Annotated in this window: 86 protein-coding genes, 1 tRNA gene and 6 pseudogenes; 61 read left to right on the top strand and 32 right to left on the bottom strand. The window is 70.2% G+C overall.

Features of this window, described 5'->3' with window-relative positions; translation table 11 throughout:
- The 3 genes and pseudogenes from B277_RS09565 to B277_RS09555 form a co-directional block, all read left to right on the top strand.
- Positions 1 to 398 (top strand): annotated as a pseudogene (locus B277_RS09565) (IS6-like element IS6100 family transposase); the annotation flags it as partial.
- A 298-nt stretch (positions 399 to 696) separates the two neighbouring features.
- Positions 697 to 2,784 (top strand): excinuclease ABC subunit UvrB, encoded by a 2,088-nt coding sequence (gene uvrB, locus B277_RS09560; RefSeq protein ID WP_007927658.1) that lies wholly within the window; start codon positions 697 to 699, stop codon positions 2,782 to 2,784.
- A gap of 240 nt (positions 2,785 to 3,024) precedes the next feature.
- Complete coding sequence (locus B277_RS09555; protein ID WP_040881288.1) at positions 3,025 to 4,014, top strand: TerC family protein; 990 nt, start codon at positions 3,025 to 3,027, stop codon at positions 4,012 to 4,014.
- 72 nt (positions 4,015 to 4,086) lie between these two features.
- On the opposite strand, the gene B277_RS09550 is transcribed toward B277_RS09555, so the two are convergent.
- On the bottom strand, positions 4,087 to 4,971 hold the full coding sequence (locus tag B277_RS09550; protein ID WP_040881274.1) for an EamA family transporter: 885 nt from the start codon (positions 4,969 to 4,971) through the stop codon (positions 4,087 to 4,089).
- Between the two features lie 22 nt (positions 4,972 to 4,993).
- Here B277_RS09550 and B277_RS09545 point away from each other — a divergent pair, with 22 nt between their 5' ends.
- Positions 4,994 to 5,620, top strand: a complete 627-nt coding sequence (locus B277_RS09545; RefSeq protein WP_007927653.1) for a LysE family translocator — start codon at positions 4,994 to 4,996, stop codon at positions 5,618 to 5,620.
- A 115-nt stretch (positions 5,621 to 5,735) separates the two neighbouring features.
- On the opposite strand, the pseudogene B277_RS09540 reads toward B277_RS09545, so the two are convergent.
- A pseudogene (locus tag B277_RS09540) lies at positions 5,736 to 6,414 on the bottom strand (MBL fold metallo-hydrolase).
- Positions 6,411 to 8,222 (bottom strand): glycoside hydrolase family 15 protein, encoded by a 1,812-nt coding sequence (locus B277_RS09535; protein ID WP_007927651.1) that lies wholly within the window; start codon positions 8,220 to 8,222, stop codon positions 6,411 to 6,413. Before B277_RS09535 ends, B277_RS09540 begins: the two are co-directional and overlap by 4 nt.
- 107 nt (positions 8,223 to 8,329) lie before the next feature.
- Here B277_RS09535 and uvrA point away from each other — a divergent pair, with 107 nt between their 5' ends.
- Entirely contained in the window at positions 8,330 to 11,407 is a 3,078-nt protein-coding gene (uvrA, locus tag B277_RS09530; RefSeq protein WP_051987982.1) for an excinuclease ABC subunit UvrA, read from the top strand.
- 154 nt (positions 11,408 to 11,561) lie between these two features.
- Here the strand turns inward: uvrA and B277_RS09525 are convergent, their stop codons facing one another.
- The 5 genes from B277_RS09525 to B277_RS09505 all read right to left on the bottom strand — a co-directional run bounded on the left by B277_RS09525 (position 11,562) and on the right by B277_RS09505 (position 17,040).
- Positions 11,562 to 12,266 (bottom strand): ABC transporter ATP-binding protein, encoded by a 705-nt coding sequence (locus B277_RS09525; RefSeq protein ID WP_007927649.1) that lies wholly within the window; start codon positions 12,264 to 12,266, stop codon positions 11,562 to 11,564.
- A gap of 5 nt (positions 12,267 to 12,271) precedes the next feature.
- Positions 12,272 to 13,075: an ABC transporter ATP-binding protein gene (locus B277_RS09520; protein ID WP_007927648.1), complete on the bottom strand. Its 804-nt coding sequence runs from the start codon at positions 13,073 to 13,075 to the stop codon at positions 12,272 to 12,274.
- A 78-nt stretch (positions 13,076 to 13,153) separates the two neighbouring features.
- Positions 13,154 to 14,821 carry a branched-chain amino acid ABC transporter permease gene (locus B277_RS09515; RefSeq protein WP_007927647.1) on the bottom strand — a complete coding sequence of 556 codons (1,668 nt, stop codon included), beginning with the start codon at positions 14,819 to 14,821 and terminating at the stop codon, positions 13,154 to 13,156.
- Positions 14,818 to 15,777 (bottom strand): branched-chain amino acid ABC transporter permease, encoded by a 960-nt coding sequence (locus B277_RS09510; protein ID WP_007927646.1) that lies wholly within the window; start codon positions 15,775 to 15,777, stop codon positions 14,818 to 14,820. The genes B277_RS09515 and B277_RS09510 overlap by 4 nt, the downstream gene beginning before the upstream one ends.
- Positions 15,778 to 15,939: 162 nt before the next feature.
- A complete protein-coding gene (locus B277_RS09505) occupies positions 15,940 to 17,040 on the bottom strand; it encodes a branched-chain amino acid ABC transporter substrate-binding protein (RefSeq protein ID WP_238539392.1) in 1,101 nt (366 codons plus the stop codon).
- Between the two features lie 340 nt (positions 17,041 to 17,380).
- On the opposite strand from B277_RS09505, the gene B277_RS09500 reads away from it, so the two are divergent.
- The 10 genes from B277_RS09500 (at position 17,381) to B277_RS09455 (ending at position 26,533) form a co-directional block, all read left to right on the top strand.
- Positions 17,381 to 17,776 (top strand): Rieske (2Fe-2S) protein, encoded by a 396-nt coding sequence (locus tag B277_RS09500; protein WP_007927644.1) that lies wholly within the window; start codon positions 17,381 to 17,383, stop codon positions 17,774 to 17,776.
- A gap of 9 nt (positions 17,777 to 17,785) precedes the next feature.
- A complete protein-coding gene (uvrC, locus tag B277_RS09495; protein WP_007927642.1) occupies positions 17,786 to 19,729 on the top strand; it encodes an excinuclease ABC subunit UvrC in 1,944 nt (647 codons plus the stop codon).
- Entirely contained in the window at positions 19,730 to 20,641 is a 912-nt protein-coding gene (gene rapZ, locus B277_RS09490; RefSeq protein ID WP_007927640.1) for an RNase adapter RapZ, read from the top strand.
- 2 nt (positions 20,642 to 20,643) lie between these two features.
- The gene (locus B277_RS09485; protein WP_007927633.1) at positions 20,644 to 21,594 is read left to right on the top strand and encodes a gluconeogenesis factor YvcK family protein; all 951 of its coding nucleotides are present in this window, start codon (positions 20,644 to 20,646) and stop codon (positions 21,592 to 21,594) included.
- Positions 21,595 to 21,649: 55 nt separating this feature from the next.
- Positions 21,650 to 22,633 carry a DNA-binding protein WhiA gene (gene whiA, locus B277_RS09480; RefSeq protein WP_007927631.1) on the top strand — a complete coding sequence of 328 codons (984 nt, stop codon included), beginning with the start codon at positions 21,650 to 21,652 and terminating at the stop codon, positions 22,631 to 22,633.
- A gap of 114 nt (positions 22,634 to 22,747) precedes the next feature.
- Positions 22,748 to 23,755 (top strand): type I glyceraldehyde-3-phosphate dehydrogenase, encoded by a 1,008-nt coding sequence (gene gap, locus B277_RS09475; RefSeq protein WP_007927629.1) that lies wholly within the window; start codon positions 22,748 to 22,750, stop codon positions 23,753 to 23,755.
- Positions 23,756 to 23,788: 33 nt separating this feature from the next.
- A complete protein-coding gene (locus B277_RS09470) occupies positions 23,789 to 24,997 on the top strand; it encodes a phosphoglycerate kinase (RefSeq protein WP_007927628.1) in 1,209 nt (402 codons plus the stop codon).
- A gap of 1 nt (position 24,998) precedes the next feature.
- Positions 24,999 to 25,790, top strand: coding sequence for a triose-phosphate isomerase (gene tpiA, locus B277_RS09465; protein WP_007927626.1), 792 nt, complete (start codon positions 24,999 to 25,001; stop codon positions 25,788 to 25,790).
- A 112-nt stretch (positions 25,791 to 25,902) separates the two neighbouring features.
- A complete protein-coding gene (gene secG, locus B277_RS09460; protein WP_007927624.1) occupies positions 25,903 to 26,148 on the top strand; it encodes a preprotein translocase subunit SecG in 246 nt (81 codons plus the stop codon).
- A 34-nt stretch (positions 26,149 to 26,182) separates the two neighbouring features.
- On the top strand, positions 26,183 to 26,533 hold the full coding sequence (locus tag B277_RS09455; RefSeq protein WP_007927614.1) for an RNA polymerase-binding protein RbpA: 351 nt from the start codon (positions 26,183 to 26,185) through the stop codon (positions 26,531 to 26,533).
- A 9-nt stretch (positions 26,534 to 26,542) separates the two neighbouring features.
- Here B277_RS09455 and pgl read toward each other — a convergent pair whose 3' ends face one another.
- The 6 genes and pseudogenes from pgl to tkt all read right to left on the bottom strand — a co-directional run bounded on the left by pgl (position 26,543) and on the right by tkt (position 34,774).
- Entirely contained in the window at positions 26,543 to 27,274 is a 732-nt protein-coding gene (gene pgl, locus B277_RS09450) for a 6-phosphogluconolactonase (protein WP_007927604.1), read from the bottom strand.
- Positions 27,271 to 28,392, bottom strand: coding sequence for a glucose-6-phosphate dehydrogenase assembly protein OpcA (locus B277_RS09445; RefSeq protein ID WP_007927593.1), 1,122 nt, complete (start codon positions 28,390 to 28,392; stop codon positions 27,271 to 27,273). The genes pgl and B277_RS09445 overlap by 4 nt, the downstream gene beginning before the upstream one ends.
- Entirely contained in the window at positions 28,389 to 29,933 is a 1,545-nt protein-coding gene (gene zwf / locus B277_RS09440; protein ID WP_007927591.1) for a glucose-6-phosphate dehydrogenase, read from the bottom strand. The genes B277_RS09445 and zwf overlap by 4 nt, the downstream gene beginning before the upstream one ends.
- Positions 29,930 to 31,546: a glucose-6-phosphate isomerase gene (locus B277_RS09435; RefSeq protein ID WP_007927589.1), complete on the bottom strand. Its 1,617-nt coding sequence runs from the start codon at positions 31,544 to 31,546 to the stop codon at positions 29,930 to 29,932. Before B277_RS09435 ends, zwf begins: the two co-directional genes overlap by 4 nt.
- Complete coding sequence (gene tal, locus B277_RS09430; RefSeq protein WP_007927588.1) at positions 31,543 to 32,682, bottom strand: transaldolase; 1,140 nt, start codon at positions 32,680 to 32,682, stop codon at positions 31,543 to 31,545. The genes B277_RS09435 and tal overlap by 4 nt, the downstream gene beginning before the upstream one ends.
- Positions 32,679 to 34,774, bottom strand: a pseudogene (gene tkt, locus B277_RS09425) (transketolase). The gene tal and the pseudogene tkt overlap by 4 nt, the downstream one beginning before the upstream one ends.
- 315 nt (positions 34,775 to 35,089) lie before the next feature.
- Here tkt and B277_RS09420 point away from each other — a divergent pair.
- Complete coding sequence (locus B277_RS09420) at positions 35,090 to 36,043, top strand: heme o synthase (protein WP_007927587.1); 954 nt, start codon at positions 35,090 to 35,092, stop codon at positions 36,041 to 36,043.
- A 259-nt stretch (positions 36,044 to 36,302) separates the two neighbouring features.
- Here B277_RS09420 and B277_RS09415 read toward each other — a convergent pair whose 3' ends face one another.
- Genes B277_RS09415 through B277_RS09405 form a run of 3 tightly spaced genes read right to left on the bottom strand, consistent with a single transcriptional unit; the run spans position 36,303 to position 38,727 of the window.
- Entirely contained in the window at positions 36,303 to 37,214 is a 912-nt protein-coding gene (locus B277_RS09415) for a COX15/CtaA family protein (RefSeq protein ID WP_007927586.1), read from the bottom strand.
- Positions 37,215 to 37,268: 54 nt separating this feature from the next.
- On the bottom strand, positions 37,269 to 38,027 hold the full coding sequence (locus B277_RS09410) for an ABC transporter permease (protein WP_007927585.1): 759 nt from the start codon (positions 38,025 to 38,027) through the stop codon (positions 37,269 to 37,271).
- Positions 38,017 to 38,727, bottom strand: a complete 711-nt coding sequence (locus B277_RS09405) for an ABC transporter ATP-binding protein (RefSeq protein ID WP_007927584.1) — start codon at positions 38,725 to 38,727, stop codon at positions 38,017 to 38,019. The genes B277_RS09410 and B277_RS09405 overlap by 11 nt, the downstream gene beginning before the upstream one ends.
- Positions 38,728 to 38,814: 87 nt before the next feature.
- On the opposite strand from B277_RS09405, the gene B277_RS09400 reads away from it, so the two are divergent.
- The 10 genes and pseudogenes from B277_RS09400 to B277_RS19090 form a co-directional block, all read left to right on the top strand.
- Positions 38,815 to 39,555, top strand: a complete 741-nt coding sequence (locus tag B277_RS09400; protein WP_007927583.1) for a helix-turn-helix transcriptional regulator — start codon at positions 38,815 to 38,817, stop codon at positions 39,553 to 39,555.
- Positions 39,552 to 40,973 (top strand): Fe-S cluster assembly protein SufB, encoded by a 1,422-nt coding sequence (sufB, locus tag B277_RS09395; protein ID WP_007927581.1) that lies wholly within the window; start codon positions 39,552 to 39,554, stop codon positions 40,971 to 40,973. Before B277_RS09400 ends, sufB begins: the two co-directional genes overlap by 4 nt.
- Positions 40,973 to 42,142 (top strand): Fe-S cluster assembly protein SufD, encoded by a 1,170-nt coding sequence (sufD, locus tag B277_RS09390; RefSeq protein ID WP_007927579.1) that lies wholly within the window; start codon positions 40,973 to 40,975, stop codon positions 42,140 to 42,142. The genes sufB and sufD overlap by 1 nt, the downstream gene beginning before the upstream one ends.
- Positions 42,139 to 42,474, top strand: coding sequence for a non-heme iron oxygenase ferredoxin subunit (locus tag B277_RS09385; protein ID WP_007927575.1), 336 nt, complete (start codon positions 42,139 to 42,141; stop codon positions 42,472 to 42,474). Before sufD ends, B277_RS09385 begins: the two co-directional genes overlap by 4 nt.
- Positions 42,475 to 42,507: 33 nt before the next feature.
- Positions 42,508 to 43,287 (top strand): Fe-S cluster assembly ATPase SufC, encoded by a 780-nt coding sequence (sufC, locus tag B277_RS09380; protein WP_007927573.1) that lies wholly within the window; start codon positions 42,508 to 42,510, stop codon positions 43,285 to 43,287.
- A 2-nt stretch (positions 43,288 to 43,289) separates the two neighbouring features.
- Positions 43,290 to 44,570, top strand: a complete 1,281-nt coding sequence (locus tag B277_RS09375; RefSeq protein WP_007927571.1) for a SufS family cysteine desulfurase — start codon at positions 43,290 to 43,292, stop codon at positions 44,568 to 44,570.
- Positions 44,570 to 45,040 (top strand): Fe-S cluster assembly sulfur transfer protein SufU, encoded by a 471-nt coding sequence (gene sufU / locus B277_RS09370; RefSeq protein WP_007927569.1) that lies wholly within the window; start codon positions 44,570 to 44,572, stop codon positions 45,038 to 45,040. The genes B277_RS09375 and sufU overlap by 1 nt, the downstream gene beginning before the upstream one ends.
- Positions 45,037 to 45,366, top strand: a complete 330-nt coding sequence (locus tag B277_RS09365; RefSeq protein ID WP_007927567.1) for a metal-sulfur cluster assembly factor — start codon at positions 45,037 to 45,039, stop codon at positions 45,364 to 45,366. Before sufU ends, B277_RS09365 begins: the two co-directional genes overlap by 4 nt.
- A gap of 11 nt (positions 45,367 to 45,377) precedes the next feature.
- Positions 45,378 to 45,635: a hypothetical protein gene (locus tag B277_RS19095; protein ID WP_007927564.1), complete on the top strand. Its 258-nt coding sequence runs from the start codon at positions 45,378 to 45,380 to the stop codon at positions 45,633 to 45,635.
- A gap of 12 nt (positions 45,636 to 45,647) precedes the next feature.
- Positions 45,648 to 45,938 (top strand): annotated as a pseudogene (locus B277_RS19090) (Vms1/Ankzf1 family peptidyl-tRNA hydrolase); the annotation flags it as partial.
- An 8-nt stretch (positions 45,939 to 45,946) separates the two neighbouring features.
- Here B277_RS19090 and B277_RS09355 read toward each other — a convergent pair.
- Positions 45,947 to 46,666 (bottom strand): neutral zinc metallopeptidase, encoded by a 720-nt coding sequence (locus B277_RS09355; protein WP_007927562.1) that lies wholly within the window; start codon positions 46,664 to 46,666, stop codon positions 45,947 to 45,949.
- A 309-nt stretch (positions 46,667 to 46,975) separates the two neighbouring features.
- On the opposite strand from B277_RS09355, the gene B277_RS20500 reads away from it, so the two are divergent.
- The 6 genes from B277_RS20500 (at position 46,976) to B277_RS09330 (ending at position 53,744) form a co-directional block, all read left to right on the top strand.
- The gene (locus tag B277_RS20500) at positions 46,976 to 47,599 is read left to right on the top strand and encodes an ATP-binding cassette domain-containing protein (protein WP_007927558.1); all 624 of its coding nucleotides are present in this window, start codon (positions 46,976 to 46,978) and stop codon (positions 47,597 to 47,599) included.
- A gap of 92 nt (positions 47,600 to 47,691) precedes the next feature.
- On the top strand, positions 47,692 to 48,573 hold the full coding sequence (locus tag B277_RS20495; RefSeq protein WP_007927553.1) for an ABC-F family ATP-binding cassette domain-containing protein: 882 nt from the start codon (positions 47,692 to 47,694) through the stop codon (positions 48,571 to 48,573).
- A 134-nt stretch (positions 48,574 to 48,707) separates the two neighbouring features.
- A complete protein-coding gene (locus B277_RS09345) occupies positions 48,708 to 50,357 on the top strand; it encodes a nitrite/sulfite reductase (protein ID WP_007927552.1) in 1,650 nt (549 codons plus the stop codon).
- Positions 50,354 to 51,094 (top strand): phosphoadenylyl-sulfate reductase, encoded by a 741-nt coding sequence (locus tag B277_RS09340; RefSeq protein ID WP_007927551.1) that lies wholly within the window; start codon positions 50,354 to 50,356, stop codon positions 51,092 to 51,094. Before B277_RS09345 ends, B277_RS09340 begins: the two co-directional genes overlap by 4 nt.
- 25 nt (positions 51,095 to 51,119) lie before the next feature.
- Positions 51,120 to 51,767, top strand: coding sequence for a sirohydrochlorin chelatase (locus B277_RS15990; protein WP_007927550.1), 648 nt, complete (start codon positions 51,120 to 51,122; stop codon positions 51,765 to 51,767).
- An 87-nt stretch (positions 51,768 to 51,854) separates the two neighbouring features.
- Complete coding sequence (locus tag B277_RS09330; protein WP_007927549.1) at positions 51,855 to 53,744, top strand: ABC transporter ATP-binding protein; 1,890 nt, start codon at positions 51,855 to 51,857, stop codon at positions 53,742 to 53,744.
- Between the two features lie 4 nt (positions 53,745 to 53,748).
- On the opposite strand, the gene B277_RS09325 is transcribed toward B277_RS09330, so the two are convergent.
- Genes B277_RS09325 through B277_RS09315 form a run of 3 tightly spaced genes read right to left on the bottom strand, consistent with a single transcriptional unit; the run spans position 53,749 to position 55,015 of the window.
- A complete protein-coding gene (locus B277_RS09325; protein ID WP_007927548.1) occupies positions 53,749 to 54,525 on the bottom strand; it encodes an SURF1 family cytochrome oxidase biogenesis protein in 777 nt (258 codons plus the stop codon).
- Positions 54,525 to 54,740, bottom strand: coding sequence for a hypothetical protein (locus B277_RS09320; RefSeq protein ID WP_040881269.1), 216 nt, complete (start codon positions 54,738 to 54,740; stop codon positions 54,525 to 54,527). Before B277_RS09320 ends, B277_RS09325 begins: the two co-directional genes overlap by 1 nt.
- On the bottom strand, positions 54,740 to 55,015 hold the full coding sequence (locus tag B277_RS09315; RefSeq protein WP_040881283.1) for a DUF3099 domain-containing protein: 276 nt from the start codon (positions 55,013 to 55,015) through the stop codon (positions 54,740 to 54,742). The genes B277_RS09320 and B277_RS09315 overlap by 1 nt, the downstream gene beginning before the upstream one ends.
- 131 nt (positions 55,016 to 55,146) lie before the next feature.
- On the opposite strand from B277_RS09315, the gene fabG reads away from it, so the two are divergent.
- Complete coding sequence (fabG, locus tag B277_RS09310) at positions 55,147 to 55,857, top strand: 3-oxoacyl-ACP reductase FabG (RefSeq protein ID WP_007927545.1); 711 nt, start codon at positions 55,147 to 55,149, stop codon at positions 55,855 to 55,857.
- Positions 55,858 to 55,885: 28 nt separating this feature from the next.
- Entirely contained in the window at positions 55,886 to 56,641 is a 756-nt protein-coding gene (fabI, locus tag B277_RS09305; RefSeq protein ID WP_007927544.1) for an enoyl-ACP reductase FabI, read from the top strand.
- A 211-nt stretch (positions 56,642 to 56,852) separates the two neighbouring features.
- Here fabI and serB read toward each other — a convergent pair whose 3' ends face one another.
- Both serB and glgC read right to left on the bottom strand, forming a co-directional pair.
- Entirely contained in the window at positions 56,853 to 57,578 is a 726-nt protein-coding gene (gene serB, locus B277_RS09300; RefSeq protein WP_007927543.1) for a phosphoserine phosphatase SerB, read from the bottom strand.
- A gap of 10 nt (positions 57,579 to 57,588) precedes the next feature.
- Positions 57,589 to 58,836: a glucose-1-phosphate adenylyltransferase gene (gene glgC / locus B277_RS09295; RefSeq protein WP_007927542.1), complete on the bottom strand. Its 1,248-nt coding sequence runs from the start codon at positions 58,834 to 58,836 to the stop codon at positions 57,589 to 57,591.
- A 67-nt stretch (positions 58,837 to 58,903) separates the two neighbouring features.
- Here glgC and glgA point away from each other — a divergent pair, with 67 nt between their 5' ends.
- The gene (glgA, locus tag B277_RS09290) at positions 58,904 to 60,094 is read left to right on the top strand and encodes a glycogen synthase (RefSeq protein ID WP_040881282.1); all 1,191 of its coding nucleotides are present in this window, start codon (positions 58,904 to 58,906) and stop codon (positions 60,092 to 60,094) included.
- Here the strand turns inward: glgA and B277_RS09285 are convergent.
- Positions 60,067 to 60,609, bottom strand: a complete 543-nt coding sequence (locus B277_RS09285; RefSeq protein ID WP_040881281.1) for a GNAT family N-acetyltransferase — start codon at positions 60,607 to 60,609, stop codon at positions 60,067 to 60,069. The two genes, glgA and B277_RS09285, sit on opposite strands and share 28 nt — an antisense overlap.
- Entirely contained in the window at positions 60,609 to 61,364 is a 756-nt protein-coding gene (locus B277_RS09280) for a hypothetical protein (RefSeq protein ID WP_007927539.1), read from the bottom strand. Before B277_RS09280 ends, B277_RS09285 begins: the two co-directional genes overlap by 1 nt.
- A 37-nt stretch (positions 61,365 to 61,401) precedes the next feature.
- Between B277_RS09280 and B277_RS09275 the strand changes: the two genes are divergently transcribed.
- The 7 genes from B277_RS09275 to B277_RS17490 are packed head-to-tail and all read left to right on the top strand — an operon-like array spanning position 61,402 to position 66,363.
- Entirely contained in the window at positions 61,402 to 62,187 is a 786-nt protein-coding gene (locus tag B277_RS09275; protein WP_007927538.1) for an ABC transporter ATP-binding protein, read from the top strand.
- A gap of 31 nt (positions 62,188 to 62,218) precedes the next feature.
- The gene (locus B277_RS09270) at positions 62,219 to 62,668 is read left to right on the top strand and encodes an NfeD family protein (RefSeq protein ID WP_128277158.1); all 450 of its coding nucleotides are present in this window, start codon (positions 62,219 to 62,221) and stop codon (positions 62,666 to 62,668) included.
- Between the two features lie 27 nt (positions 62,669 to 62,695).
- On the top strand, positions 62,696 to 63,883 hold the full coding sequence (locus tag B277_RS09265) for an SPFH domain-containing protein (RefSeq protein ID WP_007927536.1): 1,188 nt from the start codon (positions 62,696 to 62,698) through the stop codon (positions 63,881 to 63,883).
- A 55-nt stretch (positions 63,884 to 63,938) separates the two neighbouring features.
- Entirely contained in the window at positions 63,939 to 64,712 is a 774-nt protein-coding gene (locus tag B277_RS09260) for a sulfite exporter TauE/SafE family protein (protein ID WP_040881279.1), read from the top strand.
- Positions 64,709 to 65,434: a sulfite exporter TauE/SafE family protein gene (locus tag B277_RS09255; protein ID WP_007927534.1), complete on the top strand. Its 726-nt coding sequence runs from the start codon at positions 64,709 to 64,711 to the stop codon at positions 65,432 to 65,434. The genes B277_RS09260 and B277_RS09255 overlap by 4 nt, the downstream gene beginning before the upstream one ends.
- 9 nt (positions 65,435 to 65,443) lie before the next feature.
- A complete protein-coding gene (locus tag B277_RS09250; protein WP_007927530.1) occupies positions 65,444 to 66,253 on the top strand; it encodes a TrmH family RNA methyltransferase in 810 nt (269 codons plus the stop codon).
- On the top strand, positions 66,250 to 66,363 hold the full coding sequence (locus tag B277_RS17490; RefSeq protein WP_128277069.1) for a DivIVA domain-containing protein: 114 nt from the start codon (positions 66,250 to 66,252) through the stop codon (positions 66,361 to 66,363). The genes B277_RS09250 and B277_RS17490 overlap by 4 nt, the downstream gene beginning before the upstream one ends.
- Positions 66,364 to 66,398: 35 nt before the next feature.
- Here B277_RS17490 and B277_RS09245 read toward each other — a convergent pair whose 3' ends face one another.
- Positions 66,399 to 66,878: a YbhB/YbcL family Raf kinase inhibitor-like protein gene (locus tag B277_RS09245; protein WP_040881268.1), complete on the bottom strand. Its 480-nt coding sequence runs from the start codon at positions 66,876 to 66,878 to the stop codon at positions 66,399 to 66,401.
- 122 nt (positions 66,879 to 67,000) lie between these two features.
- Between B277_RS09245 and B277_RS09240 the strand changes: the two genes are divergently transcribed.
- The gene (locus tag B277_RS09240) at positions 67,001 to 67,438 is read left to right on the top strand and encodes a VOC family protein (protein WP_007927526.1); all 438 of its coding nucleotides are present in this window, start codon (positions 67,001 to 67,003) and stop codon (positions 67,436 to 67,438) included.
- 115 nt (positions 67,439 to 67,553) lie between these two features.
- Positions 67,554 to 67,639: transfer RNA gene (locus B277_RS09235), tRNA-Leu, on the top strand.
- Between the two features lie 47 nt (positions 67,640 to 67,686).
- Here B277_RS09235 and B277_RS17485 read toward each other — a convergent pair.
- A complete protein-coding gene (locus B277_RS17485; RefSeq protein ID WP_007927524.1) occupies positions 67,687 to 68,286 on the bottom strand; it encodes a hypothetical protein in 600 nt (199 codons plus the stop codon).
- Positions 68,287 to 68,393: 107 nt separating this feature from the next.
- Between B277_RS17485 and B277_RS17480 the strand changes: the two genes are divergently transcribed.
- The 7 genes from B277_RS17480 to B277_RS09200 all read left to right on the top strand — a co-directional run bounded on the left by B277_RS17480 (position 68,394) and on the right by B277_RS09200 (position 72,289).
- Positions 68,394 to 68,882: a hypothetical protein gene (locus B277_RS17480; RefSeq protein WP_128277071.1), complete on the top strand. Its 489-nt coding sequence runs from the start codon at positions 68,394 to 68,396 to the stop codon at positions 68,880 to 68,882.
- Complete coding sequence (locus B277_RS09225) at positions 68,879 to 69,148, top strand: hypothetical protein (RefSeq protein WP_007927521.1); 270 nt, start codon at positions 68,879 to 68,881, stop codon at positions 69,146 to 69,148. The genes B277_RS17480 and B277_RS09225 overlap by 4 nt, the downstream gene beginning before the upstream one ends.
- A gap of 77 nt (positions 69,149 to 69,225) precedes the next feature.
- Positions 69,226 to 69,663 carry a hypothetical protein gene (locus B277_RS09220; protein WP_051987984.1) on the top strand — a complete coding sequence of 146 codons (438 nt, stop codon included), beginning with the start codon at positions 69,226 to 69,228 and terminating at the stop codon, positions 69,661 to 69,663.
- A gap of 239 nt (positions 69,664 to 69,902) precedes the next feature.
- Complete coding sequence (locus tag B277_RS17970) at positions 69,903 to 70,070, top strand: hypothetical protein (RefSeq protein ID WP_007927517.1); 168 nt, start codon at positions 69,903 to 69,905, stop codon at positions 70,068 to 70,070.
- Positions 70,071 to 70,463: 393 nt separating this feature from the next.
- Entirely contained in the window at positions 70,464 to 70,841 is a 378-nt protein-coding gene (locus B277_RS09210) for a TIR domain-containing protein (RefSeq protein ID WP_007927515.1), read from the top strand.
- Between the two features lie 465 nt (positions 70,842 to 71,306).
- Positions 71,307 to 71,822: a hypothetical protein gene (locus B277_RS19085; RefSeq protein ID WP_007927512.1), complete on the top strand. Its 516-nt coding sequence runs from the start codon at positions 71,307 to 71,309 to the stop codon at positions 71,820 to 71,822.
- Complete coding sequence (locus B277_RS09200) at positions 71,819 to 72,289, top strand: hypothetical protein (protein ID WP_007927510.1); 471 nt, start codon at positions 71,819 to 71,821, stop codon at positions 72,287 to 72,289. Before B277_RS19085 ends, B277_RS09200 begins: the two co-directional genes overlap by 4 nt.
- A gap of 14 nt (positions 72,290 to 72,303) precedes the next feature.
- On the opposite strand, the gene B277_RS09195 is transcribed toward B277_RS09200, so the two are convergent.
- Positions 72,304 to 72,495: a hypothetical protein gene (locus tag B277_RS09195; RefSeq protein ID WP_007927508.1), complete on the bottom strand. Its 192-nt coding sequence runs from the start codon at positions 72,493 to 72,495 to the stop codon at positions 72,304 to 72,306.
- Between the two features lie 433 nt (positions 72,496 to 72,928).
- On the opposite strand from B277_RS09195, the gene B277_RS09190 reads away from it, so the two are divergent.
- Entirely contained in the window at positions 72,929 to 73,234 is a 306-nt protein-coding gene (locus tag B277_RS09190) for a hypothetical protein (RefSeq protein WP_238539391.1), read from the top strand.
- 1,283 nt (positions 73,235 to 74,517) lie between these two features.
- On the opposite strand, the gene B277_RS09180 is transcribed toward B277_RS09190, so the two are convergent.
- The 3 genes from B277_RS09180 to B277_RS09170 form a co-directional block, all read right to left on the bottom strand.
- Positions 74,518 to 75,030, bottom strand: a complete 513-nt coding sequence (locus B277_RS09180) for a hypothetical protein (RefSeq protein WP_156811767.1) — start codon at positions 75,028 to 75,030, stop codon at positions 74,518 to 74,520.
- Between the two features lie 97 nt (positions 75,031 to 75,127).
- Positions 75,128 to 76,096, bottom strand: coding sequence for a hypothetical protein (locus tag B277_RS09175; protein ID WP_007927501.1), 969 nt, complete (start codon positions 76,094 to 76,096; stop codon positions 75,128 to 75,130).
- A 91-nt stretch (positions 76,097 to 76,187) separates the two neighbouring features.
- Complete coding sequence (locus B277_RS09170) at positions 76,188 to 77,294, bottom strand: sterol desaturase family protein (protein WP_040881266.1); 1,107 nt, start codon at positions 77,292 to 77,294, stop codon at positions 76,188 to 76,190.
- Between the two features lie 228 nt (positions 77,295 to 77,522).
- On the opposite strand from B277_RS09170, the gene thrS reads away from it, so the two are divergent.
- Together thrS and B277_RS09160 are read left to right on the top strand one after the other, a co-directional pair.
- Complete coding sequence (gene thrS / locus B277_RS09165) at positions 77,523 to 79,571, top strand: threonine--tRNA ligase (protein ID WP_007927499.1); 2,049 nt, start codon at positions 77,523 to 77,525, stop codon at positions 79,569 to 79,571.
- Positions 79,572 to 79,714: 143 nt separating this feature from the next.
- Positions 79,715 to 80,179: a GNAT family N-acetyltransferase gene (locus tag B277_RS09160; protein WP_007927497.1), complete on the top strand. Its 465-nt coding sequence runs from the start codon at positions 79,715 to 79,717 to the stop codon at positions 80,177 to 80,179.
- Between the two features lie 2 nt (positions 80,180 to 80,181).
- Here B277_RS09160 and B277_RS09155 read toward each other — a convergent pair whose 3' ends face one another.
- Entirely contained in the window at positions 80,182 to 80,886 is a 705-nt protein-coding gene (locus tag B277_RS09155) for a DUF6882 domain-containing protein (protein WP_040881276.1), read from the bottom strand.
- A gap of 78 nt (positions 80,887 to 80,964) precedes the next feature.
- On the opposite strand from B277_RS09155, the gene B277_RS09150 reads away from it, so the two are divergent.
- The 7 genes and pseudogenes from B277_RS09150 to B277_RS09125 form a co-directional block, all read left to right on the top strand.
- Positions 80,965 to 81,519, top strand: coding sequence for an HIT family protein (locus B277_RS09150; protein ID WP_007927493.1), 555 nt, complete (start codon positions 80,965 to 80,967; stop codon positions 81,517 to 81,519).
- 75 nt (positions 81,520 to 81,594) lie between these two features.
- A complete protein-coding gene (gene pgsA / locus B277_RS09145) occupies positions 81,595 to 82,233 on the top strand; it encodes a phosphatidylinositol phosphate synthase (protein WP_007927492.1) in 639 nt (212 codons plus the stop codon).
- A pseudogene (locus B277_RS19560) lies at positions 82,230 to 82,484 on the top strand (LpxL/LpxP family acyltransferase); the annotation flags it as partial. The gene pgsA and the pseudogene B277_RS19560, both read left to right, overlap by 4 nt.
- Before the next feature lie 58 nt (positions 82,485 to 82,542).
- Complete coding sequence (locus tag B277_RS09140; RefSeq protein ID WP_007927487.1) at positions 82,543 to 83,166, top strand: phosphatidylinositol mannoside acyltransferase; 624 nt, start codon at positions 82,543 to 82,545, stop codon at positions 83,164 to 83,166.
- The gene (locus B277_RS09135; RefSeq protein WP_007927484.1) at positions 83,163 to 84,350 is read left to right on the top strand and encodes a glycosyltransferase family 4 protein; all 1,188 of its coding nucleotides are present in this window, start codon (positions 83,163 to 83,165) and stop codon (positions 84,348 to 84,350) included. Before B277_RS09140 ends, B277_RS09135 begins: the two co-directional genes overlap by 4 nt.
- Entirely contained in the window at positions 84,347 to 84,919 is a 573-nt protein-coding gene (locus tag B277_RS09130; RefSeq protein ID WP_040881264.1) for a hypothetical protein, read from the top strand. Before B277_RS09135 ends, B277_RS09130 begins: the two co-directional genes overlap by 4 nt.
- Positions 84,920 to 84,956: 37 nt before the next feature.
- A pseudogene (locus B277_RS09125) lies at positions 84,957 to 85,352 on the top strand (hypothetical protein); the annotation flags it as partial.

Raw genomic sequence — 85,352 nt, 5'->3', positions numbered from 1 at the left:
GAGGCCTGAAGCACTGGGAAAAGCCTGCCACGCTCAATACCGACAAAGCGCCGAGCTATGGTGCAGCGATCACCGAATTGAAGCGCGAAGGAAAGCTGGACCGGGAGACGGCCCACCGGCAGGTGAAGTATCTCAATAACGTGATCGAGGCCGATCACGGAAAGCTCAAGATACTGATCAAGCCGGTGCGCGGTTTCAAATCGATCCCCACGGCCTATGCCACGATCAAGGGATTCGAAGTCATGCGAGCCCTGCGCAAAGGACAGGCTCGCCCCTGGTGCCTGCAGCCCGGCATCAGGGGCGAGGTGCGCCTTGTGGAGAGAGCTTTTGGCATTGGGCCCTCGGCGCTGACGGAGGCCATGGGCATGCTCAACCACCATTTCGCAGCAGCCGCCTGATCGGCGCAGAGCGACAGCCTACCTCTGACTGCCGCCAATCTTTGCAACAGAGCCCCGTCGACTTCTGACGGACAGACCACCCTTCGAGACGGCGTTGGCGCGCCTCCTCAGGACCACCCTTCGAGACGGCGCTGGCGCGCCTCCTCAGGGACCACCCTTCGAGACGGCGCTGGCGCGCCTCCTCAGGGACCACCCTTCGAGACGGCGCTGGCGCGCCTCCTCAGGGACCACCCTTCGAGACGGCGCTGGCGCGCCTCCTCAGGGACCACTGTCGGGGGCGTGGCTTACCGTTGACGTCATGCGCCCGGTGACCGATCTGCAACGCACGGTGGCTCCCTTCGAGGTCATCTCGGAGTACGAGCCGGCCGGTGACCAACCGACCGCCATCGCCGAGCTCGCTCGACGGGTGCGAGCCGATGAGCAGGACATCGTGCTGCTCGGTGCGACGGGTACCGGCAAGTCGGCGACGACCGCCTGGCTCATCGAAGAGGTCCAGCGCCCGACCCTCGTCATGGCGCCCAACAAGACGCTCGCGGCCCAGCTGGCCAACGAGTTCCGGGAGCTGCTGCCCAACAACGCCGTCGAGTACTTCGTCAGCTACTACGACTACTTCCAGCCCGAGGCCTACGTCCCGCAGACCGACACCTACATCGAGAAGGACAGCTCGATCAACGAAGAGGTCGAGCGTCTGCGGCACAGCGCGACCAACAGCCTGCTCACCCGTCGGGACGTCGTCGTCGTCGCGTCGGTCTCGTGCATCTACGGTCTCGGCACCCCTCAGGAGTACGTCGACCGCATGGTCACCCTCGAGGTCGGCGCCGAGATCGACCGTGACGACCTGCTCCGCCAGTTCGTCACCATGCAGTACACGCGCAACGATCTCGCCTTCACCCGCGGCACCTTCCGCGTCCGGGGCGACACCGTCGAGATCATCCCGGTCTACGAGGAGCTCGCGGTGCGGATTGAGTTCTTCGGCGACGAGATCGAGCGCATCCACACGCTGCACCCGCTCACCGGCGAGGTCGTCCGCGAGGAGCAGCAGATGCACATCTTCCCCGCGACCCACTACGTCGCGGGCCCCGAGCGCATGGAGCGGGCCATCGCCGGCATCGAGCACGAGCTCGAGGAGCAGCTCGCCGACCTCGAGCGCCAGGGCAAGATGCTCGAGGCGCAGCGGCTGCGCATGCGCACGACCTACGACATCGAGATGATGCGCCAGGTCGGCAGCTGCGCGGGGATCGAAAACTACTCGATGCACATCGACGGCCGCCTTCCCGGCAGCGCGCCCAACTGCCTCCTCGACTACTTCCCCGAGGACTTCCTGCTCGTCATCGACGAGTCGCACCAGACCGTGCCGCAGATCGGCGCGATGTACGAGGGCGACGCCTCCCGCAAACGCACGCTCGTCGACCACGGCTTCCGCCTGCCGAGCGCCATGGACAATCGCCCGCTCAAGTGGGAGGAGTTCCTCGAGCGCATCGGCCAGACCGTCTACCTCTCGGCGACCCCCGGCGACTACGAGCTGGCCAAGTCCGACGGCTACGTCGAGCAGGTCATCCGACCCACCGGGCTCGTCGACCCCGAGGTCGTGCTCAAGCCGACCAAGGGCCAGATCGACGACCTGCTCCACGAGATCCGCGAGCGCGCCGACCGCGACGAGCGGGTGCTCGTCACCACACTGACCAAGAAGATGGCCGAGGACCTCACCGACTACCTCCTCGACAAGGGGGTGCGGGTGCGCTACCTCCACTCCGACATCGACACCCTGCGTCGCGTCGAGCTGCTGCGCGAGCTGCGGCTGGGGGAGTTCGACGTCCTCGTCGGCATCAACCTGCTGCGTGAGGGGCTCGACCTGCCGGAGGTCTCGCTCGTCAGCATCCTCGACGCCGACAAGGAGGGCTTCCTGCGCAGCGCCCGCTCCCTCATCCAAACCATCGGGCGCGCCGCGCGCAATGTCTCGGGTCAGGTGCACATGTACGCCGACAAGGTGACCCCGTCGATGCAGGAGGCGCTCGACGAGACCCAGCGGCGGCGCGAGAAGCAGATCGCCTACAACCGCGAGCGGGGCATCGACCCGCAGCCGCTGCGCAAGAAGATCGCCGACATCACCGACATGCTCCAGCGGGAGGACGCCGACACCGACGAGCTCCTCGGCTCCGGGCGCGCCCAGTCGCGGGGCAAGGGGCGCGGGTCGAAGGCGGCGACCGAGACGAGTGAGCGTGGGCGCGACCTGCCCGCGAGCGACCTCGCCCGGCTCATCCAGGAGCTCACCGACCAGATGCACCAGGCCGCGACGGACCTGCACTTCGAGCTGGCGGCGCGCCTGCGCGACGAGATCGGCGACCTCAAGAAGGAACTGCGACAGATGACCGCTGCGACGCGGTGACGGGCGGGCGGCACCGGCCGGCCCCCTTCGGTCCACGCGCCGGCGCGCATGACGTGAGAGACTCGACGCAGCGGAGGGGAGTATCCCCGAGCGCTGTCTCGTCAACACGGTCGGCTCTGCCGGCCCGGGGCAGCGGCCATCGATAGGTGGGAGAGACCTCCGGACGCGTCAACCCTGTCCGGAAGGTAACTCTTGTCCACGATCTCCACCCTCCAACCCGCGATCATGAGCGGCGGCACGATGGACGTGCCCACCTGGGCATGGCTGCTCACGCTCGCGGTCGCCGCAGCGGTCCTGACCTTCGACGTCGTCATGGTGGCCCGGAGGCCGCACGTGCCGTCGACCAAGGAGGTCTCGGTCATCCTCGGCATCTACGTGACGGCCGCGGTCATCTTCGGCATCGTCCTGTGGTTCCTCGAAGGGGGTGACCGTGGCACCGAGTTCTTCGCCGGCTGGCTGACCGAGTACTCGCTCTCGATCGACAACCTCTTCATCTTCATCATCATCATGTCGAAGTTCGGCGTGCCCGGGCGCTTCCAGCAGACCGCACTGCTGTGGGGCATCATCATCGCCATCGTCCTGCGGACGATCTTCATCTTCGTCGGCGCGGCCGCGATCAACCAGTTCGCCTGGGTCTTCTACATCTTCGGTGCCTTCCTCATCTACACCGCGATCAACCTCGCGACCGAGAAGCACGACGAGGAAGAGGACTGGGAGCCCAATGCCATCATCAAGTGGTTCCAGCGCACCGTGCCGAGCACGGAGGAGTGGTCCTCGCGCCTCTTCACGAAGGAGAACGGCAAGCGCGTCGCCACGCCGATCTTCATCGTCGTCGTCGCCCTCGGCATGACGGACCTGCTCTTCGCGCTCGACTCCATCCCGGCGATCTACGGCCTGACCAAGGAGCCGTACATCGTCCTGACGGCCAACCTCTTCGCCCTCATGGGTCTGCGCCAGCTGTACTTCCTCATCGGTGGTCTGCTGAAGAAGCTCGTCTACATGAGCCTGGGTCTGTCGGTCCTCCTCGCCTTCATCGGCGTCAAGCTCATCCTCCACGCGCTCCACGAAAACACGCTGCCCTTCATCAACGGTGGCGAGCACGTGAGCGTCCCGGAGATCTCGACGCTGTTTTCCCTCGGTGCCATCGTCGTCATCCTCGGTGTCACGACCGTGGCCAGCCTGTGGAAGTCCAACAAGGACGCCAAGCAGGGCATCAGCTCGGACCACTGAGCCGCCCAGCCCACCTCGACAGGGGGGTGCCCACCGTGCGGTGGGCACCCCCTTCGTCGTGCTGGGTGGGGCTCAGGCTGGCAGATCGGGGCGGGGCCGGCGGGCGCCGACACCCAGGACGAGGACGCTGGCGAGCACCACGAGAGCCATCCCCAGCAGCTGGACGGGCTCGAGCCACTGGCCGAGGACGACGAGACCGGCGAGCGCGGCGACGGCCGGCTCGAGGCTGAGCATGATCCCGAAGACGGAGGGACTCATCCGCCGCAGGGCGAGGAGCTCGAGCGAGTAGGGCAGGACCGAGCTCATGACGGCGATGCCCAGTCCCTTGAGCAGGACCTCCCCGTCCCAGCCGGTGGTGCCGTGCCGCGCCACGTCGAGCAGGCCGAAGGGGAGGACGACGACGGTGGCGACGACCATGGCCAGGGCCAGGCCGTCGAGAGCAGGGAAGGCCGCACCGGTGCGACCGGAGAAGATGATGTAGGCGGCCCAGCAGGCGCCCGCCGCGAGGGCGAGCAGGATGCCGGTGCCCTGCAGCTCGTCGAGCGGGATGCTCAGCGCCCGGGAGATGAGGACCACCCCGACGGCGGCCGCACCGACGGCGGCGAGGTCGCGTGGTCGACGGGAGAGGACGGCGGCCAGGGTCAGCGGCCCGACGAACTCGATCGTGACGGCGACCCCGATGGGCAGGTGGCCGAGGGAGCCGTAGAAGGCGAAGTTCATCAGCCCCAGGGCGACGCCGAAGGCGCCGACGGTGAGCCAGTCCCGACGGCTGTGCCCGCGCCATCGTGGCCGGGCGATGGCCAGGAGGAGGACCGTGGCGATGCCCAGGCGCAGCACGACGGAGCCGGCGGCACCGATCTGGGGGACGAGGGTGGCGGCGAGCGCTCCGCCGAACTGGACCGAGACGACCCCGGCCAGCACGAGGACCGGCGCTGGGACGGCATCGACACGACTCACGGGGGCAATCTAGCCTTGCTCCGTGGCGACCTACCTCTCCTTCCTCGCGCTGGTCCTCGTGATCACCATCGCGCCCGGACCGGACTCCGCACTGACCCTGCGGGCGGCTCTCGTGCGCGGCCGTGGAGCCGGGCTCGTGACGATGGCCGGGGTGAGCGCCGCCGGGGCCGTGCAGGGCCTGCTCGCGGCCGGTGGCCTGGGCGCGATCATCGTCGCGAGCGAGCCACTCTTCCTCACGGTCAAGTGGGTGGGCGCCGCCTACCTGCTGTGGCTGGGGGCCCACGCGCTGTGGACCGCGTGGCGCGGCGACTTCGCGCCCGATGCCGACGAGTCCGTGCCGGTCGGGCGGCGCGATGGCCACGGCAAGGTCTTCGCGCAGGGGTTCCTGTGCAACATCACCAACCCCAAGGTGCTGGCCTTCAACCTTGCCGTGCTGCCCCAGTTCGTCGGTGACGGCGCCGGCGTCCCGGTGCTCGCGCTGTACGCCCTGAGCCTCGTTGCCCTCGGTGGCCTGTGGCTCACCGGCCTCGTGGTCCTTGCCGACCGCGCTCGGGCGGTGCTCTCCGCGCCGCGGGTCCGTCGCGGGATCGAAGGGGGCATGGGCGCGGCGATGATCGGCTTCAGCGCGAAGGTCGCGACCACCCACTGACCCGCGGGACCGTGCGCATTTCCCTAGGGAAATGCGCACCCCCTGGCGCATTTCCCTAGGGAAATGCGCACCCCCTGCCGTATTTGCCTAGGGAAATTCGGCAGGGGTCAGTGCGTCACCAGCCCCGCTCGCGCCACTCCGCGAGGTGGGGGGCGCTCGGCGCCGAGGGTGGTGTCGGACCCGTGCCCCGGGTAGACCCACGTGGCGTCGTCGTAGACGTCGAAGACGCGCTCGGTGACGTCCGCGTACAGCGACTCGAAGCTCTGCCCGGGGTTCTTGGTGTTGCCCACGCCCCCCGGGAAGAGGCTGTCGCCGGTGAAGAGGTGGACGTGACCCTCCGGGTCGTCGTAGGCCAGGGCCACCGAGCCCGGGGTGTGGCCCCGCAGGTGGATGACGTCGAGCGTGATCTCGCCGAAGGTCACGGTGTCGCCGTGCTGGAGCCGCACGTCGGGTGCCAGGGGCAACGCGTCGGCGTCGTCCTCGCCCGCCTGGGTCGTCGAGGAGAAGGCCGCGGCCGTCTCCTCGAGCGCCCGCACGTGGTCCCAGTGCTGGTGCGTGGTGACGATCTGGGCGAGCCCGGACCCGCCGGCGGCGACGAGGTCACGGATGCGGTCACCTTCGTCGGCGGCGTCGATGAGCAGCTGGGCGCCGCTGGCTCGAGACGTGAGCAGGTAGACGTTGTTGTGCATCTCCGACACCGCCATCTTGCGGATCGTCAGGTGCGTCAGCTCGCGGGTGGCCCACGGGCCGCCGGGGGCGACCTCGGGGTCGTAGGCGTCGGTCGGGGTGGTCATGCGGTCACTCCTCCAGTGGTGGTGGTCCGGGCTTCGGCGTCGCGCAGGGCGTAGGCGGCACCGATGAGCGCCAGGTGGCTGAAGGCCTGCGGGAAGTTGCCGGCCTGCCGGTCACCCTCGACGTCGTACTCCTCGGCGACGAGGCCGACGTCGTTGAGCAGACCGCACAGCCGCTGCATCAGCTCGTGGCCCTCGTCGAGCTGGCCGGTCAGGGCGTACGCGCTGACGAGCCACCACGAGCAGGCGAGGAAGGGGTGCTCGTCACCGGCGAGCCCGTCGACGCCCGACTCGGTGCGATAGCGCAGGAGGAAGCCGTCACGCATGAGGTCGCGCTCGACGGCGGCCACGGTGCCGTGCACCCGGGGGTCGTCCGGCGGCAGGAAGCCGACCATGGGGATGAGCAGCAGCGAGGCGTCGACCTCGTCGGTGTCGTAGTGCTGGGTGAAGGTCTGCTTCGCCTCGTTCCACCCGCGCTCGAGCACGTCGGCACGGACCCGCTCGCGCAGGTCACGCCACAGCTCGACCTCACCTTCGTAGCCGTGCACCTCGACGGCTCGGACGGCGCGGTCGAAGGCCGCCCACACCATGACGCGCGAGTGGGTGAAGTGCCGCAGCGGGCCGCGGATCTCCCACAGACCGTTGTCGGCCTGGTCCCAGTGCTCGGCGAGGTTGTTGACGAGCGCGCGCTGTACGGCCCACGACTGCGGCGACTCCCGCAGCCCCTGGGCGCGGGCGTCCTCGAGGGCGATCATCACCTCGCCGAGGACGTCGGTCTGCTTCTGGTCGACCGCTCCGTTGCCGATGCGGACGGGCCGGCTGTCGGCGTAGCCGGGCAGGTGGTCGAGCTCCCGCTCGGGCAGCTCCCGGCCGCCGTCGACGGCATACATGATCTGCATGTCCTCGGGGTCGCCGGCGACGGCCCGGACGAGCCAGTCGCGCCAGAGCTTCGTCGCGCCGACGTAGCCGGACTTGAGCAGGGACTCGAGGGTGAGCGAGGCATCACGCAGCCAGCAGTACCGGTAGTCCCAGTTGCGCACCCCGCCGAAGTCCTCGGGCAGGCTCGTCGTCGCGGCCGCGACGATGCCGCCGCGCCGCGTGTCGGTGAGCAGGCGGAGGGTGAGCAGCGAGCGCACGACCTCGGCGCGGTAGGGCCCCTCGTAGGTGCAGCGTGAGGCCCACTCGGACGAACGCTGGTAGGTCGCCTCGATGCGGGAGCTGATGTCGAGTGGCGGCGGGATGGGCTTGTACGAGGCGAACCAGGTCGTCGAGAAGTTGTAGTGCTCGCCGGCCCGGACGGTCCACCGGTCACGGTGGTGGTCGCCGTCGGACACGGGCAGGCGGGAGCCCCGCAGGACGAGCATGTCGTTGCCGGCGATGGCGGTGATGACCTCGTGGTCCTGCTCGTGGCCGGGGGAGTGGGCGACCCACGGGCGAATGCGGCCGTACCCGAAGCGGACGATCCACTCGTGCTGCATCTCCACCTCGCCCTCGATGCCCTCGACGACCCGCACGAGATCGGCGCGGCCGTCGCCGAGCGGCATGAGGTCGATGACCTTGACGGCGCCGGTGGCGGTGCGGTGGATCGTCTCGAGGACGAATGAGTCGCCGCGGTAGGCGCGGGTCGTCGTCGCCTCGCCAACGGGTCCGATGAGCCACCGACCGTGCTCGGGGGTGCCGAGCAGGGCGGTGAAGCACGACGACGAGTCGAAGCGGGGCAGGCACAGCCAGTCGACGGACCCGTCCCTGGACACCAGCGCGGCGGTCTCGGTGTCGCCGATGGCGGCGTAGTCGTCGATCGGGGTGCTCACCCCGACAGGTTAGGCCCTGGGGTCCTCCGCAGCAGGAAGGGGGAGGGTTGTCGGTGGCGCCGCCTAAGGTGGTGGGCGTGACTGTTGCCAAGGCTGCCGGCTCCCGCATGCACGACCGGATCGTCGTCCAGGGAGCCCGCGAGCACAACCTCAAGAACATCCATGTCGACATCCCCCGGGACTCGCTCGTGGTCTTCACCGGCCTCTCGGGATCGGGCAAGTCCTCGCTCGCCTTCGACACGATCTTCGCCGAGGGCCAGCGGCGCTACGTGGAGTCCTTGTCCGCCTACGCCCGGCAGTTCCTCGGTCAGATGGACAAGCCCGACGTCGACTTCATCGAGGGTCTGTCGCCGGCGGTCTCCATCGACCAGAAGTCGACGAACCGCAACCCGCGCTCGACGGTCGGCACGATCACCGAGGTCCACGACTACCTGCGCCTCCTCTACGCCCGGGTGGGGCGGCCGCACTGCCCCGTGTGCGGCGAGCCGATCACCCGGCAAAGTCCGCAGCAGATCGTCGACCGGCTCCTCGAGCTGCCCGACCGGACACGCTTCCAGGTCCTCGCGCCGGTGGTGCGGGCCCGTAAGGGCGAGTTCGTCGACCTCTTCGCCGAGCTGCGGGCGAAGGGGTACAGCCGCGCCATGGTCGACGGCGAGGTCGTCTCGCTCGCGCAGCCGCCGACTCTCGAAAAGCAGGTCAAGCACACGATCGACGTGGTCGTCGACCGCCTCGTGTCCAAGGGGCCGGAGGACCGCGCGGCGAAGCAGCGGGTCACCGACTCCGTCGAGACCGCCCTCGGGCTGGCCGGGGGCGTGCTCGTCGTCGACTTCGTCGACCTCGACGAGGACGACCCGCAGCGGCAGCGCCGGTACTCCGAGACGATGGCCTGCCCCAACGACCACCCGCTGGGCATCGACGAGATCGAGCCGCGTTCCTTTTCCTTCAACTCTCCCTTCGGCGCCTGCCCCACCTGCACTGGCCTGGGCACCGAGCTCGAGGTCGATGCCGAGCTCGTCGTGCCGGACGACGACCTGACCCTCGCGGAGGGGGCCATCGCCCCGTGGGCGCAGGGGACCCAGTCGGCCCAGTACTTCCAGCGGACGATGGCGGCGCTCGGCGACGACCTCGGCTTCGACATGGACACCCCGTGGCGGGCCCTGCCGAGCCGGGCCCGTGAGGCTCTGCTCGAGGGCCGCAACCACAAGGTGCACGTCAAGTACCGCAACCGCTTCGGGCGCGAGCGCTCCTACAGCACGGGCTTCGAAGGGGTCATCCCCTTCATCAAGCGGCGCCACGCGGAGACCGAGTCGGACTGGAGCCGGGAGAAGTACGAGGGCTACATGCGGGAGATCCCGTGTCCCGCGTGCTCCGGGACGCGGCTGAAGCCCGAGTCCCTCGCCGTGCTCGTCGGAGGCCGCAGCATCGCCGATGTCTCAGCCCTGTCGATCCGTGAGGCCGCGGGCTTCCTCGAGACCGTCGACTTCAGCGAGCGCGAGGTGCAGATCGCCGAGCAGGTGATCAAGGAGATCAACGCTCGACTCGGCTTCCTGCTCGACGTGGGTCTGGAGTACCTCTCGCTCTCCCGTGCCGCCGGCACGCTCTCCGGTGGCGAGGCCCAGCGCATCCGTCTGGCGACCCAGATCGGGTCGGGGCTGGTCGGTGTCCTGTACGTGCTCGACGAGCCGAGCATCGGTCTGCACCAGCGCGACAACCGCCGACTCATCGAGACCCTGACCCGGCTGCGCGACCTGGGCAACACGCTCATCGTCGTCGAGCACGACGAGGACACCATCGCCGCGTCCGACTGGGTCGTCGACATCGGTCCGGGTGCGGGCGAGCATGGTGGTCACGTCGTGCACTCGGGCCCGCTGGCCGACCTGCTGACGAGCGAGCGATCGGTCACCGGCCGGTACCTGTCGGGGGACCTGGAGATCCCGGTCCCGCAGGTGCGGCGACCGCAGGAGCCGGGCCGTGAGCTCGTCGTCCGGGGTGCGCGCGAGCACAACCTCACCGGGGTGGACGTCACCTTCCCCCTCGGCAACTTCGTCGCCGTGACCGGGGTCTCCGGGTCGGGCAAGTCCACGCTGGTCAACGACATCCTCTACAACGTCCTGGCCAACAAGCTCAACGGCGCGCGCCGCGTCCCCGGCCGGCACAAGACGGTGACCGGTCTCGAGCACCTCGACAAGGTTGTCCACGTCGACCAGAGCCCGATCGGTCGTACCCCGCGGTCCAACCCGGCGACGTACACCGGGGTCTTCGACCACGTGCGCAAGCTCTTCGCGCAGACGAGCGAGGCCAAGGTCCGTGGCTACCAGCCCGGTCGGTTCTCCTTCAACGTCAAGGGGGGACGGTGCGATGCCTGCTCCGGTGACGGCACGCTGAAGATCGAGATGAACTTCCTGCCCGACGTCTACGTCCCCTGTGAGGTGTGCCACGGGGCGCGGTACAACCGCGAGACGTTGGAGGTGCACTTCAAGGGCAAGAACATCGCCGAGGTCCTCGACATGCCGATCGAGGAGGCCGAGGACTTCTTCGCCGCGGTGCCGGCCATCGCGCGCCACATGAAGACCCTCAATGCGGTTGGCCTGGGCTACGTCCGGCTGGGACAGCCCGCGACCACGCTCTCCGGTGGTGAGGCGCAGCGTGTCAAGCTCGCCGCGGAGCTGCAGAAGCGCTCCAACGGCCGCACGGTCTACGTGCTCGACGAGCCGACGACCGGTCTGCACTTCGAGGACATCCGCAAGCTCCTCCTCGTCCTGCAGGGCCTCGTCGACAAGGGCAACTCGGTGCTCGTCATCGAGCACAACCTCGACGTCATCAAGTGCGCGGACTACCTCATCGACATGGGGCCCGAAGGGGGGTCCGGCGGCGGTCAGGTCGTCGCCAGCGGGACCCCCGAGCAGGTCGCGGCGGTGCCGCGCTCCTTCACCGGCCAGTTCCTCGGTCCGATCCTCGCCAAGAGCGCTCCGCCGGTCATCGGTGAGCTGGTCCGCGAGGACGAGCCCGCCCCCGCGGCGAAGAAGGCCACCCCCAAGGAGAAGAGCACCACCAAGAAGACCGCTGCGACGAAGAAGACGGCGGCGAAGACGTCAGCGACGAGGAAGACCGCCGCCCCGAAGAAGAAGGCGACGGTCTCCAGCAAGGCGGCCGCTGCGGCCCGCCGCGCGAAGAAGGCCGGCTGACGGAGCAGGAAGGTGAGGAGGGGTTCGGCGCACATCAAGCCGAAGTCCGACACGTCACCCCGCGCCTGCGGGAGAAAGAGGGGACTTCGGCGGGCGCCCGACCCCCTCCTCGCCGCTCCCGCCGTGAGTGACCCGAGCGACGAGGAGGACGAGATCAGTCCTCGCCGAGATACGCCTTGCGGACCTCGTCGGAGTGGAGGAGCTCCTGACCCGTGCCCTGGGTGACGATCTTGCCGACCTCGAGCACGTAGCCCTTCGTGGCGAGCTTGAGCGCAGCCCGGGCATTTTGCTCGACGAGCAGGATCGTGGTGCCCTGCTCCTGCAGGGTCTTCACCGTGGCCATGATCCGCTTCATCATGATCGGCGACAGGCCCATGGAGGGCTCGTCGAGCATGAGCAGCTTGGGCCGCGAGAGCATGGCCCGTCCCATGGCGAGCATCTGCTGCTCACCTCCCGAGAAGGTGCCGGCCGGCTGCGTGGAGCGCTCCCCGAGGATCGGGAAGAGCTCGTACGCCGCGTGCAGGTCCTTGGTGATCTCCTTGTCCCTGCGCCCGAAGGCGCCGAGGAGGAGGTTTTCCTCCACGGTCATCCGCGGGAAGATCCGCCGCCCCTCGGGGGAGTGGGCCAGACCGAGGCTGACGATCTGGTGCGCCGGCGTGGCGTCGATCCGCTCCCCGCGAAAGAGGATCTCGCCACCACTCGGGCGCAGCAGGCCCGAGATGGTGCGCAGCGTCGTCGTCTTGCCGGCGCCGTTGGTGCCGATGAGGGTGACCACCTCACCTTCGTCGACGGTGAAGGAGATGCCCTTGACGGCGATGATCTTGCCGTAGGAGACCTCCAGGTCCTTGACCTCGAGCATGGCGCTCATCGGTCGTCCTCCTCGTCCTCGACCGCGCTGAAGGTCGTGGAGACCTCGAGCGGGGCGACCTCTTCGTCCTCGTCGTCGGCGCCTCCGATGTACGCCTCGATGACCCGAGGATCGGACTGCACTTCTCCCGGGGTGCCCTGGACGAGCACCTCACCCCGGACGAGACACAGCACGCGGTCGCAGAGGTTGAAGATGAAGCGCATGTCGTGCTCGATGACGACGACGGCCAGGCCGGAGTCGCGGATCTTGAAGATCAGCTCCATGGCCTGCTCGGTCTCCCGAGGGTTCATCCCGGCAGTCGGCTCGTCGAGCAGCAGCACCTTGGGGTCGGTCGCGAGCGCTCGGGCGATCTCGAGACGTCGCTGGTCGCCGTAGGGCATGTTGCGGGCGAGCAGGTGCGCGCTCGAGCCGAGGCCGACGTACTTGAGCAGCTCGTGCGCCTTGTCGGTCGTCTCCCGCTCCTCCCGACGAAACTTCGGGCCCCGGATGATCGAGGTGAAGGCGCCGGAGGAGGTGCGGCAGAAGCGACCGACCATGACGTTTTCCAGAGCCGTCATGTTGCCGAAGAGACGGATGTTCTGGAAGGTGCGGGCCATGCCGGCCCGGACGACGGCGCGCGGCTTCGGGGGGATCTGCGTGCCGAAGAGGGAGACCTGCCCCTCGGTCGGCTTGTACATCCCGGTGAGGCAGTTGAAGAAGGTCGTCTTGCCGGCGCCGTTGGGGCCGATGAGGCCGACGATCTCTCCTTCGCGCACCTCCATCGACACGTCGTTGACGGCGACGAGGCCGCCGAAACGCATCGTGACGTTGCGGGCGTCGAGGATGACCCCGGCGCCCCCCCTTCGTCCCGTGCTCGGGCGGGGTGACGGTTGCGGTGCTCACTTGGCTGCCTCCAGCTCGTCGATGACCACTGTCTCGGCCAGGTCCTCGTCGTCGTCGTGGAACTCCAGCTGACGACGCTTGCTCGCCACGAGGCCTTCGGGACGCACGCGCATCATGACGACGAGCACGAGCCCGAACATCAGCAGTCGGTAGTCGTCGAGGAAGCGCAGCTTTTCCGGGAGGAACTTCAGCAGCGCGGCACCGATGAGGACGCCACCGACCGTGCCCATGCCGCCGAGGACGACCGCAGCCAGCAGGAAGGCCGACTCGAGGAAGATGTAGCTGTCGGGGGAGACCGCCTGGTCCATGTGTGCCTTGACCGTGCCCGCCATGCCGGCGAGCGAGGCGCCACCGGCGAAGGCGAGCAGCTTGAGACCGAAGACGTTGACGCCCATGGCCTCGGCAGCGCGCTCGTCCTCACGGATCGCCACCCAGCCACGCCCGATGCGGGAGTTGTTGAGATGGGAGAAGACGACGATGACGAAGACGATGAGGGCAATGAGCACGAAGTAGTAGTTGCCCGCCCTCGGGATGTCGATGCCGAGGATGTTGTGCGTCTCCCCGAAGTTGAACCCGAAGAAGTTCAGGTCCGGGATGGCGTTGATGCCGTTGGAGCCCCGGGTGATCATCGGGCCCGACGTGCCGTCGAGGTTGAACATCGCCAGGCGGAAGATCTCGCCGAAGGCGAGGGTCACGATGGCGAGGTAGTCACCCGAGACCCGCAGCGTCGGCGAACCGATGATCAGGCCGAGGATGCTCGAGACGATCGCGCCGATGACCATGACGACGAGGAAGGGCGGCTTCCACCCGATCGTCGCGAAGGCGGACATCGACATCGAGGCGCCGACGTACGCCCCGGCGCCGAGGAAGGCGATGTACCCGAGGTCGAGCAGTCCGGCGAGGCCCACGACGATGTTGAGCCCCAGAGCCGTGGCCGCGAAGATCAGCACGTTGCCGGCGATCGTCAGGTTGGCCTCGGACCCGCCCTGGGTGAAGGGGAAGGCCAGCGCCACGACGAAGGTCGCGAGCGTGAAGACCCGCCGGTGACGCATCGTCACACCGCCGAGCCACGCGGCCAGGTTGGACCGCGTGAGCGTCAGCGTCACGCCGATGAGCATCGCGACGAGGAGCACGAGGACCCATGGCTCGCTCTGCTTGAGGGCGTACTGCGCGGTGTAGAGCGCCGCACCCAGCAGGAGGGCGATGACGATGATCTCGACCCAGGCGGGCAGGACGACCGACGTCGGGTCGAGCACCTTGATCTCGGCGAGGAGGTAGCCGCCCGCCGTGACGAGGATCGCGCCGACGAGCGCGATCCACACGCCTTCGTTGGCATTGATGAGGCCGCCGGTCTCCGTGGTGATCGCCACGAGCGAGGCGATCGTGAAGATCAGCGCCGTGGCACCGATGGTCCGCAGACCGCGTGCCGGGTCGACGTACTCCTGCCAGCGACGAAGGGGGCCGGACGCGACGAGTGCGAGCACGAGCGCGACGACGCCGATGACCATGGCGTAGACCTGCAGGGTGACCGGCCAGAAGCGGACCGAGATGTCACCGAGGATGGGCTCGTAGCTCCACGAGAGCAGCCCGGAGACGACGAGGAGGACGGATCCGACGAGGGCGAGGAGGCCGCCGAGTCGGGGATTGCGGGACAGCGTCTTCATGCGCGGTCCACCACCTTTGCGCCCATGATGCCCTGCGGTCGGAAGACGAGGACGAGGATGAGGATCGAGAAGGCCCAGATGTCCTTCCACGGCGAGCCGCCGGGCAGGTACTGGATGGCGATGGCCTCGAGCACACCGAGGACGAGCCCGCCGACGACGGCGCCCTGGATGTTGCCGATGCCGCCGAGGACGGCGGCGGTGAAGGCCTTGAGGCCGTAGATGAAGCCCATCTTGAAGTTGATGTTCGTCGTCTGCAGGCCGTAGGCGACGCCGGCGATGGCGGCCAGCGCGGCACCGACCGCGAAGGCGGTGACGATCATGCGGTCGACGTTGATGCCCATGAGGCGCGCGGTGTCGGGGTCCTGCGAGACGGCCTGCATCGCGCGCCCGGTGCGGGTGCGGTTGATGTAGTACCAGAGGCCGACGGCGCAGATCGCCAGGCAGGCGATGGTGAAGAGCGCCGGGCGCTGCAGGGTGACGTCACCGAAGGTGAAGGCCTCGCCGGAGATGCCCTCGACCTGCGGGAAGACGACCTTCTGCTTGGCAGAGGGGAAGTCGAAGGGGTTGGCGTCGGAGATGAAGAGCGTCGGGTCGTTGTAGCCGACGCGGACGAGCTCCTGCAGGAAGACCGAGATGCCGATGGCCGTGATGAGGGGGGCCAGTCGAGGTGCATTGCGCAGGGGCCGGTAGGCCACGCGTTCCATGACGACCGCCACGGTCACCGATGCGGCGATGGCGCCGAGGAGGATGAGCGGCAGGGTCCACAGGGCGGTCTGCCCGGGGAAGAGGATGAGCGAGGTGGAGAGCGCACCGAAGGCGCCGATCATGAAGATCTCGCCGTGGGCGAAGTTGATGAGCTGGATGATGCCGTAGACGACGGTGTAGCCGACGGCGATGAGTGCGTACAGGGACCCGATGGTCAGACCGTTGACGATCTGCTGGGCGACTTGTTCCACGTGTCCTCCTGGGACGTGACCGCAGGTCGTGCGGCCACCACGTGTCGGGGGGTGTCGAGTGGTGTGTCGACTGACGTCGAGGAGTGTCTGCTCGCCGGTGGGGTGGGGACGCATGCGTCCCCACCCACCGGGTGACCTGATCGGGTGATCAGGTCAGGTCGATCACTTGAACTCCTCGGTGCTGACGTCCTTCCACTCGCCGCCCTTGACCTCGTAGGCCGTGAGCACGCGGGTCGTGTTGTCGCCGTACTCGTCGAAGGAGACCTTGCCGGTGACGCCGTCGAAGGAGACGTCCTTCATCGCGTCGATGGTCGCTTGGCGGGCGTCCTCGACCGTGTCGGCGTCCTTGAGCGAGACCTTCATGGCCTCGATGATCGACTGGCCGGCGTCGTAGGCGTAGGCGCCGTATGCCTCCGCCGGGTCGCTGTAGCCGGCGGACTCGTAGTCCTCGAGGAACTTCTTGCCGGCGTCGAGCTTGTTGGTCGGGGCGCCGACCGAGGTCGCGAGGTCACCGTCGGAGCCCTTGCCCGCGAGCTTGATGAACTCGGGGGAGAAGATGCCGTCACCGCCCATGAGCGGGACGTCGAGGCCACCGGCCTTGAGCTGCTGCGACAGCGGGGCGGCCTGCGGGTACTCACCGCCGTAGTAGACGGCCTTGGGGTTCTTCGCCTTGAGCGAGGAGACGACGGCGTCGTACTTGTCCTCGTCGGGGTTGATCGTCTCGGAGGCGACGATCTTGCCGCCGAGCTTCTTGTACTCGACGGAGAAGGCGTCGACGAGACCCTGGCCGTAGGTCTTCTTGTCGTGGACCGTCGCCAACTCCTTGATGCCGGCCTTCTCGTAGAGGTAGCGGGCGGCGAAGGGGCCCTGGACCGTGTCGGTGGTGCAGACACGGAAGTAGCTCGCGTAGACGCGCTCGGGCGAGTCCTCCGGCTTGGCGCCACGGGTGAGGGTCGGGTTGGTGTTGGCCGGCGAGACCATGGTGATCTTCGCCTTGTCGAGGATCGGCTGGACCGGGCCGGCGACGGAGGAGTTCAGGGTGCCGACGACACCGATGACGTCCTTGTCGGAGGCGAGGGTGGAGGCGGCGTTCTTGCCGACCTCGGGCTTGCCCTCGTCGTCCTGGGGGACGACTTCGATCTCCCAGTCGCCGAGGTCGCCGGACTCGTTGGCCTGCTCGGCCGCGAGCTCGACGGAGTGCTGGATCCCGAGACCGAGAGCGGACAGGTCTCCGGAGAGCGGCGCGATGACTCCGATCTTCACGACCTTCTTGTCGCCATCGCCCCCGCCCCCGTCCCCGCCGCTGTCGCCGCCGCGGGTCCCGCATGCGGACAAGGCCATGGATGCGACGAGGATGGTCGCACCAGTTGAGATGACGGAACGCCTGTTCACGTGTCCTCCTGATTAGGAATGGGGCCGTGCGGCCGCCGCCGGCAACTTCTGTGTCGCAGGCTGTGGAGGGAATGTAGGCCTCCGCGGGGCAGGTGCGGTCCCACATGGCAAGACCGTGTCCGGCTCGTTACCAAGTCCTGACGGAGCGCGCTGTGCGCGAGGTGAGTGGAAGCATGGCACCCCACGGACCAACTCGCACCCGGAGGTTGAGATGACGACGACACGACGCACGGCGATCGGGCTGGTGGCTGCGGCCGGAGGGGCCGGCACGCTCGCCGCCTGCGGTGGGGACGGCGGTGACGCCGGCGGTGCCTCGGGCGGCGGTGAGGCGGTGACCGTCCCCGTCGCGGAGGTGCCCGAAGGGGGTGGCGTCGTGCGTGATCGCGTCGTCGTCACCCAGCCGTCGGCGGGCGAGTTCAAGGCCTTCGACGCGACCTGCCCGCACCAGGGCTGCGCCGTCGACACGGTGACGACCGAGGCGATCATCTGCCCCTGCCACGACAGCCGCTTCGACCCCGCTGACGGCTCGGTGGTCCAGGGCCCGGCCACGGAGGGGCTCACCGCCCGGACCGCGACCGTCGACGGGGATGTCGTGAGCGTCTCCTAGGCTCGGGGGGTGGCAGATCCGGCGACCTACCGACCCTCCCCGGGCTCGATCCCGACCGACCCCGGGGTCTACCGATTCCGGGACGAGCACGGCCGAGTCATCTACGTCGGCAAGGCGAAGTCGCTGCGCTCGCGGCTGTCCTCCTACTTCCAGGACATCTCGGCGCTGCACCCGCGCACCTCGCGGATGGTGCGGACCGGTGCGAGTGTCGAGTGGACCGTCGTGTCGACCGAGGTCGAGGCCCTCCAGCTCGAGTACGCGTGGATCAAGGAGTTCGACCCGCGCTTCAACGTCAAGTACCGCGACGACAAGTCCTACCCCTATCTCGCCGTGACGATGGGCGAGGACTACCCCCGCGCGCAGGTCCTGCGCGGTGCCAAGCGCAAGGGGACGCGCTACTTCGGCCCCTACACGCACGCGTGGGCGATCCGCGAGACCCTCGACCTACTGCTGCGGGTCTTCCCCGTGCGCACGTGCAGCAAGGGCGTCTTCAGGCGTGCCGAGCAGTCCGGTCGGCCGTGCCTGCTCGGCTACATCGACAAGTGCTCCGCCCCCTGCGTCGGCCGGGTCAGTGCCGAGGAGCACCGCGCCCTGGCCCAGGAGCTGTGCGACTTCCTCGCCGGTGACACCGCCCGCTTCGTGCGCCGCCTCGAGCGGCAGATGAAGGCCGCGGCCGCGGACCTCGACTTCGAGCAGGCCGCCCGCCTGCGCGACGACGTCGCGGCCCTGACCAAGGCCCTCGAGAAGTCGGCGGTCGTCCTGCCCGACGGCACCGACGCCGACGTCTTCGCACTCGCCGACGACGAGCTCGAGGTCGCGATCCAGGTCTTCCACGTCCGCGGCGGCCGGATCCGCGGACAGCGGGGATGGGTCGCGGAGAAGGACGCCGAGGACCTGCCCGAGCTCGTCGAGCACCTGCTGCAGCAGGTCTACGGCGGCGAAGGGGGTGAGACCGTCCCGCGAGAGGTGCTCGTCCCCGTGCTCCCGCCGGACGCCGACGGCGTCTCGGCCTGGCTCGGCGATCGCCGCGGCAGCGCGGTGAGTCTGCGGGTGCCGCAACGTGGCGACAAGCGGGCCCTCATGGAGACCGTGGCGCGCAATGCCGAGCAGTCCCTCGCACGGCACAAGGTGGCCCGTGCCGGCGACCTCACCGCGCGCAGCCAGGCCCTTCAGGAGCTCCAAGAGGCCCTCGGGCTGGACGACGCCCCCCTGCGCATCGAGGGCTACGACATCAGCCACGTGCAGGGCAGCGACGTCGTGGGCTCGATGGTCGTCTTCGAGGACGGCCTGGTGCGCAAGGCGGAGTACCGACGCTTCATCGTCCGCGGAGACGTCGAGGGGCGCACCGACGACACCGCCGCGATGCACGAGGTGCTCACCCGGCGGTTCCAGCGACATCTCAATGACCGCGAGCGCGAGGCGACCGACCCGGAGACCGGGGAGGCCCGCCGCTTCGCCTACCCGCCCAACCTCGTCGTCGTCGACGGCGGTGCGCCGCAGGTGGCCGCCGCGCAGCAGGTCCTCGACGAGCTCGGCGTCGACGACGTCGCGATCGTCGGCCTGGCCAAGCGGCTGGAGGAGGTGTGGGTCCCCGGCGACGACCACCCGGTGATCCTCGCCCGCAACAGCGAGGCGCTCTACCTGCTGCAGCGGCTGCGTGACGAGTCGCACCGCTTCGCCAACACCTTCCACCGCGAGCGGCGCAGCAAGTCCATGACCCGCAGTGCGCTCGACGGGATCCCGGGGCTGGGGGAGTCGCGGCGCAAGGCGCTGCTCACGCGCTTCGGCTCCGTCAAGCGGATCCGGGCGGCCTCCGCGGAGGAGCTGGCGTCCACTCCGGGGATCGGACCCTCCCTCGCCGCCCGGATTGCGGCAGAGTTGTCCGCGCAGACCCCGACACCCGCCGTGAACCTCACCACCGGTGAGGTCCTCGACGAAGGAGAGCAGCCGTGAGTGAAGCCCCCCGTCGTCCCCGGTGCGGACGACGCCGCCGAGCCCGAGGTCGTCGTCGTCACCGGCATGAGCGGTGCCGGTCGGTCGACGGTCGGCAACGTCATGGAGGACCACGGCTGGTACGTCATCGACAACCTGCCCGTGAGCCTCATGCCCGACCTGCTCCACGTGAGCGTCGACCGCGGAGGTGACCTCGTCGGAGACGGTCGGGCCGCTCGGATCGGGATCGTCCTCGACGTGCGCGCCCAGGGCTTCGAGACGCTGACGGAGTCGATCCGGGTCCTGCGGGAGCGGGGCTGGCGCACCCACCTCATCTTCCTCGAGGCCACCAACGAGGCTCTCGTGCGGCGCTTCGAAAGCGTGCGGCGCCCGCACCCGCTCCAGGGCAAGGGGCGACTGCTCGACGCCATCATCCGTGAGCGCGAGGTGCTGGCCGAGGTGCGGGCCGAGGCCGAGAGCATCATCGACACCTCCGGGCTCAACGTGCACCAGCTGAGCCGCAAGATCAGTCCCCTCTTCCAGGCCGAGAGCTCCGACCGGCTGCGCCTGGCCGTGCTGTCCTTCGGCTTCAAGTACGGCGTGCCGCTCGACGCCGACTTCGTCTTCGACATGCGCTTCCTGCCCAACCCCTTCTGGGTGCCCGAGCTGCGTCAGCACACGGGGCAGGAGACGCAGGTCTCCGACTTCGTCCTCTCGCAGCCGGGCGCCCGGGAGTTCATCGACGGCGTCGAGGGCCTCATGACGCCCGTCATCGGGGGGTACCTCCGCGAAAACCGTCGGTACGTCACCCTCGCCGTCGGGTGCACCGGCGGCAAGCACCGCTCCGTGGCCATCGCCGAGGCTCTGGCCGCGCGCCTGGGGTCCGACCACGTCGCGACCTTCGTCGTCCACCGCGACCTGGGGCAGGAGTAGCCGTGGTCGACTCCTTGCGCACCTCGAAGGTCGTGGCTCTCGGAGGTGGGCACGGGCTCGCGGCGAGCCTGTCCGCCCTTCGCCTCGTCTGCGACCAGGTCACCGCCATCGTCACCGTCGCCGACAACGGTGGCTCGTCCGGCCGGCTGCGTGCCGACTACGACGTGCTGCCCCCCGGGGACCTTCGGATGGCCCTCACCGCACTCTGCGACGACAGCGAGTGGGGCCAGACGTGGAGCGACGTGCTGCAGCACCGCTTCACCGGCGACGGGGACCTCTCCGGCCACGCGCTCGGCAACCTGCTCATCGTCGCCCTGTGGCAGCTCCACGAGGACCCGGTGACGGGCCTGGACCTCGTCGGGCGCCTGCTGAGCGCTCGCGGCCGGGTCCTGCCGATGGCTGCGGTGCCGCTCGAGCTCGTCGCCGAAGTCAGCGGCCTCGACGCCACGGACCCGACGGTGGCGACGACGGTCCGTGGCCAGGTCGAGGTGGCCCGCACCAAGGGTCTCGTCGAGTCGATCTCCCTCGAGCCGGACAACCCACCGGCCCGCCCGGAGTCCGTCGCAGCGGTCGACGCCGCTGACCACATCGTGCTCGGCCCGGGGTCCTGGTACACGTCGGTGCTCACGCACCTGCTCGTGCCCGAGCTGCGCGACGCGCTGGTCCGGGCCAGGGCGCGCAAGGTGCTGACGCTCAACCTCGAGATGCACACGGCGGAGACACGCGGATTTTCGGCCACCCGGCACATCGAGACCCTGCACGACCTCGCGCCCGAGCTGCGCTTCGACACCGTGCTCGCCGACCCCCTGACGATCGAGGACCGTCACCGCCTCACCGACGCCTGCGAGCGACTGGGCGCCGAGCTGGTCGTCGCGCCCCTCTCCCGCCTGGACCACCGGGGCCAGCACGATGCGCTGCGCCTGGCGGCCGCCTATCGTGACATCCTCTCCTGATGCGCTGGCCCGTCCCCGGGCCGCTGCTGCCTGACAACGTGGAAGGAACCCGCCGATGGCGATGACCGACAAGGTCAAGGACGAGCTGAGCCGGTTCGAGGTGACCAAGACCTGCTGCCGCAAGGCGGAGGTGGCGAGCCTGCTGCGCTTCGCCAACGGTCTCCACCTCGTCAACCGACGCATCGTCATCGAGGTCGAGCTCGACACCGCCCAGGCCGCGCGCCGCCTCCGCCGCGACGTCAAGGAGCTCTACGGCTACGACTGCGACCCCATCCAGCAGCTCGCGGCCGGGGGGCTGCGCAAGGGCAGCCGCTACATCGTCCGGGTGAGCAAGGACGGCCAGGCGCTCGCCCGGCAGACCGGCCTCATCGATGCCGATGGTCGTCCTGTCCGGGGTCTGCCGCCGCGCGTCGTGGGCGGTTCCCCGTGCGACGCCGAGGCCGCCTGGCGTGGCGCTTTCCTCGCGCACGGGTCCCTGACCGAGCCCGGGCGCAGCTCGTCGCTGGAGATCACCTGCCCCGGTCAGGAGGCCGCACTGGCGCTCGTCGGCGCCGCACGGCGCCTCGGCATCCCCGCCAAGGCCCGGGAGGTGCGCGGCGTGGACCGCGTCGTCATCCGCGACGGTGACGCGATCGGCGCGATGCTCACCCGCCTCGGCGCCCACGACGCGGTCCTCGCCTGGGAGGAGCGCCGCATGCGACGTGAGGTGCGGGCGACGGCCAACCGCCTGGCCAACTTCGACGACGCCAACCTGCGGCGCTCGGCTCGGGCGGCCGTCGCTGCCGGGGCGCGGGTGCAGCGCGCCCTGGAGATCCTCGGCGACGACATCCCCGACCACCTGCGCGAGGCCGGTCAGTTGCGGCTGGAGCACAAGGAGGCCTCGCTCGAGGAGCTCGGCCAGCGGGCCGACCCCCCGATGACCAAGGACGCGGTGGCCGGGCGGATCCGCCGGCTGCTCGCCATGGCCGACAAGCGCGCCGAGGACGAGGGCATCCCCGGCACCGAGGCATCGCTGACCTCGGACATGCTCGACGGCTGACGTCGACCGCGACCTGGACACCCCTGCCGGCGGTGTGACGCAGGCCATAGGCTGGGTGGCGAACGGGGGCTGCCGCCGTAGTCCCGTGGACGCTGACGATCGGAGGCACCACCTGTGACTGTTCGAGTAGGGATCAACGGATTCGGCCGCATCGGCCGCAACTTCTTCCGCGCGGTCGAGGAGTCGGGTGCGGACGTCGAGGTCGTGGCCTTCAACGACCTGGGCGACGACGCGACCCAGGCCCACCTGCTGCGGTACGACTCGATCCTCGGCCGGTTCGGGGGGCAGGTCGACGTCGTCGAGGGTGGGATCGAGGTCGACGGGCGGCTCATCACCTCGCTCGCCGAGCGCGACCCGGCGCAGCTGCCGTGGGGTGACCTCGGCGTCGACGTCGTCGTGGAGTCGACGGGCTTCTTCACCGACGGCGAGGCGGCACGCGCCCACGTCGAGGCCGGTGCCACCAAGGTCGTCATCTCGGCTCCCGCCAAGAACGAGGACATCACCATCGTCATGGGGGTCAACGACGACCAGTACGACGGCACGCGGCACACGATCATCTCCAATGCCTCGTGCACGACCAACTGCCTCGCGCCGATGGCCAAGGTGCTCAACGACAGACTGGGCATCACCCGCGGACTCATGACGACGATCCACGCGTACACCGCTGACCAGAACCTGCAGGACGGCCCGCACAAGGACCTGCGACGCGCCCGAGCCGCGGCGCTCAACATCGTCCCGACCTCGACGGGAGCGGCCCGGGCGGTCTCGCTCGTGCTTCCCGAGCTCGAGGGCAAGCTCGACGGCTACGCCCTTCGCGTCCCCGTGCCGACGGGCTCGGCGACCGACCTGACCTTCGAGGCCGCCCGCGAGACCTCGGTCGAGGAGGTCAACGAGATCATGCGCGCCGCCGCAGCCGAGGGGCCGCTCGCCGGCCGGCTCGTCTACACGGAGGACCCGATCGTCTCGTCCGACATCGTCACCAACCCGGCCAGCTGTATCTTCGACTCCGGACTGACCAAGGTCATCGGGGACCAGGTCAAGGTCGTCGGCTGGTACGACAACGAATGGGGCTACTCCAACCGCCTCGTCGACGTCGTCACCCTCGTCGGCGCCTCCCTCTGACCTCCTCCCGACGGCCCCACCCGAAAGGCACACGTGAAGACCCTCGCTGACCTCGGCGACCTGCGCGGCAAGCGCGTCCTCGTACGCTCCGACCTCAACGTCCCGCTGGACGGCGCGACGATCACCGACGACGGGCGCATCCGCGCCTCGCTGCCGACGATCACCCAGCTCGTCGAGGCCGGTGCCCGCGTCGTCGTCTGCGCGCACCTCGGTCGCCCCAAGGGCGCGCCCGACCCGCAGTACTCGCTCGCGCCGGTCGCCGCCCGTCTGGGTGAGCTCCTCGGCAGCGAGGTCGCCTTCGCCAGCGACACGGTGGGGGAGTCGGCCCGGTCGGTCGTCGCCGGTCTGGCCGACGGCCAGGTGGCACTGTTGGAAAACCTGCGCTTCAACGCCGGTGAGACGAGCAAGGACGAGGCCGAGCGCGGCGCCTTCGCCGACGAGCTGGCCCAGCTGGCCGACGCCTACGTGTCCGACGGCTTCGGCGTCGTGCACCGCGCCCAGGCGTCGGTCTACGACATCGCGAGGCGGCTCCCTTCGGCCATGGGCGGGCTCGTGCGCACCGAGGTCGACGTCCTGCGCCGGCTGACGAGCGACCCGGAGCGGCCCTACGCGGTCGTCCTCGGCGGCGCCAAGGTCAGCGACAAGCTCGGCGTCATCGACAACCTCCTCGGCACTGCCGACCGTCTGCTCATCGGCGGCGGCATGGTCTTCACCTTCCTCAAGGCCCAGGGGTACGAGGTCGGCAACAGCCTCCTCGAGGAGGACCAGCTCGCGACGGTCACCGAGTACCTCGAGCGCGCCGAGCGCGACGGGGTCGAGATCGTCCTGCCCACCGACGTCGTCGCGGCGAGCGCCTTCTCGGCCGACGCCGACCACGAGGTCGTCGCCGCCGACGACATCCCCAGTGACCGGATGGGCCTGGACATCGGGCCCGACTCGGCGCGGCTCTTTGCGGACAAGTTGGCTGACTGCCGCACCGTCTTCTGGAACGGCCCCATGGGCGCCTTCGAGATGGCCCCGTACGCCGCCGGGACCGAGGCGGTGGCGCGGGCGCTCGTCGAGGCGACGAAGGGCGGTGCCCTCACCGTGGTCGGTGGCGGGGACTCCGCGGCCGCGGTGCGCCAGCTCGGCTTCGCCGACGAGGACTTCGGGCACATCAGCACCGGTGGCGGGGCCAGCCTCGAGTACCTCGAGGGCAAGCAGCTGCCGGGTCTGTCCGTCTTCACCGAGCAGGCGGGCTGACATGGCGACTCGCACCCCGCTCATGGCGGGCAACTGGAAGATGAACCTCGACCACCTGCAGGGCACCCATCTCGTGCAAAAGCTCGACTGGACCCTGCGCGACGCCAAGCACGACCCGGCGAGCGTCGAGGTCGCCGTGCTGCCGCCCTTCACCGATCTGCGCTCCGTGCAGACCCTCGTCGAGGGTGACCGGCTCGCGCTGCGCTACGGCGCGCAGGACGTCAGCCCGCACGACTCAGGCGCCTTCACCGGTGACGTCTCCGGCGCCTTCCTCGCCAAGCTCGGGTGCACGTACGTGGTCGTCGGCCACAGCGAGCGTCGCGAGGGCCACGGCGAGAGCGACGCGGTCGTCGCGAGCAAGGCCGTGGCGGCGTACCGGCACGGCCTCGTGCCGATCGTCTGCGTCGGGGAGGGCCTCGATGTGCGGCAGGCAGGCGAGCACGTCGCGCACGTCCTGACCCAGCTCGAGGGCAGCCTCGCCGGCATCACCGCCGAGCAGGCCGCGACCGTCGTCATCGCCTACGAGCCCGTGTGGGCCATCGGCACCGGTGAGGTCGCCACGCCCGACGACGCGCAGGAGGTGTGCTCGGCGATCCGTGGGCGTCTGGCGCAGCTGTACTCGCCCGAGGTCGCCGACGCCGTGCGCGTCCTGTACGGAGGCTCGGTGAAGTCGGGCAACGTCGCCTCGATCATGGCCGGTGCGGACGTCGACGGAGCCCTCGTCGGTGGAGCCTCCCTGCAGGCCGAGGAGTTTGCGGCGATCTGCCGCTACCAGCAGCACCTGACCACCTGACGGCACACGCGGTGCCCGGTCGGCAGCGGTTCCCGTGACGCGGGGTATCCTGAGCCGGGCGCCGTCGCCAGGTGGTGCCCGACCCAGTCCCGACCGACAAGGACCTGAACGCGTGAACGCCGTCCGCATCGGACTCCAGGTGATCCTCGTGATCACCGGCCTGATCCTCACCCTGCTCATCCTCATGCACAAGGGGAAGGGCGGTGGCATGTCCGACATGTTCGGCGGCGGCATGTCCGCGTCGCTCGGCAGCTCGTCCGTCGCCGAGCGCAATCTCTCCCGCTTCACGATCGTCGTCGGCCTGATCTGGTTCGCCGCGATCGTCGGCATCGGTCTCGTCGACCGCTTCGACGCCTGACGCGTCCCCCCTCCACACACACGAGGAGCACGACATGGTTGGTGGCAATGCGATCCGCGGCAGCCGCATCGGCGCCGGCCCCATGGGCGAGGCGGAGCGGGGCGAGGCCGCGCCGCGCACCTTCGTGACCTACTGGTGTGCCAATGGGCACGAGGTCACCCCCTCCTTCGCGGTCGACGACAGCGTCGAGGTCCCGGAGCAGTGGGAGTGCAAGTTCTGCGGACTGCCGGCCGGCCAGGACCGCGACAACCCGCCGGCCCCGCCGACGGCGGAGGTCTACAAGACCCACCTGGCCTACGTGAAGGAGCGCCGCTCCGACTCCGAGGGTGACGCGATCCTCCAGGAGCGGCTGGGTGAGCTGCGCGACCGCGGCCTGATCCAGTAGCGCCGCAGGTCAGGGGCGCCGCGACGCGGCGGCCTCGTCGACCAGCCAGAGCGTACGTCCCCGGGCCCTGACCCGGGCGGCGCTGCTCTCACCTGCCGGGGCGCCGGCCACTCCCTTCGCCACGGCCTCGGCCTTGTCCTCGCCGGCCACGACGAACCACACCTCACGGGCCCGCGACAGGCACCCCGTCGTCAGCGACACCCGCGTGGGCGGGGGCTTGGGGGAGTCGTGCACTGCGACGGCCAGCGCATCGTCGAGCAGCTGGGCCGGGTGCCCGGGGAAGAGCGAGGCGACGTGCCCGTCGGGCCCGACGCCGAGCAGCACGACGTCCCACTCCCCGCCGCCGTGCTCGCGCAGGGTGGTCTCGTACGCGGCCGCCGACTCCTCGGGAGAGGCGCTGGCATCCGGACCAGCGACCCGGTGGACGTGCTCGGGCAGCAGACCGAGCAGCCGCAGACCGGCGGCATCGTTCTGCACGTCGTTGCGATCCGGGTCGCCCGCCGGCAGGTAGCGCTCGTCACCCCACCAGACGTGCACCCGGGTCCAGTCCACGAGCAAGCGAAGGGGGTGACCGGACAGGGCGCCCACCACGGCCGACCCCATGGACCCGCCGGTCAGGGACAGGTCGGCCCTTCCACGGGCGGCCACTGCCTCCTGGACGACGGTGAGCAGCCGGGCCGCCGTCATCTCGGCGAGGGTCTCGCTGTCGGGGTGGACGAGGACGAGCGGCGTCGCGGTCATGCCGGGCTCTCGTCGAGCCGCTCGCGCACGGCGACCTTGACGGCCTCGGGCGAGCTGTCGGCGGCCTCGGGCTCGGCCTGGACCATCGCGCTGCGGATGGCCTCCTTCGACCTCTCGGCGAGCCGGACGGCGGTGCGCCGGGCATCGCTCGGGGAGGGGACGAGGCCCTGCTCGACCGCCTCGGTCATCGTCAGGCGACGACGGGTCACCTCCGGCAGGCCCCGCGTCAGGGCGTCCTCGTAGACCTCGTCGGGGTCGAGTCGTCGCAGCTCGTCGGCCAGGCACTCCGCGTCGGAGCGGGGGGCGAGGGCGATGGCCCGGCGCGGTTGCCCCGCTTGGTCGAGAGTCGCGGTGTCGCTCGCGGTGGGACGCACCAGGTCGATGGGTCCGGAGGCCCGCTCGAGCCGCACGCTCACCAGACCGGTGCCGTTGCGCGAGCGGATGATGGCGACGGGGCAGCGCAGTCGGTGGCGCAGCCAGCCGGCGATGAGGTCGGCCGAAGGGGAGTCCCCGGCCCCGACGACGGTCGCCGCGGTCACCGGCTCGAAGGGAGCCCGGTCCAGCGTCGTCGCGAGGAGGCCACGCCACAGCGTGATCCGGCTCCAGGCGAGATCCGTGTCGCCGGGCGCGTAGGTGCGGGCCAGCCGCTTGAGGGTTGGGCCGATGCTCGCCTCCGCGGAGGAGTCGGTGATGCGTCGCTGCGCCATCGCGCCCACGGGGTCCTGGGCCGGGTCCTTGGGAGCGTCGGTGGGCCACCATGCGACGACGGGGGAGTCCGGCAGGACGAGTGGGGTGACGACGCTGCGCGCGTGGCGGGTGAGCTCGCCGTAGAGGCGGAGCACGACGACCTCGGAGGCTCCCGCGTCGCCGCCGACACGGATCTGGGCGTCCAGCCGGGCCTTGCCGCGCGCGTTGGCGAGGATCACGCAGATGATCCGGGCCGGGTGCTGGTGGCTCGCGGAGTTGGCGACGGCGAGGGCCTCCTCGGCGTCGCCCTCCGGGACGACGACGACGAGGGTGAGCACGCGGCTGAGCGCCATCGCGCCCACGTCCTCACGGATCTCGATGAGCCGCTGGCTGATGAGCGATGTGCTGGCGCTCGGCAGGTCGACGATCACGGCATCCTCCAGGTGCGTCCGTCACGCTCCATCATCGCGTCGGCCGCGGGCGGTCCCCACGTGCCGGCGGGGTACTGCTCGACCCCGCTGCGCTGCCTGCCCCAGTACTGCTCGATCGGGTCGAGGATGCGCCAGGAGAGTTCGACCTCCTCGTGCCGGGGGAAGAGCGGCGGGTCGCCGAGGAGCACGTCGAGGATGAGCCGCTCGTAGGCCTCGGGGCTGGACTCGGTGAAGGCGCGGCCGTAGCCGAAGTCCATCGTCACGTCGCGCACCTCCATCTGGTTGCCCGGGACCTTGGCGCCGAAGCGCATGGTCACCCCTTCGTCGGGCTGGACCCGGATGACGACGGCGTTCTGCCCCAGCTCCTCGGTCTCGGTGTCGGTGAAGGGCAGGTGGGGCGCCCGCTTGAAGACCACGGCGATCTCCGTGACCCGGCGGCCGAGACGCTTGCCCGTGCGCAGGTAGAAGGGGACACCTGCCCAACGCCGGGTGTCGACGTCCAGGCGCATGGCCGCATAGGTCTCGGTCGTCGAGTCGGCGGCGACACCGTCCTCCTCGAGGTAGCCGATGACCTTGTCGCCACCCTGCCAGCCGGCGGCGTACTGCCCGCGGACGGTGGCCTCGCCGAGGTCATCGGGCACCTGGACGGCCGCGAGGACCTTTTCCTTCTCGGTCCGCAGCGCCGCGGCGTCGAAGCTCGTCGGCTCCTCCATCGCCGTCAGCGCGAGCAGCTGGAGGAGGTGGTTCTGGATGACGTCGCGCGCGGCACCGATGCCGTCGTAGTACCCCGCCCGACCGCCGATGCCGATGTCCTCGGCCATGGTGATCTGCACGTGGTCGACGTAGTGGCTGTTCCACACCGGCTCGAACATCTGGTTGGCGAAGCGCAGCGCCAGCAGGTTTTGCACCGTCTCCTTGCCGAGGTAGTGGTCGATGCGGAAGATCGCGTCGGGCGGGAAGACCTCCTCGACGATCGCGTTGAGCTCCTGCGCGCTCTCGAGGTCGTGACCGAAGGGTTTTTCGATGACGACGCGCCGCCACGAGTCCTCGGTGGGCGAGGCCAGCCCCGACCGCTGCAGCTGCTGGCAGACGGTGGAGAAGAAGCCCGGCGGGATCGACAGGTAGAAGGCGTGGTTGCCGCCCGTGCCGCGCTGCTCGTCGAGCTCGCGCACCGTCTGCGCCAGCAGGTCGAAGGCGGCGTCGTCGTCGAAGGTCCCCGGGACGAAGCGGAAGCCCTCGGAGAGGCTGCGCCACACCTCCTCGCGGAAGGGGGTGCGGGCGTGCTCGCGGACGGCGTCGTAGACGACCTTGCCGAAGTCCTGGTCGGCCCAGTCGCGCCGGGCGAAGCCGACGAGCGAGAAGCCCGGCGGCAGCAGCCCGCGGTTGGCGAGGTCGTAGATCGCCGGCATGAGCTTCTTGCGGGCGAGGTCGCCCGTCACCCCGAAGAGGACGAGGCTGCACGGCCCGGCGATGCGGGGCAGGCGCTTGTCGCGCGGGTCGCGCAGCGGGTTGACGTCGGCCGTGACCCGGGCCGGCCTCATGGCCGGTCACCTCGCAGCGCCGCGCCGACCCGAGCCAGGCCGGCGTCGTGGTCGGTGAGGTGCAGCACGAGCACGGGCCGACCGTGGTCGGCGAGCACCTGCCCGTCGCCACCGGCCTGGGCCGCGATGAACTCGCCCAGCGTGAAGTCGCGCCCGGGGACGGGCAGGTCCTCACGGGGCTCGTCGGTCACCTGGATGTACACCCCGGTGGCCGGCCCGCCCTTGTGGTACTGCCCGGTGGAGTGGAGGAAGCGTGGCCCCCACCCGAAGGTCACCGGCCGGTCGACCCGCTCGGCGAGGGCGTCTGCCACCTCGGCGAAGGGGGCATCGCCCTCCCGGTCGAGGTAGGCCATGACCGCGACGTAGCCGTGGTCGGGGTCGAGCTGGTCGAGCAGGGCCGTCACCGCCTCGTCGAGCGTGCTCGCCCCGCCGAGCCAGTCGCCACCGGCGTGGCTCACGGTCACCGGACCGTCGGTGAGGTCCGGCTCGCTCGCGGTCGCCCCGTCGCCGGACATGAGGTCGCGGGCGGCCTGCTTGGCGCTCTCGACGTCGGGCTGGTCGAAGGGGTTGATGCCGAGAAGTCGTCCGGCGACGGCGGTCGCGGTCTCCCACAGCAGGAACTGCGCCCCGAGGGAGCCGCCGACGTCGACCGTCGACGGGGCGACCGGCACCTCGTGCTCACCGTCGTCGGCGACGAGGCGCACGACGGTCGCATCGGCCGGGGGAGCGCCGGCGCCGGGGCGGTCGAGCACGACGGGCAGGAGGCCCTTGCCCTCCTTGCCGGTCGACTCCGCGATGAGCTGCTCGGCCCAGTCGCCGAGTCCGGAGATCAGCGTCCCGTGGTCGACGAGGTAGAGCTTGTCGCGCAGGGGCGAGGTGCCGCCCATCGCTGCGCCGAGACGCAGGGCCGGGTTGGCCTCGTCGTCCTCGGCGAGCAGGTCGGCCACGGACTCGGCGTCGTCGAGCAGGGCCTCGACGTCGGCTCCGGCGAGGCCGCTCGGGACGAGGCCGAAGGCAGTCAGGGCCGAGTATCGGCCACCGACGGACGGGTCCGCGGTGACGACGCGCTGGCCCTTGGCCCGGGCATCCTCCTCCAGGGGGCTGCCGGGGTCGGTGACGACGACGATCCGCGCGGCGGGGTCGATGCCGGCCTCGGTGAAAGCCTGCTCGAAGACCCGACGCTGGCTGTCCGTCTCGACCGTGGAGCCGGACTTGCTCGACACCACGACGACGGTGCGCTGCAGGTCGGTCGCGGCGGCCCGGACGACGTCCGGGTGGCTCGAGTCGAGGACGACGAGCGGGACGCCGGCCGTGGCGCAGATGACCTCCGGCGCCAGCGAGGAGCCGCCCATGCCGCAGAGCACGACCCGGTCGACGCCCTGCTCGGTCAGCTCGGCGCGCAAGGCCGCGATCTGGCCGACGAGGTGGCGCGAGGTCCGTCCGAGGCCGACCCAGGCGAGTCGCTGGGCGGCCTCCTCCTCGGCGGCAGGACCCCACAGGGTCGGGTCCTGCTCGAAGATCCGGCTCGCCACGCGATCCGCGACGAGGGCGGGGACGTGGGTCGTGACCGCGTCGGCTGCAGCACCCGCGGCGGCCACCGAGAGCGAGGTCACTTGGCCGCCTTGGCCAGTTCGGCGCTGACGCCGTCGAGCAGCTCGGCCCAGGCCTTCTCGAACTTCTCCACGCCCTCCCGCTCGAGCTGGGCGGTGACCTCGGTGTAGCTGATGCCCAGGCCCTCGAGGGCGTCGAGCACCTGCTGCGCCTCCTCGTAGCCGCCGGTGACCGTGTCGCCGGTGACCTCGCCGTGGTCGATCGTCGCGTCGAGGGTCTTCTCGGGCATGGTGTTGACCGTGTCGGCCGCCACGAGCTCGGTGACGTAGAGGGTGTCGGGGTAGGCGGGGTCCTTGACGCCGGTCGAGGCCCACAACGGACGCTGGCGGCGTCCCCCTTCGGCCTCGAGGCGCTGCCACCGCTGCGTGGCGAAGACCTCCTCGTAGGCCTGGTACGCGAGGCGGGCGTTGGCCAAGCCGGCCTTGCCCCGCAGGGCGCGGGCCTCGTCGGTGCCGATCTCGTCGAGGCGGCCGTCGATCTCGGAGTCGACCCGCGAGACGAAGAAGGACGCGACGGAGTGGATCTGCGAGATGTCCTTGCCGGCGGCGAGGGCCTGCTCGAGCCCCTCGACGTAGGCATTCATCACCGCGCGGTACCGCTCGAGGCTGAAGATCAGCGTGACGTTGACGCTGATGCCCTCGGCGAGGGTGGCGGTGATGGCCGGCAGGCCGGTCTCAGTCGCGGGGATCTTGATGTGGACCTGGGGGCGGCCCACGGTCTCGGCGAGCTGCTTGGCGACGACGGCGGTCTGCTCCGCGTCGTGGGCCAGGCGTGGGTCGACCTCGATGGAGACGCGCCCGTCGACCCCGTCGGTGGCTTCGTAGATCGGGACGAAGAGGTCGCAGGCCTCGCGCACGTCGTCGGTGGTGAGCGCGAAGACGACCTCGTCGACATCCTTGCCCTCGGCCGCGAGGGCGGTGAGCTGCTCGGTGTAGGCGTCGCCGTCGGCGAGGGCGGCCTGGAAGATCGACGGGTTGGTCGTCACGCCGACGATGCCCTTGGTGTCGATGACCTCCTGGAGGTTGCCCGAACGGAGCCGCTCACGGCTCAGGTCGTCTAGCCAGACCGAGACGCCTGCCTCGCGCAGCGCGGCGATCGGTGCGGGTGCGGTGGGGAGCTGGTCTGCCATGTCGATCATCCCTTCGCCTTCTTGATGGACGCCTTGGCCGCCTTGACGACGGCGGCCGGCGTGATGCCGAACTTCTCGTAGAGCGTGCCGGCGTCGGCCGACGCGCCGAAGTGGTCGATGCCGACGATCTCGCCCGCGTCGCCGACGACCTCGCGCCAGCCGAAGGGGGTCGCGGCCTCGACCGAGACACGCGCCCGGACGGCGGCCGGCAGGACCTTCTCCTTGTAGGCCTTCGACTGGGCGTCGAACCACTCGCGGCAGGGCATCGAGACGACGCGGGTGCCGATCTTGGCCTTCTCGAGCGTCGTGCGGGCCTCGAGCGCGACCGCGACTTCCGTGCCGGTGGCGACGAGGATGACGTCGGGCACCTCGGTGCTCGACTCGGCGAGGACGTAGCCACCCTTGGCCGCCCCCTTCGCCGCGGCGTACTCTGACCGGTCGACGGTCGGCGTGCCCTGACGGGAGAGCGCCAGCGCCGCGGTGGAGCGGTTCTTGAGGATCTGACCCCAGCACACGCTGACCTCGTTGGCGTCGCCCGGGCGGACGACGTCGAGGCCCGGCATGGCGCGCAGCGACGCGAGGTGCTCGATCGGCTGGTGGGTCGGGCCGTCCTCGCCGAGGCCGATGCTGTCGTGGGTCCAGACATAGGTGACTGGCAGCTGCTGCAGGGACGCCAGGCGCACGGCGGGGCGCATGTAGTCGGAGAAGACGAGGAAGGTGCCGCCGTAGACGCGGGTGAGGCCCTCGAGGGCGATGCCGTTCATCGCCATGCCCATACCGTTCTCACGGATGCCGAAGTGGAGGGTGCGGCCGTACTCGTCGCCCTTCCACGTGTCGGTCTGCTTGCTCTTGGGTGTGAAGGAGGGCTGGCCGTCCATCGTCGTGTTGTTGGAGCCGGCGAGGTCGGCGGAGCCGCCCACAGCTCGGGCATGACGTCGGCGAGGGCGGTGAGGACCTTGCCCGATGCGGCGCGCGTGGCCAGGCCCTTGGCGGAGGCCTCGAAGGTCGGCAGCGCCTTGTCCAGGCCCGCCGGGACCTTGCCCGCGACGACACGGTCGAGCAGCTCGGCGCGCTCCGGGTTGGCCTTGCGCCACGCGGCGAGGCGCTTGTCCCACTCCTTGTGGGCCTCCTTGCCCCGCTTCTTCACCGCGCGGGTGTGGTCGAGGACGGCCTTCTCGACGGCGAAGGACTTCTTCGGGTCGAAGCCGAGCAGCTCCTTGGTGGCCGCGACCTCGTCCTCGCCGAGCGCGGAGCCGTGCGAGGCGCCGGTGTCCTGCTTGGTCGGGGCCGGCCAGGCGATGATCGTGTGCAGCACGATGAGCGTGGGGGCCTTCGTGTTCTTCTTCGCCTGCTGGGTCGCGGCGAGCAGGGCGTCGATGTCCTCGACGTAGGCCTTGCCGTCACCGGTCTTGCGCCAGTCGACGTCGATGACCTCCCAGCCGTAGGCCCGGTAGCGCGCACCCACGTCCTCGCTGAAGGCGATGTCGGTGTCGTCCTCGATGGAGATCTGGTTGGCGTCGTAGATGACGTTGAGGTTGCCGAGCTCCTGGTGGCCGGCGAGCGAGCCGGCTTCTGCGGAGACGCCCTCCTGCATGTCGCCGTCGGAGGCGAGGCACCAGATCGTGTGGTCGAAGGGGGAGGTCCCCGGCTTTGCGTCGGGGTCGAAGAGACCGCGCTGGCGGCGCTGGGCCATCGCCATGCCGGTGGCGGAGGCCAGTCCCGACCCGAGGGGGCCTGTGGTGATCTCGACGCCCGCGGTGTGGTGGACCTCGGGGTGGCCCGGGGTGAGGGAGCCCCAGGTGCGCAGGGACTTCAGGTCGCTGAGCTCGAGCCCGTAGCCGGAGAGGAAGAGCTGGACGTACTGGGTCAGCGAGGAGTGACCGACCGACAGGACGAAGCGGTCGCGCCCCAGCCAGGCCGGGTCGGACGGGTCGTGCGTCATGACCTGCTGGTAGAGCAGGTAGGCGACGGGGGAGAGGCTCATCGCCGTGCCGGGGTGGCCGCTGCCGCACTCCTGGACGGCGTCGGCGGCCAGGAGGCGACCGGTGTCCACGGCGCGCACGTCGAGGTCGCTCCAGCCGGCCTTCTTCGCCACCGGCATCGGCAGGTCGCTCGATCGGGACGAGGTGCCGGCCGGGCCGGCGGGGTTGGCCGAGGTCACGGTGCGGGTCGTTCCCTTTGAGGCAGCACGACCGGCTGCCTTCTTCGCGGGAGCCTTGGGCGAGGTGTCGGTGTCCGTGCTCACGGAGGACCTTTCTGCTGCGGGAGCGTGCGTGCTGCTGTCCACACTAGTGCGCGCCCGATGTGTGCGACGCCGCGTGGGGCGGGGCCGGACCCGTGGTGCGGCACGGGTACAGTGGGACCCGGCCGTACCCCGGTGCGGCCGGTCCCCTCACCCCTTCGGCAAAGGCAGTCCGTGACCACTCTCGAGTCGACGCGCGAGCTGTCGCCGGCGACCCGCCCGTGGCGGCGCACCGTGCGTGCGTACGTCGCGCTGACGAAGCCTCGGATCATCGAGCTGCTCCTCGTGACGACGGTCCCGGTGATGTTCCTCGCGGAGCGCGGCGTCCCCTCCCTCTCGCTCATCGTGCTCACCCTCGTCGGTGGCAGCCTGAGCGCGGGCGCGGCCAACACCTTCAACATGGTCTACGACCGGGACATCGACGCCCAGATGGGGCGGACGCAGAACCGGCCGCTCGTCACGGGCGAGGCCACCCCCCGCGGCGCGCTGATCTTCGGCTTCGTGCTGACCGCCCTGTCCACTGCTTGGCTGTGGTTCTTCGTCAACCCGCTGTCGGCGGGCCTCTCGCTCGCGGCGATCGTCCTCTACGCCGTCGGCTACACGATGATCCTCAAGCGGCGCACGCCGCAAAACATCGTGTGGGGCGGCATCGCCGGGTGCATGCCCACGCTCATCGGGTGGTCCGCCGTGACCGACTCCGTCGGCTGGCCGGCGATCATCCTCTTCCTCGTCATCTTCTTCTGGACGCCCCCGCACTACTGGCCGCTGTCGATGAGCTTTTCCGACGACTACGCGCGAGCCGGGGTGCCGATGCTGCCCGTCGTCGAGCAGATGACGACCGTTGCCCGCCAGATCGTCGCCTACTCCTGGGTCATGGTCCTCACTTCCCTGGCCCTCGTGCCTGTCGCCGACATGGGCTGGGTCTACCTCGGCGCCGCCCTCGTCTCGGGTGCGCTCTTCGTCGGCGAGGCGCACCGGCTGCTGGCCACGGCGCGGCGCGGCGAGACGAAGCAGTCGGTGCTCAAGCCGATGCGTCTCTTCCACTTCTCGATCACCTACGTAACGCTGCTCTTCCTCGGCGTGGCGATCGACCCGCTGCTGCACCTGCCGCTGCCCGGCCTCTCCTGAGTCCCGCCTGTCCGGCACTGCCCGCGTGGTCGGGTCCTCCTGCTCTGACGCGGCCGAAGGGAGCAGGTCGGCGTTGGGAAACGTGCGCCGCCACTGATCCACCAGCGTCACCTGGTCGCACAGCGGCGCATGTTCCTTGAGTCGCGCCGACCTGCCCCCTTCGTCTGCTGCTGCCATCGCCGGGTCGAAGAAGGAGCGCCCGCTCGAGCGGGCGGTCCTTCTTCGACACACGCGGCTGAGGGGCGCGTGGGCCCCGCCCTCAGTCGGCGGGGAGGGTGTCCGGGGTGCGGGACAAGACGATCGCGCGGGTGATGGCGACGACGAGGAGGCTGGCACCGAGCATGTGGGCCAGGACGAGGACCTCGGGCAGCTTGGTGAGGTACTGGACGTAGCCGACGAGGCCCTGGGCGAGGGTGACCCACAGGACGACCCACCACGCGCGGGCGGGGCCGGCGGCTCGCTCGGTGAGCTTGGCGCCCAGCCAGACGGCGACGCAGATGCCGACGAAGAGCATCACGGCGTCGGCGTGGAGCCACGAGATGGTGCGCGGGTCGAAGCCCGTGCGGGCCGGGGTGTCGGCGTCACCGGAGTGCGGCCCGGAGCCGGTGACGACCGTGCCGAGCACGAGCACGACGGCGGCGATGGCGACGAGCAGCCACTGCAGGCGGGTGACGACCGGGTGGAGCAGGGACCGGGTGCGGCCCGAGGGCTGCCGCTGGCGCCAGTAGAGCCAGGCCGACACGGCGATGAGCCCCATCGAGCACAGGAAGTGGAAGGCGACGATCCACGGGTTCAGCCCGGTGCGCACGGTGATGCCCCCGACGATCGCCTGGGCGAGGATACCGGCCATGACGACCCAGGTGCCGATGAGGAGCTCGCGCCGGTCACGCGCCCAGCGGTAGAGCGCGATGAGCAGCGCCAGCGCGACGAAACCGAGCAGCCCGGTGAGCGTCCGGTTGCCGAACTCGATGAGCTTGTGGATGCCCTCCTCCTGCTCGACGGTCGGTACGTAGGAGCCGGGGACGCACTCGGGCCAGGTCGGGCAGCCGAGGCCGGAGCCGGTGAGGCGGACGAGCCCGCCCGTGACGACGATCCCGACCTCGACGATCAGGTTGAGCAGGAGCAGGCGCGTCAGCCACGTGCGGGCGGCCTGGGGGAGGTTCTCGGGCACCCCACTACGGTATGTCGTAGCCGCGGGACCGCGGACCACCGGGTCCGACGGTGGTCAGTCTCGCCAGCGGAAGAAGCGCACGACGCCGAGGCTGAGCACCGAGCCCCACCCCACGAGGACGAGCCAGGGCAGGAACGGCACGCCGTCGCCGGTGAGGGCCTGGCGCAGGGCATCACCGAGCGCGCCCGACGGCAGCCAGCGCACGACCGCGTCGAGCCCGCCGACGGTGTCGCCGGGCAGGAGCAGCCCGCCGGCCCCGGCGAGCAGGACCCACACGAGGTTGGCCACCGCGAGCACGGCCTCGGCGCGCAGCACCCCGGCGAGCAGCAGGGCGAGGGTGACGAAGACCCACACCCCGAGCGCCGCGCTCACCGGCGTCACGAGCAGACCGAGCGGGTCGGGGCGCCAGCCGAGGACGGCCGCGACGACGCCGAGGACGACGAGCTGGCCGGCGACGACGGACGCGACGGCCAGGGCCTTGCCGGCGAGCAGCCCGTCGGTGCCGACGGGCGAGGTCGCGAGCAGGCGCAGCACGCCGTAGCGCCGGTCGAAGGCGGTCTGGATCGCCTGACCGGTGAAGGCCGTCGAGACGATGGCGAGAGCGAGCACACCGGGTGCGACGAGCGCGATCCGCGGCGCGGGCAGGTCGGGGTACGAGCTCGCGGTCAGGGCGAGCATGGCGAGCACGGGCAGGACGAGCGAGACGAGCAGCTGCTCGCCGTTGCGCACCAGGATCTCGGCCTCGAAGCGCGCCTGGGCCAGGATCCGCCGGCCGCTCGGCTGGACGGTGCTCGTCGTGGTCTCAGCGGTCACGCAGGCCTCCGGTGAGCGCGAAGTAGGCGTCCTCGAGACGAGCACCGTCGGCGATCTCGTCGGGCGTGCCGTCGGCCACGACCCGGCCGCCGGCGAGGATGACGACCCGGTCGGCGAGGCGCTCGGCCTCCTCGAACCCGTGCGTCGTGACGACGAGGGCCACGCCCTCGTCGCGCCGCTCGCGCAGCAGGTCCCACACGTCCAGGCGGGCGTGCGGGTCCAGCCCGGCGGTCGGCTCGTCGAGGAAGGCGACCTCGGGGTCGCCGAGCAGGGCTGCGGCCAGGGCGACCCGCTGGCGCTGGCCGCCGCTCAGACGACGGACCGGCGTGCGGGCGAAGGGGGTGATGTCGAGTCGGTCGACGAGCTCCGCGGCGCGGTGGGTCCGGTGGAGCCGGCCGAGGTGGGCGAGCAGGCGGGTGGCCGGCACGCTCTGGGGGAGCCCGCCGTCCTGGAGCATGACCCCGACCCGGGCGCGGTGCTCGGCGCTGGCCTGCCAGGGGTCGGTGCCGAGGACCCGGCAGCTGCCGGAGTCCGGCCGCTGCAGACCCTCGAGGCACTCGATGGTCGTCGTCTTTCCGGCGCCGTTGGGTCCGAGCACGCAGGTGATCTGCCCGGTCTCGGCAGCCCACGAAGCCCCGTCGACGGCGACGGTGTCACCGAAGACGCGGCGCAGGTCCTCCACGACGACGGCACGAGTCACAGCAGGCGAGTCTAGGCAGCAGGTGCTCCCGACCGTGGTTAGGGGGGCCTTTGTTGTGCTGTGTGTCGATTTACATAACATGGATGTGTGGTTATTTCCCCGCGAGCACCGAGGGCGTCGGCCGACGACGCCCGGATCAACGATGCCGCGTCGCGGGATGCCCGCACCCGAGACCGCGTCCTCGCCCTCATCAGCGAGCGTGGGCCCATCACGGCGGCGGACCTCGCGGCCGACCTGGGGCTCACCGCGACGGGCGTGCGCCGCCACCTCGACCAGCTCGCCGAGAGCGGCGCCGTGACCAGCCGCGCCCCGCACATGGGCAAGCGCGGTCGCGGTCGCCCGGCTCGTGAGTGGGTCGTCGGTGAGATCGGTCACGACCACCTGACCTCCGACTACGACGAGCTGGCGGCCGACGCCGTGCGCTTCGTGCGCGAGACCGCGGGCGACAAGGCGGTGCGTGCCTTCGCCGACCAGCGGGTCCGCGCACTCGAGGAGCGCTGCTCCGCCGAGATCGACCGTGCCGGCGACGACCCGGCCGCACGGACCGCGGCGCTCGTCGACGCCCTTCGCTCCGAGGGCTACGCTGCCAGCGCCCGCACGGTCGGCGACGACGTCGTCGTCGGCCTCCAGCTGTGCCAGGGCCACTGCCCGGTCCAGCACGTCGCCGCGGAGTTCCCCGAGTTGTGCGAGGCGGAGACCGACGCCTTCAGCCGCCTCCTCGGAGTCCACGTCCAACGCCTGGCCACCCTGGCCCAGGGCGATCACGTCTGCACCACCTTCGTCCCCACCCCGGGGGCGCGTCCCCACACAGAGAGGTCCACCCGATGAGCACCAACATCGAAGAGCTCAACCCAGGGCTCAAGGACATCGGCAAGTACGAGTTCGGCTGGGCCGATGCCGACACCGCGGGTGCCAGCGCCAAGCGCGGCCTCAACGAGGACGTCGTCAGCGACATCTCCGAGCGCAAGGGTGAGCCGCAGTGGATGCGCGACCTGCGTCTGAAGTCGCTGCGGCTCTTCGACAAGAAGCCCATGCCGAGCTGGGGCAGCGACCTCACCGGCATCGACTTCCAGAACATCAAGTACTTCGTGAAGTCCACGGAGAAGCAGGCCGCCTCCTGGGAGGACCTGCCCGAGGACATCAAGAACACCTACGACAAGCTCGGCATCCCCGAGGCGGAGAAGCAGCGCCTCGTCGCCGGTGTCGCGGCGCAGTACGAGTCGGAGGTCGTCTACCACCAGATCCGTGAGGACCTGGAGGAGAAGGGCGTCATCTTCGTCGACACGGACACGGGCCTGCGTGAGCACGAGGACCTCTTCCGCGAGTACTTCGGCACCGTCATCCCCGCCGGTGACAACAAGTTCTCCGCGCTCAACACCGCAGTGTGGTCGGGTGGCTCCTTCATCTACGTGCCGCCGGGTGTCCACGTCGACATCCCGCTGCAGGCCTACTTCCGGATCAACACCGAAAACATGGGCCAGTTCGAGCGGACGCTCATCATCGCCGACGAGGGCTCGTACGTGCACTACGTCGAGGGCTGCACCGCGCCGATCTACAAGACCGACTCGCTGCACAGCGCCGTCGTCGAGATCGTCGTCAAGAAGAACGCCCGCGTGCGCTACACGACGATCCAGAACTGGTCCAACAACGTCTACAACCTCGTCACCAAGCGCACCACGGTCGCCGAGGGCGGCACGATGGAGTGGGTCGACGGCAACATCGGCTCCAAGGTGACGATGAAGTACCCCGCGTGCTTCCTCCTCGGCGAGCACGCGAAGGGCGAGACCCTCTCGATCGCCTTCGCCGGCGAGGGCCAGCACCAGGACGCGGGCGCCAAGATGGTGCACGCGGCCCCCAACACGTCGAGCTCGATCGTCTCCAAGTCCGTCGCCCGTGGCGGCGGTCGCACCTCCTACCGAGGCCTCGTGCAGGTCCTCGAGGGCGCGACCAACAGCAAGTCCTCGGTCGTGTGCGACGCGCTGCTCGTCGACACGATCAGCCGCTCCGACACCTACCCCTACGTCGACGTCCGCGAGGACGACGTGCAGATGGGTCACGAGGCGACCGTCTCCAAGGTCTCGGCCGACCAGCTCTTCTACCTCATGTCCCGCGGCATGAGCGAGGAGGAGGCCATGGCGATGATCGTGCGCGGCTTCGTCGAGCCCATCGCGCGTGAGCTGCCGATGGAGTACGCCCTCGAGCTCAACCGCCTCATCGAACTCCAGATGGAAGGAGCCGTCGGCTGATGGCCCTGCTGACCGACTCGGGCCCCCAGGCCCACACGCACTCCGCCGAAACCCTCGTGCCGGACCAGTCGCGCGCGGAGCGCACCCGCTCGTGGGAGGTCGCCGACTTCCCCGTCCCGCAGGGACGGGAGGAGGACTGGCGCTTCACGCCCGTCGGGCGTCTGGCCGAGCTCTTCACCGACGAAGGGGGCTCCGCCACCCTGTCCGTCGAGCACGACCTGCCGCAGGGCGTCACCCGGACGCAGATCCCGGCGGCCGAGGCCCGCACCGCGGGCGTGCCGCTGCCGGCCGACCGCGCGGCCGCCGTCGCGGCCAGCGGTGACTCGGTCGTCGTCATCGACGTCCCGGCCGAGGCCGAGCTCGCCGAGCCGGTGCGCGTGCACCTGACGGGCGAGGCCGGCGAGCCGGTGCGCGCCCACCACCTCGTGCGCGTGGGTGCCTTCGCCAAGGCGACCCTCGTCGTCGAGCACTCGGGCACCGCCGAGTACACCGAGCTGCTGTCCGTCATCGCCGGCGACTCGGCCCAGCTGACGATCGTCAGCCTCCAGGACTGGGAGGACGACGCGGTCCACCTCGGCCAGCACGACGTCGTCGTCGGTCGGGACGCGAGCGTGCGCCACATCGCCATCACCATCGGCGGCGGCATCGTCCGGCTCAACACCAATGCCTCCTACGCGGGCCCCGGCGGCTCCTTCGAGGCCTTCGGCGTGTACTTCGCCGACGCGGGCCAGCACCTGGAGCACCGGCTCTTCGTCGACCACGAGGCGCCGCACTGCTCGAGCAATGTCGAGTACAAGGGCGCGCTACAGGGCGAGACCGCGCACACCGTGTGGGTCGGCGACGTCCTGATCCGCGCCGCGGCCGAGGGCACCGAGACCTACGAGCTCAACCGCAACCTCGTGCTCACCGACGGTGCGCGGGCGGACTCCGTGCCCAATCTCGAGATCGAGACCGGCGAGATCGTCGGTGCGGGTCACGCCTCGACGACGGGCCGCTTCGACGACCAGCAGCTCTTCTACCTGCAGTCGCGCGGTGTGCCCGAGGACGAGGCCCGTCGCCTCGTCGTGCGCGGCTTCTTCAACAGCATCGTCCAGCGCATCGGTGACGCCGACATCAGCGAGCGCATCATGCGGGCGATCGACGTCGAGCTCGAAGGGGGCGCAGCGTGACCACCCCTGACGAAACGGACTTCGTGCGGGTGTGCGGCGTCGACGAGCTGCCGGCCGTCGGTGCGGCCAAGGCCGACATCGACGGGCGCCTCGTTGCCATGGTGCGCACCGAGGACGGCACCGTCCACGCGATCGACGACACGTGCACGCACGCCAACGTCTCGCTCTCCGAGGGCGAGGTGGAGGACTGCAGCATCGAGTGCTGGCTGCACGGCTCCCGCTTCGACCTCCTCACCGGCCGACCGAGCCACCTCCCGGCGACGGTCCCCGTGGCGGTCCACACCGTCCGCGTGACCGACGACGGTGACGTCCTCGTCGCCTTGGCCGGCTGACCCCACACTTCCTCCAGACAAGGACAACAGATCATGGCAACGCTTGAGATCAAGGACCTGCACGTCAGCGTCGAGACCGAGGATGGCCCCAAGGAGATCCTCAAGGGCGTCACCCTCACCATCAACTCCGGTGAGACGCACGCCATCATGGGCCCCAACGGCTCGGGCAAGTCGACCCTGGCCTACTCCATCGCGGGCCACCCGAAGTACACCGTCACCTCCGGCGAGGTCACCCTCGACGGCGAGGACGTGCTGTCGATGTCCGTCGACGAGCGCGCCCGCGCCGGTCTCTTCCTCGCGATGCAGTACCCCGTCGAGGTCCCGGGGGTCACGGTGAGCAACTTCCTGCGCACGGCCAAGACCGCCATCGACGGCGAGGCGCCCAAGCTGCGCACGTGGGTCAAGGAGGTGCGCGGCACGATGGACGAGCTGCGCATGGACCCCGCCTTCGCGGAGCGCAACGTCAACGAGGGCTTTTCCGGTGGGGAGAAGAAGCGCCACGAGATCCTCCAGATGGAGCTGCTCAAGCCGAAGTTCGCCGTCCTCGACGAGACCGACTCCGGCCTGGACGTCGACGCCCTCCGCGTCGTCTCCGAGGGTGTCAACCGCGCCAAGGAGGCCACCGGATCCGGCGTCCTGCTCATCACCCACTACACGCGGATCCTGCGGTACATCACCCCGCAGTTCGTCCACGTCTTCGTCGACGGCAAGATCGCCGAGCAGGGTGGCCCCGAGCTCGCCGACCAGCTCGAGGCCGAGGGCTACGACCGCTTCATCGCGACGGGGGAGCCCGCCACGACCGCGGGGGCCTGAGCATGACTGCGCAGCTGATCCCCGAGGGTGAGCTGGCCGCGATCCGCGGCCAGTTCCCCATCCTCGAGCGCACCGTGCGTGGGGACAAGCCGCTCGTCTACCTCGACTCCGGCGCCACCTCGCACAAGCCGCTCGCGGTCCTCGACGCCGAGCGCGACTTCCTCGTCACGGCCAACTCCGCCCCGCACCGCGGCGCGCACGCGCTGTCGGAGGAGGCCACGGAGGCCTACGAGGCCGCTCGCGCCGACATCGCCCGCTTCATCGGTGCGCAGGAGCGCGAGGTCGTCTTCACCAAAAATGCGACCGAGGCGCTCAACCTGGCCGCCTACGCCTTCTCCAACGCGGAGGTGGGCTCCCCCCTTCGTCTGGGGGAGGGCGACGAGGTGCTCATCACCGAGGCCGAGCACCACGCCAACCTCGTGCCGTGGCAGGAGCTGTGCCGGCGCACCGGTGCCACCCTGCGGTGGATCGGGGTCACCGACGACGGCCGGCTCGACCTCGACCAGCTCGACGAGCTGGTCACCGAGCGGACCAAGGTCATGGCCTTCACCCACGCGTCCAACGTGCTGGGTGCCGTCAGCGACGTGCCGCGTCTCGTCGCCGCGGCGAAGTCCGTCGGCGCGATCACCGTGCTCGACGCCTGCCAGTCGGTGCCGCACCTGCCGGTCGCGGTGCGCGAGCTCGGCGTCGACCTGCTCGCCTTCTCCGGCCACAAGATGTACGGCCCGAGCGGCATCGGTGTCCTCTGGGGCCGCTACGACCTGCTCGAGCAGATGCCCGCCTTCCTCACCGGTGGGTCGATGATCGAGGTCGTGCGGATGGAGGGCAGCACCTACGCGCCGCCGCCCACCCGCTTCGAGGCCGGCGTGCCGATGACCAGCCAGGCGATCGGTCTGGGTGCGGCCGTGCGCTGGATCCGTGACATCGGTCTGGAGCGCATCGCCGCGCACGAGCAGGCCCTCGCCGCGCAGCTGCTCGACGCGATCGCGCAGCGTCCGTGGGTGCGGCTCGTCGGCCCGGCCGACACCGTCCACCGGGGCGCGGCCGTCTCCTTCGTCGTCGACGGTGTCCACGCCCACGACGTGGGGCAGGTCCTCGACGACCAGGGCGTCGCCGTGCGCGTCGGCCACCACTGCGCGTGGCCGCTGCACCGCGCCTTCGGCGTCGCCGCCACCACGCGCGCGTCGCTCGCCGTGTACAACACGCCGGCCGAGATCGAGTCGCTCGTCACGGCGCTCGACCGCGTGCCGGAGATCTTCGGCGTGGATCGGGGTGCTGCCTGATGGACCTCTACCAGGAGCTGATCCTCGACCACTCCAAGCGCAAGGTCGGCCACGGCCTGCGTGAGGGCGAGGCCGCCGAGGTGCACCACGTGAACCCGACCTGTGGTGACGAGGTGACGCTGCGCGTCCACCTCGACGGCACCGGTCCCGAGGCGCACATCACCGACATCTCGTACGAGGCGATGGGCTGCTCGATCTCCATGGCGAGCGTGTCCATCCTCGCCGAGGAGGTCACCGGCGAGACCATCCACGAGGCGATGGACGTCCACGAGGCGATGCGCCAGATGCTCACCAGCCGGGGCCAGGACCCCGGCGACGAGGAGGTCATCGGCGACGGTGTCGCCCTCGCCGGCGTCGCCCAGTACCCCGCGCGCGTCAAGTGCGCCCTGCTGGGCTGGATGGCCCTCACCGACGCGCTGGCCCGGGCCGGCGTCGACGTCTCGACCACTTCCCAAGGAGAGAGCGCATGACCGCACAGGCCCCCACCCCGAGCAACGTCGCGGACGTCGAGGAGGCGCTGCGTGACGTCGTCGACCCCGAGCTGGGGATCAACGTCGTCGACCTCGGCCTCGTCTACGGCATCACCGTCGACCCGCAGAACCACGCGGTCATCGACATGACCCTCACCTCGGCCGCGTGCCCGCTGACCGACGTCATCGAGGACCAGGTCGACCAGGCCCTCAGCGACCTCGTCACCGACTCGCGGATCAACTGGGTCTGGATGCCGCCGTGGGGTCCGGACAAGATCACCGACGACGGGCGTGAGCAGCTGCGCGCCCTCGGCTTCAACATCTGAGCCACCACCGGATGGTCCGCACCGTCGAGGTCGACCCCGCTCGCCTCGACCGGTGGGTCGCCGGCTTCGCAGCCCGGCACGACGGCGTCACGCGCGCCGACGTGCCGGGCTCGTTCGTGCTCACCGGCGGGGACGGTGCGACCGCGACGGGGGAGCACTTCGACCACCCGCGCATCGGTCTCGTCCTCGTGCGGCGCGGCGGTCACGCCGTGGGCCGTGACGAAGGGGGCGAACTCCTCGCCCACACCTGCGGCACCGCGTATGTCTAGGGCAGGACGAAGAAGGGCGGCTGGAGCCAGCAGCGCTACGCGCGCCGGCGCGGCAACCAGACCGACGGGGTCATCGACAAGGTCGCCGACCTCGCGCTGCGCCACCTGCCTCGAGGTGCGCTCGACGCCCTCGTCGTCGGCGGCGACCGACGCATGGTCGAGCAGGTCCTCGACGACGAGCGGTTGGCCCACCTCCGCGACCTGCCGCGCCGGGAGCTGTGGGACCTGCCTGACCCGCGCTTCGCCGTGCTGCAGGAGGCAGCCCGTCGGGCCCGCTGCGTCCGGGTGGTCCTCAGGGACTGAGCCGCGACTCAGATGTTGTTGGGGTCGCTGACCTCGAAGGTGTCGCAGGAGTTGACCGAGTCGGCCTTCATCCCGCGCAGCAGCCAGGCCTGACGGGCCTTGGCCGAGCCGTGGGTCCAGGCCTCGGGCTGCACGCCGCCGCCGGACTTCTTCTGGATCTCGTCGTCGCCCACCGACTTGGCGGCACCCATCGCGTTCTTGACGTCGTCCTCGCTGATGTCGGTGATCAGTGCCTGTCCCTGGGAGTCCTCGGTCTGCGTCGCCGCCTTGATCCACATGCCGGCGAAGCAGTCGGCCATGAGCTCGACGCGCACGGCACCGGAGTCGGCGCCCTGGGGGTCCTTCTGCGCCTCGGGGAGGACGTTGTAGACGTTTTGGATGTGGTGGCCGTACTCGTGGGCGAGGACGTAGAGCTCGGCGAGCACGCCGTCCTCGGCGCCGAGCTGCTGCTCCATGATGTCGAAGAAGTCGGTGTCGATGAAGATCGACTCGTCGGTGGGGCAGTAGAAGGGGCCGACCTGGTTGCTCGCCGTGCCGCACTGCGACTGTGTCTGGCCCGTGTACACGATGACCTTGTTCGGGCCACGGAAGTCCTGCCCGGCGTTGTCGAGCGCCTTGGCCAGGTCGGGCTGCTCGCTCCAGAACTGGTGGAGACTGTTCTCGCCCAAGGTCATCAAGCAGCGACGATCCTTCTTGGCGTCGACGCCCTTCTTGCAGTTCTCCTGCACCCAGTTGTCGCCGGAGCCGGTCTCCTGCGAGCCGCCCCCCGCCCCCGGTGATGTCCCCGCCCATGAAGTAGATGATCAGGGTGATGATGATGCCGACGACGCCGCCACCCCCGGCGATGACCGGGCCGCGGCCCCCTCCGCCACCGCCGCCGCCCATCCGGGAGGTGTCGAGCGAGGCGTTGTCGTTGATGCTCATGGCTGGTCCTCCATGGGGCGCGGTCCGGGGACCGACGGCGGATGCGGTGACCCGTGGGTCTGCGACTTACACTAACGGCCGACCCACCCTCAGCACGTGCAGGAGAACCACCCGTGATCACAGCCAGCGGCATCGAGCTGCGCGCGGGGTCGCGGATCCTGCTCGAGGGGGCCTCCTTCCGGGTCGCCGCGGGCGACCGGGTGGGGCTCGTCGGACGCAACGGCGCCGGCAAGACGACGCTCACCAAGGTGCTCGCCGGGCAGGGCCAGCCCGCCGCCGGCAGCGTGACCAGCAGCGGAGGTATCGGCTACCTCCCGCAGGACCCGCGCACCGGTGACCTCACGGTGACGGCCCGGCAACGGATCCTGTCCGCCCGCGGTCTGGACCGCATCGTCACCGACCGACGCACGGCCGAGCAGCGCATGTCGAGCGCCGACCCCGAGACCCTCGAGCGGGCGATGGCGCGCTTCGCCCGCCTGCAGGAGGAGTTCGAGGCGGCCGGCGGCTACGCCGCGGAGTCGGAGGCGGCGAGCATCGCCTCGGCCCTCGGCATCGACGAAGGGCGTCTGGACCAGAGCCTCGAGACGCTCTCCGGCGGGCAGCGCCGCCGGGTGGAGCTCGCCCGGATCCTGTTTTCCGGCAACGAGACCCTGCTCCTCGACGAGCCGACCAACCACCTCGACGCCGACTCGATCGCCTGGCTGCGCGACCACCTGAAGAACTACAAGGGCGGCTGATCATCATCAGCCACGACGTCGACCTGCTCGAGGTCGTCGTCAACCGGGTCTTCCACCTCGACGCCAACCGCTGCGAGATCGACCAGTACAACATGGGCTGGAAGAACTACCTCCAGCAGCGCGAGACAGACGAGCGCCGCCGCAAGCGCGAGCTGCAGAACGCGCAGAAGAAGGCCGGCGCCCTGCTCGACCAGGCCGAGAAGATGCGCGCCAAGGCGACCAAGGCCACCGCTGCCCAGCAGATGATCAAGCGGGCCGAGCGGATGCTCGCCGGCGTCGAGGGGGAGCGGACCCAGGACCGCGTGGCCAAGCTGCGCTTCCCCGACCCCGCGCCCTGCGGGCGGACCCCCCTTCGCGCCTCTGGGCTCTCCCGCTCCTACGGGAGCCTGGAGATCTTCACCGACGTCGACCTCGCGATCGACAGGGGGAGCAAGGTCGTCGTGCTCGGTCTCAACGGCGCCGGCAAGACGACGCTGCTGCGGATGCTCGCCGGCGTCGATGCGCCGGACACCGGGCAGGTCGAGCCGGGGCACGGCCTCAAGCTCGGCTACTACGCCCAGGAGCACGAAAACCTCGACGTCGACCGCTCGGTCCTGGCCAACATGAAGTCGGCCGCACCCGACCTCGGCGAGACCGAGGTGCGCAAGGTCCTGGGCTCCTTCCTCTTCAGCGGCGACGACGTCGACAAGCCGGCCGGCGTGCTCTCCGGCGGGGAGAAGACGCGCCTGTCCCTCGCGCTCCTCGTCGTCTCGAGCGCCAACGTGCTGCTCCTCGACGAGCCGACCAACAACCTCGACCCTGCCAGCCGCGAGGAGATCCTCGGGGCGCTGTCGACCTTCAAGGGCGCGGTCGTGCTCGTCACGCACGACGAGGGTGCGGTCGACGCGCTGCAGCCGGAGCGGATCCTGCTGCTGCCCGACGGGGTCGAGGACTTCTACAACGCGGACTACCGCGACCTGATCACCCTCGCCTGAGCCAGCGGCGGGAGGTCTGAGCCGGTCGACCGCCAACTCCGGCACGTCGCGAGGCGGCGGCACCGCCAGCACGTGAGACACATAACCGTGGGTTATGTGATCCATAAGTACGCCCGTAGGATGGGAGGGTGACTGTGACGACCCGCCCCACCCGCACGAAGTCCACCGGTGCCTGGGCCGACGGCGACCGGACCCCGCTGAACCACAACGAGGAGTTCAAGCAGGAGGACGACGCGCTCAACGTGCGCGCGCGGATCGAGGACGTGTACGCCCAGGGCGGCTTCGGCTCGATCTCTCCGGACGACCTGTCCGGCCGCTTCCGCTGGTGGGGTCTGTACACCCAGCGCAAGCAGGGGCTCGACGGTACGCACACCGGCGAGGACGGCCTCGACGACGAGTACTTCATGATGCGCGTGCGCAGCGACGGCGGCCGGATGAGCACCGAGCAGCTGCGCACCGTCGCAGGCATCAGCACCGAGTTCGCCCGTGACACGGCCGACGTGTCCGACCGGCAAAACATCCAGCTCCACTGGATCCGCATCGAGGACGTCCCCGAGATCTGGCGTCGTCTCGAGTCGGTCGGTCTGTCGACGACCGAGGCCTGCGGCGACTGCCCGCGGACCATGCTCGGCTCGCCGGTCGCGGGCATCGACAAGGCGGAGATCGTCGACGGCACGCCGGCCATCGACATCATCAAGCGGGAGTACATCGGCAGCCCCGAGTTCTCCAACCTCCCGCGCAAGTACAAGACGGCGATCTCGGGCTCGCCGGTCCTCGACATCGCCCACGAGATCAACGACATCTCCTTCGTCGGTGTCGAGCACCCGGAGCACGGGCCCGGGTTCGACGTGTGGGTCGGCGGTGGCCTGTCGGTCAAGCCGATCTTCGCCCAGCGCCTCGGCGTGTGGGTGCCGCTCGAGGACGTCCCGGCCGTCTGGCACGGGGTCACCTCGATCTTCCGCGACCACGGCTACCGGCGTCTGCGCAACAAGGCCCGTCTGAAGTTCCTCATGGCCGACTGGGGCGCCGAGAAGTTCCGCCAGGTCCTCGAGGACGACTACCTCGGCCGCCGTCTCGTCGACGGGCCCGAGGCCGTCGCGCCGAAGGGGAGCCGCCGCGACCACGTCGGCATCCACGAGCAGGTCGACGGTCGGGTCTGGGTCGGCGCCGCGCCGATCGCCGGCCGCATGACCGGCACGAAGCTCACCCGTCTCGCCGACCTCGCCGAGGCCGCGGGGTCGCAGCGGATCCGCTTCACCCCGCACCAGAAGGTCCTCGTCCTCGACGTCGAGCCGGACAAGGCCGACGCCCTCGCGGCCGACCTCAAGGAGATCGACCTCGACGTGCACCCCAGCGAGTGGCGCCGCAACGTCCTCGCCTGCACTGGTCTCGAGTTCTGCAAGCTCGCCCTGACCGACACCAAGAACCGCGCCCGGTGGACCGTCGAGGAGCTCGAGAAGCGCCTGACCATCGACGTGCCCTTCAGCATCCACTTCAACGGCTGCCCCAACAGCTGCGCCCGCAGCCAGGTCGCCGACGTCGGCCTCAAGGGCATGCTCGACAAGCGCGAGGACGGCACCCACCAGGAGGTCTTCCAGGTCCACCTCGGTGGCGCCCTGGCCGAGGACACCGCCCTGGCCCGCAAGACCCGCGCGCTCAAGGTCGCCGGTGACGACCTGCCGGACTACATCGAGCGCCTCGCCCGCACCTACCTCGCCCAGCGGGACGAAGGGGAGTCCTTCGCCCTGTGGGTGCGCCGAGCCGACGAGGACGACATCCGATGAGCACGCTTCTCGACACCGACCGCCTGCGTGAGCTCGCCCGTGAGGGGGAGGAGCGCTTCACCGCTCTCGAGGCGGAGCTCGGCGGGACCCACGAGGGCCGGGTCGAGATCGGTCGGCAGGCGCTGCAGTGGGCCCACGAGACCTTCGGCGAGGGGCTGACCGTCGCCAGCTCGATGGGTGACGAGGTGCTCGTCCACCTCGTCGGCACGACGCTCGACGGGGCGGACGTGTTCTTCCTCGACACCGGCTACCACTTCGCCGAGACCCTCGGCACCCGCGACGCCTACGAGGCGATGCTGCCGATCAGCATCCGCACGATCTACCCGAAGCTCACGGTCGCCGAGCAGGACGCCGAGCACGGGCCGAAGCTGCACGACCGCGACCCCAACCTGTGCTGCGCGATGCGCAAGGTCGAGCCGCTCAACCGGGCGCTCGAGGAGCACGATGCCTGGGTCACCGGCATGCGTCGCGAGGACGCGCCGACCCGCACCGACATCACCGTCGTCGGGTGGGACGAGCGTCGCGGCATGGTCAAGCTCAACCCCATCGCCGGCTGGACCCAGGACGACGTCGACCGGTACGCCGCCGAGCAGTCGGTCTTCCTCAACCCCCTTCGCCAGAGCGGCTACGCCTCGATCGGTTGCGCCCCCTGCACGCGGCCCGTCGCCGAGGGCGAGGACGCTCGCGCCGGTCGCTGGTCGGGCACCGACAAGGTGGAGTGCGGACTGCACACGTGACGCATTTCCCTAGGGAGATGCGGTCATGACGACGGTCCTGCTGGCCCACGGCTCGCCGGACCCGCGGCACTCCACGACCCTGGAGCGGCTGCGCGCCAGGGTCGCCGGCCCCTTGGCGGACGAGGGGCGCGGCGAGACCCACCTCGTCTACATCGAGAACGACCACCCGCGCCCCGAAGAGCTCGGGCCGCGGATCGCCGACGACCTCACCGTCGTCCCGATGCTCATCACGCCGGCCTTCCACGCCCGGGTCGACGTACCCGCCGCCGTGCGGGCACTGGGCGCGGGCGGTGGACGGGCCCGGGTCACCAGCGCCCTGGGCGGGCACCCGCTGCTGCTCACCGCCGTCGAGGAGAGCCTGCGCGCTGCGGGCCATGACGAAGGGAGCCACGTCCTCCTCGTCGCCGGCGGGTCGAGCTCCGGTCAGGCGGGACAAAGCCTCCGCACCCTCCTCGACGCGCACCCGCGCCCCGGGTGGATGACGATGACGCTCGCCGCGCCCCGCGCGGGCGCCACCCGCGACCGGGTCGTCGTCCCGGCCACGCTCGCCGAGGGGGTCCTCCACGACAAGGTGGCCGCCCTCGCCGCTGCCGGGGGATCCCCCTTCGTCCCCGGCGGGCTCGCCGACACGTCGGCCCTCGCGCGTCTCGTCCTGCACCGCGTGCTGGGCTGAGGCTCCGGCCACGACTTTGGATGCGCGGGGAATCGACCGTGGTGCACGGTGGTTGTCGTCCCGGGACGACACGAGGAGCGCACACCGATGATGAACAGCGCATGGGGGCTCATGCAGTCGATGAGCCACGGCGACCAGGCCAGGGCGACGCCACTGCCGCGCGGCACCGCACGACGGGTGCTCGGCTACGCCCGCCCCTTCCGAGGACTCATCGCCGGCTTCCTCCTGCTCGTCGCCCTCGGGTCGCTGACCGTCGTCGCCGTGCCACTGCTGCTCCAGCGACTCATCGACGACGGCGTCACGCCCCAGGACCGCAGCGTCGTGGTGACGCTCGCCCTGCTCGTGGCGCTCATCGCCCTCGTCGAGGCGGCGACCACCCTGGTCCAGCGCTGGTTTTCCGCGAGCATCGGCGAGGGGCTCATCCACCACCTGCGCACCGAGGTCTTCACCCACGTCCTGCGCCAGCCCATCGCCTTCTTCACCCGGGCCCAGACCGGCGCCCTCGTCAGCCGGCTCAACAACGACGTCATCGGTGCCCAGCAGGCCTTCACGACGGTCCTGTCGTCCGTCGTCAGCAATGTCATCTCGCTCGTGCTCATCCTCGGGGCGATGTTTGCCCTGTCGTGGCAGCTGACGCTCGCAGCGCTGGTCCTCGTCCCCTTCTTCATCCTCCCGGCGAAGTGGATGGGGCGGCGCCTGGCCTCGCTGTCCGCCGAGCAGATGAACCTCAACGCCGACCTCGGCAACCAGATGACCGAGCGCTTCAACGTCGCCGGTGCGCTGCTCGTCAAGATCTTCGGCCAACCCGCCCGCGAGATCGCCCAGTACGACCAGCGCGCCGCCCGGGTGCGGGACATCGGTGTGCGGATCGCGGTCAACCGGGCCGTCTTCTTCGTCATGCTCACGCTGCTCGCGTCCATCGCGACGGCGATGGTCTACGGCTTCGGCGGGATCATGGCCGTCGAGGGAACGCTGACCGTCGGGACCCTGCTCGCCCTCGCCGCCCTGCTCGCCCGGCTCTACGGACCGCTCACGGCGATCTCCAACGTCCACGTCGACATCCTCACCGCACTCGTCTCCTTCGCCCGCCTCTTCGAGCTGCTCGACATGCCATCGAGCATCAGCGAGTCCCCGGACGCGCGACCGCTGCCCGAGGGGCAGGCCCTGTCCGTCGAGCTCGACGACGTGCACTTCACCTACCCCGGCGCCGAGGCGATCTCGCTGCGGTCCCTCGAGGGAGCCACGACCGGTGACCGGGAGGAGGGTGGCCCGGTGCTCCGGGGGGTCAGCCTGCGTGCCGAGCCCGGGCAGCTCGTCGCCCTCGTCGGCCCGAGCGGTGCGGGCAAGAGCACGATCACCTCGCTCGTCACCCGCTTCTACGACCCGACATCCGGTGCCGTGCGGATCGGCGGTCGCGACCTGCGCGAGGCCACCCTCGAGTCGGTCGGCGCGACGGTCGGGATGGTCACCCAGGAGGCGCACCTCTTCCACGACACCCTGCGAGCCAACCTCGCCTACGCCAAGCCGGAGGCCACCGAGGAGGAGATGTGGGCGGCTCTCGAGGCGGCCCGCATCGCCCACCTCGTGCACACCCTGCCGGCCGGGCTCGACACCGTCGTCGGTGACCGCGGGCACCGGCTCTCGGGCGGGGAGAAGCAGCGCTTCGCCATCGCCCGACTGCTGCTCAAGTCGCCGGCCGTGCTCATCCTCGACGAGGCCACCGCCCACCTCGACAGCGAGTCGGAGGTCGCCGTCCAGCGAGCCCTCGACACCGCTCTGCAGGGCCGCACCGCGATCGTCATCGCCCACCGGCTCTCGACGATCCGGGCCGCCGACCAGATCCTCGTCGTCGACGACGGACGTGTCGTCGAGCAGGGCACCCACACCGATCTGCTCGCGGCAGGTGGTCTCTACGCGACCCTCTACACGACGCAGTACGACGGGGGAGCGGCCGAGCGGGCCGAGGTCGTCGGCTGACCGGTCAGCCGTCCTCCTCGTCCCAGATCCGCACCTTCTTGGGGCGGGGCGTGCGCTCCGTGCCGGAGCCCTCGAGCGACTCGCGACGCAGCGCGAGGACGAGGAAGGCCCAGAAGGCGGGGATCGCCAGCCACCACTGGATCGCATACGCCATGTGCGGGCCGGTGTCGGTGTCCGGCACCTCGAGCGGGTCCGGGCGGTCGACCTCTGGGTCCTCGGACTGCAGCGCCAGGTAGCCGCCGAGCAGTCGTCCGTCGACCTGGCCCGCGACCTCGTCGAGGTTGATGCTCGCGAGCTGGCCCTCGGGCATGTCGCGGCCGAGGCTCCGCTCACCGAGGCGGACCCAGCCGGTGACGTCGACCGTGCCGGTCGGTGCCGGAGGGACCTCCGGGGCGACATCCGCCCCCTTCGGGCTGTTGGGGACCCACCCACGGTCGACGACGACGACCTCGCCCCCGGCCAGACGAAGGGGGACGAGCACCTCGTACCCGTACGTGCCGTCGAGCGGGCGGTTGCGCACGAGCAGCTGCTCGTCGGTGAGGTACGTGCCCTGCGCCGTCACCCGGGTCCACTCGACGTCGACCGGGGCCGGCTGCTCGCTGAGGACCTCGGTGACCGGCAACGGAGCGGCGGAGTAGTGCGACTCGATCCGCTCGGCCCGCGCCGAGCGGTCCTCGTACTTGCCCCACTGCCACTGGCCGAGCAGCACGAAGGCGACCGACGCGACGACGGCGAGGGCGAACCACCCGAGCCACCTCGGGGTGAGGGCCAGCCGCAGCATCAGCCGGCGTCGGCAGGGATGTTGGCGACGGCGCAGGTCTCGACGGGGAATCCGCGGACCGCGAGGTGCTCGCGCAGGTGCTCCTCGTGCTCGTCGCAGGCGAGCCAGACCTTGCGGCGGGACTCGTCGTGGATGCGGGGGTTGCGCCACAGCACCGCGCGGGTCGCCGTGGCCTTGCAGGCCTTGCGGCTGCAGATCAGCTCGTCGACCGTCATCACGAACCCAGCTGTCGTCGGTGGTCGGTCACGGCCTGGAAGCTGTCGTCGGCACCACGCGGCCGCACGGCGTTGACGAGCACGACGGCGACGTAGGGGAGGACGACGGCCAGGGCCACGCACACCCACCTCAGCCAGCCCTCGAAGAAGTACGCGCCGACGAAGCAGACGGTCCGCAGCGCCATCGTTGCGAGGTACTGGCGCATCCGACCGGCCTGCTCCTCCTGGAGCGAGATCGGGGCGGTCGTCACCGACGGGACGGACGTGTGGGGCACCTCCTCAGCGTACGCCGCGCACCCGGCCGCCCCGTCCACGGGGCGAGCCCGGTACCGCGTACCCGGCGGTAGTGATCTAGCGTGCGTCACGACGTGACCTGACCCACACCGCACCGACGAAGGGAGCTTCGATGACGTCGCGACGCGTGCTCGTCACCGGGGGCAACCGAGGGATCGGCGAGGCCATCGCCCGCCGCATGCAGTCCGACGGCCACCGGGTCGTCGTCACCTCGCGCTCTGGGGACCCCGTCGACGGACTGGACGTCGTGGCCTGCGAGATCACCGACAGCGACTCGGTCGATCAGGCCTTCTCGGCCGCCACCGAGCTGCTCGGCGGTGACGTCGAGGTGCTCGTCGCCAATGCCGGCATCACCAAGGACACCCTGCTCATGCGGATGTCCGACGACGACTTCTCGAGCGTCGTCGACACCAACCTCCACGGCACCTTCCGCTGCGTGCGACGCGCGGCCACGCCCATGGTCAAGGCGCGCTTCGGTCGGGTCGTGCTGCTGTCCAGCGTCGTCGGCCTCTACGGCTCGCCGGGGCAGGCCAACTACGCCGCCTCCAAGGCGGGCCTGGTCGGCATCGCCCGGTCGATGACGCGAGAGCTCGGAGCCCGCGGCATCACGGCCAACGTCGTGGCCCCCGGCTTCATCGAGACGGACATGACCGCCGAGCTGCCCGACAAGACCAAGGCGGAGTACCAGGCCGCCATCCCCGCCCGCCGCTACGGGCAGGCCGACGAGGTCGCCGCCGCGATCTCCTTCCTCGTCTCCGACGAGGCCGCGTACATCTCCGGCGCCGTCATCCCGGTCGACGGCGGCCTCGGCATGGGTCACTGACCCGCACCCTCCCTCCGAAAGGCAGCAGATGCTCACCGGCAAGACCTTCCTCATCACCGGCGTCCTCATGGAGTCGTCGATCGCCTTCCACGTCGCCAAGATCGCGCAGGAGCAGGGTGCCCAGGTCATCCTCACCAGCTTCGGTCGGACGATGAAGATCACCCGCACCATCGCCAAGCGCCTGCCGCAGGAGGCACCGGTCATCGAGCTCGACGTGACGAGCGAGGAGGACCTCGCGGCCCTCGCCGACCGCATCGGCGAGCACGCCGAACGACTCGACGGCGTGCTGCACTCGATCGGCTTCGCGCCCGAGGGCGCCTTCACCTTCCTCGACGCGACGTGGGAGGACGTCGGCACCGCCGTGCACGTCTCGGCCTACTCGCTCAAGGCGCTGGCCGTCGCGGCGCTGCCCCGCATGACCCAGGGCGGCTCGATCGTCGGTCTGACCTTCGACGCGAGCTACGCCTGGCCGGTCTACGACTGGATGGGCGTGGCCAAGGCCGCCTTCGAGTCGACCAACCGGTACCTCGCCCGCGACCTCGGCCCGAAGGGGGTCCGCTGCAACCTCGTCGCCGCCGGCCCGATCCGCACGACGGCGGCGAAGTCGATCCCCGGCTTCGAGCAGTTCGAGGAGACGTGGGACGACCGCGCCCCCGTGGGCTGGGACGTGGGCGACCCGGTGCCGACCGCCAAGGCCTGCACGATGCTGCTCTCCGACTGGTTCCCTGCGACGACCGGCGAGATCCTGCACGTCGACGGCGGCGTGCACGCGATGGGGGTCTGACCTCCCTTCGTCCGCGGCCGGTCGACTCACGTTCCCTGAGGAGGCCGTCCGCGGCCGTCTCGAAGGGGTCGGACGTCGGGCGAAGGGAGACGTCGGCACCCGCCGACGTCCTTCGTCGGCGTGTGGGCGCCTGATCGTTCTCGACGTCGGCTTGATGTGTGCCGACATCTCCCTTCGCACTCCGCAGCGCGAACTGCCGTCCGCCGCGCGGTCAGGCGAGGGGGTGGCCGCCCTCGTCGTCGGGCTGGGGGACCGGGGTGACGCCGAGCAGGTCGAGGACCTGGCGCAGGTCGGGCTCGTCGATCGCGACGTCGGCCTGCTCGCGCACGGTGGGCTTGGCGCAGAAGGCGATGCCGACCTGTGCGGCCGCCATCATGTCGAGGTCGTTGGCGCCGTCGCCGACGGCCACGGTGCGGTCCATGTCCACCCCGGAGGCGGCAGCGAGCCGGGTGATGAAGTCGGCCTTGGCCGCGCGGTCGACGACCTCGCCGAGGACCTTGCCGGTGAGCCGTCCGTCGACGATCTCGAGGTGGTTGGCGCGGGCGGTCGGGATGCCGAGTTCGCGGGCGAGGTCGTCGACGATCTCGGTGAAGCCGCCGCTCACCAGACCCACGACGTGACCCGCCTCGACGAGGCTGCTCACGAGGGTGCGGGCACCGGGGGTGAGCCGCACGGCGGCACGGACCCGGTCGAGCACCTCGACCGAGAGGCCCTCGAGGGTGGCGACGCGTGCGTGCAGGCTCCCCGCGAAGTCCAGCTCGCCACGCATGGCCGCCTCCGTCACAGCGGCCACCTCGTCGCGGGTGCCGGCGTGCTCGGCGATGAGCTCGATGACCTCGTCGAGGATCAGGGTGCTGTCGACGTCCATGACGAGGACGAGCGGTCCTTCGCCGGGCAGGTCGACGGGAGTGAGGGCTGGCCCGGAGCTGGAGGTCATGCGCCGCAGTCTATTTCGCGTCGAAGACGTGGCCCTTGCCGACCACGGTGATGCCGGACTCGGTGACGAGCAGGCCGCGGGCGAGGTCCTCTTCGCGGTCGTGACCGAGCCGGATGCCCTCGGGTAGCCGGACACCCTTGTCGACGATGACGCGGTGCAGGTCGGCGTGCCGCCCGACGTCGACGCCGTCGAGCAGCACGCTGTCGCGCACGTGCGAGTAGCTGTGCACGAAGACCCCGGGGGAGAGGACGGAGTTGTCGACGTGGCCGCCCGAGACGACGACGCCGGGGGAGACGATCGAGTTCGTCGCGCCGCCGGCCCGCTCGTCGTCGGCGTGGACGAACTTCGCCGGTGGGTACGGGCCGTGGTGGGTGTTGATCGGCCAGCTGTAGTTGTAGAGGTTGAAGACCGGGTGGATCGACGTCAGGTCGAGGTGGGCGTCGAAGTAGCTGTCGATCGTGCCGACGTCGCGCCAGTACCCCCGGTCGCGGTCGGTCGAGCCCGGCACCGTGTTGTCGGCGAAGTCGTAGGCGTGGGCGCTGCCGCGCGCGACGAAGTCGGGCACGATGTCGCCGCCCATGTCGTGCCGGCTGTCGGCCTCGGCGTCGCGCTTGACGGCGTCCATGAGGGCGTCCGCCGTGAAGGCGTAGTTGCCCATCGACGCGTAGACCTCGTGCGGTGCGTCGGGCAGGCCGACGGGGTCCGTGGGCTTCTCGCGGAAGGCGGTGATCCGCCGACCGTCGGCGCCGACCTCCATGACCCCGAACTGGTCCGCTGTGCCGATCGGCTGGCGGATCGCGGCCACCGTGCACTCAGCCCCGGTGTCGAGGTGCTGCTCCACCATGTCGGAGAAGTCCATGCGGTAGACGTGGTCCGCACCGACGACCACGACGAGGTCCGGCCGCTCGTCGGTGATCGCGTTGAGCGACTGGTAGATCGCGTCGGCGCTGCCGGTGTACCAGCTCTTGCCCCGCCGCTGCTGGGCGGGGATGGGGGCGACGTAGTGGCCGAGGGGTGAGGCCAGCCGCCAGGCCTGGCTCACGTGGCGGTCGAGGCTGTGCGACTTGTACTGGGTGAGGACGATGACCTTGGCGTAGCCGGAGTTGACGACATTGCTCAGGGCGAAGTCGACGAGTCGGTAGATCCCGCCGAAGGGGACTGCGGGCTTCGCGCGGTCGGTGGTGAGCGGCATGAGCCGCTTGCCCTCACCTCCGGCGAGGACGATCGCCAGGACCTTGGGCTGACCTCTGCGGACCATGGTGCCCAACCTAGTCCGTGGACGGGTGCGGCGTCCTCCCTTCGCCCTAGTCTGTGGTCGTGCGCGTCTGGCAGTCCTCAGCAAGGAATACCCACCGGCGGTCTACGGCGGGGCGGGGGTGCACGTCGCGGAGCTGACCCGGGCGTTGCGGGCCCGCGGTGACACCGACGTGCGGGTCCGGTGCTTCGGCGACCCCCGGGACGAAGGGGGGACCACCGGTTATCCCGATCCCGCCGGTCTGGCGGGGGCCAACCCGGCCCTCGTGACGATGGGCGTCGACCTGGCGATGGCCGCCGACTGCGTCGGGGCCGACCTCGTGCACAGCCACACCTGGTACGCCAACTTCGCCGGGCACACCGCGGCCCTGCTGCACGGCGTGCCGCACGTCGTGTCGGCGCACAGCCTCGAGCCGCTGCGACCGTGGAAGGCCGAGCAGCTCGGCGGTGGCTACGCGCTCTCCTCGTGGGTGGAGCGCACCGCCTACGAGGCGGCCGCCGGGGTCATCGCGGTGAGCCACGGGATGCGCGCGGACATCCTGCGCAGCTATCCCACCATCGACCCAGACCGGGTCCACGTGGTGCACAACGGCATCGACGCCGACCTGTGGCGGGCGACGCCCGACCCCGACGTCGTGCGCCGCCACGGGATCGACCCGGACGCACCGTCCGTCGTCTTCGTCGGGCGGATCACCCGGCAAAAGGGGCTGCCACACCTGCTCCGCGCCGTGCGGGACCTGCCGCCCGAGGTGCAGGTCGTGCTGTGCGCCGGAGCGCCCGACACCCCGGAGATCCTCGCCGAGGTCGAGGCCCTCGTCGACGACCTGCGCCGCACCCGCCAGGGTGTCGTGTGGATCCAGGAGATGCTGCCCCGGGCGGAGGTCATCGCGGTCCTGTCGGCTGCGACCGTCTTCGCCTGCCCGTCGGTCTACGAGCCGCTCGGCATCGTCAACCTCGAGGCGATGGCCTGCGAGCTGCCGGTCGTCGCGACGGCGACCGGGGGCATCCCCGAGGTGGTCGACGACGGCGTCACCGGCTGGCTCGTGCCCATCGACCAGGTCGACGACGGGACCGGTGCGCCGGTCGACGCGGCGGCCTTCGAGGCCGACCTCGCCGCCGCGCTCACCGAGGCCGTGGCGGATCCGGAGCAGGCCCGGCAGCGGGGGCTCGCCGGTCGCGAGCGGGCCGTCGAGCACTTTTCGTGGACGAGCATCGGCGACCGGACGATGGCCGTCTACGAGGGTGTGCTGGCCTCGGGCTGATCCGCCGCAAGCCGCTGCGCACGCGTGATCTCGGTGATCACCTCGCCGAGATCGGCGCCGAGCAGCGGCTCCTCCCACTCACGGACCTCGATGCGCACCTCCCGCATGCCGAGGCGGCGCATGACCCCTCGCGAGCCGGCGTTGACGACCATCGTCTCCGCCCGGACCACCTGGAGCCGAGTGTCGGCAAAGCCATCGTCCAGGACGGCCCGAGCGCCCTCGACAGCGAGCCCCTGACGCCACCACCGACGGGCCAGGCGGTACCCGAGCTCGGCGGTCTCGCCCCCTTCGTCCGGCCACAGCGCCCACCACCCGACGGGGCGCTCGCCCAGGTCCCCGACCCACATGGGGCCGGGGACCCGTGGGCTCCAGTGGGCCAGAGCCTCTTCGCGGGTCCGCGCACGCGGCTGCAGGTGTCGCAGCACCGCGGCGTCGCCGTCGAGGTCCGCGAGGAAGGGCAGGTTCTCGGGGCCGATCGGGTCCAGCCGCAGCCGGCGGGTCCGCAGAGTGCGCATCAGCGCACCGGGACCCACCCGGCGAGCTGGGCGCAGGCCGCATTGGTCGCGTCGGCGAGGCTGTGCTCGCAGACCCTGGCCAATCGGCGCAACGCGCGGCTGCGGGTGTCGTCGTGGGCGGCGGTGACGGCGCCGGAGGCGGTGAGCCCGACCTCGGCCGCCACGGCGATCGTCCCGGCCAGCCCGATGACCTTGCGAGCCCGCTCCGGGAGGTCGGGCGGCAGCGCCCAGTCGGTGCCGAGACGCTCGTCGACGAGGTCACGGGCAAGGTCGTCCGCCCACGGCGTGCCGCGGATGTCGTCGAGCTCGTCGATCGAGGCGAGCAGCTGTCGCCGCAGGTGCCGCTCGAGCTGGGAGGGCTCGAGGGCCTCGATGCGGTGGGGCGGTACGGGGTCGGCGTCGTGGGTCATCCAGTCGATGCGCAGTCCCTGCGCGCCCGCCGAGCCGAAGGTCGAGATGCTCGGGACGAGCAGGCCGCCGAGGCCGGCCACGTAGAGGGCTTCGCCGGCCTCTGCTGCTGCGTCGGCGGCGATCGGACCGCAGCGGGGCAGGCTGCCGAGGTCACCGGGAGCCGGGAGGGCGACGAGGAGGGCGGCTTCGCCGAGGTCGCGCCAGATGCGGACCTGCTCGACGAGTCCCTCGGTGTGGTCGACGTCGGGGAGGGCACGCTCGACGGCGTCGGTGAGGGTCGTGCCGCCGGACCAGGCATGCGTGACCCACAGGGCGACACGGACGGAGGCGGGCAGCTCGGGCATCTGCACGATGCTAGTTGCTGCTGGGTAGGGTCGAGCCATGAGTGATGTCCTCGCCCTGGCCGGTGCCACCGTCGTGCGTGGCGGGTCGACTCTCGTCGCGGATGTCGACTGGGAGGTCGAGGAGGGGCAGCGCTGGGTCGTCCTGGGCCCCAACGGTGCCGGCAAGACGACGCTGCTCCAGCTCGCCGCGGCCCGCATGCACCCGACGAGCGGGGTGGTCGGTGTGCTCGGTGAGGTCCTCGGTGCGGTCGACGTCTTCGACCTGCGTCCGCGCATCGGCCTGGCCTCTGCATCGCTCGCCGAGCGGATCCCGAAGGGGGAGCGGGTCGCCGACGTCGTCGTCACCGCCTCGTGGGGAGTCGTCGGTCGGTGGCGTGAGCGCTACGACGACCTCGACCACGCGCGCGCGGGCGAGCTGCTCGAGGCCCTCGGCGCGGCGCACCTGGCCGATCGGACGTACGGCACGCTCTCGGAGGGAGAGCGCAAGCGGGTCCAGATCGCCCGGGCCCTCATGACCGACCCCGAGCTCATGCTCCTCGACGAGCCGGCCGCGGGTCTCGACCTCGGTGGGCGCGAGGACCTGGTCCAGCGTCTCGGCGCCATCGCCGGTGACCTCGAGGCCCCGGCCCTGGTCATGGTGACCCACCACGTCGAGGAGATCCCGCCGCACTTCACCGACGTGCTCCTGCTGCGCGAGGGCCGCGTCGTCGCCCAGGGGCCGATCGAGATCACCCTGACCGAGGCCAACCTGTCGCAGACCTTTGGTCTCGATCTGGTGCTGGAGCAGCACGGAGAGCGTTGGTCGGCCCGCGCCCGGGCATGATGGTCGGACACGAGACGAAGGGGGAATGACCGTGGAGTGGTTGGGAGACAACCTCTGGCTGGTCTGGTTGGGCCTGGCGCTGGTCCTCATCGCGATCGAGGCGGCGACCGTCGACTTCGTCTTCGTCATGCTCTTCGGAGGAGCGCTCGTCGGGGCCGCTGCGGCCGCACTGGGTGCGCCGGTCGTCGTCCAGATCGTGCTCGCGGTGGCCGTCGCGCTGCTTCTCATCGGGGTCGTGCGCCCCATCGTCAAGCGACAGTTCACCAATCCGGCGGCATCCGCCGACATCGGGTCGGGGGCCCTGAGCGGGCAGACCGCGCGGGTCCTCGAGACGGTCACCGAGACCGACGGTCGGGTGCGCCTGGCCGGGGAGACGTGGAGCGCCCGCGTCCCTGACGGCGAGGCCGCCTGCGAGCCGGGCGCCGAGGTCAGCGTCGTGTCCATCGACGGTGCGACCGCCATCGTCACCCGCCGAGACTGACGGCTCCGCCCGTCGAAAGGAACGCCCATGGGACCCACCATCCTGATCTTCGTGGCGGCGCTGCTGATCTTCGCGCTCGTCATCCTCTTCAAGACGGTGCGCATCGTGCCGCAGCAGACCTCGCTCATCATCGAGCGGCTGGGCCGCTACTCGCGCACCCTCGAGGGTGGCATCCACATCCTCGTGCCCTTCGTCGACAAGGTGCGCGCGAGCATCGACCTGCGCGAGCAGGTCGTGAGCTTCCCGCCGCAGCCGGTCATCACCTCGGACAACCTCGTCGTCAACATCGACACGGTCATCTACTACACGGTCATCGACTCCAAGCGAGCCGTCTACGAGATCGCCAACTTCATCCAGGGCATCGAGCAGCTGACGGTCACCACGCTGCGCAACGTCATCGGCTCGCTGGACCTCGAGCAGACCCTGACCAGCCGCGACCAGATCAACGGCCAGCTCCGCGGCGCGCTCGACGAGGCCACCGGGCGCTGGGGCATCCGGGTCAACCGGGTCGAGCTCAAGGCGATCGACCCGCCCATGTCGATCCAGGAGTCGATGGAAAAGCAGATGAAGGCCGAGCGCGACCGTCGCGCCGCGATCCTCAACGCCGAGGGCGTCAAGCAGTCCCAGATCCTCACGGCCGAGGGTGAGAAGCAGTCGGCGATCCTGCGGGCCGAGGGCTCGGCCCAGGCCGCGGTCCTCGAGGCCCAGGGCCAGTCGCGGGCCATCAAGCAGGTCTTCGACGCGATCCACCGTGGCAAGCCGACGCAAAAGCTGCTCGCCTACCAGTACCTGCAGGTGCTGCCCCAGCTCGCCACCGGTGATTCCAACAAGATGTGGATCATCCCGAGCGAGCTCACCGATGCCCTGCGCGGCATCGGTGGGGCGCTCGGTGGTGGCGACGGCGACGGCCCGAAGGGGGGCCTGGACGCCGAGGACTGGGTCGACCCCGGCCCGGAGGACGCCAACGTCTTCGACCAGACCTCGCTCGAGGACCCGGGCGATGCCCTCGCCGAGGCGCGCGGGCAGGCCGGTCAGGCCAGCCGCGAGGCCACCGAGCACGCGACGCCCGCGTCCCGGGTGCAGCCGGCGATGGGACCCGGTGTCCGCCTGCCCGAGCAGTCGGCGCCGCGGCAGTCGCCCGAGGCCCCTTCCGCTGACGAGCCCGGCGAGCCGCCGGCCGGCGATGCGTCCGGCGAGGCGCCTCAGCAGCCCTGACCCGCGAGCACCCCGATGACCGGACACCCGGTCCACCGTCACTAGGGTGGGCCGGGTGTCGTGGGTGGAGATGGGTGCAGTGGTCCTCGCCGGGGTGTGGGCGGGGGCGATCAACACCCTCGTGGGCTCGGGGACGCTCGTGACCTTCCCGGTGCTCCTGGCCATCGGCACCCCGGCTGTCACGGCCAACGTCTCCAACTCGATCGGCCTCGTCGCCGGTGGGGTGAGCGGGACCATCGGGTACCTGCCGGAGCTGAAGGGGATGGGACGTCGGGTCCTGCAGCTGGTCCCGATGTCGGTTCTCGGGGCGATCACCGGCGCGCTGCTCCTGCTGTGGCTGCCGCCGGAGGCCTTCGAGGCGATCGTCCCGGTACTCATCGGCATCGGCATCCTGCTCGTGATCTTCGGCCCTCGGCTGCAGGCGTGGAGCAAGGCCCGCCACGAGGACGGCGGCCGGATGCCGACGAGCCACCTGGTGGCGCTCATGGCCGGTGTCCTCGTCGCGGGCGTGTACGGCGGCTACTTCGGTGCCGCTCAGGGGGTCATCCTCATCGGCCTGCTGTCCGCCCTGTCGACCGAGCCGCTGCAGGCGCTCAACGGGCTGAAGAACGTCCTCGGCCTCTTCGTCAACGCGGTCGGTTCGCTCGTCTTCATCGTCACCGCACCCGAGCTCATCGACTGGCGGATCGCCCTCCTCGTCGCCGTCGGCGCGATCACCGGGGGTGTGCTCGGCGCGAGGTACGGCCGACGGCTGCCGGCCAATGTCCTGCGCGCCGTCATCGTCGTCGTGGGCCTCGCGGGCCTCGTGAAGTTCGTGTTCTTCCCGTGACGGGCTGGCTCGACCCGGTCCTGCTCTCCCTCGGCCTCGTCGTCATGTGCGGGTCGATGGTGCAGTCGACGATCGGCTTCGGGATCGCGGTGGTCGCGGCTCCCTTCGTCGTCATGCTCCGGCCCGACCTCATGCCGGCCTCGCTCATCGTGTGCGTGTTCTTCCTGCCACTCCTCCAGCTGCTCGGTGGCGCTCGGGAGATCGCGTGGCGACACCTGCGCTGGGCGCTCGGCGCCCGCATCCTCGCGACACCGCTCGGAGTGGCGCTCGTCGCCGTCGCCTCGGCCGATGCCATCGCCCTGACCGTCGGCGTGCTCATCCTCGTGACGGTCGCCGCGTCGGTGTGGGCCGTCGACATCGGGCTGGACCGGCGCAACTCAGCCCTCGCCGGGGCGATCACGGGCGTCTCAGGGACAGCGGCCTCGATCGGTGGGCCCTTCTTCGCGCTCGTGCTGCGCCACGAGCGGCCCGAGTTGCTGCGCGGCACCCTCGCGGCCTTCTTCCTCGCCGGCACGGTCATCGGGATGACCGGTCTGGCGATCGGTGGGCAGGTCGACCGCGAGGACCTGCTCGCGGGGCTGGTGTGGGCTCCCTTCGTCCTCGTGGGGCACCTGCTGGCGGGGCCGGTGCGACGACGGATCCGGCCGGAGTCCGTGCGGCGGGGGGTGCTCGTCTTCTGCGTCATCGCGAGCATCGGGGTCATCGCTCGCGCTCTGCTCTAGCCTCGGCCTGTGCCGATCCTCATCACCGACCCGACCGACGAACGCCTGCGCGACTTCGTCGGGCTGACCGACGTCAAGCTGCGCAAGGTGCTCGAGCCCGCCGGTGGGCTCTACCTCGCCGAGAGCGAAAAGGTCATCCGGCGGGCACTCGCTGCCGGCCACCGGCCGCGGGCCCTGCTCATGGGGGAGCGGTGGCTCACCGACCTCGCCGACGTCGTCGCGGACGCCGAGGCGAGCGGGGTACCCGTCTACACCGGGTCGGCCGAGGTCATCGAGGGGATCACCGGCTACAACCTCCACCGCGGGGCGCTGGCGTCGATGCACCGACCGCAGCTGCCCTCCCTGACGGAGGTACTGGGCGGGGCACGGCGGGTGCTGATCATCGAGGACGTCGTCGACCACACCAACGTCGGGGCGATCTTCCGGTCGGCCGCGGCACTCGGGACGGACGCGGTGCTCGTCACGCCTCGGTGCGCGGACCCGTTGTACCGCAGGGCTATCCGTGTATCGATGGGGACGGTCTTCCAGGTGCCGTGGACCCGGATCGACCCGTGGCCGGCCGCGATCGCCGACCTGAGGGAGGCAGGCTGGACCGTGGCCGCGCTGGCCCTCGCCGACGACGCGGTGGGCCTGGACGAGCTCGCCGCCGACCCGCCGGAGCGTCTTGCGCTGGTCCTCGGGACCGAGGGCGACGGTCTGGCGCGACGTACGTTCGAGCACGTGGACGTGACCGTGACCATCCCCATGGCCGGGGGAGTGGACTCCCTCAACGTCGCCGCGGCGGGAGCCGTCGCCGCCTGGGAGCTGAGGGTGCGATGAGCACCGGCGCCCGACCGTCCTTCACCCGGACCCGCTGGCGTGAGGGCTATGCCCTGTCTGACGTCGACGACTTCCTCGACGAACTCGCGGCGGGCCTGCCCGATCAGTAGGGCCGACCCGCCGCGCAGCGTGGGGTGCGGCAGCGTCAGCTGCGGTACATGCCGGTGATGACGGCGCGCCCGATCGTGTGCTGGAGGTAGTTGAAGGCCGCCACGGTGCACGAGACGGAGTCGTCGATGCCCAGGTCGTCGGTGTCGAGCGCGTGGACGGCGAAGACGTAGCGGTGGGCGATGTCGCCCTGCGGCGGAGCCGCGCCGCCGAAGGCCTTGGTCCCGTAGTCGGTCGCGGTCATGAAGGCACCCTCGGGCAGCTGTGCTCCGCCCTCGACCCCCGCGCCCTCGGGCAGCGAGGTGGTGTCGGCCGGGAGGCCGACGACGGTCCAGTGCCAGAAGCCGGCCGGGGTCGGCGCGTCAGGGTCGAAGCAGGAGATCGCGTAGCTCTTGGTGCCCTCCGGGGCGCCCGACCAACGCAGCTGCGGGCTGAGGTTGCCGCCGGTGAAACCCCAGTCGTCGAAGACCTGGGCGTGGGCGAGGGCGCCACCGTCGGTGAAGCTCTCGCTCGTCACCTCGAAGGGCGTCGTGGTGGGGAGGAGGTCGGTAGGGGGACGGTGCGGTCGGTCGCGTGAGGTCCATGCCATCGACACTAGCGGGCTGGATTATCAGTGCGCTTTCGCGTTAGGTGGAGATCATGCTCCCAGGACGACGACCGCCCCACGACTACCTCGGCACCGTGCTCGGCACGCCCGACCCGAGGGGACTGGCCCGCTTCTACGCCGAGGTCCTCGGCTGGCGCATCCACAGCGACGACGAGGACTGGGCGACGATCGCGCCGGAGCGTGCGCACGTGTACCTCGGCTTCCAGCTCGAGACCGAGCACAGGTCGCCGGCTTGGCCCGCGCTGGAGGGCGACCAGCAGATGCAGATGCACCTGGACATCGAGGTCAGCGACCTCGAGGCCGCTGTCGCGGCGGCGCTGCGTCTGGGCGGACGCCTGTCCGAGCACCAGCCACAGGAAGAGGTCCGCGTGCTCATCGACCCCGCCGGACACCCCTTCTGCCTCTATGTCGGCGCTCCCGAGGAGGCCTCGCAGACGCCGAGCACTGGCGCTCTGCCGACCGTGGAGTGAGACCACCGGCGAGGCCGCGACGCCCGCCACACGGCGGATTTCGCACTCGCGTCATCCGCGTGTAAAGTTTCACGTCGTTGCCCCGGTGGCCCCCACACCACCGGATGCACCACTCGTCCGGGTGGCGGAATTGGCAGACGCGCTAGCTTGAGGTGCTAGTGCCCGTATTAGGGCATGGGGGTTCAAGTCCCCCCTCGGACACAGAGGGTCGTTTGCGTGGAAACGTGTTTCACGTTTGTACGGAACGCCTAGAGAAGGGCCGGACTGCTCAAGATCGAGCGGTCCGGCCCTTGTCGTTGTCCATGAGGGTCTGAGATCGGCTCTACGCCCGGGTGGCCGGGCCGACGAAGGCTCATTGGAGCCCCTGCAAGTGTCCTGCGCCGACGTTCGGGCAGGCTGAAGCCGTGCGGTCCATCTGGGGTGAGGTCGTGCGCGTGGCTCAGGCGTCGGCTTCCACAGGCGGGGCGTTGGGCTCGATGGTCGTCCAGCCACGAGTGGCCTCTCGACGGCGCACGCGCTTGATGGGGGCGGACGCGATGGTGGTCACGCCCACCTGATCTGAGCCAGGCAATGATCTTGCGCACGTTCGTGGCTGCGATCATCACTGCGAGGCTGAAGAGTTGGGCGATGAAGCCACGCCGGGGACGCAGTTCGGGATCGTCCACTGGAATGAAGCGACCGTCCTTGACCGACTTGTTCACCGACTCGACGCTCTGACGGCCCGTCGTGTAGTGCTCCTGCCAGTCTGGTGAGCGGTAGGCGTAGGTCTGCTCGTATTTCGCCCCGACCGAGGGTGGGAAGGTCATCGTCTTCTGCTCGCAGACCTTGGGAGCAGGGTTGAGGAGCATCAGCGGCAGGACCGGGCCTTGGGGCGGTCGAGCGAACGTGGGTGGGGCTCGCGACGCGGGCAAGAAGCGGTGGCGGAGGCCCCAACAGCGGGACAGGCGAGTCGGGTGTGGCCTTCGGCGTCCGCTCGCTCCTTGGGCTTCAGCGCGTAGCGGTCTCGTTGCGCGATGCGCTCTGCGTAGGTCGTCCCGCTGATGCGCTCGGGGTCGCCCTCCTCGCGGAGGAAGTAGTCGATGGTGGCCTGAGCCCTGACGACGCGGTGCCCGAGATCGAGGGCATCCTGAGGGACGCCAAGAGAGACCCAGACCTCGTGGCCAAGGCCAAGGCCAACAGCGACGCCGACTTCAACGCGGACAACACCGTCGTGGCCTCCGTGCTGAGCAAGTTCATCGACCGCCGCGAGAAGAGCGAGGAGATCGTCAACGCTCTGTTGAAGGGGCAGAACATGGACACGTTCGCCCAACTGCTTGCCATGCTCGGCTTCCGGGAGTACCTCGCCACCGTCGACTACCACTTCCCGAATGAGAACGTCGCTGTCGAGGTCGAGGCTCAGCCCTCTCAATCGACTGCCAAGGTGAATGAGGAGGCCAAGGCGTGAACGTCCCGTTCGAGATCACATCCGGCCCCGGACAGTCCTACTTGATGCGTAACGTCAGCGGCCAGACGGTCGACCTCGTGACCGTGACGGTGGATCACCCAGAGGGCCTGACGCGCGACCTTCCATCCGAAGAGACGTTCGGTCCCGGAGCCTCGAAGAAGTTCCTCGTGCTGGCCACGTGGCAGACCGGAAGGCCGGTCGAGGTGCTCGTTTCTTGGGACGTGCACCCCACCCCGTACGCCCTTCCCCTGCCTCCGAAGAACTGAACTCGTGCCGGACTGGATAGCCGCTGGAGCCGGTCTGGGTGGCGGTTGTCGCTCTGATCGCGTTCATCTGGGGACGGGTGGACATCTACAAGGAGCGTGCAGCGCGGGAGGAGTCCGCGGCCCGCTCGCAGGCCATGGCGAACAGCATGGACCGTATGACCAGGGCGGTGGAGACTATGGCCGATACCACCTCCACGCCCGCCCAGGTCGAGGCCGCGTCCGCTCAGGCACGCAATTCCATCCGGTGGAGGATCAGGCAGGTGGACCGATCTTCGAACCGCGTCGTGTACGAGTTGGTCAACGCCGGAGATGGCATTGCGACGGGCGTGAGCGCGTCCGCCCCCGAGGGCTACAACGCGGCGAACATGCTGCACAAACTCCCTGTGGACGCGACGGTGCACCCCCACGAGGGTGTCCGGTTCTACCTCACCATGAGGATGTCGGTCGTGCCCATGGCCAGCATGCAGGTGCGCTGGGACGGGGGCGATGAGATGGTCCCAGTCACCGACCTCTGAGGCCGGACTGGGGACGAAACTACAGCGGTGTCATTAGCACCAACTAGACTTGCCCGCAAGAGCACCGAAGCCCCGGAATCTCCGGGGTGGGAGCATCCAGGGCTTGGCGTCTAGTTGGGCGAACTAGGACTCCGACTCTAGCCGCTCCCGTGGCAGTGCTCCCAATGGGCCCTCGGCCCAGAACGGAGGCGAGCCAGATGGCACGCACCGCGAGTAGGAGCGCCCGCACCGGACGCTTCGTGAGCGCTTCGACGGCACGTCGTAGCCCCCGGACCACCTCTACCGAGCGCGTCGGTCGGGGCACGTCCAACAAGACGACCGTCAACCGATCCACGATCACCGGACGGTTCGTCAAGGAGTCCACGGCCCAGCGTCACCCGGGCACCACGATCAGTCAGCAGGTCTGATCATGGGCTCAGGCTTCAAGATGACTCCCGGGTGGGAGAAGGCTCTGGAGAACGCTGTCCAGCCTGCGCTGAAGGACATCGCGTCTGACTACCAGAAGATGTTCGACAGCCTGCTGCGTCGCTACAAGGGTCACCCCCGTCTCCGAGATCAAGCCCGTGCTCCGGCGCAAGTGGTCTCGGGTCGGCGGTTCGATCTCCGATCCGGAGTTGACCGACTACGCGACGCTGATCAGCGAGGGCACTCGCATCCAGATGAAGGTCAAGTAGGAGGTCGAGTCGGGGCGCGACGGCGAGGGGAAGCACCCGTCGCGCCCCCCGGCTGCTCTCGGCACGGACAGGGCTGTCGGTGCTGGGTGATAGGCATGACCTCGACATCGACAGATAGGACCTGACATGGCCAACAAGACCGTCTTCATCGCCTTCGCCATGGAGGACGAGAGGACTCGCGACCTCTTCGTCGGACAGCGGAAGTTGGGCAACACGCCTTACGACTGGACCGACATGAGCGTCAAGAACCCCTATGACACGGAGTGGAAGGAGCGGGTCCGGGCACGCATCCGCCGCTCCGATGGGGTCATCGCACTCATCAGCAGCAGCACCCCTGACGCAGCCGGGCAGTTGTGGGAGATCAAGTGCGCTCGCGAGGAGGGAAAGCCGCTCCTCGGCATCTGGATCGAAGACGGCTATCGGACCAAGCCGGTCGAGATGGGGACGGCTCCCTGCAAGACCTGGACCTGGCAGAACGTCGGGGACTTCATCGACGGGCTCTGACGTGCTGCGACGCGCACTCGTGGTCGGCATCGACCACTATCCATCCTTCGGCAACCTCGGGGGCTGTGTGAATGATGCGGTGGCCCTTACGCCGGTCTTGGCGCGCAACGAGGACGACACCCCCAACTTCGAGGTGAAGACCCTCACCGCCCCGGTCGGGACCGGCCACGTCAGCCGCGACGATCTGCTGGAGGCGTTGGACCGCCTGTTCGCCCCCCGGCGTCCACATGTCCCTCCTCTACTTCGCCGGGCACGGCGCACAGGTCGCGGGCGGAGCCGACGTGACTCTCGTGACCTCTGACGGCACTCAGCAAACACCCGGCGTCAGGTTCAGCGAAGTGTTGGAGAGGATCAATGCCTGCGACCAAGAGGTCGCGGTCATCCTCGACTGCTGCTTCTCTGGGGGGCGCGGGCGGCGTCCCTGCCGCAATGACCGCCGGTTCAGTCCTTCGGCAAGGGGTGTCGATGCTTACCGCGAGCCGAGCAGATCAGACGTCTGCCGAGACGCCAGCGGGCCGAGGGCAGTTCTCCGCCTACCTGGAAGGCGCGCTGGAGGGCGGAGCGGCGGACGTCCTAGGTCACCTGACGTTGGCGGGCCTCTACTCCTACCTTTCCGAGGCATTCGGAACATGGGACCAACGCCCCATGTTCAAGGCGAATGTCGACCACCTCCAAGACATCCGTCGTTGCGACCCTGCCGTGCCGCTTTCGACACTGCGAAGGCTTCCCGAGTGGTTCCCGACGCCGGACCACGTGTTCCCCCTCAATCCCTCATACGAGCCGGACAAGCGCGACTCGGGCTTGGAGCCCCACCCTGAGCACGAGGCAGTGTTCAAGCAACTCCAGAAGTGCGCGTCCGCGAAGTTGGTGGAGCCGGTGGGCGCTGACCACATGTTCTTCGCCGCGATGCAGAGCGAGGGTTGTAGGCTCACGCCCCTCGGCAGGCACTATCGCCACATGGCCTCCGAGGACCGGCTATGACGATCTACGCAGTCTCGGGCCACCAAGAGGCACCGCAGTCGGTTTGGAGTCTGCTGGTGGCCCGGCTGCCAGCCATCCTTGGTGGCCCACCGTTCGTAGGACTATCCAGTCTGGCTGCCGGGGCTGATCAGAAGTTTGCCGAGGAGGTCTTGGGCCTAGGTGGACGACTGCACGTCGTCCTGCCCAGCGTGAACTACGAGTCATCGTTCGAGCAGGAGGCTGACCTCCTTCAGTTCAGGGCGCTCCTTTCGAGGGCTTCCGAGGTCGAGACGTTGGACTTCGCGGAGCCGACCGAAGATGCCTACCTGGCTGCCGGGAAGCGCGTTGTCGACCTCTGCGACGTCCTCGTGGCCGTCTGGGACGGCCTCCCCGCCCAAGGGAAGGGCGGGACGGCTGATGCAGTCGCCTACGCGTATTCGCTCAGCAAGCCGGTCACCGTGATCTGGCCTCCAGGGGTTCGCCGATAGTCGGGTCGGTGAGGCTACGAACCGCCGACCCACGCCTCCTCCAGCAGCACCGAGGCCACGACGTACTCCACCCTGTCCCGGTCGAGCGTGGGGGAGACGCGGACGAGGTGTTCGACAGCCACCTCCGCGACTGCGAAGGCGCTCGTGATCACGGCCTGTAGGGACGGGTCGGTGGGGACGCTGGCGGGGCTGGTCTGCTCTCTCATGCGCCTGGACTGTAGCCAGGCCCTGCGACACGGCAACCCGGCCTCCCTGACCGGGCTGGGAACGGCGGAGAGTTAGCGCGGGAACACCTCACGGCGGGAGCCGAGGATCGTCGCTACACCGCAGGCCAGGCGCGGAATCTGGAGCCGTACAAACGACCCACAGATTGATCGAAGGCCCCCGGTTCGCCGGGGGGCCTTCGTCGTGCTCCGTGGGATGTCGTCAGCCTGCCCGCAAGGAGGCCGGACATGGGTAGGAGTCACCATGCGCGTGGTCGGGATCCTGTGGTGTGGTCGTCGCAGCAACTGGACGACGCGAGGGGATCACAGATGAGCACTGCGGGACGAAAGCGACCGGCGATTCATCGGCGGGTGGTCCGTGGTCGGGACCGTGGGAATGGTGCTGGGACTGACCGCGTGCAGCAGCACTCCGCCGGTGGACGAAGGGGAGGTCCGGGCCGCGGTGTCCAAGGTCGAGGGCGTCTCCTCCGTGGAGGTGCGGGTGCGCAAGGGCGGCGGGGTCTCCGGGTGGAAGCTCGAAGGCAGGGTTGGCCTTCCGGCTGATGAAGCTGAGGCTCACGCGGTGTATGAGGAGTGCCTGCGGGCCTTGTCGACGGTCCCGGTGAAGGCGGGGGCGAACTTCAAGATCAGGCTCTTCGGTGAGTCGTCCGGGAAGGTGATCCCGCCGAGTAATGTGGGCGTGCCCGACACATGGGGTGCCCTGCGCGAGCACTTCGCGTAAGGGCTGTCGAATGTGCTCAGCCGGACACGGCGCGGCCTCGTTGCCGACACCTTCGCGCCCTTCGTGCAGTCGTGACCAGGGTGCGCTGGACGCCTTCATGGTGTCCATAGGTGATGGCTCTACTGTCGAGGGCGTTGATGTCGAAGTGCGGAGGAAGTAGCAATCGTGTCAGTCATCCGTAGAAGAACCGCACTCTTGGGGAGCGCTGCCATCATGCTGGGACTTTCTGCGTGCTCGAGCGAGCCACCGATCGACGAAGGCGAGGTCCGAGACGCCGTTGCCGGCGTCACCGGAGTCACATCAGTGGATCTTCGGATGCGCGAGGGCGGCGGGGTCTCAGGCTGGTTCCTCGAGGGAACGATTGGGCTTCCGGCAGAGGAAGGGGAGGCGGAGGCCGTCTTCGAGTAGTGCCTTCGCGTCATCGCGAGGGTGCCGACCACGTCCGACAGAAACTTCTCGATCGCTATATACGGCGAGACATCGGGGCGGACGATCGTGCCCGGCGATATCGGCGTCCCCGAGACCTGGAATCGGATGCGCGAGCAGTTCAATTGATCTGTTCCTGGCCCGCCTGTGGTTGCTGAGGCGATGGTGCTCATGTGCGGCCGCGACCATGCGCTGGGGCATAGCGGAGCGGTTCACACCAGGCGCGAGGCCCCGATCCTGTGGTGGGGTCGTGGCAACACCTGGACGACGCGAGGGGGATGAGACATGAGCACAGTCGGCAGGAACGGACGGGCTGTTCACCGGCGGGTGGTCCTGGTCGGGGCCGTGGGGGCGGTGCTGGGACTGACTGCGTGCAGCAGCACTCCGCCGGTGGACGAAGGGGAGGTCCGGGCCGCGGTGTCCAAGGCCGAGGGCGTCTCCTCCGTGGAGGTGCGGGTGCGCAAGGGCGGCGGGGTCTCGGGATGGTTCCTGGAGGGGACGATTGGTCTCCCGGCAGAGGAGGCGGTTGCTCACGCGGTGTATGTGGAGTGCTTGCGAGCTCTGTCGACTGTCCCGGCCAAAAGTTCGCTCAACTTCAGGATCGCGCTGCTAGGGGAGACGTCGGGGCGGTTGATCGGACCAAGGGTCGTCGGCGTCCCCGAGACGTGGCGCCAGTTGCGCGACCACTTCAGGTAGGCGTCGGTCGGCACGAGGGTTGCTGCGGACACGGTGAAGGTGTCCAGTGCCAGTGTGGAGCGAGCGCCCCCGGTGAGGGTCAGCCTCAAACGCAAGGTGCCTCCGCGGCCCTCTTCCCGGTGAGGAGCTGGGAGTCGTCGATCTGCCACGTCTTGCCTTGGTCAGGTGTGTGGAAGCTGACCAGGTGCACGTTCTCCTGAGGGCCCTTGGGCGCTGGCTTGTTGTCGTTGTTCGGATCGGTGGTGACGTCCTTGTCGCCCTTGAAGTAGCGGGCCGTGGAAGTGCTGCACTGGTACAGCGTCAGGTTCCAACCGCCGGGGGGCGTCGGGGTCGGACGTGGCGAGGTGGACTGAGTTGACCTTGACGGTGCCCTTCTCGACAACGCCGGCTTCCTTCATCGCCGTGACGTTGCGGTTGAAGGTGTCGATGTAGTCCTCGGTGGCCCAGGGCGTGTCGTCCGACAGCTTCGTGTTGGGGTCGTGTGCGCGCCGCTTGGATTCGGTGGCTCTGGCCGCATCGACGGCGTAGTCGTCGTCGTAGGTCAGGTCGGCCGAGCTGCTGGACGTGCTGGTCGTGGAGGATCCTTCGCTGTCTGAGCCGCCGCAGGCGGTCAGCCCGATCAGGGCGATGGCGCACGCGGTGGCCTGGATCGTTCGGCTGGGCGTGGTGCGCATGGTGTCCTCTCGGTCGGTGGCGACGGATGTCGCGTCAAGGTCCCCGTGCCTAGCCCAGCACGCGGTCGACGCGCGCATCTCGACACGAGACGCGTTGTCAGTCAGGTGCCAGCAACGTGTCCGCGAGGGCGTTGAGGGTGGTGCCCCACAGGGCGGGTGGGTCGATGAGGCCGAGGGTGCGGGAGTCAGGGTGGTCGGTCGTGATCCACCAGCGGGTGTCGGGATCGAGCTCTTGGGGGTGGACATCGATGTCGCCGACGGAGGTGGAGGCTTGCACGTGGATGCGGGTGGTCGCCCGGGTGGCCAGATCGTCGGTGGTCACGCCGAGTGCGGTGGTGAGGGTGTCCCGGCTGGCGTCGGGAAGCGCGGTGGCGTTGACGCGCGCGTGGGTGAGGGCGTCGACGAGGGCGTGGCCGAGCTGCTCGGGCGCATCGGCGGGGACGGTGGTGATCCATCCGTTGGGAGCGCTCCCCGGGTCGGCGCGGATGGACGTGAGTGCTTGGACGGCCCACTGGTTGCCGTGGCGCGTGAGGATGGCTTCGGCGAGGTTGGGGATGTCGTCGATCGCGGCAGTGGGCGCACCGTCGGTCGTAGTCGCTGCTGTGGGGGTGCGAGGGACGACCTTCTCGCTGAGGCGGGCTGCCTCGGCGAGGGCCTCACGGGCTCGGGTTGCGATGTCCGCGGCTTCACGGGCGGGGGGCAGCTCGGGGTGTCCGCTGTAGCCCCTGCCGGCGACGGTCTCGTAGGGGGCGAAGAGGACGTCGCCGTCGATGAGGGTGATGCCCACGTGGGTGGTGGCGGCTTCCATCGCCCGCCAGGTCGGGAAGCCGAGCTCGTCGCTGACGGGTGTGACGTCGATGGAGGCCGCCTTGGGGAGCTGCTCCGCGGGCTCCTCGCGGGAGCGCGCAAGTGCCGCGGTAATGGCCTCGGCGAGCTCGGTGCCGCTGGAGCGGGTGGTCAGGTGGTGGAACTGCCCGTTGGGCCAGTAGAGCCCGGCCCGGGACAGGGAGGTGACGAGCAGACGCTCGCCGTGCTGGGTGATCTCGGCGCGCGGGTAGATCGGCATCAGGGACGCTCCTTGGCGAGGTTCACACCTGCACCTTCTGCTCCTGCGAGGTCCTCGTCAAGCGCTTCGCCCGTGGGCCTCGTTCCGGTACTCATGCCACGTGCTCCTCGTACTCACGGTCGCCGCGGAAGGGCATGAGGTGCTGGGCCACGAGCCCACGCGGCACCGTCTCCAGACGCAGCACGCCGTACTCCTCGGGCCAGCTGCCGTCACGCGGGAGCTTGAAGCTGCCCACGAGCATGTCGACGACCGGCAGGTGGATCGCGTAGTTGCGGTCCCAGTAGTCGACGTGGCGGGCGTGGTGCCAGTGGTGGTAGCGGGGCAGGACGACGAGGTACTCGAGCCAGCCGAAGCGGACCCCGATGTTGGCGTGGGCGACGACGGCCTGCAGCCCGACGATGATGACGTAGGCGTTGACGGCAGCGGCCGAGAAGCCGAGGACCATGAGCGGCAGCAGGACGATGCTGCGGGTCAGGACCGTCTCCGCGAGGTGGACCCGCGAGCCCGCGAGCCAGTCGAGGTCGCGGCTCGAGTGGTGCACCGCGTGGAAGCGCCAGAGGGTCTTCACCCGGTGGTAGGCCCGGTGCAGCACGGCCTGGGCCAGGTCGGCGACGAAGACCGCGAGCAGGACCTGCAGCCACAGCGGCATCCCGACGACGAGCGCCTTGACCGGGTCGACCGCGATGGCGGCGGCCACCGTCGTCGTGGAGGCCGTCACGAGGATGAGGATGAACTGCACGAGCACGTGGCTGAGGAAGAAGTAGCAGATGTCGGTGCGCCAGCCGCCCCGCAGCACCGGGTGAGGGCTGTGGGCCAGGTAGCGCTCGAGCGGGATGAAGACGATCGCGGAGAAGAAGAGCGAGAGGATGAACCAATCCACCCCGAGCGAGTAGGGCGTCGCCTCGACCTTGTCCAGCGGCACCGAGGTCCCGCCGAGCAGCACCGCGGCGGTCGCCGAGGCCAGGCCGGTGAGGGCGAGCCGGCGCCGCTGATCGGCGAGCACCGCGACGGTCCCGGCGACGAAGGTCGTGACGAGCCCGACGAGGAGCAGGCCGCGGGCGAAGTCCGACGTGTAGACCGGCCGGAACTCCTGGCTGGTCAGCGCCTCGGGGAAGTGGAAGCACAGCACGGCGAGCAGGCTCAGGACCCCGCACCAGACGGCGGTGTGGGGGAGCAGGATGCGGTCCTTGGCGAACATGATCCGACCGTAGGGAGGACGAAGGGGGTCGCACATGGGGTCTGCTACTCACCGTGGGCTTCGAGACGCCCGCTGGGCGGACTCCTCAGCCAACCCGGGGAGGCGCCCGCTGCGGACTCCTCAGCCAGCGGCACGGTGGGGCGAATGCGTTGGGGGGTCCCCCCTTCGCGGGGATAGAGTTCGACGGGTGCCCGCCCGGGCACCTGAACCCGTCCCACAGGAGTCCACGTGTCTGCCCAGATCACCATCACCGTCGCCGGCGACGAGCGATCGGTGGACCAGGGCACTACCGCGGCCGATCTCTTCGAGGGGGACCGGGCGGTCCTCGTGGCCCGGGTCAACGGCGAGCTGCGCGACCTCGCGCACGAGCTCGCCCAGGGTGACGTCGTCGAGCCCGTCACCGCCCAGGAGCAGGACGGCCTCGACGTCCTGCGCCACTCCACGGCCCACGTCCTCGCGCAGGCGGTCCAGCAGATCAACCCCGACGCCAAGCTCGGCATCGGTCCGCCGATCCGCGACGGCTTCTACTACGACTTCGACGTCGCCGAGCCCTTCACGCCCGAGGACCTCAAGGCCCTCGACAAGGCGATGCAGCGGATCATCAACGAGGGCCAGACCTTCGTGCGCCGCGAGGTCAGCGACGACGACGCGCTCGTCGAGCTCGAGCACGAGCCCTACAAGTGCGAGCTCATCGGCCTCAAGGGCGGTGCCTCCGACGACGCTGCCGAGGGTGCCTCCGTCGAGGTCGGCGGTGCCCAGCTGACGATCTACGACAACGTGCGCCGCGACGGCACCCGCGCCTGGGGCGACCTGTGCCGCGGCCCGCACGTGCCGACCACCAAGGTCATCGGCAATGCCTACAAGATCATGCGCAGCGCCGCGGCCTACTGGCGCGGCAGTGAGAAGAATCCGCAGCTGCAGCGCGTCTACGGGACCGCCTGGCCGAGCAAGGACGAGCTCAAGGCCTATCTCGACCGCCTCGCCGAGGCCGAGAAGCGTGACCACCGCAAGCTCGGTCGCGAGCTCGACCTGTACTCCTTCCCCGACGAGATCGGCTCCGGCCTGCCCGTCTTCCACCCCAAGGGTGGGGTCATCAAGCGGGAGATGGAGGACTACGTCCGTCAGCGGCACATCGAGGAGGGCTTCGAGTACGTCGGGACCCCGCACATCGCCAAGGAGGGGCTCTTCCACACCTCCGGCCACCTGCCGTACTACGGCGAAGGGATGTATCCCCCCTTCGACGTGGACGGCATGGACTACCGGCTCAAGGCGATGAACTGCCCCATGCACAACCTCATCTACCGGAGCAAGCAGCGCTCGTACCGCGAGCTGCCGCTGCGCCTCTTCGAGTTCGGCCACGTCTACCGCCACGAGAAGTCCGGCGTCATCCACGGACTGACCCGTGTGCGCGGCTTCGCCCAGGACGACAGCCACTCCTACGTCACCAAGGAGCAGGCGCCCGACGAGATCCGCCACCTGCTCGACTTCATCCTCGGGCTGCTGCGCGATTTCGGTCTCGACGACTTCTACCTCGAGCTGTCCACCCGGGACGAAGGGGGCGACAAGAGCTCGAAGTTCATCGGCAGCGACGAGGACTGGGCCGAGGCGACGTCCGTCCTGGAGAGCGTATGCCGCGAGACCGGGCTCGAGCTCGTGCCCGACCCTGGCGGCGCCGCCTACTACGGCCCCAAGGTGTCGGTGCAGGCCCGTGACGCCATCGGCCGCACCTGGCAGATGAGCACCATCCAGTACGACTTCAACCAGCCGTCCGCGGACCGCTTCGCGCTCGAGTACCAGGCTGCTGACGGCTCCCGCCAGCAGCCGGTGATGATCCACTCGGCGAAGTTCGGCTCGATCGAGCGCTTCATCGGGGTCCTCGTCGAGCACTACGCCGGCGCCTTCCCCGTGTGGCTCTCGCCGGTGCAGGTGCTCGGTGTCCCGGTGGCCGAGGAGTACAACGACTACCTCTGGGACGTGCTCCAGCAGATGCGGGCGAAGGGGATCCGCGTCGAGCTCGACGACAGCGACGACCGCTTCCCCAAGAAGATCCGCAATGCGAGCAAGGCCAAGGTGCCCTTCACGCTCATCGCCGGTGAGGAGGACCGCAGCAACAACGCGGTCTCCTTCCGCTACCGCGACGGGTCCCAGGAAAACGGGCTGCCGATCGAGACCGCCATCGAGCGGATCCTCGCGGCCATCGAGGCCAAGGACCAGGTGACGTCGGCGCCGAGCCTGACCAACCCCGGCCCCGACGCCGCCCCTGCCGGCACCATCTGACCCGCTCCGCCTGACCGGCCTGCGCATTTCCCTAGGGAAATGCGCAGGCCGGTGGTGATTTCCCTAGGGAAATGTGGGGTCTGGTGGTGATTTCCCTAGGGAAATGCGGACGGTGGGGGCGGTCCTTGGCTAGGTTGCGGGGCATGACGACCCGGATCCGGCCGATCGAGCGCGACGACGCCCTGTCGCTCGCGGCCCTTCGCCTGCAGCAGGACCGGGAGGTGGGCCGGGCGACCCGACCCGGCTTCCTCACCGACTACGCCGACGCCCTCCTGGCGGACTTCGACGGCTACCGAGGATGGATCGCCGAGGAGCACGACGGCCGACCGGTCGGGTGCGTCCTCGCCCACCGGGTGCGGAAGCTGCCCACCCTCGGGCACGTCGGACGACCCGAGTGGTGGTACGTGCAGCAGGTCTTCGTCTCGACCGACCGCCGCCGCGAAGGGGTGGGTCGCCGCCTCCTGCACGCGGTGCAGGAGGCGGCCACCGCCGAGCGGGTCCGCTGGGTGCGGCTGAACTCGAGCGACGCGGGGCGACCGCTCTTCGACGCGGTGGGATTCACCGGGCCGGTCGACCGGCTGCGCGAGTGGGTCCCGCCGAAGGCCTGACGTCAGCCCTGTGCGTGCAGGCTCATGCTCGCGTTGGTGATCCGCTGCTGGTCGTCGAGACGGAAGGTGATCGAGCCGGTCTCGTCCGACAGGACGATCTGCTGCCCCTGGTCGTCGACCGAGAAGCCCTCGCGGTGCTCCGCGAGACCGAGGACAGCCGAGCGGTGGTCGGTGATGATCCCGCTGGTGAGCACCGGCTCGACGCGCGAGGCCACCTGCATGAGGCTCGGCTCCGGGACGTCGATGCCCTCGAGCACCATGACGAGTCGGGTACCGCCGCCGGCGTTCACCGTGTAATAGGGGGAGATGCGCGTCGCCTCGACGCCCACGCAGGCGGCGAGGTGGCCCAGGTGGGCCGTCGTCGCCGCGATGTCGTTGCCGGCCTCGAAGGGCAGCTCCGGCGACGTGAGGTCGGTGATGCCGAAGCGCTCGCCGAGCTCCTTGACCCGGCCGGCCACCTCACCGCCGCCCTGGGGGTGTGCCCAGCCCCAGAGCATCGACTTCGGTCCCGGGGCGACCGAGGCAATGAGGTGGCAGCGAGCGGTGAGGGTGCGCTCGGCGCCGACGAACTGCAGCGTCCCTTCCTGCAGGTGCCCGGCGATCTGGTGGTCGCCCACCTGCTCCTCGAGCGTCTCGGCGAGCAGCGTCTGGCGGAGGGTGGCGTAGTAGGCGGCCCGGTTGGCGACATTCTGCAGTCCTGGATGCATGTCGCCATCCTGCCGCGACCCGACCCCCGTGACGAAGGGGGAGGACTCCCCTTCGTCACGGCGTGACAGGATCGGCGCATGACGCAGCACGACCACCCGACCGAGGACGACCGCTCCCTCGTGGGCGTGCCCGACGGCTTCGACCGTCTCTGGACGCCCCACCGGATGGCCTACGTGACGGGGGAGCGGCCGAGCGACGAGGCGGGGGACGGGTGCCCCTTCTGCGTCGCCCCCGACAAGGAGGACGCCGAGGGGCTGGTCGTCCACCGCGGCGAGACCTGCTTCGTCGTCATGAACCTCTTCCCGTACAACGCCGGCCACGTGCTCGTCTGCCCGTACCGGCACGTCTCGCTCTACATCGACCTCACCGACGAGGAGACCGCCGAGTTCACCGCTCTCACCAAGGCGGCGATCCGTGCCCTGCAGGCCTCGTCCAACCCCCACGGCTTCAACCTCGGGATGAACCAGGGCGCCGTGGCCGGGGCCGGCGTGGCCGCCCACCTGCACCAGCACGTCATCCCGCGATGGGGTGGCGACATGAACTTCCTGCCCATCGTCGCGCAGACCAAGGCCCTGCCGATCCTCCTCGAGGACGCCCGGCAGGCCCTCGTGGCGGCCTGGCCGCCGGCGTAGCCCAGCGGCCGGGGTGCACCGACGCCAGCGCGGCGGTCGGGGCAGCGGCCCGTGCGCGGTTACGCTTGACCCGCCATGCTCAATCGATACGCGCGCGCCGCGGTCACCCGGATCCTCACCCCGGTGGCCAAACTCCTCAACCGCTGGGGTGTCAGCCCCGACGTGGTGACGATCCTCGGCACCATCGGGGTCTGCGTCGGCGCGCTCGTCTTCTTCCCGCGGGGACAGCTGCTCGTCGGGGTGCTCGTCATCACCGCCTTCGTCTTCTCCGACACGATCGACGGCGTCATGGCCCGCCTGCTGGGGCGCACGAGCAAATGGGGGGCCTTCCTCGACTCGACCCTCGACCGGATCGGTGACGCCGCGATCTTCTCCGGCCTGGCAATCTGGTTCTTCCAGGGCGGCGACGACCGCGTCATGTCATGGCTGGCCCTGGCCTGCCTCGTGCTCGGCAGCGTCGTCTCCTACGCCCGAGCCCGCGCCGAGGGACTGGGCATGACGGCGAGCGTCGGCATCGCCGAGCGGGCCGACCGCCTCGTCGCGGCGCTCGTGACCACGGGGCTCGTCGGCCTCGGGCTGCCCGAGGTCGTCCTCAAGGTGGTGCTCGCGGTCCTCGCCGTGGCGAGCGTCATCACGATCCTCCAGCGGGTCCTCTTCGTGCGTCAGCAGGTGCTGGCCGAGGAGGCTGCCGACTCGACGCCCGCGACGTCGTGAGCCGCCTGCGGCACCGGGCGACCGTGTGGGCCTTCCTCCTCGCGTGGCGGGTGCTGCGGCTGCTTCCGGAGGGGCTGGCCTACCGCCTCTTCGACCTTGCCGCCGACCGCACGTACGCGGCGAACTCCGGCTCGGTGCGGCGGCTGCGCGCCAACTACGCCCGAGTGCGCCCTGAGCTGACCGCCGCAGAGCTCGAGGCGCTCGTGGCGAAGGGGGTGCGCGCCGCCCTTCGCTACTACGTCGAGGCCTTCCGCCTGCCGGCGGTCACGGGGGAGCAGGTCGACTCCCGGGTCCGCTTCGAGGGGGGCGATGCCGCAGCTCAAGGAGCACCTGCGTGCGGGCCGGCCCGTCCTGGCCTTCCTCGGTCACACGGGCAACTGGGACCTCGCCGGGGTCTGGTGCGCACGTCACCTGGGGACCGTCGTCACGGTGGCCGAGCGGTTGGAGCCCGAGGAGATGTTCCGCGCCTTCCTCGACTACCGCGAGAGCCTCGGCATGGTCATCCACCCGGCCGAGCACGGGACCTTCGCGCGGCTGCGCGAGCAGCTGGCGACGGGGGAGCCGGTCGTCATGCCCCTCCTCGCCGACCGCGACCTGTCGGCCACCGGCGTCGAGGTCGACCTGTGCGGGCACCGCGCGCGCATGGCCGCCGGGCCGGCAGCGCTGGCGGTGGAGACCGGCCTGCCGCTCTACCCCGTCACCCTGCGGCACGAGCGCCTCGGGCGCACCTGGGGCATGGTCGTGACGATCCACGATGCCGTCGACGTGCCGTCGGCGGAGTGTGCTGACGCCGTGGGGCGCACGACCCAGGCCTGCGCCGATGCCTTCGGCCGGGCCATCACCGAGCACACCGAGGACTGGCACATGATGCAGCGGGTCTTCGTGGAGGACCTCGACCCCGCACGTGACGCGGAGCGACGGAGGGCGGCATGAGGGTCGGTCTCGTCAGCCCGTACTCCTTCGACGTGCCCGGAGGGGTCCAGTTCCACATCCGGGACCTCGCTGACTACCTCGTCGCCCACGGGCACCACGCCTCGGTGCTCGCACCGGCCGACGAGGGCACCGAGCTGCCGGACCACGTCGTCCCCGCCGGGCGTGCCGTCCCGATCCGGTACAACGGGTCGACGGCTCGACTGCTCTTCGGGCCCGTCGCCGCGGCCAAGGTCAGCCGTTGGCTCGAGGAGGGCGACTTCGACGTCGTGCACATCCACGAACCCCTGGCGCCGAGCCTGTCGGTGCTGGCACTGTGGGCCGCGTCGAGCCCGGTGGTCGCGACCTTCCACACCTCCAACGTCCGCTCCCGCGTCATGCAGGCGGCATACCCGCTGCTGCGCCCGTCGTTGGAAAAGATCCACGGGCGGATCGCCGTCTCGGAGGATGCGCGACGCACCGTGACGACCCACATCGGTGGCGACGCGGTCGTGATCCCCAACGGCGTCGACACCGGAGTCTTCGCCCGGGCGACCCGCGACCCGCGCTGGTCCGGGGCTCCGGGGCGGCCCACCCTGGTCTTCCTCGGCCGCATCGACGAGCCGCGCAAGGGCCTGCCCGTGCTCGCTGCCGCGATGCCCGCGATCCTCGACGCGATACCGGGCGCCCGGCTCCTCGTCGTCGGGCCGGGCAGCGTCGAGTCCGCCCGGGCCCGGCTGCCCGAGCGGGTCCTGGCTGCGACGGAGTTCCTCGGGGCGCTGTCCGACGAGGACAAGGCGAGCGCTCTCGCCTCGGCCGACCTCTACATCGCGCCGCACACGGGCGGGGAGAGCTTCGGCATCGTCCTCGTGGAGGCGATGGCGGCCGGGGCCCCGGTCCTGGCGAGCGACCTCTCCGCCTTCCAACGGGTGCTCGACGCCGGCCGGTCGGGCATGGCAGGGGCGCTCTTCGCCAACGAGAGCGCGGAGGACCTCGCGGCTCGGGCGGTGGAGCTGCTGCGCGACCCGGCACGGCTGCGGGTGCTGTCCGAGCGTGGCCGCACCCGTGCGCAAGCCTTCGACTGGCAGGTCGTCGCCCGCGAGATCGTGGCCGTCTACGACACGGTCGTCGACGCGGGTGGCCACCAGCGTCAGGTCACCCGGCTCCGCCCGGGCCTCGACGCCCGAGCGGGAGGGGGGCCGCGATGACTGCGGTGAGCTGGATCGTCGTCGCCATCTGCCTCGTCCTCGTGCTCGCGTGGTACCTCTCGTACAGCGCGGCACGCCTCGACCGCCTGCATGCCAAGGTGGAAGGGGCCCTGTCCGCCCTCGACGCCCACGTCGTCCGGCGTGCCGAGGCGAGCCTCGAGCTGGTCAACTCGGGGGCGATCGATCCCGCGAGCGGATTCCTCATCGCCGCGGCAGCGAGCCAGTCGCTCGAGCGGGTCAACGAGCACACCTTCGAGTCGGACCTGCTCGAGGGACAGCACTTCGCCGGGCGCGAGAGCGTCGAGAGCGAGCTGACGGAGGCCCTGCTCGCCGCGCTCCCGCCCGAGGTGGTGCTCGAGGTGACCTCGGCCGGCGGTCCCGGCGCCGCTGCCCTGGACCGGGTGCGCGAGGCCGGACTGCGCGTGCAGCTGGCTCGCCGCTTCCACAACGACGCGGTCAAGGAGGTCCAGCGAGTCCGGGCCAAGCGTGTCGTCCGTGTCTTCAGGCTGGCCGGCCACGCCGACCTCCCGCAGACCGTCGAGTTTGACGACGCCCTGCCCTCGGCCTGATCTGGCGCCACGGCCCCCGCTTGGGCATGATCACCCCATGACCCTCGCGGATCTCACCCTCTTGGCTCCGGTCAACGGGCTGCTCGGCCTCGCCGGCATGCCTCGTCTGGCCCTCGAGCACCTGGTCGCCGCCCAGGCCGTGCTCCTCGTCGGCGACCAGCTGGCCGCAGCACTGCCGGCCCGCAGGCGTCGGCGTCGCCGTAGCCGCGGAGGAGGCATCGGCTTCTTCGGCCTGTGCTGCTGCATCCTCCCGATCGTGGTCGTCGGTGTCGTCGGCTACCTGCTGTGGAAGCGCAGCCAGAACGGCGGCAACACCCAGGTCGTCGGGGGGCATCAGCCCTTCGCTGCCGGTCACCAGGTCCCGCCGCCCCCGGGCGGCACCCCCCAAGCACCGCCGCCCCCCGGTGCCTCGGACCAGGTGCCCCCGCCCCCC

This window comes from Janibacter hoylei PVAS-1 (genome assembly GCF_000297495.1).
Classification (GTDB): domain Bacteria; phylum Actinomycetota; class Actinomycetes; order Actinomycetales; family Dermatophilaceae; genus Janibacter; species Janibacter hoylei.
Note: the sequence above shows the minus strand (reverse complement) of the source record. Positions and strands in the feature narration are given on the sequence as shown.

Excerpts from the sequence above, each read along its gene's own strand:
- uvrB (WP_007927658.1), top strand. The coding sequence starts at position 697 with ATGCGCCCGGTGACCGATCTGCAACGCACGGTGGCTCCCTTCGAGGTC.
- B277_RS09555 (WP_040881288.1), top strand. The coding sequence starts at position 3,025 with ATGGACGTGCCCACCTGGGCATGGCTGCTCACGCTCGCGGTCGCCGCA.
- uvrA (WP_051987982.1), top strand. The coding sequence starts at position 8,330 with ATGCACGACCGGATCGTCGTCCAGGGAGCCCGCGAGCACAACCTCAAG.
- B277_RS09525 (WP_007927649.1), bottom strand. The coding sequence starts at position 12,266 with ATGCTCGAGGTCAAGGACCTGGAGGTCTCCTACGGCAAGATCATCGCC.
- B277_RS09520 (WP_007927648.1), bottom strand. The coding sequence starts at position 13,075 with ATGCGTTTCGGCGGCCTCGTCGCCGTCAACGACGTGTCGATGGAGGTG.
- B277_RS09515 (WP_007927647.1), bottom strand. The coding sequence starts at position 14,821 with ATGAAGACGCTGTCCCGCAATCCCCGACTCGGCGGCCTCCTCGCCCTC.
- B277_RS09500 (WP_007927644.1), top strand. The coding sequence starts at position 17,381 with ATGACGACGACACGACGCACGGCGATCGGGCTGGTGGCTGCGGCCGGA.
- whiA (WP_007927631.1), top strand. The coding sequence starts at position 21,650 with ATGGCGATGACCGACAAGGTCAAGGACGAGCTGAGCCGGTTCGAGGTG.
- tpiA (WP_007927626.1), top strand. The coding sequence starts at position 24,999 with ATGGCGACTCGCACCCCGCTCATGGCGGGCAACTGGAAGATGAACCTC.
- B277_RS09455 (WP_007927614.1), top strand. The coding sequence starts at position 26,183 with ATGGTTGGTGGCAATGCGATCCGCGGCAGCCGCATCGGCGCCGGCCCC.
- pgl (WP_007927604.1), bottom strand. The coding sequence starts at position 27,274 with ATGACCGCGACGCCGCTCGTCCTCGTCCACCCCGACAGCGAGACCCTC.
- zwf (WP_007927591.1), bottom strand. The coding sequence starts at position 29,933 with ATGAGGCCGGCCCGGGTCACGGCCGACGTCAACCCGCTGCGCGACCCG.
- tal (WP_007927588.1), bottom strand. The coding sequence starts at position 32,682 with ATGATCGACATGGCAGACCAGCTCCCCACCGCACCCGCACCGATCGCC.
- sufB (WP_007927581.1), top strand. The coding sequence starts at position 39,552 with ATGAGCACCAACATCGAAGAGCTCAACCCAGGGCTCAAGGACATCGGC.
- sufD (WP_007927579.1), top strand. The coding sequence starts at position 40,973 with ATGGCCCTGCTGACCGACTCGGGCCCCCAGGCCCACACGCACTCCGCC.
- sufC (WP_007927573.1), top strand. The coding sequence starts at position 42,508 with ATGGCAACGCTTGAGATCAAGGACCTGCACGTCAGCGTCGAGACCGAG.
- B277_RS09375 (WP_007927571.1), top strand. The coding sequence starts at position 43,290 with ATGACTGCGCAGCTGATCCCCGAGGGTGAGCTGGCCGCGATCCGCGGC.
- sufU (WP_007927569.1), top strand. The coding sequence starts at position 44,570 with ATGGACCTCTACCAGGAGCTGATCCTCGACCACTCCAAGCGCAAGGTC.
- B277_RS09365 (WP_007927567.1), top strand. The coding sequence starts at position 45,037 with ATGACCGCACAGGCCCCCACCCCGAGCAACGTCGCGGACGTCGAGGAG.
- B277_RS19095 (WP_007927564.1), top strand. The coding sequence starts at position 45,378 with ATGGTCCGCACCGTCGAGGTCGACCCCGCTCGCCTCGACCGGTGGGTC.
- B277_RS20495 (WP_007927553.1), top strand. The coding sequence starts at position 47,692 with ATGGGCTGGAAGAACTACCTCCAGCAGCGCGAGACAGACGAGCGCCGC.
- B277_RS09340 (WP_007927551.1), top strand. The coding sequence starts at position 50,354 with ATGAGCACGCTTCTCGACACCGACCGCCTGCGTGAGCTCGCCCGTGAG.
- B277_RS15990 (WP_007927550.1), top strand. The coding sequence starts at position 51,120 with ATGACGACGGTCCTGCTGGCCCACGGCTCGCCGGACCCGCGGCACTCC.
- B277_RS09330 (WP_007927549.1), top strand. The coding sequence starts at position 51,855 with ATGATGAACAGCGCATGGGGGCTCATGCAGTCGATGAGCCACGGCGAC.
- B277_RS09325 (WP_007927548.1), bottom strand. The coding sequence starts at position 54,525 with ATGCTGCGGCTGGCCCTCACCCCGAGGTGGCTCGGGTGGTTCGCCCTC.
- B277_RS09320 (WP_040881269.1), bottom strand. The coding sequence starts at position 54,740 with ATGACGGTCGACGAGCTGATCTGCAGCCGCAAGGCCTGCAAGGCCACG.
- fabG (WP_007927545.1), top strand. The coding sequence starts at position 55,147 with ATGACGTCGCGACGCGTGCTCGTCACCGGGGGCAACCGAGGGATCGGC.
- fabI (WP_007927544.1), top strand. The coding sequence starts at position 55,886 with ATGCTCACCGGCAAGACCTTCCTCATCACCGGCGTCCTCATGGAGTCG.
- serB (WP_007927543.1), bottom strand. The coding sequence starts at position 57,578 with ATGACCTCCAGCTCCGGGCCAGCCCTCACTCCCGTCGACCTGCCCGGC.
- glgC (WP_007927542.1), bottom strand. The coding sequence starts at position 58,836 with ATGGTCCGCAGAGGTCAGCCCAAGGTCCTGGCGATCGTCCTCGCCGGA.
- B277_RS09285 (WP_040881281.1), bottom strand. The coding sequence starts at position 60,609 with ATGCGCACTCTGCGGACCCGCCGGCTGCGGCTGGACCCGATCGGCCCC.
- B277_RS09280 (WP_007927539.1), bottom strand. The coding sequence starts at position 61,364 with ATGCCCGAGCTGCCCGCCTCCGTCCGTGTCGCCCTGTGGGTCACGCAT.
- B277_RS09275 (WP_007927538.1), top strand. The coding sequence starts at position 61,402 with ATGAGTGATGTCCTCGCCCTGGCCGGTGCCACCGTCGTGCGTGGCGGG.
- B277_RS09265 (WP_007927536.1), top strand. The coding sequence starts at position 62,696 with ATGGGACCCACCATCCTGATCTTCGTGGCGGCGCTGCTGATCTTCGCG.
- B277_RS17490 (WP_128277069.1), top strand. The coding sequence starts at position 66,250 with ATGAGCACCGGCGCCCGACCGTCCTTCACCCGGACCCGCTGGCGTGAG.
- B277_RS09240 (WP_007927526.1), top strand. The coding sequence starts at position 67,001 with ATGCTCCCAGGACGACGACCGCCCCACGACTACCTCGGCACCGTGCTC.
- B277_RS17485 (WP_007927524.1), bottom strand. The coding sequence starts at position 68,286 with ATGCTCCTCAACCCTGCTCCCAAGGTCTGCGAGCAGAAGACGATGACC.
- B277_RS09210 (WP_007927515.1), top strand. The coding sequence starts at position 70,464 with ATGGCCAACAAGACCGTCTTCATCGCCTTCGCCATGGAGGACGAGAGG.
- B277_RS19085 (WP_007927512.1), top strand. The coding sequence starts at position 71,307 with ATGCTTACCGCGAGCCGAGCAGATCAGACGTCTGCCGAGACGCCAGCG.
- B277_RS09200 (WP_007927510.1), top strand. The coding sequence starts at position 71,819 with ATGACGATCTACGCAGTCTCGGGCCACCAAGAGGCACCGCAGTCGGTT.
- B277_RS09195 (WP_007927508.1), bottom strand. The coding sequence starts at position 72,495 with ATGAGAGAGCAGACCAGCCCCGCCAGCGTCCCCACCGACCCGTCCCTA.
- B277_RS09180 (WP_156811767.1), bottom strand. The coding sequence starts at position 75,030 with ATGCGCACCACGCCCAGCCGAACGATCCAGGCCACCGCGTGCGCCATC.
- B277_RS09175 (WP_007927501.1), bottom strand. The coding sequence starts at position 76,096 with ATGCCGATCTACCCGCGCGCCGAGATCACCCAGCACGGCGAGCGTCTG.
- B277_RS09170 (WP_040881266.1), bottom strand. The coding sequence starts at position 77,294 with ATGTTCGCCAAGGACCGCATCCTGCTCCCCCACACCGCCGTCTGGTGC.
- B277_RS09160 (WP_007927497.1), top strand. The coding sequence starts at position 79,715 with ATGACGACCCGGATCCGGCCGATCGAGCGCGACGACGCCCTGTCGCTC.
- B277_RS09155 (WP_040881276.1), bottom strand. The coding sequence starts at position 80,886 with ATGCATCCAGGACTGCAGAATGTCGCCAACCGGGCCGCCTACTACGCC.
- B277_RS09150 (WP_007927493.1), top strand. The coding sequence starts at position 80,965 with ATGACGCAGCACGACCACCCGACCGAGGACGACCGCTCCCTCGTGGGC.
- pgsA (WP_007927492.1), top strand. The coding sequence starts at position 81,595 with ATGCTCAATCGATACGCGCGCGCCGCGGTCACCCGGATCCTCACCCCG.
- B277_RS09140 (WP_007927487.1), top strand. The coding sequence starts at position 82,543 with ATGCCGCAGCTCAAGGAGCACCTGCGTGCGGGCCGGCCCGTCCTGGCC.
- B277_RS09135 (WP_007927484.1), top strand. The coding sequence starts at position 83,163 with ATGAGGGTCGGTCTCGTCAGCCCGTACTCCTTCGACGTGCCCGGAGGG.
- B277_RS09130 (WP_040881264.1), top strand. The coding sequence starts at position 84,347 with ATGACTGCGGTGAGCTGGATCGTCGTCGCCATCTGCCTCGTCCTCGTG.